Raw genomic sequence first — 113,775 nt, 5'->3', positions numbered from 1 at the left:
ACCAATTATGCACAGATCCGCGACGGCAATGGCCGTACCGCCTGGATTCCGCTGAAAGAGCTGAGCACCCAGCCCAGCCTGCGTACCCGCGTGCCGGATCTGGAAAATCAGGTTAAGACCCTGACCGACAAGCTGAACAACATCGATACCACCTGGAATCAGCGCACCGCAGACATGCAGAAAAAAGTCGCCGGTAGCGATAACGTCATTAACGCGCTGAAAGACGAGAATCAAAAGCTGAAAAATGAGCTGGTTGTCGCCCAGAAAAAGGTCAATGCCGCCAATCTGCAGCTGGATGACAAACAGCGCACCATTATCATGCAGTGGTTTATGTACGGCGGCGGCGTGCTCGGCGTCGGTCTGCTGCTCGGTCTGGTGCTACCGCATCTGATCCCGAGCCGTAAGCGTAAAGACCGGTGGATGAACTAATTCGTCTTCTCTGCCAGACTTACGTATCATCTTGCGCAAAGTGGATACGGGAGAGTCAGGCGTGAAGATTTATCTGGTCGGTGGTGCGGTTCGGGATGCATTATTAGGGCTACCGGTCAAAGACCGAGACTGGGTCGTGGTGGGCGCCACGCCAGGCCAGCTGCTTGACGCGGGCTACCAGCAGGTAGGCCGCGATTTTCCCGTGTTCCTGCACCCGGAAAGCCGGGAGGAGTACGCGCTGGCGCGTACCGAGCGGAAATCCGGCTCCGGCTATACCGGTTTCACCTGTTATGCCGCGCCTGACGTCACCCTTGAACAAGATCTGCTGCGCCGCGATCTGACGGTCAATGCGCTGGCCGAGGACGCAGACGGGGTGATTATCGACCCCTACGGCGGCCAGGCCGACTTACGTCTGCGCCTGCTGCGCCACGTCTCCCCGGCCTTTAGCGAAGATCCGCTGCGCGTGCTGCGCGTGGCGCGCTTTGCCGCCCGCTATGCCCATCTGGGTTTTCGCATCGCCGACGAGACGCTGACGCTGATGCGCAAGATGGCCGACGCCGGCGAACTGGCGCATCTGACGCCGGAACGGGTATGGAAAGAGACGGAAAATGCCCTTGGCACCCGCAATCCGCAGGTCTTTTTCCAGACCTTACGCGACTGCCATGCCCTCGGCGTACTGTTCCCGGAAATCGATGCGCTTTACGGCGTTCCCGCGCCGGCCAAATGGCACCCGGAAATCGATACCGGTCTGCATACGTTGATGACCCTGACGATGGCGGCAATGCTGTCGCCGGACGTTGACGTCCGTTTTGCCACCCTGTGCCACGATCTCGGCAAGGGGCTGACGCCGAAAGAGTTCTGGCCGCGTCATCATGGCCACGGCCCGGCTGGCGTTAAGCTGGTCGAACAGCTCTGCGCTCGCCTGCGGGTACCGAACGATATTCGCGATCTGGCAAAACTGGTGGCCGAATTCCACGACCTGATTCACACCCTTCCCATTCTGCAGCCAAAAACGCTGGTCAAACTGTTCGATAATATCGACGCCTGGCGCAAGCCGCAGCGGGTGCTGCAAATCGCCTTAACCAGCGAGGCGGATGTGCGCGGTCGTACCGGTTTCGAAGCCTGTGATTATCCTCAGGGACGCCTGCTGCTCGAAGCCTGGAACGTCGCCCGTTCGGTAGCAACAAAAGACGTGGTTGCCGAGGGATTTAAAGGCGTGGAAATTCGTGAAGAGCTGACGCGACGGCGCATTCTGGCCGTCGCACGGTGGAAGGAAGAGCGCTGCCCTCAGCCGCAAGACTGAGGGCCAGCGTTACCTGCGCTTAGAAGAAGACCACGTAAACTACCGCCGCGACGATAAAGCGGTAGATGGCGAACGGGATGAACGAGATACGTTTAATCAGCTGCAGGAAGGTTTTAATCGCGATCAGCGCCACGATAAACGCCATGAAGAACCCGACGGCAAACATCGGCAGATCGCCCATGTTCAGGAAGCCGATGCTCTTATACACATCCAGCACGGTCGCTCCCATCATCATCGGCACGGCCAGAAGGAAGGAAAACTCCGACGCCGCATAGCGGCTGACGCCCATCAGCATGCCACCCGAAATGGTCGCGCCAGAGCGGGAGAAGCCCGGCCACAGCGCCAGACACTGGAAGCAGCCGATAATAAACGCCTGACGGTAGGTCAGATCATCAATCCCCACCGCACGCGGCTGTTTTGGCTTCAGCAATTCCGCCGCAATCAGCAACACGCCGCCGACAATCAACGCGTACATCACGTTTATCGGGTTGAACAAGGATTTGATGGCATCGTGGAATATCAGGCCCAGCACCACCGCCGGAAGCATGCCAAGAAGAATATGAATCAGTGATAAGCGACCGCGCCCCTCGCCTTCATGTACCGGCGGTTTACCGAAATGAATGCCAATCAGGCCAAACAGACGGCGCCAGAACATCACGACCACGGCAAGAATGGAGCCTAACTGGATAACCACCTCAAAAGTATTTGCGGTATCACCTTCAAAACCCAGAAGATGACCGACAATAATCATATGACCAGTACTGGAAACAGGCAAAAACTCTGTTAAACCCTCAACCACACCCAATATTGCCGCCACCAGCAGCGAGTGTATATCGCTCATCCAATTAAACCCTTTAAAAAGTAAAATGAAAAATCCAGATCTGAAGAACCCTTCCATCAGGCGTCATGGGTGCAGCCAGTTTGGACACAGATAGCGCTTCACTCCCGCAGCGTACACGTAGTCGGTGAAGAATCAATCATTACGCGTTATCTACCGGCACATTCAAAGGCTAAGGTATCCTGCTGAAAAGTGCTGTACTGCAAAATGACAAATAAAATAGCCTGATGGCCGGGTTCTATGACCTGTATAAAGACAATTTGTTTAATGAGTATGACCTGAAAAGTTTTGTTTCAGATTAAGGCCACGTCCAATCACGCCCGATGACGTTCGATAATCACGCCAACGTTCGCCGCCCGGGCCACTGCGCCAGGTTTGCTGACTTTAATCCGCACCCACGGCGACTGAAATTTTTCCAGCAGCAGATCGGCGATTTCTTCCGCTACGCGCTCAACCAGCGCAAAGCGCCCGCCTTCAACGTGGTTGATAACCAGCTCGCTGATATCAGCATAGCTGAGGCAGTCGCGGACATCGTCGCTGCCTGCCGCTTTGCGGTTATCCCACGCCATTTCGATATCGAACACCAGCTTCTGTTCGATGGTTTGTTCCCAGTCGTAAACACCGATAGTGGTGATGACCGAAAGTTGCTCTATAAATACAATATCCATCACGACCTGCCTGCTTTTTGGCTAAACCGGATACCACTTCCGGCGAATTATGCGTATTATCCACAGATGCAAAGACATCCCCTAAATAATTCGCATTGCAGGAAAGCGGCGGCGCGGCACGCGTTCCGGAGCATAGCAGTACTCCGTGGCGACACGGACGAGGACCGCCTGCGCCCCCGTAAGGCGAAGAATACCGGGGACAAAACGACATTTTCACAATGGAACAGCTGATGAGTGCAATCGCGCCTGGACTGGTTATCCTTGCCTACCTCTGCGGCTCAATTTCCAGCGCCATTCTGGTGTGTCGCCTCGCTGGCCTGCCCGACCCTCGCGATAGCGGCTCAGGCAATCCCGGAGCGACTAACGTACTACGGATTGGCGGCAAAGGAGCAGCCGTAACGGTTCTTATTTTTGATGTGCTCAAAGGCATGCTGCCCGTCTGGGGTGCCTGGGCGCTCGGTCTGACTCCGTTCTGGCTGGGCCTGGTCGCCATCGCGGCCTGCGTTGGCCACATCTGGCCGGTGTTTTTTAATTTCCGCGGCGGTAAAGGCGTTGCCACCGCTTTCGGCGCGATCGCCCCGATCGGCTGGGATTTGACCGGCGTGATGGCCGGTACCTGGCTGCTGACCATCCTGCTGAGCGGCTACTCTTCGCTAGGCGCCATAGTCAGCGCGCTCATTGCGCCCTTCTATGTCTGGTGGTTCAAACCGCAGTATACCTTCCCGGTATCGATGCTCTCCTGTCTGATCCTGCTGCGCCATCATGACAACATCCAGCGTCTGTGGCGCCGCCAGGAGAGCAAAATCTGGTCCCGGCTGAAGAAGAACAAAAAAACGCCGGAGCAGAAATAATCTCACGCCCGGCACGCCTCGCCGGGTCCCTTTTCCACGACAATCTTTTTGAATTCCCCGATTTTTCAGCCAATTATCCTGCCCCATCCCGCCATTAAAGATAATCCTTTTACTACAATCACTTAGTTATGTCTTATAACCAAAAGTGATTTATTCCCGTTCCTGCCGATGTTTACTCTGAATCTCTCGATAAGACACAACAGAACAACATCATGACAGACGTAATTAATGCGGCTCCGGTCGCTGCGACAGGGTCGCCCGGCGGGGAAGTACAATGGATACGCGGCGCGGCCGATGTGTCACGTTTAATTAATGAGGGCAGCAGCGGGCGCAATAATGCGCGTATCGTCATGGGTATCGCCCTCGGCGGTATTTTTCTTGATGCCTACGATCTCGGCTCCCTGGCCTTCGGCCTGAAAGATATTACCCGCGAGTTCAATCTGACTCCTGCCGGTACCGGAATGGTGGCATCGGCGATCACCTTCGGAGCGATCGTCGGCGCGCTGCTGGGTGGCTACCTGACGGATAAAATCGGCCGCTACCGCGTCTTTATGGCCGATATGCTGTTCTTCGTCGTGGCCGCGATCGCCTGCGCGCTGGCCCCCAACGAATACGTTCTGACCGGAGCCCGCTTTGTCATGGGCCTCGGCGTCGGTATCGATCTGCCGGTGGCGATGGCCTTCCTGAGCGAGTTCTCCAGGCTTAAGGGGCCGGGCAACAAAGCGGCCAGCGTCGCCATGTGGTGCCCGACGTGGTATGCCGCCATCAGTATCTCGTATCTGCTGGTGCTCTTTTTCTACGCCGTGCTGCCAGAAAGCCACAGCGACTGGCTGTGGCGGCTGATTCTCGGCTTCGGCGCGGTTCCTGCGCTGGTGATTATCGCCATTCGCAGCCGCTACATGAGCGAATCGCCGGTATGGGCCGCCAACCAGGGCAACCTGCGTGAAGCCGCCGCTATCCTACGCCAGGCGTATAACATCAACGCCCACGTGGCGCAGGATGCGCTGGATAAACCGGCGCCGGTGGTGAAAAAGGCGCAATGGAGCAACTATTTCCGTCTGTTCCAGGGCGTCTATCTGCGGCGTACCACGCTGGCCACGCTGCTATCGGTGGTCTCATCCTTTGCCTATAACGCCGTCGCTTTCGGCCTGCCGGTGATCATCTCCAGCTTCTTTGTTCAGTCGATGCTGACGACGATTCTGATCTCGCTGGCGCTGAATCTGCTCTTCGCCTTCGTCGGCGGTCTGCTGGCGGTTCGGCTGGTGCCGCGTTTAGGGGCCTGGAAGATGTCTCTGGCGGGCTACAGCTGCCAGCTGGCGGCGCTGCTCGGGCTGGCGCTGATCGGCCGCCCGGACGGTGCGGACGAGGGTGTTGCCGCAGTGGCGATGCTGGCGCTGTTCCTGTTCGGCCAGGGCTTTGGCCCCGGCGCCCATACCATGACCTTTGCCTCGCTGAGTTATCCGACCTCGCTGCGCGGCGTCGGCGTCGGCCTGAACCAGACCCTGATGCGCAGCAGCTCGACGCTGTCGCTGTTCCTGTTCCCGCTGCTGGTGGCCGCGCTGGATACCCGGGTATTCTGGGTTATCGCCGCCGCGCCGCTGATTGGCCTGCTATCGCTGCTCGCCATCCGCTGGGAACCTTCGGGTTATGACATTGACGCCGAGGATTATCAGGCGCAATAATCTTGCCACTCAACGGCCGTCGTTCCGGCGGCTGTTTTGCCGTTTTTATGCATAAGCTTTTCATATGATCGAGATGCTTTACGCCCGATCAATACTCATCGCTGCTGTTTTATCTTGATTTTGCAGGGGCGCGACATTGCACAGCACCGTATCACCAGAGAATAAAAAAGGCTGGCAGGCCACGCTGGACCTTCATTTTCAACATCGCGGCGGCAAAACGGTACTCACCTCCGCCCGGCATGTCGGTCCCCTCACCGTCCAGCGCCCCTTTTATCCCGAAGAAGACACCTGTCATCTCTATCTACTGCACCCGCCGGGCGGCATTGTCGGCGGTGATGAACTGACGATTAACGCCACGCTCGATAGCGGCTGCCACACGTTGATCACCATGCCCGGCGCCAGCAAATTTTATCGCAGCGGCGGCGCGCAGGCGCACCTGCATCAGCGCCTGACGCTCGCCGCGCAGTCAACCCTGGAATGGCTGCCGCAGGACGCGATTTTCTTTCCCGGCGCCCGGGCCAATCTGCACACCGCCTTTCACCTTTGCGCCTCCAGCACACTGCTGGCCTGGGATCTGCTGTGCCTTGGCCGCCCGACGATCGGCGAGACCTTCAGCCACGGCGTCATTGCTAACCGTCTTGAAGTGTGGGTGGATGAATCACCGCAGCTGATTGAGCGCCTGAGCCTGGCCGATGGGCAGCTGGCAAGCGTAGCCGATCGCCCATGGGTCGGGACCCTGTTGTTCTATCCCGCCAGCGAATCCCTGCTGGAAGGGGTGCGGGAACGGCTGGCGGCGCTGGCAAGCTATGCCGGGGCTACGCTGACCGAAGGCCTGCTGACGGTACGATTCTTAAGTGACGATAATTTACTTTGCCAGCGGGCGATGCGTGATATCTGGCAGTTTATGCGCCCGCATCTGACCGGCAAATCGCCGGTGCTTCCCCGAATCTGGCTGACCTAAGAGAACGCTATGGAACTGACACCCAGAGAAAAAGACAAGCTGCTGTTGTTTACCGCCGCGCTGGTGGCGGAACGTCGTCTGGCCCGCGGTCTGAGGCTGAACTATCCGGAAGCCGTCGCCTTAATCAGCGCTTTTATCATGGAAGGCGCCCGCGACGGTAAAACCGTCGCCGCGCTGATGGAAGAAGGCCGCCACGTGTTAAGCCGCGAGCAGGTCATGGAGGGCGTGCCCGAAATGATCCCCGATATCCAGGTCGAGGCCACCTTCCCGGATGGCTCGAAGCTGGTCACCGTCCATAACCCGATTATCTGAGGTATCGCGATGATCCCAGGTGAATACCAGGTGCAGCCCGGGCAGATAGCCCTGAACGTTGGCCGCGCCACCCGCAGCATTATCGTTGAGAATCACGGCGACCGGCCGATTCAGGTTGGCTCGCACTACCATTTTGCCGAGGTCAATCCGGCGCTGAAGTTTGACCGTGGGCAGGCCACGGGCTATCGCCTGAACATTGCCGCCGGTACCGCGGTGCGTTTTGAACCCGGGCAAAAACGCGAAGTGGAGCTGGTCGCCCTCGCCGGCCGCCGTGCGGTGCACGGTTTTCGCGGCGATGTGATGGGCAATCTGGAGGCAAACGATGAGTGATATTTCACGTCAGGCCTATGCCGACATGTTCGGCCCCACCACCGGCGATAAAGTGCGTCTGGCGGACACCGAGCTGTGGATCGAGGTCGAAGACGATCTCACCACCTACGGCGAAGAGGTTAAATTCGGCGGTGGCAAAGTGATTCGCGACGGGATGGGTCAGGGGCAGATGCTGGCGGATGAGTGCGTCGATCTGGTACTGACGAATGCGCTGATTGTCGATCACTGGGGGATCGTTAAAGCCGATATCGGCATCAAAGACGGGCGGATCCTGGCGATCGGCAAAGCGGGCAACCCGGATATCCAGCCCAACGTGACGATTCCCATCGGCGCAGCGACGGAAGTGATTGCCGCCGAAGGCAAAATAGTCACCGCCGGCGGCGTCGATACCCATATCCACTGGATCTGTCCGCAGCAGGCGGAAGAGGCGCTGGTCTCCGGCGTCACCACGATGATCGGCGGCGGCACCGGCCCGGCCGCGGGCACCCACGCCACCACCTGTACGCCGGGCCCGTGGTACATCTCGCGGATGCTGCAGGCGGCAGACAGCCTGCCGGTGAATATCGGCCTGCTGGGTAAAGGCAACGGTTCCAACCCGGACGCTCTGCGCGAGCAGGTCGCCGCGGGGGCTATCGGCCTGAAAATTCATGAAGACTGGGGCGCCACGCCGGCGGCGATCAACTGCGCGCTGACCGTTGCCGACGACATGGATATTCAGGTGGCGCTACACAGCGATACCCTGAATGAATCCGGCTTTGTGGAAGATACGCTGGCGGCGATCGCCGGGCGAACCATCCACACGTTTCATACCGAAGGGGCCGGCGGCGGCCATGCGCCGGATATTATTACCGCCTGTGCGCACCCGAATATTTTGCCCTCTTCGACCAACCCGACGCTGCCCTATACCGTCAATACCATCGACGAACATCTGGATATGCTGATGGTCTGCCATCATCTCGACCCGGATATCGCCGAAGATGTGGCCTTTGCCGAATCGCGTATCCGCCGGGAAACCATTGCGGCGGAAGATGTCCTGCATGACCTCGGCGCCTTCTCGCTGACTTCGTCTGATTCGCAGGCGATGGGCCGCGTCGGCGAAGTGGTTCTACGCACCTGGCAGGTCGCGCATCGGATGAAGGTCCAGCGCGGCCCGCTGGCGGAAGAGACCGGTGATAACGACAACTTCCGCGTGAAGCGCTACATCGCCAAGTACACCATCAACCCGGCGCTGACCCACGGTATCGCCCATGAGGTCGGCTCGGTGGAAGTCGGCAAGCTGGCTGACCTCGTGCTGTGGTCCCCGGCGTTTTTCGGCGTTAAACCGGCAACGGTTATCAAGGGGGGGATGATCGCCATCGCCCCGATGGGCGACATCAACGCTTCGATTCCTACCCCGCAGCCGGTGCACTATCGCCCGATGTTCGGCGCGCTGGGCAGCGCGCGCCATCACTGTCGTCTCACCTTCCTGTCGCAGGCGGCGGTTGATAACGGCGTGGCGCAACGCCTGAATCTGCAGAGCGCCACGGCGGTGGTAAAAGGCTGTCGGACGGTACAAAAGGCCGACATGATCCATAACGACCTGCAACCCCATATCACCGTCGATTCTCAGACCTATGAAGTGCGGATCGATGGCGAGCTGATTACCAGCGAACCGGCAGACGTCCTGCCGATGGCGCAACGCTATTTTCTGTTTTAAGGAGTCCGGATGATCTATCTGACCCAACGAGTTGATTCACCCGGTAAAGTGACCGCCAGCGTCACGCTGCCGATCGATGTGCGGGTGAAAAGCCGCAGTAAAGTTACCCTCAACGATGGCCGCGAAGCGGGGCTGATGCTGCCGCGCGGCCTGCTGTTACGCGGCGGCGAGGTGCTGAGTAATGAAGAGGGCAGCGAGTTTGTCGAGATTATCGCCGCTGATGAAGAGGTATCGGTGGTGCGCTGCGCGGATCCGTTCATGCTGGCGAAAGCCTGCTATCACCTCGGAAACCGCCACGTCCCGCTGCAAATCATGCCCGGCGAACTGCGCTATCACCACGACCACGTGCTGGACGATATGCTGCGCCAGTTCGGTCTCGAGGTGAGCTTCGCTCATCTGCCGTTCGAGCCCGAAGCCGGCGCTTATGCCAGCGAAAGCCATGGGCATAGCCATGGCCACCATCATGGTCATGATCACGCCCACGAGCACAGCCACTAAATGCCGACGCCGGAAAAACGCCTGCGCCTGATGCAGCTTGCCAGCAGCAACCTCCCGGTCGGCGGCTATAGCTGGTCGCAAGGGCTGGAGTGGGCGGTGGAAGCAGGCTGGGTGCCCGATGCCGCCGCCTTTGAACGCTGGCAGCGGCAACAAATGGAACACAGCTTCTTCACCGTCGATCTGCCGCTGTTCGCGAGGCTGTATCAGGCATGTGAACACAACGATCTGCCCGCCGCCCAACGCTGGACGGCGTACCTGCTCGCCTGCCGTGAAACCCGCGAACTGCGTGAAGAAGAGCGCAATCGCGGCGCGGCCTTTGCCCGCCTGCTGGCCGACTGGCAACCGGATTGCCCGCCGGAGTGGCGCGTCTTGTGCCAGCAAAGCCAGTTCGCCGGCATGGCCTGGCTCGGAGTGCGGTGGCATATCGCGATGGCCGATCTGGCGCTGAGTCTCGGCTACAGCTGGATTGAAAGCGCGGTCATGGCCGGCGTTAAGCTGGTGCCTTTCGGTCAGCAGGCCGCCCAGCAGCTGATTTTGCGCCTGTGCGATCGCTACGCGGCGGATATGGCCTGCGCCCTTGCGGCCCCGGACAGCGCGATAGGCTCATCCACGCCGCTGGCCGCCATTGCCTCCGCCCGACATGAAACTCAGTATTCCCGATTATTCCGTTCCTAGGAGACAGCATGAACAACTACAAACACCCGCTGCGCGTCGGCGTCGGCGGCCCGGTCGGTTCCGGGAAAACGGCCCTGCTGGAAGCGCTGTGTAAAGCCATGCGCACCACCTACCAGCTGGCGGTGGTAACCAACGATATCTACACCAAAGAAGACCAGCGTATCCTGACCGAGGCGGGCGCCCTCGAGCCGGAACGCATTGTCGGCGTGGAAACCGGCGGCTGTCCGCATACCGCCATCCGCGAAGACGCCTCCATGAACCTGGCGGCGGTAGAAGCGCTGAGCGAGAAGTTTGGTAATCTCGATCTGATCTTCGTTGAAAGCGGCGGCGACAACCTGAGCGCCACCTTCAGCCCGGAGCTGGCGGATCTGACCATCTACGTGATTGATGTCGCGGAAGGGGAAAAGATCCCGCGTAAAGGCGGCCCGGGGATCACCAAATCTGACTTCCTGGTGATCAACAAAACCGACCTTGCACCGTATGTGGGCGCCTCGCTGGCAGTGATGGAGCGCGACACGATGCGCATGCGCGGCGAGCATCCCTGGACCTTCACCAACCTGAAAAGCGGCGATGGCCTGAGCAACATCATTGCCTTCCTCGAAGACAAAGGCATGCTGAAGCCATAGCCCCCTGCACCATCCGGACGCGCCTGCGCCCGGATGGTGCACAGCCTGCCCTCTCTTTATTCATCGCCTCCCGCCCACGCCCGCCGGCGCTGCTCTACGAAGTGGCATAAGGTTTGCTAATTCCAGTCATGCCTAACCATTAAGGAATGACTATGTCATCACTGGATATAAAAACGGAGTTACCTGCGCAGAGCGATGCATCCGGCTCGCGGGAAACCCTGGAAGATTACACCCTGCGCTACGCCCCGCTGAGCTTTCGCCGCTGGGGGCCTGGCGTCGTCGCCGTAACCGCGCTGGGCGGCATCGCCTACCTGGCTGACTTTTCCATCGGCGCCAGCATCGGCATGGCATGGGGCACCACCAACGCCATTTATGCCATCCTGCTGGCGGCGCTGGTGATCTTCCTCACCGGCATCCCGCTGGCGATTACCGCGGCACGCTACAACATCGACCTCGACTTAATCACCCGCAGCGCCGGATTCGGCTATTTTGGCTCGGTGATCACCAGCATTATCTTTGCCGGTTTCACCTTTATCTTCTTTGCGCTTGAAGGCTCGATTATGGCCCAGGGGCTGCTGGTTGGGTTAGGGATCCCCCTGTGGATGGGCTATCTCATCGCCACCCTGATGGTCCTGCCGCTGGTGATCTACGGCATGAAAGCCCTGACCCGCCTGCAGGTGTGGACCACGCCGCTGTGGCTGGTGCTGATGGTGGTGCCGGTTGCCTGGCTGATTGCCAAAGACCCGGCGCTGGTGGACGGATTTATGCACTTCGCCGGCAAGAATAACGCGGCGCACGTTGATTTAACCGCCATTATGCTCGGCGCCGGCGTCTGCCTGTCGCTGATTATGCAGATAGGCGAGCAGATCGATTATCTGCGCTTTATGCCGCCGAAAACGGCAGAGAACAGCAAAAGCTGGTGGCTGGCGGTCTTTTCCGCAGGCCCAGGCTGGGTGGTATTAGGAGCGATTAAGCAGATCATCGGCGCCTTCCTCGGCTTCTATCTGCTGACCCGCTTCCCGGCGGTGCACAATACCGAACCGGTACAGCAGTTCGTCAGCGTCTTTGATAACCTGGTACCCGGCTGGCTGGCACTCACCCTGGCCGTGGTGCTGGTGGTGATCTCGCAGATTAAAATCAACGTCACCAACGCCTACTCCGGCTCTCTGGCGTGGACCAGCGCCTGGACACGCACCACCCGACGCTATCCGGGGCGAATTATCTTCGTTATCGTTAACCTGGCCATTGCGCTGGCGCTGATGGAAGGGGACATGTTCAGCGCCCTGTCGTGGATCCTCGGCTTTTACTCCAACTTTGCCATTGCCTGGGTGGTGGTCGTGGCTACCGATATCACCGTCAATAAGGGCCTGCTGAAGCTGGCTCCGGCGCAGCCTGAATACCGCCGCGGGATGATCCACAACCTCAATCCGGTAGGCGTGGTCTCGTTTGCTCTGGCGGCCGGGCTCTCCATCTGCGCCTTCTTCGGCCTGCTGGGAACCACTCTGGCCCCCTTCTCACCGCTGATTGCGCTGGTCGTTGCGCTGGTGATGACGCCGCTGATGGGCATCCTGACCGGCGGCCGCTACTACATCAAGCAGCACGACGACGGTATTGCCGAACCACGCTATGACGCGCAGGGCAATGCGTCTATCACCGTTTACCAGTGCGTCAGCTGCGAAGAAGAGTACGAACGGCCGGACGTGATGCATTCGCACAAGCATCAGGGCGCTATCTGTTCGCTGTGTAAGAGTATGGAATAAATCAGAAAGGCAGGCCGACGCAACGTCGGCCTGTTATCCGCGGTATTACGCCGCAGGCAGTTCCGCGAGCGGCCAACGCGGACGGACGGTAACGCCCAGATCGGCTTTCGCCCCGGTGCGCAGGCGTACCATGCCAGCGTAGGCAATCATCGCGCCGTTATCGGTACAGAATTCCGGACGGGCGTAGAACACTTCGCCGCCGCGTTTAGTCATCATCTCCGCCAGCTTCGCCCGCAGCGTCCGGTTGGCGCTCACGCCGCCGGCCATCACCAGCCGTTTAAAGCCGGTCTGCTCAAGCGCCCGGCGGCACTTAATCATCAGCGTATCCACGACCGCATCTTCAAAGGCGCGCGCAATATCCGCCCGGGTCTGCTCGTCATCGCCATTATTACGGATAGTGTTGGCGGCAAACGTCTTCAGGCCGGAGAAACTGAAGTCCAGGCCAGGACGGTCGGTCATCGGACGCGGGAAGACAAAACGCCCTTCGCTGCCCTGGGCGGCCATTTTCGACAGCATCGGCCCGCCCGGATAATCCAGGCCCAGCAGCTTGGCGGTCTTATCGAACGCTTCGCCGGCCGCGTCATCAATAGATTCTCCCAGCAGTTCATACTGACCGATGCCGGTAACGCTGATGAGCTGAGTATGGCCGCCGGAGACCAGCAGAGCGACAAAAGGAAACGCCGGCGGATTATCTTCCAGCATCGGCGCCAGCAGATGCCCTTCCATATGGTGGACCGGGATTGCCGGCACGTTCCAGGCAAACGCCAGCGAACGGCCCACGGTTGCGCCGACCAGCAGGGCGCCGACCAGCCCCGGACCTGCGGTATAAGCCACCGCATCAATCTCTTTTGCCGTCAGCCCGGCCTCTTTTAATGCCGCCTGGATCAGCGGCACGGTTTTACGCACGTGATCGCGCGAAGCCAGCTCAGGCACCACCCCGCCGTAATCGGCATGTAATTTCACCTGACTATACAGTTGGTTGGCTAGCAGGCCTTTTTCGTCGCCATAAATGGCGATGCCGGTTTCATCGCAGGATGTTTCAATACCCAGTACACGCATGTCTTGTTTTACCTCGCTCTAATACCGCGCAGTTTAGGACCAATGCGGGTTGATGTATACCCTAAGCGTGTCAGGCGGAGGCATCACGGCGCCCTAAAATCGACAATCTGCGCAAGGCCGGGCGGGTACTGGCCTGCGTCGGCAAAAGCAGCCTCTTGATGGCCGGCACGGCGACAGAAACAAAACTTTGTTCGCCCAGGCAGGAACCCTCGTGTATACTCCTCACCCTTATAAAAGTCCTTTCAAAAAAGGCAGCGGTGCTTTACAAAGCAGCAGCAATTGCAGTAAAATTCCGCACCATTTTGAAATAAGCTGGCGTTGATGCCAGCAGCAAACCGAATTAATCAAAGGTGAGAGGCACATGCCGGTAATTAAAGTACGTGAAAACGAGCCGTTCGACGTAGCTCTGCGTCGCTTCAAGCGTTCCTGCGAAAAAGCAGGTGTTCTGGCGGAAGTTCGTCGTCGTGAGTTCTATGAAAAACCGACTACCGAACGTAAGCGCGCTAAAGCTTCTGCAGTGAAACGTCACGCGAAGAAACTGGCTCGCGAAAACGCACGCCGCACTCGTCTGTACTAATCTGTTGCGTCTGTACTAATCTGTTGAGGGCGCGACAGCCCTCAATTCAGAGCGAGTTGTAGTTGTAAGGCCGTGCTTCCGGAAGGAATGCGCGGCTTATTTTCGTTTATGCATTAGCAGATATACCACATCATTCAGGATGCATCCCGGGCGGCAAGGGCGTGAATCCCCGGCGCTTACGTCAGTAAGTGGCAGGGCGGACAAACCTGGCTAAGATTGGGGCAGTTTGAATCATGCGGTATATACTTTACGGGGCCTATGGCTGGACGAATCCCACGCGTATTTATCAATGACCTGCTGGCGCGCACCGACATCGTCGATCTGATTGACGCGCGGGTAAAGCTCAAAAAGCAGGGCAAGAACTACCACGCGTGCTGTCCATTCCATAACGAAAAAACCCCCTCTTTTACCGTCAACGGTGAAAAACAGTTTTATCACTGCTTTGGCTGCGGTGCGCACGGCAACGCCGTCGACTTCCTGATGAACTACGACAAGCTCGAGTTCGTGGAGACGGTCGAAGAACTGGCGGCCATGCACAACCTCGAAGTGCCATATGAAGCAGGCAATGGACCGAGTCAGATAGAGCGCCATCAGCGGCAAAGCCTCTATCAGTTGATGGACGGTCTGAATGCGTTTTATCAGCAGTCTCTGATGCAGCCCGCCGCTGACCCTGCGCGCCAGTATCTGGCGAAACGGGGTTTAAGCAACGAAGTCATTGCGCGTTTCGCGATTGGCTATGCGCCGCCCGGTTGGGACAACGTCTTAAAACGCTTTGGCGGCAATCAGGAAAACCGCCAGTCGCTTATCGATGCCGGCATGCTGGTCACCAACGATAAGGGACGCAGTTACGACCGCTTCCGCGAACGGGTGATGTTCCCTATCCGCGATAAGCGAGGCCGGGTCATTGGGTTTGGTGGTCGCGTGCTGGGCGATGCCCTGCCGAAATACCTGAACTCCCCGGAAACCGATATTTTCCATAAGGGCCGTCAGCTGTACGGCCTGTATGAAGCGCAGCAGGATAATGCCGAACCACAGCGCTTGCTGGTGGTCGAAGGCTATATGGACGTCGTGGCGCTGGCGCAGTACGACATTAACTATGCCGTCGCGTCGCTGGGTACGTCGACCACTGCCGACCATATTCAGCTTTTGTTCCGGGCGACCAATCAGGTCATCTGCTGTTACGACGGCGACCGGGCCGGCCGCGATGCCGCCTGGCGGGCGCTGGAAACGGCGCTACCGTACATGACCGACGGTCGTCAGCTACGCTTTATGTTTCTGCCCGACGGCGAAGACCCGGATACGCTGGTGCGTAAAGAGGGGAAAGCCGCGTTTGAGGCGCGGATGGAGCAGGCTCAGCCGCTCTCCACGTTTTTGTTCAACAGCCTGCTGCCGCAGGTTGATTTGAGCACCCCGGATGGGCGCGCGCAGCTCAGCACCTTAGCGCTGCCGCTGATAACCCAGGTGCCGGGCGAAACGCTGCGCATTTATTTGCGCCAGGAGTTGGGCAACAAGCTGGGGATTCTGGATGATGCCCAGCTTGAACGTTTAATGCCAAAACAGACAGAAAATGGTGCTCCGCGCCCCGCGCCGCAGCTAAAACGCACGACCATGCGTATACTGATAGGACTGCTGGTGCAAAACCCGGATCTGGCGCCGCTGGTCCCGCCTTTAGCAGGCCTGGATCAGAGCAAAATGCCCGGGCTTGGCCTGTTCAGCGAACTGGTCAGCAGCTGTCTATCTCAGCCGGGTCTGACAACCGGGCAACTTTTAGAGCAGTATCGCGGGACAAATGAGGCCGCGACCCTTGAAAAACTGTCGATGTGGGACGATATAGCAGATAAAGATATCGCAGAAAAAACCTTCACCGACTCGCTCAACCATATGTTTGATTCACTGCTCGAACTGCGACAAGAAGAGTTGATAGCTCGCGATCGCACGCACGGTTTAAGCAGTGAAGAACGCCGGGAACTCTGGACAATCAGTCAGGAGCTGGCAAAAAAATGAATTGCACGGCTTAAGTGCCGAATATCGTTCGGGAAGCCCCCGACAGCCGCGCTGAGGCGCAGCGGCAATAATATAAGTACGCCCTCGCTTTAAATGTTGGCAGTTTTGTCTGTCGACACCAATCAAACGAATTAAGTGTGGATACCGTCTTATGGAGCAAAACCCGCAGTCACAGCTGAAGCTTCTTGTCCAACGTGGTAAGGAGCAAGGCTATCTGACCTATGCCGAGGTCAATGACCATCTGCCGGAAGATATCGTCGACTCCGATCAGATCGAAGACATCATCCAAATGATCAATGACATGGGCATTCAGGTGATGGAAGAAGCACCGGATGCCGATGATCTGCTGTTGGCTGAAAACAGCAACAACACCGACGAAGATGCAGAAGAAGCGGCTGCACAGGTTCTGTCCAGTGTTGAATCGGAAATCGGGCGGACAACCGACCCGGTGCGCATGTACATGCGCGAAATGGGTACCGTAGAGCTGCTGACGCGTGAAGGCGAAATCGACATCGCCAAACGTATCGAAGATGGGATCAACCAGGTTCAGTGCTCCGTTGCTGAATATCCGGAAGCGATTACCTATCTGCTGGAGCAGTACGATCGCGTTGAGGCTGAAGAAGCGCGTCTGTCTGACCTGATCACCGGCTTCGTCGATCCGAACGCCGAGGAAGACCTGGCGCCAACCGCCACGCACGTCGGTTCTGAACTCTCTCAGGAAGAGATGGATGACGACGAAGACGAAGATGAAGAAGACGACGACGACAGCAGCGATGACGACAACAGCATCGACCCTGAGCTGGCGCGCGAGAAATTCGCTGAACTGCGTACGCAGTACGAGCTGACCCGCGACACCATCAAAGCCAAAGGTCGTAGCCACGCCGCCGCGCAGGAAGAAATTCTCAAGCTGTCAGAAGTGTTCAAACAGTTCCGTCTGGTGCCGAAACAGTTCGATTACCTGGTTGGCAGCATGCGTAGCATGATGGATCGCGTCCGTACTCAGGAACGCATCATCATGAAACTGTGCGTCGAACAGTGCAAAATGCCGAAGAAGAACTTCATCACCCTATTCACCGGCAACGAAACCAGCGAGACCTGGTTCAACGCCGCTATCGCGATGAACAAGCCGTGGTCTGAAAAGCTGCACGATGTCAAAGAAGACGTTCAGCGCGGCCTGCAGAAACTGCAGCAGATTGAAGAAGAGACCGGCCTGACCATTGAGCAGGTTAAAGATATCAACCGTCGCATGTCTATCGGGGAAGCGAAAGCCCGCCGTGCGAAGAAAGAGATGGTTGAAGCGAACTTACGTCTGGTTATCTCGATCGCCAAGAAATACACCAACCGCGGCCTGCAGTTCCTCGATCTGATTCAGGAAGGTAACATCGGTCTGATGAAAGCGGTCGATAAGTTCGAATATCGTCGTGGTTACAAGTTCTCCACCTATGCAACCTGGTGGATCCGTCAGGCGATCACCCGCTCCATCGCGGATCAGGCGCGCACCATCCGTATCCCGGTGCATATGATTGAGACCATCAACAAGCTCAACCGTATCTCCCGCCAGATGCTGCAGGAAATGGGTCGCGAACCGACGCCGGAAGAGCTGGCTGAGCGCATGTTGATGCCGGAAGATAAAATTCGTAAAGTGCTGAAAATTGCTAAAGAGCCCATCTCCATGGAAACGCCGATCGGCGACGATGAAGATTCGCATCTCGGCGATTTCATCGAGGATACCACCCTCGAGCTGCCGCTGGACTCCGCCACCACGGAAAGCCTGCGCGCGGCCACGCACGACGTTCTGGCCGGTCTGACCGCCCGTGAAGCGAAAGTGCTGCGTATGCGTTTCGGGATCGATATGAACACCGACCATACGCTGGAAGAAGTGGGTAAACAGTTCGACGTTACCCGCGAACGTATTCGTCAGATCGAAGCGAAGGCGCTGCGTAAGCTGCGTCATCCGAGCCGTTCTGAAGTACTGCGTAGCTTCCTTGACGATTAATCGTCGCCGGAAACAAACAAGCTCCCTGCGGGGAGCTTTTTTTTGCTCTGAATTCACCGCCAGCCGCAACAGCGCCCTACCGTCCTCGCGATGCCAGCGCATCATCCAGTTCACGATACGCCTCCACCAGTTTATCCAGCGTCGCCCGGTTCAGCCCGCTGGGATTAGGCAGCACCCACACCTCCGTATCGCCGATGGTCACCTGCTGCTTACCCCAGCGCGCGCTGCGGACCTGAAACGCTTTCTCAAAGGCCTGCTTACCGAGGATCGCCAGCGCCCGCGGCTGATACTGTTCGATTTTCAGCACCAGCTCACGCCCTCCGCTGCGTAGCTCCTGCAGCGCCACCTCGCTGGCCTGCACCGTCGGGCGCTCCACCAGCATGGTAATCCCGCAGCGCGTATCGAGCAGCTGCAGCTCCTCTTCCGGCTTCAGCAGGCGGTCGGTAAATCCGGCCTGATAAATCACCTTCCAGAAGCGATTTCCCGGATGCGCGAAGTGAAAACCGGTATGGGCAGAGGACTTCCCCGGATTGATGCCGCAGAAGACCACCCGCAGGTCCGGCGCCAGAATATCGTTAATCATCTTTCCCCCAGCTCAATACCTAAATGCTGATTATAAAGGATTGAAAATGCATTGTTTATAAAAACAGCAGCCGTGCGTTTTACGCTGGATTGCATCTGCCAGTTACTTTATAATCCCTCGCCACGGCCCCTTAGCTCAGTGGTTAGAGCAGGCGACTCATAATCGCTTGGTCGCTGGTTCAAGTCCAGCAGGGGCCACCAGATACAGCAAGGGCTGGAGAGAAATTTCCGGCCCTTATGCTTTCCTTGGGGGTCCCGTGGGGGTGCCATCAGGGGGTAAGGCCGGGTATAAATCGCTTGGTCAATTTATACGGAAAGGTTGTTTTTCGCTTAGCAGGATTACTGCTCGTACAGCAGGTATGAAAAAGGCCGCAAGCGCGGCCCATGAAGAATATTATCGATATCAAAGCCCAAGGCTTTTCTTGACCAACTCACCCACTATCGGCCACATAACCGGCTGTACCGATTCCCAAACCGGCCCACAGACTTTAGCCAGCAAAGATTTCGCCTCCTTACCATCACCTTCATTCGCTGCAGCTACTGCAGCAGCGATGTCAGTACGTTGTGTAGCATTAACCGGCTGCCCCTGTTCTTCAAGGATAGAAATCAGCTTTGAAACTATTTCAGAATCGGAATTGCTCGTGATGTTTTGAGTCTGAGAAACGACTTCCCCCTGTCCTAGTTGCGTATTGCTGAAATTACCGCCGGTGATGGTCAGATTATTGACTATACGCTGAACACGTTCCGGGCGATTTGGTACCTTTCTGGACTCCTTGTATCCAGCTTCCGTCAAATAAACAAAATCACGTAGACTATAAGAGCCAATAATGACCACAGAACTATTGTGATCATTATCAAACATTTTCATTGGCCCGGTTCTGATTAGCTTACCTTTTTCGAGATCACCAAAGGCAACTTCAAAATCTACAGATGTAAAATCAGCGACGTTGCATACTGCAGTCGCTAGCGCATTGATATTCGGGCCTTCATAACCTTTTTTTAAGTCCTGCGCAGTTAACCCTCGATCTGTAAAATCTGCCAGTAAGGTACCCAAAATCTGTTTTGCTGCTTCGTCTAATTGTCCGGCCATTCAAATGATCCTTTGAGTTAAATACCTTCTAATAAATATGGTTAAAAACTTATTTATCAATGATAGCAGCCTCCGATTTACTGATTTTGATAGGTAGTGAGACGCGAATCACGGATCGTGGTGGAGAGCGTTAGAAATCTTGGATGCTGGCAGGCTGATGGAGCGTGTCACGGTATGCACAATACCGGTAGCGGTGATAACACCCGACCGAAATTTTCATTATCAGATTCAATTCACTAACCATGACAACAGGTTCTGAGAGCAATCCCCAAAAAAATGTAAATAAAGGATAAAATCAAAAAACATACACGCACTTTTTGAAATGATATCTTACACTTGTTTTTGCGTAATCGCGCGCACAGCCTTCCAACTCAGTTCTATAAAAAATGAGGATCGTTTACATGGCAAATGTAAGAATTAAGTGCATTACCTTGTCAGGAACAGTGAAATCTCACCAACATATTACTCATGTAGGTAGCGACCAGTTTCAACCAGCTGGTTCAAAATGGACTGTCGCTCAGGTTGTTCGTGCGATTGAAAATAAAGAACATACTTTCTATGTCCAAGATTCGGCGGGTAATGTTGCGTATGTAGGTGTTGTAGACCCGGGGAATGGCGGGGCTAAATACATTAGGACTTACGCCGATGGCAAGTGGAGTGACAATTTACTCTCCCTGCCAAACTGCTAATTGTTTATCACTTTTAGACAACATTTTATAAGATAGAAACTTACCTGGGTGGTTTCGGTTTTAGTCACTGGAATGTCTCAGAGTTAATTCGGGGCTTTTCTGTTTCTTCACTGACAGCGCCGTGGCCACTCAGGTACTAAGCAGGAGAAATTCAGTCTGTACTCGCTGTAACTCTTTGATTTATCCGAGACCGTCACTTTGGCCGTCATGCTTTTAGTGAATTCAACCTTATGGCGCTGGTAGATTTTTCAGTATATGACACGTTAATAAAGTTTTAGCGGTTCAATGAACAAGAGGTTATCGGCGAGGTGCTGGCTTACACCAGTGATATTCGGGAGCAGTCATTCGCCTGCGGTGCCGCTCCTTCGCTGCGAGCGTACACGCAACCCTGCAACGTAACTCCAGCATATCGGCGGCATTCAGCTCATGCCCCTGTAGGCGGGCCAGCTCTTCAATTACCACCTCGATTTTCTTCTGTTTTAACATAGTCTTATCCTCTTGCTCTACAGGCTCACCGGCTATGCCCTGGGCAACGATATAAAAAGCCAGCCCCGAAGGGCTGGAATAACAGGAGCCCGCTGGCACACTTTGCTTTAGTCGGTATCGTCGGCCAGGGCATACAGCAACGAAGGGATCACTCTCCGCATGGCTGTTTCTTCGGTTTCATCGCTCATGAGGGTCAGGGTGTAATCCCGGCACTCGTAAATCACATCATATGCAGACAGACCGAACGCGCCGCCCGCGATGATCTGCCCGATTTCAACATCTGGCGTTTCAACAATCGACAGCCGGTAGCCGCCGAACGTCACAGGAGGGTTATAAGGCCCTTCGCTTAAAAACAGCTCCACAGCCTTTGCAGCCAGTTGGGCACGTTCGTCCGGGTCCATCCCGGACACCTTACCGGCACCTGACGCCATGATGCGCTTAATCTCCGCAACACTCATTTCCACCAGCGCACTCCCCTGCGCCTGACCGGCTGGAGCAGATTTGGTTTTTCCCCTGGCATTCTTCGTGCGCGGGTCACTGGCGCTGCGGTATCGGGCCAGATAGGCATCGCAGACCTCCTGGTCAATCTTCCCGTCAACCCGCGCCGGAAATCCTTCATGGCTCTCCCAGTTATACAGCGCCTGCCGGCTCATTCCGGCATGTTTTGCGTACTGGCTGACGCTCATTAGTGACATAATTTTTCTCCTGCCTCATTGTCGCCGGCTGGCCAGTGTGTCAACCCGCCGGCGGAAAACTGTCAATCAAACGTCAAGGGATCTACCGCTTGACACTTTTTTCTGTCAACTTGACACTTTTCGGGCTGAAAGTGTCAATCAAACTGTCAACCAAAATCCTCACCAATTCCCCTGCATCACGCGCCGTTTCTGGGACTTAACAACCTGACAACAAAAAAGTGTCAAGTGTAAAGTGTCAATCAAATTGAAAACCCATAGCTACAAAAACACCGCGGCGCGCAATGCCCGTGCCTTACAAAAGTCTCAGGAAGGACCCATTTTTGTAAGGCGACGGCGGAAGGCCGCATCAATAGTTCATGGGCGTAATTATTTTCCCGTTGTTCTCAACGTTGTAAGTTTTTCGCTCGCCTTTATCGTTAGTCATAACGATCTCCAGTCTTAACGGTTGTTCTGTGAAAGCATCCTTGAGGGAGCGGGCCAGGTTATCGGTGACGGCATTCGAGTCACTATTGCTTTTCTTTGGCGCCAGTATTGATTCCGGGCGATAGCCACCAGTCGGCATCGCGTTGATATTGTTCCGCTGCTGAGAGAGTAGCTCCGGGCTGCGCTTTCCAGACCACCGGTCATCCGTTATGGCCATTCTTATCGCGTTTTTGAGTTGTTCCTCCGTATAGGGTTGAGAGCCCTGCTCATGCCTGATCATTGCGGCCATCAACGTCTTAAGGACTTCAGGGTTATGGAGGTCAAGACGCTGGCCTGCACCAAAACCAGTTCTGGAAGTCACATCATCGATATAAGCCCGGGTATTGTTTTCAGAACTCGGGGCATACGTATGAAGAAAGCCCCTTGGGGTATTATTTCCGCGGTCACCGTATAACATCAGTTGGCGCGCCATTGCTGCAAGGCCATCATGATCACTGGCGAACGTCGAGAAACCGCCGTTCTTCCCTGTTGTGTTTGAGGCATCTCTCAAGTTGCCAGGATTGTGATTCCGAAATCCCAGAGTGTTAGAGGCATTATGGCCATCGTTATAAGGGACTTTGTCATTGCCGGATATTTTGGAAATGGCAGATAAATCATCCTGCAACCGATATGCCTGCCACATTGCGCCGTATCGGGCATTAAGCTTTTTCTCCACCTCGGGGTCGGGTCTGTTAAGTGTAAAGTTGAGCCTTTCAGAAGCTGACAGACTGGCTTTAAACTCATCATCCCTTAATGCTTTCCAACGAATATCTTTATCACGATCGCCATGATAAAAGACCTTCCCGTCATATTTTTGGGCGTCATTGAGAGATTTATCAATAGCGGGATCGTGTCGAAATAACTTAATTGTTTCATTCCCTGCAACCGTTTTAAAACCAGCAACACGAGCATAAAGTTCATTCATCTGGCGATTGGCTTCTGACATTTCCGCATTAAATTCAGGATCCACTGTCAGACCAAATTTATCTGCCTTCGCCAGATATTTTTTGTATTCCACACCTTCACGCATCAGTGTCAGCAATTCAGGCGTCATACCCAACCCATCGGCAGCGGATTTTTGTTGATCAGGCCGTAGGGTTGGGAAAATTTTCGCAATCGACTCCAGTGTTTTTAAGGTGTTCACCGAACCATCTTTATTCTTCTCGATCTGCGCACCAATTTGCGACATAGCATTCATAAACCCCGGATTTTTCGCGCTGGCTGCTTCATTGAGCCCCTTAAAGAAACTATCTATTGAAGCAGTTGCGCTTTCGCTGTCCGCCCCTAAAATACGCATGGCACCGGCCAGCCGCGAAAATTCCTGAACGCTCATGGCGGTATTTTTGGCGTGCGTTTCGAGGTCATATGCCCCTTTTGCCGCATCCCGAAAACCGTCAGCAATCTTTTGGACACCGAACCCTACGACGCCAGCAGCTCCGAACCCAGCCACCTTACCAGCCAGTTCACCTACAATTTTCAACGGAGGAATGATGTCACCGATAAACTGAACATTATCACGCGCACCTCGTGACATTTTTCCTAGTCTGTCAACGACACCATCTAAATCTTCTGCAGTCTCATCCCCGCCCAGCCTGAGGCTTTCCCGCGTCTTCTCCAGATGCGGTCCAAGATTTCGAATAGCCTCATTAATGTCGTCAATGGTCCCGCTGACCCTGTCATCAGCAACCAGCTCAAAATCGAATGAATTACTCATACTTCCTCCACCAGCGAATTAACGCTATTCACGATATCGTCAAACGTAACTGGCTCTACAAACTTCTCCAGCGCCGACAGAGCAGCGTTAAAGCCAGCCCGATAGCCGTTGGTGTCGCCGTTAATCATGCTGTGCTGGAATGCCGCCATGTTCTGGTCTTCGGCATCAAGGAACTCCCAGCCAGGATAGGCTTTCTCCATGGCCCGACGGGTAAAACGACTGAGCTGCCGAACGCTGCCCTGCAGTAAGGCGATGGCCCGCTGGTGTGGTATCCCTTCAGCGATAAGATGAAGTGCCTGTATCGGGTTTTGTTTGGCCTCTTTGCTCACCGCGATCAGATGTGCATCAGAATGGCGACGTTCAGGGGGTTGCTCGTCTTCAACAGACTGCTGAAGTCGATGCATGCGCTGCATACGGCGCCCGGAAAAGCCATATGCCTGCGCATCGGGCTGCGGCGGATTGAGGTGCTGAAAATTCATAACGCTCATCACCGCACCTCTCAGAGAGGAACCTGTGATTTAAGGAGTTCGGCTTCACGTACCGGCCCTTCAATCTTGCCATTAACGCGACGAGTATCTCCCGGCAAGCTCACACCAGATGCCCGGATACGGTCATTACGGCGTGCGGCCGCCTGGGCGACTTCTTCCTGATACTCTTCGTCAGCCTTGCGGCGAGCTCTCACATTTTCAGGCGACATCGGGTCGTAATCATTTTGCATCTTCGATGCCATGCTGGCTAATGCCTTGACCTCATCCCCTGTCAGAGGCTCTTCCATTTTCTTCAATGCCTTGAGAGCGCTGGTTTTGGCAGCGATATAACCATTTGCGTCGCGATTCTGCGTCGAAAACATCAGCGCCGTGTGGGCTTTCTCTTCATCGTCCTGAAATTCCCAGGTTGGATCGTTCTCTTCCATAAATTTCATGGTAAAGACAGAAAGGGCCGCCGGTGACGATGCCAGTTTCAGCTTAATTTTCTTCGAAGAAAGCTCGGTCTCCTTCAGCAAACGAACCGCCAGAACCGGGTTATCCTTAGCTTCAGTCGATACCGCGACATTGTGGCCGCGACTGTGCTGCTTAGGTCGGGTGATCTGGGTGTCGTCACTGTCCAGCTTCAGTGGCGCATTCCCGTTATCGGACTCGCCTTTCGTTTTGGTTTTTCCTGACAGATGCGAGAAATCGAACATGGATGGGTTTTCCTCAGATAGTTGGGGCTGTTTTTTCTTACCTTTCGTACCGAACGCTGTTAGCGCCCATGTGGGTAATTTCATTAACGGCATTGGTTTCTCCTTTTCGGACGGTAGCGTTACTTCTTGCCCGCCTCATGCCGGTGGATGCCCTGGCGCAAAAGGTGACGCGCCAGCTCCTGAATGCTTGGGGCTGCGCCAACGGTAGAACGCCGGCATTCATCATCCCGGAGGCGCTGTAACCCTTCGAGAATCGGCTGATCAACAAGAATCGGCTTTTTGTTCGTGACTGCCATTTCCTGACCTCCTGATACTGGTTAAACATACAGAACTCTTCTTCATACGCTTAACTTATGATCAATAAATTAAATCGTCAAGATAAAATATTTAAATCATAAAAAATGCAACTACGAGGGAAGAAGAAGGTATCTTCACTAAATGGTAGGCGGCCTACATTGAAGCCCTTTGTCCTTGGCTCACACAAAGATGATTGGCTGGTCGATTGTGACTGCAGGGAACGACTCAATACTCATAAGAGACTTTTGTTTTCGTTTAAGGGCAAAAAGTTACGTTTCATACACAATAAGCCGCCATATAAAATGAGGATAATTAAATGCTGTATTACAGATATCGCCCCATGAGCGCCTTATCCATCAAAGAGCTAATTTACGATGAGTTGTATTTTTCATATCCATCGGAGTTAAACGACCCTCTTGATGGATTAATTTCTTATGAATTCCCAGAAGACTTTCCAAAGTGGAACAGGCTTTTAGATTTAGCCTTTAAAGGCCTGCCAGTAGATACGAGATTTTTAGCTGAAAGTTTCGCCAAAAAATCGCCACTTTCGGTTAGAAAATTAGTAGAAAACCAAACATTTTTGTTTGAACTGATTTTATCCTTTATTGGAGAATCAAAGAGAGAAACGGCATATTTTCTTTCTGAAACACTAAAATATTACATTTCAGGATATATTCCATCCGAAGGATGTTCTGTATCATTTTCCAGAACATATAAAAACACATTAATGTGGTCCCATTACACAGGAAAGCATGAGGGTTTCTGCCTTATATTCAGAAGTATAGAAGGAAATATTAACCAGTGCAAATCCCGTAAAAAAAGCATTATAAATTTAGGTGATCACTGCTCTCTCAGCATTGAGGAGAAATTTAAAATGCATAACGTTACTTATGGAAGCAAGAAAAACCTTGATGGATTCACTCTATTTCCGAGTTATGTCTACGGTAGAGAGTTATCCAACGAAGAAATTACCTCTTATTGGGAAAGCAGAGAGAATGTATATTTAACAAAATCTGCTTGCTGGGACTACGAAGAAGAATCAAGGCTATACATACATGCGCCCTCACCCAGCTTATCTAAGGAGATACTTTCACCAATTGACAAAATATTTCATTACGACAACTCACAGATTGCTGGCGTGATTTATGGCATGCGCATGTCTGAACAAAACAAAAACATCATTAAAGAAATACTTCTGAGAAAAAGCAAAGAACGCTATATGGATACTAAAAGCGAAAAATATTTATTCAATATCGTGTCATTTGACGCCAGTTTTAATGATGACCAACATACCATTTCTATTGAGCCAACAGAGATATTTGATTGCGGGGACGTGATAAATTTCTCAAATCCATCATTCAATACAAAATACAACTTTTGGAAAAATGGCGAAGCCCTTCATATTACCCCAACAGACAAAGGAATGAGTTCACGAAGAGTTATTCTTGATTAAGGCATTGACTCCACCGGCGCAACTTCATGTGCCAGTGGAAATTCCTTTCTGAACTTTAATTGCGTAGTAACCTAAAAAGGAATGCAGCCTTACGTAGCAGTAGTTACTACTTTCTCTGATTATCAAGAGGACACTGGAGGAGAAGCGATGTGTGGTCTTTGCGCTCTTCCTCTCTGACGGAAACCTAATTCTACCCCCTACAAGCAGAACACATCTCATTTTCCTATAAATAAGATATGGGCATTTCAAGAGTCGTTCTGGTTTTACATATAATCCCTAGACTGCTGAGTGGTTACAGTATCCAACGTTGAGCATTGCAACTAGCGAGCACTAAAACCTGCGTTCATTTAACCTTTTATACTAGCTCAACCGTCCTTATTCTCTTCAGTCTCATTAAATATATTGTTGCCGATCAATACATAAGCCCGAATTTAATCGAGCTAAAATCAAAAAAACACCCTCACCCTTACTTTATGGGATGATGTAATATGTGAAACTCACTCACATCAACAAGTTTTGTCGTCTTCGGAGTTACTATCAGCATACCAACCAAACGTGCATTTTCATATTTATTCTCATGTGCTTTAATGGCTTCATTATAGTGTTCCTCATCGAGTTCAACCGTAACTTTACGGTTATTCTCAGAAGATTCAACAATGGTCACCGTCCCACCCGATGAATTTATATCTCTATTTAACCTAATTACCGAACCGACAAGATTATAACCTTTCACTGTATAGTTACTTGAGTAATAACCTTCTGCTTCTTCGATATATTTTATCTTCTCTGGCGTTATAGACACTTTAGTTATATCACTATTTGAAGCATCAGCGATGACTGACTTTAAGACCGTAATCTCAACAATCCTTGACTTATTCAATCCACTCAAACCAATTATTGCAGAGCATAGCGTTGCATTAACACCGTCGTTAATAATAGATTCAAAAACTTTTAAATCTCCACACTCCTTATATTTATCAACAGCATTACTTAGTTTCTCAATGCTATACATTAACCGTTCCGTAACTGTTCTTGAAAAAGGAACCTTACAATAATCTTCCTGTACATCATCTTCCCAATATATTGGTGAAACCAGATTAAGCACATAACTACCGACCTGGGTTTGACCTAGTTTCAGGCTATTGAAGAAACGATCTACAACCTCTGGATTTTTGCCAGAATAGCGGCCGCGCTGAGGCTTAACAACAGACCTTGCAGCTGAAAGCATCAAGTCTTTTGTTTTAGAAAACAGAATAAGTCCATCAGCAAAAGGTATCTCTCCGTTAGCTACATCATCATGAATTACTCTGAGACTAATAATATCATTACTAATATTATCAAGTTCTCTAACAACCTCATCCTTTGATTTATTCTCACTCTCACTGAGAACATTAATGATATCGACAACTCTGTTGGAATAATCTTTTAAATCGGCACGGACTGGCTGTAATATTTCATAATTATCATTTTTCTCATAACGCCAGACATTAGCAACATTGGGTAATTTAGAAAATAAGATCCATCCTTTCAAAATAAGATAGTTCGAAAAGTCCTCTGTCGTTATAAATTTCTCATTGTATAATTTCATATTATACACTCATCCCGTTGCTAGCCGCCTTCATCATGTCCTTTAGCAAAGATGAAGTCAACACCTGATTGGCAGGTATGTTAAGAGTTACACTATTCCTGTTGGCACTTGGAGGCAAATTCCTTAACGAAAACCAATAACATCTATTTCTTAATGTAATACCATTAACACTGTGGTATAGCCAATCAGAGTCATTAACCGGCAAATGGAGCAATACTAAATATCTAGGAGATAAAACATTATCACCAATTAGGTCTGAATAATTTTTTGCTTTTAAAGCATATGTAATAACATTATCTTTTAATTTAAAGTTCTTAGTGGATTTTAACTGAATATCTACCTTGGGGTTCCGAATAACTGAGTTATTAAACCCAGTCCCTTCAATTGTTATATCAACACTATCATCATCTACTTCACCAGTAGACACTTTAAAGCCTGCATGTGCAGCAAGAGAACGTATATAGGCAATATTGAATTGCTCCATCTGCTTCTTTTTGTCCATCCGCTAAACCTACCCACTACGCGTCTACCGCGATTTTATATTGGCAAAGTCAAACCTGAACTTCTATACGAAAGCACAATATAACAAATCAAAAGACTGGTACAGAAGGTAAGCGACGAAATGTCACGTTTGGAACCGGAATTTTCTGCTCTGGTAGCCACTCAGGCGATTCAAGAAACAGATCTCTATATCATACCCTCCCGCCCACTCCAGAAATGTTCAGATTAAAACGAGCCTGTTCACTTAGCCGCTGGGACTCTGCCAGCCAGCGATGTAGCAAAGGTTGCACTGACGTTTACTGGACCCACTCAGCTATAAAATTAAAAAATATGCGTTTAAGTGTTCACCCCTTCACCTTTTCAAATTTCATGATTATATTCATGTAGTTATATGGTGAATACTCTTCTTTAAGGTATTCACTAGTGTTCACCCTATCCTTCACCCTTTAGGATGAAAAACAATCAAAAGGTGAACAGGTGAATACTTGGTGAATACTTAACAAATAAGTGTTCACCATTTAACTTGCTGTTATAAATAAACTTTTTAACAGGGTGAATACTGGTGAACACTTAATTTATAACTTTACTCTACCTTGCCGTTCTCAGAAGTACTGTTACATGATGGCATCCAATCTTCTGAATCATCATGCAGGGTGACGTTTGACCTGATACCGTGCTTTGTTTTCCGTTTATCGTACTTCTTCCCATACTCGGACATAGCACCGGGCATATCCGTGCCGAACCGCATTAACGACACCGGCTTACTCAGTCCATTGGCCCGCATGTATGCCATGTAGGCGTGATACAGATAACGGCGTGGGCTGAATGGTACTATCTCAGCGTTACCGATAAACATCCCGTCACACGCCACCGACGACAGCAGATAGCCGCAGAAGTCCACCAGCGAGTCACCTTCGCGCTTAATAGTCAGTGCCTCCTCTGATTTCTGCTGTTCGTGAAGTAGTCGTTTGGCTTCGTCCTGGCTGGCAAAACGTGTGAGCAGGTGACGAATAATGACGGCCAACTCCCCTTCGATTTTTTCGGACAGCATCGTATCCCGCTCATCCTCCGGCACGACCTCGGAAAAGTTGAATATCACCCGGCGACGAGATATCCCGCCACTGCGGTCGCTGAACGTCATGGCATTATTGTTTACAGCCAGCACTACCGCCTGTATCCGCGTCGAGTATGGCGCCTTGTGTTTCGGGTCTATCGACACCTTATCGCCGCCGGTAATGGCTTTTATCCCGGCACCATCGCCAGCATAGCGGGTCATGTCCGGCATGATGATCAGCGAGTAGCCAACCACCAGCGCCCGGTCCCTTGCATCTTCCAGCGCTTTCATACTGGCTGATACGGTATTGGCTTTGCCCGCCAGCATCGTGCAGATTTCCGCCATGACGCTTTTACCGCTGCCACCCGGCCCCGTAACTTCAAGGAACAACTGCCAGTCGTAACGGTTCGCCAGCACCATAAACAGCGCAGCCAGTACACGATCCGTCTTACGGTCATTGCTGGCCACGGAACGGCGAAGCCATTTCCAGAAGTTCGGCGCATGAGTCGCCAGCGTCTCGCCATCTGCCGGCGGGCTGAACGGCAGTTCGCTGGCAATCAGCAGCCAGTCGGTTTTGTTATGCTCCCTGAATTGCCCCGTCCGGGTATCAAATACACCATTGCTGAAGCCAATAAGGTTGCGGGCTGTAACCCCCATGACCGGTAGACTCAGTTTCATAGTTTCCACCGCAGATTTAATGGCGTTCTGCGAGTAGGCCACCTCAGAATCGATGTAGATCTGTGCCATTTCACGCTGTAGTTCTTTATCCGGTAGTGGATTCCAGACAACACCGTTGTAGTGGTGAACCGTATCAGAGTCGGCATGAATCGCCAGGTTCCCATCATAGTGAGCCAACAGCACCTCACCGCGCTGGCTGGCCCCCATCTGGTTCAGTGCTGGCACTACGCTATTTTGCAAGTGTTCTCGCTTAGTTACTGGCAGATCGACCACAGTTCTTTCCCCCCGTTCCGCTTGTTCACGCAACCGGTTCAGATAATCGTGCCAGTCTTCCGGATGGCGATCTGGAATGCCTTTATACAATTTGGCATCCTGCACACCTGCGAGCGCCAACCGAGTACCAATCGCGTTAATCATCAGCGGCTCAATCTCACCAGCCAGGTATACCCGCGCAGCTCTGCGTCCGTCATCGATAATGCGAAGGTTGTCCAGTTCCTCCAGCTGCTTCGGCCCCAGATAAACCGGCGGCGTGGTATCGCCGGCTACCTGTTTGCCCATACCTTCCTCCCAGCCTTTGGCATGACTCCATGCGTCAGCACCAGCGAAGATAATCGCCTCAGTAAATTTGTCCTTCGGCAGCGCCTTTACGTTCGGTGCGTTCTTCATTTCCCGACTCTCTTAGCAGCAATCAACGCGCGAATTTTCTTTATCTTTTCTGCTGTGTTGTTGGTATCGCACCATTCGGCGATCGTCTGGCGCTTCACTGGCGTAAACTCCCTCAGAAAACGAACCGCAGGAAATGCACATTCCCCTGAGTATCCGTCACGAATAAAACAAATTCGGTTTGGCGTCGCAGATAAAACCGTTACACGTTCACCCCGTTTATCCTTGTAAATATCGCCCGGGAGGATCTCAGGATGAGTGAAGCCCCCGGCATTAAGTCCGGTATTTTTCTTTCTCATGGCATTAATCCTTTTTGGCGGTTGTTACATGATATCCGGCACGCTCGAGCAGTTGATTGAACAGAGACGGCGTACCGATAATTTCATCCTCATGTAATCGCATTTCGCATTTAACAATCCCATCGACCACATAAAGCATGATGCGGCCAGAAAAGTCGGGGGAGACGTGGAGATCCACATTGAGCATAGGTATCTGACTACGCATGGAATTTCCCCCAGCTAAGTGAAAAAGTTAACCCATCCTGGTAAAACTCATAAGGAACATCTTTCAAACGTATGTTGGCGCACAGACGGATACTTACGCCTTTTGGGATCTTTCTCGTAACTTCTCGCCATGCATAACGTTTGTTATCTGCATAAACCACTTCCACGCGGCAACGAGATGTAGAAGAGGACTTCTCACCAACGATGAAAATAAATAGATATTTTCTATTCATAATGCGCCTCCGTATCTCCGCGATTGATATTCTCCGCCACCAGCGACGCATATTCCTCTGCAATCTCCAGCAGAATCATTCCGGTTTCATGCCGTCCTGCTGTTCGAAGCAAAAAAGATGCAGCATTTATCATATCGACCACAGGGAATATGGCGTTTTCAGCATCCAGGGGTGCGCCCTTAAAACCCGCCTTCAGGCCATTAAAATATTCAGTATTCATGAGCGCACCTCGCGGCAGTCGAACGCCAGACCCATTCCGACTTCATAATCGTAGAAAGCAAACTTGCAGGGGGATTCAGTGCGGATTTTCGCGGCAAAAATCAGTTCCCAGCCCGGAAATGCCTGGCGGGCACCGTCTTCAGTGTCAGAACTGAAGCGAAGGAGCACAGGTAAACACTCAGGATGATTTTTGGGTGTCGCAAGGAACAACCATGTAAATTTGGGGTGAGTTTGGGTATGCTGTGATCCAGCCATAACTGTTACCTCTACTAACGGTTTGTGGTTAGAGGCCCGGTTAGTGTTCCTAGCACTGCCGGGCTTCGCACTTACAAGGTGTATTTCACCTTCGATATTCAAGCTAGCCCAAAGTGAAATACACTTCAAGTCTTTTTCTTTTGTTTTTTTTGCGTATACTGAAATACACCTAACACAAGGAGTTTTAGTAATGGCAACAGGTGCGAAGAATGCAAAGTCACAAATGACTACAGTTCGAATCCCCCATGATGTGATGGAAGATATTGAAAGTTTGAAGCAAGAAGGCGAAAGCACCGCTGGTTTTCTCGTAACTGCAGCAAGAGGTGAGATCAAACGCCGCCAACGTAAGCAGACTAAAATCGCTCCGAATGAGGCCACATAATGACCATGATTAATGATGAATCCGTACCTAACGTCCAAGAAGTTGAGGAAGCCATTAATCAAGTAAGGCATCACTTCTCTGACTATAATTGCTCCATTAAAACAGACGATTACGAAAATGAGATTTTTATCAGATTCCCCAAATCTGAATCTCATAACCCATTTAATTTCACTATCGACAGCAAAATCTTCAAAAGGAAAGCTCGGCTGAAAGAGCACCTCGAATTCATTGAGCGTCAATTGAAAGAAAACGGAAGGATCTAAATTTAAGTGCTGACCGCCCCATAATCTATCAGAAGATAGGGTACCCCTAATATCGATTGAGATGTGATTTTGACCACCAGCATTAACCCTGGTATTCTTATTTTGCTTGAGTTTTTGGTAGTGACATTGGCAGCTCTGCAAAGCTGCCTTTGTTTTATGTGTCATATCCCACCTCAAGCCGTCTGAGTTCTACGCGTGGAATCCAGATAAGCATCAAGATCAGATTTGAAGTAAATGACCTTGCGTCCGACTTTATGAAATGGGATTTTTACCCGCCCTGTATGAGCCCAGTTCGCCAGCGTCTGTGCGTTCACACCCAAGTGCTCAGCAGCTTCACTGCGAGTAAGTTTTTTTGAATTGTCGATTTTGGCTAAATGCATAAGTAGCTCCGTGTATTACTGGTTAACAACAGGAGCTACTCTAGTTTTTTGATTTTAATCCAATAAGGTGGGAATTTAATATTCAGGATGGAGAGTTACTTATGGGGAGGGGTATCTACTACCCCCCCCCTATTCGGCAATCCAATGCTATTCGTACTGGCTGGGAATAACCAAATCAGAAATTAAGTATTTTTTTGGTTTTGGTGGCAACAATTTTTCTTTCTTGATCCAGTTATCCAGGGTCCCTTCATCTACCCGCCCCTCATAGCGTATCATTAACTTTGATATCATTTTCTTTTTTGACAATGCTGGGTTTTTCTTCCAGGTGGCTTTCATAATTGCCAAAATCTCATCACTTAAATGATGGCGATAACCTGAAGCTGCATCACTTCTATTCTTTTTGATTGCGCCATCTATAATATTATTAATATAAATATCGCTGAAAGTTGTACTGCGGATAACTTTTTCAGTAAGGGTTCCAAGATCCCTCGCTAGATCCGTATAACCAAGGGCTGTCAGAACATTTACAGCTCTCGTCAAAGTCTCCTCATCAGGAGAAATTCTCCTACTCTTATAAACCATCTCTGCTACTGCAAACTGATCAGCAATCCATTTTTTCTCACTGATAGTTTTTTTATCTACCAACTTTTCGGTGAAATTAACATGTTCCAATGCCCGCTCAGATGAAAAATCATCGAACATTTTTCTAAAGGCAATCATTTTTGCCACATGCTCATTATCAACTCTTTTCAAATAACTCATTTTTCAACCTGCATGTTATCGTGATTTAGCACGTCAAAAATAATTCTCCGTTTTTGCTCATCGGTCATCGACCCCATGACGGCCAGCAGCTGCATATCAAGATTACCTTTGCTTTCCACCAGCCCGGCTTTTTCCAGTATGTAACGCTCCACCTTCTCGGCATGTTCCTGCAGTTCATCAGCGCCAAAATGCAGATAGCCCTGCGTAACATCTGCGCTACGCATGGTTTTATGGTTCATCAGACGCTTTATCAGATACCCATCGAGACCGCATAGCGCCGCAGCAGAGCCAAACGTACGCCGGGCATCATGGTATTTAAAGTTCACTGGCTGTAGAGCATCGGGGTTATGCTCAGGCACTGTGGCCGCAACAATCCGAGAAATGACCTTTCTCGCCTCGCTGATTGTGCCACCATCTTTTCCGGGGAACACCAACCGATCATCTGCTTTGCGAAGCGACAGCCGACGCCGGAACATTTTCAGCAGAGAGGAGATCATTGGAAGTTCCAAGGGATCCCCATTCTTTGTCTTGTCTATCCAGTAATACAGACTCGCCATATTTACCCGACTCCACTCCAGTTGAAGTACCTCCGACTTACGCAGCCCAGTAAACATCATCATGTAGATGGCGTCACAAACAGCTTCTGCAAAATCATCCCGATTTTCGGCGGACTGCAGGCGCACCTGCTCGATAGCGGCAAACCATCGCCCAAGGTCGGAGTTTCTTACACGCTCAGTTTTTCGCGTCAGCCCGTGCCAGTGGCTTTTGGTACTCAATACCATCGTTGGTGGTTCGGGCAGCAGACTGCGCCCCTCATCATCACGATAATGGTCCCAGGCAAAACGGAATACAGTCCTGATCGCACGTCCCCATGCATCCGCCTGTGATTTACTTCCCGTTCCCACACCCGCCCGGAGCTTTGAACGATCTACACCAAACCACACAGAGCCATCGGTAACAGCTTTGTGACGATTCTCGATACGCTCACGAGTAATATTAACCATTGGCTGGTTCAGCCAGTCTCCGGAATAGTTGGTAAGCAGCCCTCTGTATTGTTCTGCGGTTGTTTGGCTAATCCGATGCCCCCGAACCTTTAAACGTTCCTCAAACGCATCCAGCAGCGTTATCAACCGTTTTTCTTCCTGCTTGCGGAGGTCGTTAGGGTTCTTCCGGGTCATGCTCATTTCACCCAGGGATCTTACCGCCATCTGTCGGGCATTTTCGACGCTCAGATCGGGGAAGCGCCCAAGCGTCACCCGGAAGTGTTCTCCGTGTTTTTTACGCGATACGCTGAACGTTTTCACACCACCAGCAGTTACACGTAGGATAAGCCCCTGCACCTCAGAATCTCGATATTCTACGCGACCACCTTTTGGTGCCGGGGATAAACTTTCAAGCCTGGATTTGGTAAATCTGAATGTTTTTTCAGCCATTTTTGTTGCGCAAAAAAGATCGTTTGGCCACGGGGGTTCCAGTCTGGGGGTCCCGCGGGGGTGCCATGAACAGGTAAAATAGAGTATTTCTGGTTATTTATACAGTGTCAATTATTTTTATAAGTAATTGATTTATTATAACAAAGTATAATTGAGTAGGATGATATCGCCATTCTCATAATCGCTTGGTCGCTGGTTCAAGTCCAGCAGGGGCCACCAAATTCTACTTAAGAAGCAAATAGTTAAGCCACTCATGCGAGTGGCTTTTTTATTGTCTTTTTTAAATGGCGTCACTTTTTGCGGCGCCATCCGGACTGCGCAAGCGCCGCCATTAAGATTCAGAAATTGCCGGGCGCGCACTGCAGGCAGGTCAGCCCCGCGCGGCGCCAGAAATCCACCACCGCCTGACGGTCGTCGATCGCCAGCCACGGCCGATAGCCATCGGCAACGATCTGCTGCAACAGCCCCTTCTTAACCTCTTCATCCGCCACGCCATCATCGCCATCCGGGCGCAGATAGAGCCCATCATAGGCAATACCGTGCCGCGCCAGCCACGCCTCGGTATGCAGACGAAACGCGGCGGGACGCCCGCTGCAAATCACAACCGCCTGCTCGGTCGCGTTCAGTAGCGCGACTAATTTGTGTATCGCCGCGTTCGGCGGCGCGTCCGCCATCGCCTCAAAAAAGGGCGGCCACTGTTTCTCGCTCCCCAGCACCCAGTCACGCATTTTTTCAGCGTCAAACTCCGCCAGAGTGCCGTCAATATCTACAATCACGCAGGGTTTAGCGCTCATCGGCTTCCTCCAGAGGCACCATCCGCCACTCATTCGCCTGCTGTCCGGGGGAGATCCACATCGGCACCACGTGACCAGGCCGGGCGCCATAGGGCGTGCCGAGCGCATAGCGGCGCAGCACGCGAAACACTCCGGAATGCGCCACGATTAACGGACGCTCGTACTGCGTCAGAATAGCGTTCAGTGCGCCGGTCACCCGGTGGCAAAACGCTTCCCAGCTTTCCCCGCCCGGCGGCGTCTCTTCGTACGGCGGCTGTTCAGCCCATGGCCGCCGTTCTAAATCGCCCCAGTCCCGCTCGCGCAGGTCATCGAACACCGTATAGGGCGCGCCGGGGAGCGCCAGCTCGGCCGTTTGCCGCGCGCGCAGCAGCGGGCTGACGGCGATGCCGCTCCAGCGATAGCGGCTCAGCAGCGGACGCACTTCCTGCGCCTGCAGTTCGCCCTCTTCGGTAAGCGGTACGTCCGTACTGCCGCCGATTAATTTATCCCGGTTCAGCGCGGTTTCGCCGTGGCGAACAAAGACAAAAGGCTTACAGATTATTGGCATAGTTCCATCTCGATCGTGGGATGAGTCATAATTTGGCAGTTCAGCGCCCGCTGCCACTGATGCGGGTTGTCAATCGCGGTAAACAGCGGTGCGAAATAGCGGCACGATAGCCGGGCGACCAGCGTTTGCAGGCAGCTAAGGGTGGGATGGACGTTCCAGCGGCAGAAGTCGACCTCACCTGCCAGCCACTGCTGGTGCGCAAGCTGATTCAGATGGCCGGTAAACAGGGTACGATGCTGAAAATCATCCCGCGCCCGCAGCGCACCCGCCATGCCGTTCATCCCATCCGGGTCGGCGGCCAGCACCAGCTGCGCATGAGGCGAAAAGACCGGTAGCGCCGGAATCAGCGCCCGCAGCTCCGCGGCGACCCCGGGGTGCAGGCTGCCATCGTCATGCTCCGCCATCTGAACCAGCATGGCGCGACAGGCGGCATCCATGGCGATATCCGGATGGTTTTCGCGCGCCATAAGTAGCGCCAGCTCGGCGGCCCGCCCGGAAGGCGGAACCGGGCATAAGGTAGGCTGCGACAGCAGCGCCCGCAGTTTTTGCCGCTGCCGGTATTGCGGTTCATCGTATAAACCGTAGGAGGCATCTACCAGCGCAAAACGCGCCGGAGGCGGAACATCAAAGCGGAACAGCAGAGATTCCATACTGATATCGCCGCTGTAAAACAGGCCGCCGGCGATGTTCAGATGAAACCACATGCCGCCCCAGGCGTGGCCGCAGCTACCGGTGGTCACCGCGATCTCGCCGAGGGAAAACTGACCGCGCACCGCCACCGGATGCACATTGCGCCCCGGCGGCAGCGCCTGGGCGGTGACCGCGCTGCAGTAGATCGGAATATGCGCCGGGAGCCGGTTCAGCCCGGCAATATGATCCACATGATCGTGGCTCAACAGGATCGCGTCGATATCCGACGGGACCGGCCACGGCGCCTCATCCGGTTCCAGCGCGCCGCCGGCATCCAGCAGGATACGCTGGCGCGGGGTGCTCAGCAAAATCGCCGCCGGGGCCTTACGGTTTAAGCCGCTGACGATCTCAATCTTCACGCCGCCTCCAGACGCCAGCCCTGCGTCAGCTGCACGCAGACGCTCTGCTGCGTCTGCAGCGGCGCGTGGTGAAAGGCGCTCAGCGATTGCCCGTCAGCGAGGCGCAAATCCACCAGATAACGTTCTCCCTGATAGATGCAGTGTTCCACTTCCGCGCGCAGCCCGTTGTCAGACAGCCGCACATGCTCCGGGCGCACCAGCACCGGCTGCAAAGTGGCAGGATTCGCCGCGGAGAATCCTTCATGCAGCAGCGTGCAGTCCAGCTCCCGACGCTGGCCCGGTATCGCCAGAGAGAGCACCTGCCCCTTGCCGATAAAGCGTGCGACCCAGGCGTTTTGCGGCTGCTGATACAGCTCCTGCGGCGCGCCCCACTGCATTAATGCTCCCTGATGCATCACCGCGATGTGGCTGGCCAGCGCCATCGCCTCCGCCTGATCGTGAGTCACATAGACAAAGGTCGCGCCGGTACGGCGATGAAACTCCCGGAACGTCTGTTCCATCGTTGCGCGTAAATGCCGGTCGAGATTCGCCAGCGGCTCATCCAGCAGTACCACCTGCGGCTCGGAGACCAGGCAGCGCGCCAGCGCCACCCGCTGACGCTGCCCGCCGCTCAGTTCCTGCGGCGAACGCCCGGCATAGGCCCCGAGCTCGACAACCTCCAGCGCTTCCATCACCCGCTTCTGACGGGCGGCGCCGTGCACTTTACGCAGCCTGAGCGGATAGCCCACGTTTTCCGCGACGGTCATATGCGGCCACAGGGCGTAGGACTGAAACACCATTCCCATATCGCGCTGTTCCGGCGGGAGATGGACAGCGTTATCCGCCAGCAGGCGATCGCCCAGCAGCAGGCGTCCGTCGCTAAGCTGCTCCAGGCCGGCAAGAATGCGCAGCGTGGTGGTTTTGCCGCAGCCGCTCGGCCCCAGCAGCGCGGTAAAAGCGCCCTGCGGGATGGTCAGATTGAGATCCCGCACCACGCTCTGGTTGCCAAAGACTTTGCTGAGCCGCTCCAGCTTCAGTTCTGCCATGGAATCACTCCTTTGGGTAAATATCGGCCGAGCGCGCTGAGCAACAGCATCACCAGCGCGACCAGCGCCACCACCAGCACCGAAAGCGCCGACGCCTGCACTTTGTCCCCGCTTTCATCGAGGTTGAAAATCATCACCCCCAGCGTCTCTTTCCCGGCGCTCCACAGCAGCGCCGAAACCGTCAGCTCGTTCACCGCGGAAAGAAACACCAGCAGCGCGCCGGCGAACGCCGCTGGCGCCAGCAGCGGCAGGACAATGTGGCGCATACGCTGCGAGACATTTGCGCCGGCGAGGCTCGCAGCCTCTTCCATCGCCGGATCCAGCTGCAACATGCTGTTGTGCACCGGCTTCAGACAAACGGTGAGGAAACGGGCGAGATAGGCGAAAAAGATAATCGTCAATGTCCCGATTAGGCTGATATTCAGCAGCGGCAGCGGACGGGCGAACAGCAGAATGCAGGCAATCGCCAGCACCACGCCGGGGAGGGTATAGGGAATATCGATGATATTGTGCAGCCAGCGCAGCGGCCGGCGCGGATGGCGCACCAGCAGCCACGCCAGCGGTAGGCTAATCAGCATCAGCACCATCGCTGCGCAAACCGAGAGCAGCATGCTATTGCTCAGCGCTCGCCAGGTGGCGCTCTGCGCATCGATGACCCCGCGCCAGGCGGCAAAGGTCAGGGTGTCGCCATTGAGCGGGACGCCGAGCGTCGGCACCAGCGATGTCGCCAGCAGCGCCAGCAGCGGCGCGACCAGAATCACCAACAGCACGACCCCCAGCAGAATTTCCGTCGCCAGCCGCCATTTCCCCAGCGAAAAGCCCAGCGCGCGCCCTGCCATACCAATCAGCGGTAGGGCGTAACGACGCTGCATATGGCCTTGCACGATAACAATCCCGATCGCCAGCGTGCCCATCAGCACCGACAGCGCCGCCACGTCATTAAGCATCGACGGGCCAAAGCTGGAGAGCGTCTGGTAGATATAGACCGGCAGCACAAATAACGAGATGGGGATCCCAAGCATCGCCGGGATGCCAAAATTGCCGAGCGCGGAGACAAACGCGATGGCCGCCCCGCCCCACAACGCCGTACGGCACAGCGGCAGCACGATATCGAAAAAGACGCGCCACAGCGATGCGCCGTTGAGCCTGGCCGCTTCGATATGCTCTTTCGGCAGGCATTGCAGCTGGGTGCGCAATGCCAGAAACACCAGCGGCGCATGCTGAATGCCGAGCAGCAGAGCGATGCCTTGCGCCGAATAGAGCGGATTGGCGCTGCCAAATCCCGGCGCCAGGCCGATGCTGTTGAGCAGAATGCTGCTCGGGCCGAAGAGCTGCAGCCAGCTCAGGGCGGTGACCTGCGGCGGGATCATCATCGGCAGCATAAACAGGAATACCCACACCGGCTTAAAGCGGATATTGGTCAATGCCAGGCAAAAGGCGAACAGGCTGCCGAGCAGCAGCGAGATCAGCGTTCCCAGCCCGCTGGTATACAGGCTGTTATACAGCGCGGTCCAGGTTGCGGGATTGCTCAGCACGCGCCACAAGCTGCTGTCGCCGCCCAGTCGCCAGTCGAGCAGTGCCGCGATAAGCAGGCGCAGGCTGGGTAGCAGGCTGATCGCCGCGACAAGGCATAATAAGAGCCACAGCAGCCCTTTCATCCGGCTGCCGCTGGCGTTCTGAGGCAGTGTCATCGCGTTCATCAATTAACGGCTGCCAAACAGGTCGGCAAAACGCTTTTTGTTCGCCTCGGTGTCGGCCAGCGCTTTGGCGGCGTCGAACGGCATCAGCTTAATGCTGTCGCGCGGCGGGAAACCCTTCGGCACCGGCAGCGAAGCATCGGCGGGCAGATAGCCCTGCTGTAGCACCAGCTGCTGTCCCTCGGTCGACAGTAAGAAATCAATAAACGCCTTCGCGGCCTGTGGATTTTTCGCGTTCTTCATCATTGCCACCGGCTCGGTGACGATGCTGACCCCCTCTTTCGGGAAGGTAAACCCGATGGGCGCCCCCTTGGCCTTTTCGCGAATGGCCATGTAATCCACCAGCACGCCGTAGGCCTTACTCCCGGACGTAATGGCGTTCATTACCGCGCCGTTGCCGCTTTGCGGCATCGCACCGTTCGCTTTCAGCTGCTCGTAATATTGCCAGCCCAGGTCGGGGGCATTCATCAGCGTTGCCTGGTGGATTTGCGCCGCGCCGGAATAAAGCGGGCTGGGCAGCGTGGTCATGTTTTTCAGCTCCGGCTTCAGGAGATCCCGCCACGAGGTTGGCTTGACCGGCGCTTTGGTATGCCAGGCGATACCGGTGGTGATCAGCTTGGTGCCGTAATAGTAGCCGTCTTTATCATACAGCTGGGCATCAAAGCGGCGGGCCTGCGGCGAGCGATACGCGGCCAGTAAATGCTGCTGTTTCAGAGCTTCCATGGTGACGCTGTCGGCGATCAGCAGCACGTCCGGCGCGGCGGCGCCGGCGGCTAACTCGGCCTGCAGACGAGCGGTCAGTTTAGTGGTCCCGTCACGGATCCATTTCACTTCAATGTCAGGATGCGCTTTTTCAAAGGCGCTGACGGTCGTCTGCGCATCTTCGTTGGGCTGGCTGGTATAGAGCGTCAGCGTGGAGGTGGCAAAAGCCGATGCGCTCATGATGGTCAGCATCAGCGCGGCCAGCACGTTTTTTTTATTCATCGTTCCGTCCCCGGTGTTTTCGTTGCGACGATTAAAACAGGGGAATCTGACAAAAATATGACCAACGTCTTTCGTAGTAATAGTTTCACATTGCCGGGTTAGGATGGCCGAAAATAGCGTGGCAGGAAGGGAAAATGACACCGGAAACTCGTCGCAATGCCATTGTCGCCCTGACGACAGAGCGCGGAGAAATCAGTATTGACGCGCTTTCCCGGCACTTTGGCGTATCGTTGCAAACCATACGCAGCGATCTGCGTGACTTAACGGCGCAGGGTCTGCTGCTGCGTCGCCACGGCATGGTCGCGCCTTTCGCACGCGAAAATATCGCCTGGCAGCAGCGGAAGATCGTCAACATCAACGGCAAGCGTTGGATTGGCGAGCAGGTGGCGCGGCTGCTCTGCGGGGCGCAAAGCTGCTTTCTCGGCACCGGCACCACCGTGGAGATGGTGGCGCGTGCCCTGCCGGAGAGCCTTTCTCTCGCCGTCTTCACCAATAACCTGCACGCCGCGCAACCGCTCAGTCAGCTTCCCGGCTGTACGCTGACGATAGCCGGCGGGCGGATTCGCAAGCGCGATCTGGATATTATTGGTAGCGATGCGCTGGCCTTCTTTAGCCGCTACCGGGTCGATATAGGCGTGGTTTCCGTCGGCGGCATCGACGAAAGCGGCGATCTGTATGATTTCAACGATGCTGAAGTGGTGGCGCGGCTGGCGTTGACCGCCAGTGCGGATATCACGGTGCTGGTGGTCGACAGCACCAAGTTTGGCCGCACGGCGCTGTGTCGTAACGGTCACGCGGGTGATTTTGACTATGTCGTCAGCGAGCGCCCCCCGACGGCGCAACAGCAGGCGAGGCTGGAACTACGGCGGACGCAATGGCTGTGCCGCGACGCCGTCGAAACGCTGTCCGGCGGATAAGGGCAATAGCCGCTGCCGACTCCAGAGGCTTGCGCTTAAACAGGCTGGCGTCGATCGCGTACGGTTCCATCCGGCGCTGGTGAAATACCGATAATCAGCAGAGACAATAACAACCATTTCAGCCATATCAATATTCCCTGAGCGACAGGAACATGTCCCGCCGGGGTACAGCGAGTGTCGAAATCAGAACGAATAATTTTATCTGCTAATGCGCATATTCTGAATGAAATGGGATGCTCACAGCCCTGCAGATAAAACTCCAGAAAAAATCTCTCTCTCCACTCTGAGCTGCTCAGTACATGCAAATTGTCACATTGCATTCCTGATTTAATTATTAGATCACTCTCCAGCACTGTTTCAGAATGGCCTCGTTAGGATATTCAACAAGACTCTGTGAGCAGCTCACAGAAATAAATTTAAGAGGCCGGAATGAGCGATTCTTCATCTTTAAGCGAGCGGGCTTACCACACTATTCGCCGTGATATTCTGACCTGTCGCCTGTTGCCGGGGGCGCTGGTGACAGAATCCGAACTGATGGAACGCTATCAGTCCGGCAAAAGCACCATCCGCCTGGCGCTGACGCGCCTGAGCCATGAAAAACTGGTCATTTCGCGTCCGCGTAAAGGCTATCGTATCGCGCCGGTGACGGTGCAGGACGTGGAGGAAATATTCACAGTACGCGCCGCGTTGGAACCTCTGGCGGCGCGGCTGGCAGTAGGAAAGGTGGATATTGCACTGCTGAAAACCCTTGAAGCGGAATGTCGGGTGGAAGTCGCTGCGCCACTGTCCACGCGCATTGATGTATTTATGAATGCCAATAAACGTTTTCATTTAGCCATTGCCGAAGCCACGGGAAACGATCATTTAATTCGCACCCTCTCCGGATTAATGGATGAAATGGCCCGGCTGGTGGCACTGGGATTTAACGTGCAGCGTATTAAGCCTGAAATTAAACACGATCATAACGCCATGATTGATGCCTTTATTGAAGGTGATGCCAAACGCGTGGAATTTATTGCTCGTCGCCATATTGAAACTTTTCAGGCGATGACGCTGGAAAAAATCTACGCCACCCTGAGCAAAGAGGGCGCGTTATTACCCGTATTACCACGGGAGATCTTTGGATGAACCCGGCGATTGAATTACGCGGCGTCAGTAAATCTTTTACCAGCCAGAATGTGCTAACCAATATTTCCCTGACCATTCACCAGGGGGAAATCGTAGCGCTGTTGGGGGCATCCGGTGGCGGCAAAAGCACGCTCTTAAATCTGATGTCTGGCCTGTTAACAGCAGACAGCGGCAACATCGCGATTCAGGGTACCCCGGCCAGGCAGTTTCAACACTGGCAGCGTATTGCCTATCTGTTTCAGGAAGACCGTCTGCTGCCCTGGCGCTCTGTAGAGCAAAACGTCAATTTTGGTCTGGAAAACAGTGCACTCCGCAAAGAAGAACGCCGCCAGCGGGTGGCTGATGCCCTGGCGCTGGTTGGCCTGTCCCCTTTTGCCCACCACTGGCCGCATCAATTATCCGGCGGGATGCGCAGTCGCGTAGCGCTGGCACGAAGCCTTGTGGTGCAGCCACAAATCCTGCTGATGGATGAACCCTTCTCACGCCTTGATCCACAAACCCGCAGCACCATGCATGACGAATTACTGCGCATTCAGCAATTGACTGGCATGACCGTGGTACTGGTGACACATGATGTGGAAGAGGCGGTGGTACTGGCAGATCGGGTTGTGGTGTTGAAACCCCATCCGGGGCGTATTCACCAGGAAGCGGCTCTGAACCTGTCGCGCCCGCGTATCGCCACCACTCCCGAGGTGAATGAACAGATTCGCCTGTTGCGTCTTGAGGTATGAGATGAAGCATCTGTCACGCTCCCTGAGTCTGCTACTGCAACGGATTATCCTGCTGGGGATTTTTCTTATCGTCTGGTGGCTGGGGTCACAACATCTCCCGGCCTTTGTGTTACCCGGCCCTGCCGCAACCTGGCAGGCGTTGCTGGCCCTGTGGCAGGGGGAAACGCTGCTGCATGACATCGGCGCGACCTTCAGCCGTGTGGTCTCGGGATTTGTGCTGGCGGCACTGGTGGGTACCGTATTCGGGCTGGTGTTGGGAGCCAGCCCGCGGGTGGCGCGTTTTTGCGAGCCGCTGCTGGCGGTATTTAACACCGTCTCCTCGGCCATCTGGGCTATCTTCGCCATTATCTGGTTCGGCATTTCCGATGCCACCACCATTTTCGTGGTGTTTATGACCTCCATGCCGCTGATCCTTACCAATGTCTGGCAGGGGGCGCAAAACGTGGAGGCGCAGTATGTCGAACTGGCCCGCAGTTTCCGCATGAGCCGCTGGCAGACGTTATGCAAAATTTATCTGCCCACCATCCTGCCGTACTTCTTTTCCGGCGCACGCCTCGCCTTTGGCTTCGGCTGGCGCGTGTCACTGGTGGCCGAAACGCTGGGCTCATCCGATGGCATTGGCTATCGCCTGCGTCAGGCCGGGGATCTGGTGCAAACCAGCCAGGTGTTCGCCTGGACGCTGTTGCTCGTCTCGCTGATGTTGCTACTGGAAGGTGGCCTGTTGAAACCACTGGAACGTTACCTGTTCCGCTGGAAAAAACGCTCATAACACTCACTGAACCTGGGGTAATCAAATGAAAAAACTGTTGATTCTATTCACCCTGCTGGTAGGGCTCCTACCGCAGCTCAGCGTTGCCGATGGCAAAGTGCGTATCGGTTACTGGACCTCCGGCGTCAGCCTCGGCTACGGCGCGGTGCTGGAAAGCCAGGACTTCCTGAAAAAACATGGCGTCGATGCCGAGTTTATCCACTTTCCGGATGTGAATGCGCCGCTGAAAGCCCTGGCATCCGGTTCCATTGATCTGGCTTTTGGCGCGCCGGTTGCCGGAGTCTTCAGCGTGGCTGCCGAAGGGTTGCCGGTGAAAATATTTGCCGCCACTCAACCCGCCGATGTGGCGTTTGTGGTGCCGGAAAACTCCCCTATTACTGCCCTGTCACAACTCAAAGGCAAAAAAGTGGGGATGTCTCCTGCCGGTTCTTCCGTGGCCGTGATTGGCAGCACCCTGTTACAGGAAAATGCCGGTATTGCCGCGAACCAGTTTTCGCTGGTAGGCGGCAATGAGTCACGACTGGCGCAGTTCCTGGCGCAAAATCAGGTGGATGCCGCCGCGCTGCGTACCCTGACCGTTAAGCAGTTACCCGACCTGAAATTACGCATTATCAGCACCTTTGCGGATGAATGGAAAAAACTGACGCACAGCGATGCCCTGCCGTACATCGGCGTTGGCACCGTGCGCAGTGAGCTGGTAAGCCAACATCCGGAAACCGTGGCTAAAGTCATCGCCGCCCTGCGCGACACTCTCGATTGGGGCCGCGCTCACCCGGATGAGGTGGTGAATATCCTGAAAACCAAAGCCAGCCTGCCGGAAGACCAGGCCCGCGCTTACGTCAGCCTGTGGGATCGCATGAACCAGTTGTCCTTTGAAGCCGCTGACATTGACACCCTAAAACGCGAACACTCCGTGCTGCTCAGCAGCGGAGCGATTAAAGGTGAACTGAACGATGACCTGTTCGACCCGCGTCCTTACCTGGCCTCGAAAAACCTGAAATAACCTGGAGAACAACATAATGAAAGCGCTGGTATTACCGCAACACGGTGGCCTTGAGCAGTTGCAGATTGATGAACATAAAGCCATTCCCCATGCCCAGACCGGGCATGTGGTGGTCCGTGTCGGGGCCTCCTCGTTTAACTATCACGATGTCTTTACCGTACAGGGAATGCCAGGCATTAAAGTCCCTCTGCCGGTAGTGCCTGGGCTGGATCTGGCGGGCACGATTGACAGCCTCGGCGAAGGGGTTACCGGCTGGAACATCGGCGATCGGGTGCTGGTTAACCCGCTGAAACCAGAGGTGGGTCTGATGGGGGAGATGATCGATGGCGGTATGGCGGAGTATGCGCTCGTGGATGCCCGTCAGCTTATCGCCCTACCGGAAGGTGTGACCTTTGAGCAGGCTGCGGCGTTGCCGGTGGCTTATGGCACGGCCCACCGCATGTTAATCACTCATAACACCATTAAGGCAGGCGATAAGGTACTGATCCTCGGCGCCAGCGGCGGTGTCGGTACCGCCTGTGTGGTACTGGCGAAACACCTTGGTGCGGAAGTGATTGCCTGTGCGGGCAGCGATGAAAAAGCCGCCGCGCTACGCTCGCTCGGCGCCGACCATGTGGTCAATTACCGCGAACAGGATTTCTCCCGCTGGGCGATTGAAAAATATGGCAAACCTCAGCGCCGCACTTATGACGGCGGCGTCGATGTGGTGATCAACTTTACCGGTGGCGACACCTGGCGACCCTCGCTGAAATGCCTGAAACGGGGCGGCACGCTGCTGGTGTGCGGGGCCACAGCCGGCTATGACCCGCAGGAAGACTTACGCTATGTCTGGAGTTTTGAGCTGAACATCAAAGGCTCCAACAGTTTTTATGCAGAAAACCTCACCGCCCTGCTGGCAATGGTAGCCGCAGGCAGTATTACTCCGCTGATTGATCGGGTTCTCCCTCTGGAGCAGGCCGCTGAAGGTCTACGCCTGATCCGTGACCGTGAAGTGCTGGGCAAAGTGATCGTCACCCCCTGATTCAGGAGAAAAAAATGAACGCACAGAACATCGAACAAAAATTACTGAACGGCCCATATCACCAGTGGCTGGGACTGAAGGTGGCGCAGGCTGGCGAGGGAGAAATTACCCTGATTCTGCCTTTCCGGGAGGAGTTTGTGGTTAATCCGGCCGGAGGTTACATCCACGGTGGTATTCTCGCCACGCTGATTGACCTCGCCGCCGACTGGGCGCTGGTGGCCTGGACCAGCAAAGGCGTGCCCACCCTCAACCTGCATGTGGACTACCATCGTCCGGCCCGCGGTGAACTCACGGTGAAAGCAAAAGTAATTAAACACGGCAAACTGGCATCCAGCGCGGAAGCCTGGGTTTATGACGCCGAAGGCCGGCTGGTGGCCAGCGGGCGCGGTCTGTACGCCACCCCGGCGCAGCAGGGGGCCGCATGAGTCTGAAACTGGATCATCTGGTGATTAACAGTCATTTTGCGCTGGATAACAGCGCAACGCTGTTCCGGGGGCTGGGTTTCACCTTAACCCCGCGGGGCTATCACAGCCTCGGTTCGATCAACCATTTGATCATGTTTGCTGACCACTATCTGGAACTGATTGGCCTACCCGCGCAGGGGGAGTCGCTGCGCCGGGAACTACTGGATAATCCGCCGGGTATCGACGGGCTGGTATTTGCCAGCGACAACGCGGCACAGACGGCAGCCGCCCTACAGGATGCCGGGTTCAGCGTGCAACCGGTACAGAATTTTTCCCGTAACGTCACCAGCGGCGCAGCAACAGGGGAAGCACGTTTCAGTACCGTACGTCTGACGCCTGATAGCTTCAGCGCGGGAAGAGTCTATTTCTGCCAGCATCACACCCCGGAATGGGTGTGGCGCGATGAGTGGCTCCAGCCGGGCCGCATTCAGACGCTGACCGTGGTGGCGCGCGATCCGGCAGCCACCCGCGAAAATTACGCCAGACTGGGTGAAACCAACCTGTTACAGGTGACAAGTTACGCTGCGTGGCAGGCACAGTACGGTGCGCTATTGCCGCTTACGGATGACCGTGAAAGCCGATTTGCCAGTATCCGGATTTCCGGCGCTGACGCCGGGGCAATCGCCAAAGCGGCAGAACAACAACGTTTACCTCTGGAACAACACCATGGATACCTGAGTGTGGCGATCCCTGCCCTGGCGCTGGTGCTGGAGTTTAACCATGACTGATACCTTACCTGACAACCTCGGCGCCTTCCGTCCCGCCCTGCGCCACAGCGATCGGCTGGCGTTTATTACTCCACAAGCTGATGGCTCGCAGCGGGAAATTACCTTCCGGCGGCTGGACAGCCAGGCTGATGCCATCGGCCTCGGTCTGAAGCAATTTAACTGGCCAGCCGGAACGCGCGTGGCCATCCTCGCACGTAACTCCATTGATTATATTGCCAGTCTGCTGGGGATTATGCGCGCCGGTCTGGTGGCGGTGCCGATAAACTTTCGTTTTCCGGTAAGCACCATTGAGCGCATCCTGGCGGACAGCGGCAGCCAGCTGCTGCTCGGCGATGAAGATCAGCTTGCTCGCGTTCCCCGCCATCTGCCTCGCGTCAGTTTTGGCGCCGAGCTGGACGCCCTGCAACAACCCGGAGAGCTGAACTGTTTTATCCCCGCTGACGACGACCTCGCCCTGATGCTCTATACGTCCGGATCCACCGGGATGCCAAAAGGCGTGCGCCTGACCCATGCCAGCCACCGCTGGGTGGTGGCCACACGTCTGGCCACCCCGGAACTGACGGATGAACGCGTGCTGATTGCCGCGCCGTTTTACCATATGAACGCGCTGGCGCTGGCGCTGCTGACGCTGGCAAGCCGGGTGACCACGGTGTTGCTGCCGCAGTTTACCGCCCGCGAATATCTCCAGGCCGTGAGCCACTATCGCTGTACCTGGCTCACTGCCGTACCGCCAATGCTGGCGATGATGTTGCAGGAAAAAGATCTGCTGGCGACCAGCGATCTCTCCTGCGTGCGGGTGATCCGTATGGGATCGGCGCCGGTGAGCGACAGTCTCTATCGGTCGCTGCGCCATTGGCTGCCGCAGGCGCGCATCATTAACGCCTATGGCACCACGGAGGCCGGGCCGGTGGTCTTTGCACCTCATCCGCAGGGGCTGACAATGCCCACCGGCTCTCCCGGTTATCCCCATCCGGAGGTCAGTCTACGGCTACGCAACAGTGACGGTACCCTGGCTGATGAAGGCGTGCTGGAAATGAAAAGCCCGGCGCTGATGCAAGGCTACCACCAGCGCCCGGATGTGCCCGTACCGTTTACCGATGACGGTTACTACATTACCGGCGATGTGTTCCACCGCGACGAACAGGGCTTTTTCTGGTTCATCGGCCGTCATGACGACATGTTCGTCTGCGGCGGTGAAAATATCTGGCCGGGAGAGGTGGAGAAATTACTGGAAAGCCACCCTCAGGTACAACAGGCCTGCGTGGTACCGGTGGCGGACGACATCAAAGGTCAGAAACCCGTAGCCTGGGTGATCCCGCGCGCCGGAGCCCCCCTCGATCCCCAGGCACTGAAAAGCTGGGTACTGCACCAGGGGCCAGCATATTTACATCCACGCCATATCTGGCTAACGGAAAGTTTCCCGCTGGCAGGCACCAATAAAATTGACCGCCGGGCATTGCAGTCAGCGGCAGAACAACGCGTACAAAAAAGGGAACAACCATGAGTTTTAACTGGCATAACCCGTATCACACGCCGCGCACGCCGGTATTCGCCCGTAACATCGTCTCCACTTCGCATCCGCTGGCGGCGCAGGCAGGCAACCGCATGTTGCTGGAGGGCGGCAATGCGGTGGATGCCGCTATCGCCACCGCCGCCACATTAACCATCGTAGAACCGGTGTCAAACGGGCTCGGCAGCGATGCCTTTGCGCTGGTATGGGCCGACGGGCGGCTGCATGGGTTGAATGCCTCCGGCCCCGCTCCGGCAGCCTGGGACCTGAACTATTTTCATCGCCGCTACGGTAACGATGCTCATGGGTTGGTAAAACGTCCGGAACGAGGCTGGGACGCCGTCACGGTGCCGGGCGCTGTCGCGGGCTGGGAAGCGCTACATCGGCGGTTCGGTAAACTCCCCTTCTCCCGCCTGATGCACAGCGCCATTGAGATTGCCGAACGCGGCGTCACGCTGGCGCCAATGGTGGCCCGTAAATGGCAGGCTGCCGTACCGCTCCTTGCACACCAGCTTGGCTTTGCCGATGCGTTCATGCCCGATGGTCGTGCGCCGCAAACCGGGGAATCGTTTCGTTTTCCGTCTGCCGCGAGGACTCTACGCCTGCTGGCCGACCAGGGCGCCCGGGCCTTTTACGAAGGCGAAGTTGCCGACGCCATTGTGAACTGGTCACAGCAAACGGGAGGTAGCCTGACATTGCAGGATTTACAGGCGTACCAGCCGGAATGGGTCACGCCCATCAGCCAGCGTTATCGCGGTTATGATGTTCATGAGATCCCCCCGAACGGACAAGGTATTGCAGCATTGATAGCGCTGGGGATTCTGCAACAGTTTGATCTTGCCAGCCTGGCGCTGGATGGCGTCGATGCGCAGCATCTGCAAATTGAAGCGATGAAACTGGCCTTTGCCGATGTCTATCGTTACGTGGCCGATCCGGGGTCAATGGAAATCACCCCCCAACAAATGCTGGACAACAGTTACCTGCAACAACGCGCCGCCCAAATTGATCTGACTCGCGCCAGTCTGCCCACGGCGGGAATGCCGCGCACAGGCGGCACCGTTTATCTGACCACCGCTGACGAACAGGGCATGATGGTCTCCTTTATTCAGTCCAACTATATGGGCTTTGGTTCGGGCGTGGTGGTACCGGAATATGGCATCAGCCTGCAAAACCGGGGAGCCGGATTCTCCAGCGATCCCAAATCAGCCAATGTGGTGGAACCAGGAAAACGGCCCTTCCATACCATTATCCCGGCGTTCCTGACCAAAGAGGGCCAGCCACAGATGAGTTTTGGCGTCATGGGCGGCGATATGCAGCCCCAGGGCCATGTACAAACTCTGGTCCGAATGCTGGATTTTCATCAACAACCTCAGGCGGCCTGTGATGCGCCACGTTGGAAGGTTAACCGGGATTTTACCCTCGATCTGGAAACGGGTTTTGATCCGGCAGTGGCACAACAACTACAATCTCGTGGGCACCAACTTAAAGCCGTGGACGATCCCTATATGGATTTTGGCGCCGGGCAATTTATCTGGCGACTGTCGGATGCGCCAAATCATGGTTATGTCGCCGCCAGCGATAGCCGCCGGGACGGGCAAGCGTTGGGGTTTTGATGTAAAAGGGCTGCTCTTGTCATTTCGCCAGCAGCGGCCCTTCAAATTGGTATGGTGGAATTAAGGATGACTGAATCCAGACGACCAGGACATGGCGCAGCGAACGATCCGGTTCAGCAGGCCATCTGGCGATGTCTCCAGCAGAAAATTCAACACCGCCCAGGAGATGTCCCGGCCCCCCTTTATTCAGCTTACGCGGGCGGATAGCCATCAGGATTCGGTCAATGCCAGATGCAGGCGGTCGGTCAACGGCTTAAGCAGATAGTTCATCAGCGTCCGTTCGCCGGTGCGGATAAAACCTTCTACCGGCATGCCGGGTCGAATGGTTAATCCTTGCAGCTTATCCATGCCATCCCGCGTGACTTTAACGCGCAGCGCGTAATAGGGTTTACCGGTTTGCTCATCGACTAAACGGTCCGCGCCGACCATCGTCACCTCTCCCGCCACGCGCGGCGTGGTGCTCTGGTCAAAGGCGGAAAATAGCAGCTCCACCGGCAGGGCCAAATGCACTTTATCGATCAGCTCGACCGGTACGCGCGCTTCGACTTCCATCGGCGAATCTTCCGGTACAATCTCCATCAGCTGCTGTCCAGCCTGGATGACGCCTCCTTCGGTAAACACCGCCATGCCGACCACCGTACCCGCCACCGGCGCCCGGATCTGCGTATCCTGCAGGTCAGCCTGCGCTTTCTCCAGCTGATTTTTCAGCGCGGCGATCTGCGCCTGGCCGTCCGCCAGCTGGGTATTGACCTCTTTGCTGTACTCATCCCGGCGCTGCTGCGCCTGTAATCGCAGCTCGATGGTCTGCCGCCGCAGCCGTCCTATGCTGCCGTGGGTTTGTGCAATTTCCCCCTCCACGCTGGCGAGCTGCCCCTCCATCGACAGCAGCTGATTACGCGCCACATACCCCTTCGCGGCCAGCCCCCGGATGCCGGAGAGCTGCTCGTTAAGTAAACGCTTTTGCTGCTGCTTGCTGTTCAGTAAAGACTCCATCCCGCTCAGTAGCGCCTGGGTACCGGCAACGCCTTCGTCAATAGCCGCCAGTTCGCTGCGTAAGGCCGCGCGGCGATTAATCAGCAGCTGACGCTGGAGCGCCAGCTGCTCCACGACCTCCGGTTCATCCCTGGCGGCGATCAGTTCGGGCTGCAGCGCAAGATCGTTCTCCCCGGTTCTCTCCGCCCGCCAGCGCGCCATCTGCAATTGCAAACTGCGCAGCTGGCTTTGCAGCGCATCGCGCCGGGTTTGCGTAGCCACGGTATTCATCACCGCCAGCACCTGACCAGCCTGTACCTTCTCGCCGTCGCGTACGCGCAGCTGCGCGATCACGCCGCCGCCGGGATGCTGCACGGCTTTGCGGTTCCCCGTCACCACCACGCTGCCGGCAACCGGCACGCCGCGATCGAGCGGCGCGAAGCTGGCCCAGCAGAGAAAACCACCAAATCCGACGATAACCAGCCATACTCCCCAACGTAAATAGGACCGTTCGTTGAAGGTCGCCTCATACCCGGCCAGCTGTTCCGCCAACGTCAGCGCTTTCATGATTTACCCTCAACGCGAACCCGCGGCGGTACCGCGGTATAGCCGACGTTGAAGCCGCCATGACGACCCGCGCCGATCGGCGTCACCGCGCCGGCAGCCGGCGCCCGAGCCATGCCCGGCAGCTTTTTCAACACTTCGGCGCTCGGACCTTCGTGCTGCATCCTGCCGGAGGCCAGCACCAGCAGACGATCGGTAATCGCCAGAATATCCGGTTTATGCGTTACCAGAACCACGCTTTTTCCTTTCTCTTTGAGGGTCAGAATGGCCTGCTGTAGCGCCGCTTCGCCCTCTTTATCCAGATTGGCGTTCGGCTCATCCAGCACCACCAGGGCCGGTAACCCGTAGAGCGCGCGAGCCAGCGCCACCCGCTGACGCTGGCCGCCCGACAGGCCGCTACCGCCTTCGCCCAGCACCGTGTCATAGCCCTGCGGCAGCCGTAGAATCAGCGCGTGGATACCGGCCATCTGTGCGGCTAACACCACGCGGTCGGCATCCACCTCGCCAAAACGGGCGATGTTCTCCGCCAGCGTACCGGCAAAGAGCTGAATATCCTGCGGCAGGTAGCCGATATGCGGGCCCAGCGCCGTTTTATCCCATTGATGGATCTCGGCATCGTCCAGCCGCACGCTGCCGGACAGCGGTTTCTGCACGCCGACCAGCTGTTTCATCAGCTGCGTTTTACCCGATCCGGAGGCGCCAACCACGCCGAGAATAGTCCCCGCGGCCAGCGAAAACTGCAGCTGCATTAAGATTGGCTGACGGCTTCCCGGCGCCGTTATCGTCAGTTGCTCAACGCGCAAATTGCCCTGTGGCGCGGGCAGCGCTAAGCGTTCAGGCTGCGGGGGATTCGCTTCCAGCAGCACCTGCAGGCGCCGCCAGGCTTCGCGGGCCGCCAGCCACTGCTTCCAGCTGCCAATCACCTGATCGATAGGCCCCAGTACGCGGCCAATCAGGATAGAACCGGCAATCATCATCCCGGAGGTGATATCGCCCTGGACCGCCAGCAGGGCGCCGCAGCCGAGCATCAGCGACTGCAGGGCCAGGCGTAACGTGCGCGTCAGGGAGGTGATCAGCGCCATTTTCTCGCTACCGCGACTTTGTAAATGCAAAAACTCGGCATGCTGGCAGCGCCAACGCTGACGCAAGGTCTGCAACATCCCCATTGCTTCTATCGCTTCGGCCTGCCGCAGCTGGCCGTTGGCCCGCTGGCTGGCATGGAGCGCCACCTTCCCCGCCCGCTCCAGCAGCGGCTGGCTCAGGCGCAGATTGAGCCAGGCCAGGGCCAACAGCAGCGCCGCGCCAAGGGTCGCCAGGAGGCCAAGCCACGGGTGCAGCAGATACACCACCAGCAGATAGAGGGGGAACCAGGGTGCGTCAAAAAAGGCGAACAGCGCGCTGCCGGTGGCGAACTGCCGTAAACTGGTGAGATCGTTTAACGCCTGGCCCGCCAGGACATTACCCGTTTTCAGATTGGTGCCAAACGCGGCGTCGAAAACGCGGGCGTTCAGGCGCATATCCAGCTGCGCGCCGAGGCGGATAACCAGCCCGCTGCGCACCCATTCCATGAGACCAAGAAACAACAGCAGGCCGACAACCATCAGGGTCAGCATGGTCAGCGTCATAAGATTGCCGGACGGCAGAACGCGATCGTAGACCTGCAGCATATACAGCGCCGGCGAGAGCATCAGCATGTTGATGGCGGCGGTAAACAGCGCCACGCACCAGAAGCCGCGTCGGCAGGTTGCTAACGCCGCCAGAATCTCCTGTCGCCCGGCCAGCGGCCCCTGAGTTACGCTCATTCTCTCTCCTGCCTGAACCGTTTCCCCGCCGCGGCGGGGAAACGGATGGGTTATGCCGCCAGCAGATCCGCATGCTCCGCGGTCGCTGATGTGCCCACCACCGCCGCAACCTGATCGAAGGTCGAGTCGATGCTCAGGTTGTACTGCTCAAGGATGCCGCTCAGCGCGGTTTCCAGCGCGCTGGTATCGCCGGACATCAGGCCATACACCACCTCATGCACGACGCCGTCATGACCTTCAGATTGCGCGCTGCTCAGGCCAAGTCCGCTGAAGCTGACGTCCAGCGCCTGGATGTTGTACGGTGAGGAGGAGCCCCCCTGCAGCCCATCGCCGAACGACAGACCATCCAGGGAACCGTACAGCGTGTGCGCCGGATCGGCAAACAGGGTATAGGTTAAGTTTCCTTCCGCCACGAATGAGGTGATATTGTTCGCGGTACTGGTGATCGCATATTGGCTTCCGGACAGCGCACCGCCGTAGAAGCCGCCAGTGTTGCTTTCATCCACATTGCCGTTGGTGTGGTTAACGTCACCAAACGTGGCTGACCATTCAGCCAGATAATCATGAATGCTATAGCTGCCTACAGAGCTGTCGTAATTCACTGAAAATGCCATATTGGTCTCCTGATATTACAGATATCGCGGCCTTTTTGCGTGCCAGGCACGCCCGAACTGCGCCGCGTTATACGGGGTTAAAAGCGATATTCAATGCCGCCCTGCACGGTACGTCCGCGACCTAAGGTATTACCCAGGGTTTCGCCGTAGCTGACCACATAGGCGCGGTTGGAGACGTTCTCAACGGATCCGCGCAGCGTCAGGTTGTCCGTGACGCGGTAGCTGGCGTAGAGATCAAACAGGGTGTAGCGCGGCCAGTCGGCCAGATAGGGGTAGTTGCTCGGGACGCTGTGATCCTGATATCCCGGGGCAAAACGTACCGTGACGCCGGCATCCAGCTTGCGGTCGAAGGCGCGTCCGCCAAGGGTAAACGAGCCGCGATCGCCCGGCAGGAACGCGGCGGAGCTGAACTGGCTGCCGCCGTCGCAGGTGACGAAGTTATTCGCTTCATCATTATCTTCCCAGTACCAGTTATTAGCGCTGCCGGCCCCCTGCTGTTTTCCGCCCAGCCAGGCTTTCCGCGAGCAGAATTCGTTTTTGCCGATCATGTGCGTGTAGGTAAAATCGGTATAAACGAAACCCGCATCGTAATTCAGCTGATACTCAATCCCGCGGAAACGGGTGCTGTTGAGGTTATTGACATACGCGGTGTTGCCCAGCCCCGGCTGGGTGATGCCAGGCTTCTCGCGGTTAATCGCCATGCTGATATAGTTCGACACTTTGGTATCGAACCAGGCCACTTTGACCGCCAGACGATCCTCCTCCTGCAGCAGACCGGACTTCAGCAGATTCATGCCCACTTCCCAGGCGCGGGAACGCTCCGCCTGCAGGAACGGGTTAGGGTATTGCGTAGAATCGCCATGGGCGCTGCCGCTGGTCAGGGTTTCGGTGATCGCCGGCGGACGCCATGAACGACCATAGGTGGTATACAGCTCCAGCCATTCGACGCCCGGCCTCACCGCCAGCGCCATGGTGGGCGACACCCGGGACTGTTCGCGATCCACCGCCCATTCATGGTAAGAGCTGGAAATAACGCAGCCGCTCAGACGACGCGAAGTGCAGGGATTATCAATGGTGTAGGTGGCTTCGGGGTAGTTCATGCCGGTGGTGCCGCGCAGACGATAGCGGTCATAACGCAGCCCGCCTTCGACGGTTAGCCAGTCGTTATACTCATAGGTCAGCGTGGAGAACAGGCTGAATATCGAACGATTCCCGCCGGGCGTCACGCCCACCATATCCTCTGACGTGGAGCGGCTGGAGGCTTTGTCATAGTAAAATTCAACGCCGTAATCCGCCTTCAGCATATGCGCCGGGGCAAGAGAGAAATGCGAGGTATTTTGCAGCTGCGCGCCATAGGTACGCAGGCGGGTTTGCGTCCAGTAATCGCCAGACGCCGCCGACGTCCCGCTACCGTAGGTATCGCTGCGCGAGTCGGTATCCACGTAGTAGAGCTTGGCGTGCAGATCGAGCCAGTCGCGATCGTACGGCGCAAGGCTGTAATCCAGAGCGACGTTGCGCGCCATCACCACGTCGTAGCCGCTCTGCTTCCAGCCTAACGTCTGGTCATCGCCTTCGCCGATGGCGGTCAGCGTACTGGCCGTCGGCGAGCTCACCTGGGTTTGCAGATAGCTCAGCTGCAGGCGCTGGTTGGCGGGCAGATTCCAGCCGACCTTCGCCATCCGCGACAGCATCTTGTAGCGGCTATCGGTAATCTGATTATTTTTTAACGCGCTGGCATAGCGATCGTAGTTGCCGGTGGCGTTGTTGACGCGAATATCGCCGATATTGCCTTTATTCCCCGGCCAGTAATCGCCCAGATGGCGCTCGCTGGCAGCCAGCAGTATATCCCCCGTCTCATTGCCCCACGCCAGCGCGCCGCTGCCGATAAAGCGGGTACCGTTATCGCCGGTACTGGCGTGTAGCTTGCCTCCCAGCTCTTTACCGTCATAGATAAAATCGCTGGCATTCAGGGTGTTAAACGTGGCGATCCCGCCTAGCGTACCGGCGCTGCCCATCCCGCCGGTGGTGCCTTTTTCAATAGTCACCCCGCTGAGCAGTTCCGGATCGATGTACATCGTGCCGTTCCGTTGACCGTGGCCGCTTTTCTGAAAATTCTGCCGCATCCCGTCGATGTTCATATTGACGCGGCCATAGTCCTGAATACCGCGAATATTCACCGACAGGGAGGGATCCTGCTGGCTGACGCTGGAGTAAACGCCGGCCGTCTGCTCAAGGATATCCGCCGCGTGCCGCGCCGGCCTGTCGTCCAACTGCTTGCGATTGATCACGCTGACGGAGCGGGGCTGCTCATAGACCCAATCATCGGCTAAGTATTTTAAGGGGGCGGTGACGGTCAATGTATCGTCTTTCGGGGCGCCGCTGACGCGGGCTGCATCGCCGCGGCGGGCGCGGAGAATGACCTGGCCGCTATCGGTAAACTCCGGGGCCACGGCGTTGTCGCCAAGCAGCTGATTCAGCGCGACGGCGATCGGCATCGGGCCGTTCAGCGGCTGCGACGCCATCCCCTGTACCGTGCGGTCTTCAAAAGCGATCTGCACGCCGGACTGCTCGCCGAAGCGTAACAGCGCGCTTTGCAACGGTTGGGAGGGAATCGAGAATTTTTTGCTGTGATTTAACGTTTCGACCGCCGGCGATGCGGCATGGCCCAGCGCCGGGGTTGCCAGCGCTAACGTCAGCGATATGGCAAAAGCAAGAGGATGGCGGCTTTTGCAAAAATGGAGCTGTAGCTGATGCATGTGTGTACTCGGCTATTGTTGATAATGGTAATCAATCTCATTCAACAATAAAGACGAACGACATACGCAAACCCGTAAAAATTTTTTAGAAAAAGTAAAAATATAAAAATGGCTAAGGGAAATGCGGCGGAATACGGCCGTCAGACTCAGTACAGCAACGTCATTCCCGGCAGCGTCATCTGCTTCGCGCCCAGGGTCTGGCACAGGGTGGTAATGGCGCGTTCAGGCTGATTGAGGGCGAAAGTGCCGCTGACGATCCGCTTTCTCAGCGTCGGGTTAATCACGATAATCGTTTGGCTCTGATAACGATTTATCTGCGCCACCGCTTCGCGGACCGGCTGTTTATCGATAATCAACCAGCCGCGGCGCCAGGCAAACTGCGCTGGCGCAACCGGGCGTCGCGTCAATTGATTATCGGCATAGTGCGCCCCCTGCTGTTCGGCCAGCACCAGCGTTTGCCCTTTATAGCTGACCCGCACGCTGTGCTCATGTACCGCCACATCCGCGCCGCCGCCAGCGAGATCGACGCTAAACTGCGTACCTAATGCCTGGGTGATGCCGCCCTTCGCTTCTACGCGAAAGGGGCGCGTCTCGCGACGGCTAAGCGGCGCCACGGTAAACCAGGCGTGCCCGGAGAGGAGCGTGATGCGCCGCTCGTTGTCGTTAAAATGCAGGGCGATGGCGCTGCGGCTATCGAGATCCACCCGGCTGCCGTCCGGTAATGTGACCTGGCGGATTTCGCCGACGGCGGTGTAATAATCGGCCTGCCAGCGCAGCCAGGGATCGGGAAGCAGAAACAGCACGGGGAGGAGCGCCAGCAGAACAACAGCGGCCGTCGCCCAGTGGCGCCAGCGGGCTCGGACCGCCGCCCGGGCCGGTAGGGGAACCACGGTGGAGGATGGCGTATTCGGGGACGAGTCAGCCGGGGCAGATCGCGGCAACGCGCCGAGCATCAGCCACAGCTGCTGCGCCTGAATCAGCGCATCGAGATGCTGCGGATCTTCATCCCGCCACGCGGTCATCGCCCGCTCCTCCTCATCGCTCAGCGACCGCTCGGCCATTTTCACAGCCCATAGCGCGGCCTGCTGACGTATTGCCTCACTTAACTGACTCATTTCACTGCTTCCTGACTATCCGGGTTAATCATTAAGACGTTTGAAACAGGTAAAACCCGTAAAAAAAATGCCATTATTTCTGCATTCCGCACAGCAGGGCTGCCAGCGCCTGCGCCAGATGTTTTTCTACCGTGCTGAGCGACACGCCCAACCGCTGCGCAATATCCGCCTGCGCCACGCCCTCAAACCGGCTGAGACGAAAAATAGTCTGCGTCCGCTCCGGCAGGGTCATCAGCTGAGCGATAATCCTCTCGGCCTGCTGCTGATCAATCGCGCGTTGTTCCGCATTCGGATCGCCGCTGGGAAAATGGGCCATCTCATCGGCACTGAACGCCGTCGTTTGCCGTCGCTGCAGCTGACGGTAATGATCGAACAGCAAATTCCGGGCAGTACGGAACAGATAGGACTCACTATCCTGAATTTTTCCCTGTGGATAATGCTCGGTGAGCCGGGCAAAGCTCTCCTGCATCAGATCGTCAGCCAGTTGCGCATCATGCAGCTGGCTTTTCAGATACGCCAACAGCGGCTGGGCATGACGCTCAAACAGCACCTGCAGCTCAATATTGGACATTCACTTTTCCCTGAAGGGCTGGCACCAAAGCCACTATAAATCACATAAATGATTCTCATTTTCAACTGTGACGTTACCGACCCGGACGCGGGGATACTCGAGGAGGGGGGACACGGTAGCAGAGAGCGCCGCCGGGAAAGGCCGCGGCGGCGCTACTCCAGATGTTTACGCTTAAACTGGCTGGCGTCGATATCATACTGCTTCATCTTGCGCCACAGCGTCGTCCGCCCGATATTGAGCAGATGGGACATCTCCTGCACCCGGCCGCTGGTGACGCGGGCGGCATGAATAATGGCCTCTTTTTCAATGGCGCTGAAGGTCAGACTAGCGGGTAACAGCGGCGAGGCGGCGTCGCTGCCCGGCCGCTCGGAAAAGAGATAGTCCGGCAGGTTGCTCAGGCGAATATGGCCGTTGTCGCTGCTGATGGCGACATTTTCAATAATGCTGTTGAGTTCAAAATCATTGCCCGGCCACGAGTAGTTCACCAGCTGCGCCAGGGCGTCATCGTCCACTTTCAGCCGCGACGAAAAGCGCTTCTCCAGGCTGCGCAGGCGGTTGTGTACCAGCGATGAAATACTGTTGCGCCGCGCCCGCAGCGGCGGGATGACGATCTCAAACGAGTGCAGGGCGTAATAAAGCTGGCGGCTAAAGCGGTTCTGCTCCACCAGGTTGGCAAGATCGACGGTGGTTGTGGCAATCACTTTGACATCCACCGGGATCAGGCGTCGGGCATCGAGACGGGTTAACACCCCCTGCTTAATCACCTGCAGCAGCGCAGATTGCAGCTCCGGCGCCAGATACTCGATTTTTTCGAGGAATAAGGTTCCGCCGCTGGCCAGCTCCAGACGACTCAGGCGGCCGTTTTCATCATCGGTCGGCGCGCTGCCCATAAAATCCTGCCCCAGCACGCTGTCGGCATACAGCTGGCAGTTCACCGCAATATAAGGGCCGCCGGCGCGCTCGCTTTCATTATGAATTGCCTGGCCGAGCAGCTCTTTGCCCACCCCCTCTTCACCGCACAGCAAAACCGGGAAACTGCCCCGTGCCGCCTGGCGGCCAAAATGAATCAGCCGCCGGGTTTCCGGGTCGTCGGATGACATCTGCTCGAAGGTATGACTCACCTTGCCCAGCTGGCTGGTCATCAGCTGGCGCATCTGCTCCACCGGGTGCAGCAGTAAAATAAAGCTGTTGCCCTGCTCTTCGACAATCGGCTTGAGGGTAATGACGGCATCGATAAACTGATGCTGGCTTTCAAAAGTCACTTCGGCATGGCTCAGCGCACGGGCGTGCTTGATCGCCCGGCGCAACAGCGCCGGCAGGGTCACCAGCTCGTGAATATTTTTCCCCTGGCTGGACTGCGCATCAAGATGCAGAAGCGTCGCCGCCTGCACGTTAAGGAACTGCAGCACCCCCTGCTCGTTCCACGCCATCACCCCGTCATCCATGCTTTCCAGCAGGCCATACATCTGGTTGAGATGGCGGTTGGACTCGGCCAGCAGGCTGTCGGTCAGCAGCGAATTGCCCACTTCGCGGGCGATAGCCAGGGTCAGCGACAGGTCAGAGGAGGCCTGCTGGTCGGTTGTACAGCCCAGCGAAATGGAGCCAAACAGGCGGCCGTGGTTATCAAACACCGGCGTCGAACAAAATGACCAGCCGTGGAGCGCCTGTTTAAAATGTTGATCGCCTGAGGTTTTCACCGGCTGCCCCAGCATTGAGGCCAGCGAAAGCGCGCAGCTGCCGATGATGCTTTCCGCGCAGTAGCTGCCGTCAAGGAACCCCAGCTCCGCCAGCTGCGCCAGCGTCTGCGGATCGCCGCAGCGGCTGAGAATACAGGCGGACTCATCGAGGATAAACAGCGCGCAGGGGCGGCTATCCATAAACTCCCAGGCATCTTCCAGCGCGGCCTGACCAATGGTCAGCAGCGCGGTCTTCCGCCGACAGATCGATTCGAAAGTCAGCCCCTGCGCCTGATGCGGCGCCTGCCAGGTTTCCCGCGGCATAAACCTACTGCAGCGCTGCCACGACTGGCTGATAACGGAGGATACTGTTTTACCGGAGTCCTGAGTCTGCGCCGTCATTTCCCTTTCCGCTGTTGAATAATAGATAACCCCTCCGCCCATCACGGGCGGAGGGGAGAAACGCGTTGTACCCTTCATCCACAGCGAGAGCGAGGCGTTAACGCGCCAGCCACTGCTGGCCGAGCAGATCGGCCGTCAGAATGGCGGCGTACACGTTGTCGGCCGTGACCGGGAAAGGCATGTTATGGATAGTTTCGCCTTCCGCGCAGGTAGCCTTCGCCACCGCCATAATTTTGCTTTCGATGCCCTCTTTGACACCCATTTGCGCCAGCGTCATCGGCAGGCCCACTTTCTGGCAGAAGTTCAGCACCGTTGCAATCTCTTCCATTGGGCTGTTCTGCAACACCAGCTGCGCGAGGGTGCCAAACGCCACTTTTTCGCCATGGTACAGGTGGTGACACTCTTCCAGAATGGTAAAGCCGTTATGGATCGCGTGCGCGGCGGCAAGGCCGCTGCTTTCAAAACCAATGCCGCTGAGGTAGGTGTTGGCCTCGACAATACGCTCCAGCGCGTCGGTCACCACGCCGGCCTGGGCGGCAAGGCGCGCTTTTTCGCCTTCAGCCAGCAGCGTATCATAGCACAGGCGGGCCAGGCTTAATGCCGCCGCCGTGGACTGACCGCCGGCCATGCTGGTCGCTCTGGCATCAAAGCAGGCCTTCGCCTCAAACCAGGTGGAGAGCGCATCGCCCATCCCGGCGACCAGCAGGCGCACCGGCGCTTTGGCGATAATCGCCGTGTCCATCACCACCATATCCGGGTTTTTCGGATAGATCAGATACTCTTCAAACTCACCGGCTTCGGTGTAAATAACCGACAGCGCGCTGGTCGGCGCATCGGTAGAGGCGATGGTCGGGATCACCACCACCGGCAGCTTCTGGTAATAACCAATGGCTTTGGCGGTATCGAGCGTCTTCCCGCCGCCTATCCCCACCACGCCGCGGCAGCCGTGCTGTTGCAAAATCGCGATCAGGCGATTGATTTCCGCATGGCTACATTCGCCATTAAACCGTTCCGCGTGGCAGCTGATGTCGTGGCTATGCAGGCCGTTGAGCACCTTGTCACCCGCCAGCTTCATGACCACCTCATCGGCAATCACGAAAAAACTGTCCGCCAGGTTTTTGGCATACTGACCAAATAGCGTGGAGGCATCAGGTCCCTGAAGATATTTGGCCGGAGATTGAATAACTCTTAGCATTCCTTTCACCCTCAAATAAGTGCATGTTTTACATGATAAGCTCTGGCGTCATCCTGTTCGGCCTTCTGCTGATGGCGGGAACGGGAGCGTATCCGGAGCGATGCAAATACTGTAGGGCGCGCGGCGAACAAAAAAATTTTTGCCGATTTTGTTCTGATATGAAACAGAGAACAATTTTACGCGTTCCATTTTGGAACATTCATCGCGGAAAAACGACGGGATTGCGATCCCGATCCGCCCGTTTAACGCAAAGTCGGACAACCAACCGGATAACACCCTAACTCAGCCGTCCATCGCAGCATAAAATGAGCAGAAATAGCGGCCTCTTCGCTCACTTATCGCGGACAGAATGAGGGCGAAAAAATCGCCTCAGGTCGCATTTTTCTCTTTATCCGACCAATAATGTTTCATTACGGAACAAAAAATAATAATCACGTTCCGTAATGAAACCCATTTTAACGGCGTTTTCTTTTGCGCTAACTCAGCCAGAATCTCTACATCGTCGGGCTGTTCTTCACGCCGGACGACATCCCTACACGATGACCGCCTCCGTGCGCAGAGAGGCCGCATCGCATCACTCCGACGGAGCATGAATAATGAAAAAACTGATTAACCGTGTCGAAGATGTACTGAGTGAACAACTACTTGGCCTCGCTAAAGCCCATCCTGAATTAACGCTGCATCAGGAGCCGGTATACGTCACCCGCGCCGATGCGCCGGTGGCCGGAAAAGTGGCGCTGCTCTCCGGCGGCGGTAGCGGGCACGAACCGATGCACTGCGGCTATATCGGCCAGGGTATGCTTGCCGGCGCCTGTCCGGGCGAGATCTTTACCTCGCCGACGCCGGATAAAATGTTCGAGTGCGCGCTGCATATCGACGGAGGCGAAGGCGTCCTGCTGATCATCAAAAACTACACCGGAGATATTCTCAACTTCGAAACCGCCACCGAGCTGCTGCACGAAAGCGGCGTGAAGGTCACCACCGTGGTGATCGATGATGACGTCGCGGTCAAAGATAGCCTCTACACCGCCGGGCGGCGCGGAGTGGCGAATACCGTGCTGATTGAGAAGCTGGTTGGCGCCGCCGCCGAACGCGGCGATTCGCTGGAAGCCTGTGCCGAGCTGGGCCGCAGACTTAATAACCTCGGCCACTCGATCGGGATCGCGCTGGGCGCCTGCACCGTACCGGCCGCCGGGCAGCCGTCATTCGAATTACAGGATAATGAGATGGAGTTCGGCGTCGGCATTCACGGCGAGCCGGGCATCGACCGCCGTCCCTTCAGCTCGCTCGATCGTACCGTCGATGAAATGTTCGACACCCTGCTGGAAAACGGCACCTACAGCCGCACGCTGCGCCAGTGGGATAACGTCAAAGGCAGCTGGCAGGATGTTCAGCAGAGCAAGCAGGCGCTGCAAAAGGGCGATCGCGTCATCGCGCTGGTGAATAACCTCGGCGCCACCCCGCTCTCTGAGCTCTACGGCGTATACCACCGCCTGGCGGCACGCTGCGAGGAGAACGGTATCACGATTGAACGCAACCTCATCGGCAGCTACTGCACCTCGCTGGATATGGTGGGCTTTTCCCTCACCCTGCTGCAAGTCGACGACGATACGCTGGCGTTGTGGGACGCCCCGGTCCATACCCCGGCGCTGAACTGGGGCCATTAAGGAGCACACCATGTCACTGAACAGAACCCAAATCGTTAACTGGCTCTATCGCTGCGGCGACATCTTCACTACGGAGAAAGATTTTTTGACCGGGCTGGATAAAGAAATTGGCGACGCCGACCACGGACTGAATATGCATCGCGGCTTCAGCAAAGTGGTGGAGAAACTGCCGTCGATTGCCGATAAAGACATCGGTTTTATCCTCAAGAATACCGGAATGACGCTGCTCTCCAACGTCGGCGGCGCCAGCGGCCCGCTGTTCGGCACCTTCTTTATTCGCGCCGCCCAGGTCACCCAGGCCCACCAAAGCCTGACCCTCGACGAGCTGTATCAGATGATACGCGAAGGGGCCGACGGCGTGGTGAACCGTGGGAAAGCGGAGCCCGGCGACAAAACCATGTGCGACGTCTGGCTGCCGGTGGTCGACTCGCTGCGCCAGTCCAGTGAACAGCACCTGTCGGTACAGCACGCGCTGGATACCGCCGCGCAACAAGCCGAAACCGCCGCACATGCCACCATCACCATGCAGGCCCGTAAAGGCCGCGCCAGCTATCTCGGCGAGCGCAGCATCGGGCATCAGGATCCGGGCGCAACCTCGGTGATGTTTATGATTCAGGAGCTGGCTGCCGCAGCCAAAGAGTAAGGATAAAGCGATGGTAAACCTGGTTATTGTTTCTCATAGCGCCCAGCTGGGCGAAGGTGTCGGAGAACTGGCCCGGCAGATGTTAATCGGCGACGGCTGTAAGCTGGCGATCGCCGCCGGTATTGACGATCCTGAAAACCCGATCGGCACCGATCCGCTCAAGGTGATGGAGGCGATTGAATCCGTTGCCGATACTGACCACGTGCTGGTGATGATGGATATTGGCAGCGCCCTGCTCAGCGCCGAAACCGCGCTGGATCTCCTCGATCCGGCCATTGCGGCGAAAGTCCGTCTGTGCGCGGCGCCGCTGGTTGAAGGCACGCTGGCGGCCACCGTCAGCGCCGCCAGCGGATCGGATATCGAGAAAGTGATCCGCGACGCGATGAGCGCGCTGGAGGCCAAACGCGTACAGCTGGGATTACCATCGCCCTCAGCAGAGAGCCCAGCGGCCGCGGCAAACGCCGACGATCGTAGCGGGCAGTCCCTCTCCGTGGTGATTAAAAACCACAACGGTTTACACGTTCGCCCGGCATCACGCCTGGTGGCGACATTAGCCGGCTTTAATGCCGAACTGGTGCTGGAAAAAGATGGCAAATGCGTATCGCCGGACAGTATCAACCAGATTGCGCTGCTACAGGTACGCTGCAACGATACCTTAAGGCTGCTGGCCCGCGGGCCGGATGCCGAAGCGGCGCTGGCGGCGTTCCAGGCGCTGGCGGCAGAGAACTTTGGCGAGCGGCCGGACGCCGCTCCGGCTGCTCGCGCGCCGTCTGTCGCGCGCGTCCGGGGGACAGCGCTACTTTACCCGCTGCCGCACGCCGCGCCGCTGCGGCAACACGGCGCGGATAACGCCCGGGAGCAGCGGCGCCTGAAACAGGCCATTGACCAGACGCTGGCGGACCTCAACGCGTTGACCACTCTGGCGGAGGAGAATTATTCCGCCGATATCGCCGCCATTTTTTCCGGCCACCATACCCTGCTTGATGACCCGGACTTATATGACGCCGCCTGCGATCTTATGCGCGATGAACAGTGCGGCGCCGAATGGGCGTGGTATCAGGTGCTGGCCGATCTCAGCCAGCAGTATCGTCATCTGAGCGATACCTACCTGCAGGCGCGCTATATTGATATTGAAGATCTTCTCCACCGGACGCGATGTCATCTGCAGGGCCGTAGCGAAGCGCCGCTGGCGGTCAGTGAGCCGACCATTATCATCGCCGACGATATCTTCCCCTCCACCGTACTGCAGCTGGAGCGCCGGATGGTGAAAGGAATCTGCCTGCAGGAGGGAAGCGAGGTGTCCCACGCCGCGATTATCGCGCGCCAGGCCGGTATCGCCTGCCTGTGTCAGCAGGGAGAGGCGTTGAAAAACGTGCGCAGCGGCGAAGCGCTCACGCTTGATGTCGCCGGGAAGCGTATTATCCGCGGGTAAATAGTCTGTACCCCTTCTTAACGCCGGAGGCACCGCCTCCGGGGATTGTGTTTTCGCTCAACCTCCAGGAACCGTTATGTCTCAATTCTTTTTTAATCAGCGCGCCAGCCTCGTCGACGAAGTCATTGAAGGGACGATTATCGCCAGTCCGTGGAATAACCTGGCGCGGCTGGAGAGCGACCCGGCGATTCGCGTGGTCGTTCGTCGCGATCTGAACAAAAACAACGTTGCGGTGATTTCCGGCGGCGGCTCCGGCCATGAACCTGCCCACGTCGGTTTTATCGGTAAAGGGATGCTCACCGCCGCCGTCTGCGGCGATATTTTTGCCTCCCCGAGCGTCGATGCGGTGCTGACCGCGATTCAGGCGGTCACCGGCGAAGCGGGCTGCCTGCTGATCGTTAAAAACTATACCGGCGATCGCCTTAACTTCGGCCTCGCCGCCGAGAAAGCGCGCCGCCTGGGCTATAGCGTCGAGATGCTGATCGTCGGCGACGATATTTCGCTGCCGGATAATAAACATCCGCGCGGGATCGCCGGAACCATTCTGGTACATAAAGTGGCCGGTTACTTTGCCGAACGCGGCTACAACCTCGCCACGGTGCTGCGCGAAGCCCGGTACGCGGCGAACCATACCTGTAGCCTCGGCCTTGCCCTCGCCAGCTGCCACCTGCCGCAGGAAGCCGCAACCGCGCCGCGCCATCATCCGGATCGGGCCGAGCTGGGTATGGGCATTCACGGCGAACCCGGCGCCTCGGTCATCGCCACCCAAAACAGTGAGCAGATTGTGCAGCTGATGGTGGAGAAGCTGAGCGCCGCCCTGCCGCAAACCGGCCGCCTGGCGGTGATGATCAACAACCTCGGCGGGGTGTCGGTGGCGGAAATGGCGATCCTGACCCGCGAACTGGCCAGCACGCCGCTCCATCAGCGCATCGACTGGCTGATGGGCCCGGCGTCGCTGGTGACGGCGCTGGATATGAAAGGCTTCTCCATAACCGCTATCGTGCTGGAAGAGAGTATTGAAAAGGCGCTGCTTTCCGAAGTGGAGACCGCCAGCTGGCCCACGCCGGTACAGCCGCGGGCGGTCTGCGTGATGCCTTCCGCACTGCGCAGCAGCCGCGTGGAGTTCCAGCCTTCAGAAAATAGCGCAGTGGCGGACTATGTGGAGCAGATCACCGGCACGCTGTCCGGGCTGGAGACGCAGCTGAATGCGCTGGATGCGAAAGTCGGCGATGGCGATACCGGATCGACCTTCGCCGCCGGCGCGCGTGACATTGCCGACCTGCTGCACCGCCAGCAGCTGCCGCTCGCCAGCCTTGCCACCCTGTTTGCCCTGATCGGCGAACGCCTGACCGTGGTCATGGGCGGTTCCAGCGGCGTGCTGATGTCGATCTTCTTTACCGCCGCCGGGCAGAAACTGGAGCAAGGGGCCAGCGTGGCGGAGGCGCTGAACGCCGGTCTGGCGCAGATGAAGTTTTATGGCGGGGCGGATGAAGGCGACCGTACGATGATCGACGCCCTGCAGCCGGCGCTGGCGTCGCTGCTTGCCGCGCCGGAGAATTTACCGGCGGCCTTTGCCGCGGCAGAAGCGGGCGCCGAGCGCACTCGCCATGCCAGCAAGGCTGGCGCCGGACGCGCATCGTACCTCAACAGCGACAGCCTGCTGGGCAATATGGATCCGGGCGCCCACGCGGTGGCGATGGTGTTCAAAACGCTGGCGGAAAAACAGCGCGGGTAAGCGCTCTTTCTTCTAATAACCGCATAAACATCCCCGGCGGCAGCGCTTAGCCGGGGCCGGTCGCCCGGGCAAGGCGTTGACGCCGCAGCCCGGGGATCGCGCCTGCCGCACCCCGGCCTATTTACTGTGCCAGTATGCCTGGGAGCGCACCAGCTGCGGGTCAATCTCGTCATTTTCAAACCGGCCGAGCAGCGATTTCACCACCGCGCCCTCGCCGGTCAGCCAGATAAAGTAATCTTGCGCCGGAACGCTTACCTGCGCCAGGCGTTCAGCCAGCGCTGACGATTGATGGCCGACAATCCACTCAATATTGAACCCCTGCAGATCCGCCAGATAGTCTTGATAAGATTCGTCGCCAATCGTCACCAGCGCCGTTACCTGCGGGCGCGCGGGCAGACGGCTGAGTCCCAGCAGACGACGGCGTAGCGCGGGCATCCCGGATTCATCACAGACATACAGCTGCCAGGCGTAATCTTCCGGCACCACCAGCGAGCCACGCGGGCCGCCGATAACCAGCTTATCGCCGACCTTCGCCGCCAGCGCCCAGCTGCTGGCGACACCGCCGTCATGAATAAAAAAGTCATACGCCAGTTCATGACGCCCGGCATCGTACAGCGGTGTGTAATCACGCGTCGCCGGGCGAACGCCCTCGCCCCAGTTAATGCCCTCTTCCGTCACCTCCGGCGGCACAAACGCGGCGCCGGCTTCCGGGAAGAAGAGCTTGGTATGGTCATCAAACCCCTGAGAAACAAAGCCATCCAGCGCATCGCCGCCCAGCACAATACGCTGGAAGGCGCTGCCGATACGCTCAACGCGCAGCACGGTTAACTCACGGAAACGCAGTTCGTTGCGTACGCGCTGTGGGTACTGAGGTGCTTTCGTTTTTATCATCGTCGGTCGCCTTCGTGAAATTTATAGATATATCTAAACTTTGTGTAAATGATAATGATTGCCATTAAAAAAGAATGCAAGTTTTTTTTGATATAGGCATAACAAAAAGCAACAAAGTGCAAAAACTAAAAATAAATCAAACAAAATCAATTAATTAAAAAATAAACATTTCTCCGTATTGCTTAGGAAGCACATTTAGATATAGATTAGATATATCAAAAATAAACAGGAGTTAACGATGCGACATCATCATGAAGAAGGCCGCGGGTCCCGCGGACACCACCCTGAACATGGCGAGCACGGCGAACATGGCCGTAGAGGCGGCGGCCGCCGTCAGCGGTTCTTTGGCCACGGCGAGCTGCGCCTGGTGATCCTCGATATCCTCACCCGTAACGCCAGCCACGGTTACGAACTGATTAAAGAGATCGAAAATCTAACTCAGGGTAACTACAGCCCGAGCCCGGGCGTCATCTACCCAACGCTCGATCTCCTGCAGGACCAGGGACTGATCGCCGTCGAAGAGGAAAATGGCCGCAAAAAAATCGCCATTACCGAAGAAGGCAGCCGCCTGCATGCGGACAACCAGGAGCAGCTGGGCCAGATTCAGGCACGAATGCAGGCCCGGATGGTCGGCTACGAACTGCGTAAAAATCCGCAGATGAAGCGGGCGCTGGAAAACTTTAAAGCCGTACTGGATATCAAAGTGAACCAGCAGCCCAGCAGCGATGCGCAGCTAAAGCAGATTATCGCCATCATCGATCGCGCGGCGATGGAGATTTCCCAGCTCGATTAATCGGTAGTCTGGCCCTCTGCCCTCATATCGGGCAGCCTGCACCGCCGCGACGCAGGCGGCGGCACGCCTGACGGTGAGTTGTTGTGCCGGTTCAGGAGTAAAACATGCCAAAAATATCGCCGTGAGATTAAATCTTGCGCAATTGCGCTTTCACGCTGCGTTTATCCCGATTTTCAGCTCCTCCACCGAAGTGGCGTAATCCCTGCAATACTTAATTCAGTATCATGTGATACGCCCGCCCCAGGAGCTCACTTTGAACAGGTTACCTTCCAGCGCATCGGCTCTGGCCTGCAGCGCACACGCACTGAATCTCATTGAGAAGCGCACGCTTGATCATGAGGAGATGAAAGCACTCAACCAGGAGGTCAGGGAATACTTTAAAGAACATGTCAACCCGGGGTTTTTAGAGTACCGAAAATCGGTCACCGCTGGCGGGGATTACGGAGCCGTAGAGTGGCAGGCGGGAGGTTTAAATACGCTTGTCGACACGCAAGGACAAGAGTTTGTCGATTGTCTGGGTGGCTTTGGAATTTTTAATGTAGGGCACCGTAATCCAGTTGTGATTTCCGCCGTCGAGCACCAGCTCGCTAAACAACCTCTGCATAGCCAGGAGCTACTTGACCCGCTGCGGGCCATGCTGGCCAAAACGCTGGCCGCCTTAACGCCCGGCAAACTGAAATACAGCTTCTTCAGCAACAGCGGTACGGAGTCGGTCGAAGCGGCGCTGAAGCTCGCTAAAGCCTACCAGTCGCCGCGCGGCAAATTTACCTTCGTCGCCACCAGCGGCGCGTTTCACGGTAAATCGCTGGGCGCGCTGTCGGCCACCGCCAAATCGACATTCCGTAAGCCTTTTATGCCGCTGCTGCCGGGCTTCCGCCACGTACCGTTTGGCGATATCAACGCCATGCGCACGCTGCTCAGCGAGTGTAAGAAAACCGGTGATGACGTCGCGGCGGTGATCCTCGAGCCGATCCAGGGCGAAGGGGGAGTGATCCTGCCGCCGCCGGGCTATCTGCCTGCGGTACGTAAGCTGTGCGATGAGTTCGGCGCGCTGCTGATCCTTGACGAAGTACAGACCGGCATGGGGCGCACCGGCAAAATGTTCGCCTGCGAGCACGAAAACGTTCAGCCGGACATTCTGTGCCTCGCCAAAGCGCTCGGCGGCGGCGTGATGCCGATTGGCGCGACGGTTGCCACCGAAGAGGTGTTCTCGGTTCTGTTCGACAATCCGTTCCTCCACACCACCACCTTCGGCGGTAACCCGCTGGCCTGTGCGGCGGCGCTGGCGACGATCAACGTACTGCTGACGGAGAATCTCCCGGCGCAGGCGGAACAGAAAGGCGAACGGCTGCTGAACGGCTTCCGGCAGCTGGCTGACGCGTATCCGGACCTGGTAAATGAAGTACGCGGTAAAGGCATGCTGATGGCGATTGAGTTCGTCGATAACGAAATCGGCTATCACTTCTCCAGCGAGATGTTCCGCCAACGGGTTCTGGTCGCCGGGACGCTGAATAACGCCAAAACTATTCGCATTGAACCGCCGCTGACGCTGACGTCCGATCAGTGTGAGCAGGTCCTCAAAGCGGCGGGTAAGGCGCTGGCAGCTCTGCGCGTTTCCGTAGAAGAAGCCTGATCTCCCCTCGCCCTCCCCTCTGCGTATGGGCGAGGGGAGCGGCGAGGAGAATATCTCATCCCTGCGGTAATAAACCAATAAAGCTGCGCTTCTGCCGCGGCTGCGACATCATCTCATCCAGCTTTTCCACGCAGGCCAGATAGTGCGGGGCTTTCTTATGCGCCAGCACCGACTCATCATCTTTATAGGCTTCATAGATAAAAAAACGGGTCTTCACTTCCGGGTCCTGCAGGACATCGAAGCGCAGATTGCCCGGCTCCTGCAGCGCCCCCTCATGGTTAGCGCGAAAGACGTCGAGAAACTCATGCACCCGCTCCGGTTTGATATTAATTTCCACCAGCGTCACGTTCATTTCAGCTCTCCCTGTTTTTCTTCCTGCCAGAACTGGTACGCCTCGCGGGCGCTCATATTCTCATGGACCACTTTCTTCACCGCCTTCAGCATCGCGCGCGGCGCGCTGGACTGGAAGATATTGCGCCCCATATCAACGCCAGACGCCCCCTGATCAATCGCCCGCCAGCACATCTCCAGCGCGTCATGTTCCGGCAGCTTTTTGCCCCCGGCGATGACAATCGGCACCGGGCAGCTGGCGGTGACTTTTTCAAACCCCTCCTCGACAAAGTAGGTTTTAACGAACTGCGCGCCCATCTCAGCGGCAATACGGCTGGCGAGCGAGAAGTAGCGGGCGTCGCGGGTCATCTCTTTGCCCACGCCGGTCACCGCCAGCACCGGCATGCCGTAGCGGTTGCCCGCATCCACCAGCTTAATAATGTTATTAATCGACTGATGTTCGTACTCGCTGCCGATATAGACCTGCGCCGCCACCGCGCAGACGTTGAGACGCAGCGCATCCTCCATCGCCACCGCGACGCACTCGTTGGAGAGCTCGCTTAAGATCGAGTTACCGCCGGAAGCGCGCAGCACCACCGGCTTATTGGTGGCGGCCGGGACCTGGCTGCGCAGCACCCCGCGGGTACACATCAGCACATCGGTCTCAGCAAACAGCGGCGCGATGGAGAGATCGATACGCTCAAGCCCGGTAGTCGGCCCCTGAAAATAGCCGTGGTCGAAAGCCAGCATCACCGTGCGGTTGCTCTGCGGGTTAAAGATCCGCGCCAGCCGGGACTGCATCCCCCACTCCAGCGAACCGCAGCCTTTCAACGTATAGAGCGTGTTCTTCTGCGGCCTGTCGAAGCCGAAGTCTTTCCCCTCTTTGATATCGTCTAAATCTGCCATCTCATCCTCCGTCAGAAGTCGTAGTTATTGATGTTCTCTTTGGTGAACACCACGCGCTCCGGCAGCAGCACGATACCGTTGCCTTTCGCCTCATACTGGTAGCCCTGGATGCTGTTCGGCTCGACCTTCAGCGTCCCGATATCTTTCACTGCCACGCTGTCCCCCACGTTAAGATCGCCTTTTTTCAGTAAGCGATCGGCGACGTTTACCGCAATTTTGCCTTGCTGGACCACATCCCACAGGCCGAACGCTTTCACCGTCCCGCGCTCGACGTACGGGCGCATCACGTTTGGGGTACTGAAGCCGACGATCGCCACCCCCTGGCGTTTGAGGTTTTCCGCCGCCTGGGCGGCTGCCGGCAGCGCGTTGGCGTCCGGGGCGATGATGGCGTCAAGATCCGGGTAGGCCTTTAAGATCCCTTCGGCGGTTTGCAGAGAGCGGGTGGCGTCGTTATAGCCAAACTGGGTGGTGACGATTTGCCACTGCGGGTGCTCTTTTTCGATTTTGGCTTTCGCCTCCTTCACCCACTGGTTCTGGTCGGTCACCGTCGGGCTGGAGTAGAAGAACGCCACTTTCGCCGCCGGTTTGCTCACCTGCCTGGCGGCCATATCCACCAGCAGGCCGCCAAGCTGCTGCGGCGTTCCCTGATTGATGTAAATACTGCGGCATTCGGGTTTGGTGTCGGAGTCCCAGGTCAGCACCTTCACGCCGCGCTGCATCGCCCGCTTGAGCGCCGGGCACAGGCCGTCCGGCGACACGGCGGAGACGATGATGGCGTTGTAGCCCTGGTTGACGAAGTTATTGATGAGCTGCACCTGGCCGGAAACGCTCGGCTCGGTCGGGCCGTCGTAGGTGACGTCCACCCCCAACGCTTTCCCCGCCTCTTTCGCGCCGTTGCCGCCGCTGGTAAAGAAACCGACGCCGACCAGCTTAGGAATAAAGGCGATACGGTCGGCCGCCTGGGCCGCCGCGACGCTCATGGCCAGCGCCAGGGTGCTTATTTGCAGGATATGCTTTGCTTTCATCTTGTTATGCTCCGATTGTTTTATACCCGTCATACTTCAGGTTGCATGTGCGTTGGCTACGTTCGTTCCCCCCCGCGGCCCCCGGGAACGCATAAACTTGCCGCCTTCTGGCAAAGTGCATGATTTCGGCTATGCGCGAGAAAGACGCCGCCAGGCCGTGCGCAGCCCTTCACGATGCAGGCTCAGCGAGCGCCCCATCACCACCACTACCAACAGCGCCCCTGACAGCGCGCTCGACACCTGGTTGGGGATGCCGACCATCTGTAAACCCTGTTGCAGATACCCCACCAGCAGCGCCGCCAGCGCCGTGCCGAGTATCGACCCCGACCCGCCATAAATATTCGCCCCGCCGAGCACCGCGGCAGTCAGCGCGGGCATCAGCAGGTCGCGGCCTAAATCCGAACGCGCCGAACCGAAGTAAGAGACCAGAATCAGCGCGGCCACCGCCGACGCCACGCCCACCAGGCCATACAGCACGTACGGCATGCCGTTCACCGACAGCGCGGCGTAGCGCGCCGCCCGCGGGTTTTGCCCGATCAGGAAGAGGTGGCGGCCGAAACGCCCGCGGTGGGTCAGCAGCCAGAAGAAAAAGGTGATAACGGCAAACAGCAGCAGCGGTAGCGGAAGACCGGCCAGCGTCAGATTGGCGAAGGCGGTAAAGCTATCCGGGAAGCCGCCAATCCCTTCATAGCCGGTTGCCCCCGCGATGCCGGAAAGCAGCAGCGCCGCCCCGCCGTAGAGATAGAGCGTACCGAGGGTAATCACCAGCGGGCTGATGCCGGTATAGTGAATCAGGGCGGCATTCACCAGGCCGCACAGCAGCCCAATCAGCAGCGTCAGCGGAATCGCCAGCGCCATCGGCCAGCCCGCCTGCATCATCACCCCCAGCGCAATGGCGCACAGACCAATGGTGGATCCGAGCGAAATATCGATCCCGCCGCTGATGATCACCAGGGTCAGCGGTAGCGCGACAATGCCAATACAGATAAAGTCGCTGGTGCTGAACAGCAGCATGTTGATATCCAGCATCCGCGGATTGATCGCCCCAAACAGCAGAATTTCCACCGCCAGTAATACCAGCAGCGCGCTTTCCCAGTTGAGCTTCATCTACGCCACCTCTTTGTTTTTACGTTTTGCGAACGGGGTGACGTGCTTTCCCCCTTTATTGCCGGGCTGAAAGCGGCTGTATTTCAGCGCCCGCTGATGGCGCGCCAGCGCCTGACGTAGCCGACCGTCGAGTACCAGAACCCCCAGCAGCACCAGGCCGGCGATAAAGTCGTTCCACCACGCCGGCAGCCGGAACAGCACCAGCACGGTATCGATTTGGGTGAGAAAAAAGGCGCCGAGAAAAGCGCCGATCAGCGTCCCGGTGCCGCCAAGCAGCGAGATCCCGCCCAGCACGCAGGCGGCGATGGCCTTCATCTCCAGGCCGCTGCCGGTCTGATTGGGGACAAAACCGATCTGCGCGGCAAAGACGATCCCGGCGCAGGCCGCCAGCATGCCGTTGAGGGTAAAGGCCAACATACGGGTACGGTTCACCGCCACCCCAAGCTGGCGCGCGGCGGCCAGGTTGTCGCCCACGGCGTAAAAATCGCGACCGAACGCGGTGCGCGACAGCAGCCATGCGCCCGCCAGCAGCAGCGCCAGCACCAGCCAGCCCAAGGGCGATACGCCGATAAACAGCGGTTCGGAAAGCGATTTCAGGTCATCGGGCAGCCCCTCGATCCATTTCCCGCCGGTCCACAGCAGCATCACCCCGCGATACAGGCCAAGCGTGCCGAGAGTGGCGACAATCGCCGGAATACGCAGCCCGACCACCAGCAGGCCGTTAAAAGCCCCCGCCAGGGCGCCAATCGCCAGCGCAAAGGCGATTGCCGCCGTCAGGCCATATCCGTCGTTAAGCGCAACGCCGACCGCGATCGCACTCAGCCCCACGGTCGAACCAACGGAAACGTCGATATTACGGGTCAGCATCACCAGCGTCGCTCCCAGCGCCAGCAGGCAGAGAATTTGCGAGCTGGCAAAGATCATCGCCAGGGTCTGGAAGCTAAAATAGGCGGGATTGAGCGCGATCAGCAGCGCGAACAGCGCCAGAATCGCCAGCAGGGCGCTCAGCTCGCGGTTCCTGAATAACGTTTTCATGACTGCCCTCCAAAGGCCAGCGCCATCATGCGATCGACGGTCACCGCCGGCTTTATCAGCTCGCCGCTGTGCCTGCCCTGATGCATCACCAGCACCCGGTCGGCCAATCCGACAAACTCATCCAGATCGCTTGAAATCATCAGTACCGCCACGTTTTGCGCAGCGACGCTTTTCAGCAGCTGATAGATGTCGGCGCGGGCGGAAACGTCGACGCCGCGCGTGGGTTCATCGACGATCAGCAGCAGCGGGTTAGCCTCCAGACAGCGGGCCAGCAGGACCTTCTGCTGGTTGCCGCCGGAGAGCGTACGCACGGTCTGATCGCTGTGATTGAGTTTGATCCCCAGCGCCCGGTGGTAGCGCTCCACCACCGCCGCTTCGCGCTGACGCTGCTGCCACCACGATGGCTGGTTAAACATCACCGCGTTCCAGCGTACCGGCGCATCCAGGAACAGCCCGGAAACCTGGCGGTCTTCCGGTAAATAGACCAGTCCGCTGGCAAGCCGCGCGCGGGTGCTGTCGTGGCTGATGTCGCGGTTTTCCAGCCATACCCGCCCTGCCCGCGGCGGACGCAGGCCGTAGAGGGTTTCGGCAAATTCGGTGCGCCCGGAGCCCACCAGTCCGGCCAGGCCGACGATCTCCCCGGCATGGATCTCAAGACTGAGATCGATAAAGCCCTCGCCGGTCAGATCCTCTACCCGCAGTACCGGGAAATCCTGCGCCTGAGTCCGACGATTGCCCGGCAGCGCCAGCCACAGTTTCTGCGTATCGCTCAGATCGCGATCCCGCTCGACGGGCGTCATCGCGTTGATCAGCTGCGCATCGCTGTAGCCTGCGGTCTCTCCGCTCAGCACTACCGCGCCGTCACGCATCACCGAAACATGACTGGCGATCTGGCGGATCTCCGGCAGCTTATGCGAAATAAAGACGATGCCGACGCCGATCCCCTGCAGGGCGCGGATCTGGCGAAACAACCGCTCGGTCTCCCCGGGCGTTAACGAGGCGGTGGGTTCATCGAGGATCAGGATCTGCGCGTCGCGCATTAACCCGCGGAGGATCTCCACCATCTGCTGATCCGCCACTTCCAGGGTTCCGGCCGCCGCCTGGAGATTGATCTGGCAGTGCAGCTGCTGCAGCGTCTCCCGTAAGCGCGCGTCGTTATCCGCGCGCTTCGGCAGGCGAAAGAGAATATTTTCCCGTACCGTCAGGTTGGGAAACAGCATCGGCTCCTGAGGCACCAGGTAGATCCCCAGCTGGTGGGCCAGCGCCGGGTTGAGACGCGCAAAAGCGCGGCCGCCAAGGTTAAGTTCACCGTCATCTGGCGTTTCCACCCCGGCGATAATCTTCATCAGCGTCGATTTCCCGGCGCCGTTGCCGCCCATCAGCGCATGCACCTGCCCGGAAAAGAGCGTGAAATCAATGCCCTTCAGTACGGCGATGCCGGAGAACTGTTTGCGGATCTGGCGGGCTTCAAGCAATGGCTTCATCATCACGCCTCGGTTGAACAAATGATTTTTTAATTCAATAATGTTCAAAAGCGTAGACGGTGAACTATATTTACAACCGTGCAAAGATCACAGTTTTATGCTTTAGATCGTTGGAAAAAATCGGCCCACGATGAAAGATCGGTTTTGCCAGTCGGCTCACACTTTCCGACCGCGCAATAACGAACATATGATCTAAATTTTTATAAGAGTTCACTTTATGAGCGAAAAACGCATTACGGAAGAGGGCCGCTATGCCGGCCTGGCGTTAGCCGAAGAGGAGCTGGTGGCGCGGGTGGCCTGGTGTTACTACCACGATGGATTGACGCAGAACGATATCGGCGAGCGCCTGGGGCTGCCGCGGTTAAAGATCTCCCGTCTGCTGGAAAAAGGCCGCCAGTCCGGGGTGATCCGCGTGCAGATCAACTCCCGTTACGAAGGGTGCCTGGCGCTGGAGACCGAGCTGCAACAGCGTTTTAACCTGAAGATTGCCCGCGTGCTGCCGGCGCTCAATACGCCACCGATGAACGCGCGTTTAGGCATTGGCGCGGCGCAGTCGCTGATGGGAGTACTGGAACCGGGGCAGCTGCTGGCGGTGGGGTTTGGCGAAGCCACCATGAGCTGCCTGCAGCACCTGAGCGGCTTTATCAGCTCGCAGCAGGTGCGGCTGGTGACGCTCTCCGGCGGCGTCGGGCCCTATATGACCGGCATCGGCCAGCTGGATGCCGCCTGTAGCGTCAGCATTATTCCGGCGCCGCTGCGGGTCTCCTCCGCCGAAGTGGCGGAGATCCTGCGCCGGGAGTCGAGCGTCCGCGATGTCATGCTGGCCGCCACGGCGGCAGATGCGGCGGTGGTAGGCATTGGCGCTATCGATCAGCGCCGCGACGCCACGATTCTGCGTTCCGGCTATATCAGCGAAGGCGAACAGCTGATGTACGCCCGTAAAGGCGCGGTAGGCGACATTCTCGGTTATTTCCTGCAGGCCGACGGCAGGCGGGTTGAGGGGCTGGAGATACACCGGGAATTACTCGGCGTCACCCTCGATGAGCTGGCACAGCTGCCGACCATTGTCGGCGTTGCCGGTGGAACGGAAAAAGCGCAGGCGATTTATGCCGCCCTGATGGGCAAACGCATCAATGGCCTGGTAACGGAAGAGACAACAGCACGCGCGGTGCTCACGCTGGCCTCCTGATGGCCCTGCGCCGCGCAACAATCGCGAGGCGCATGTCATGAGTTACCTGTTAGCGTTAGATGCCGGGACCGGCAGCATTCGGGCAGTCATTTTTGATCTGGCGGGCCGCCAGGTCGCGGTCGGCCAGGCCGAATGGAAACACCTGAGCGTAGAAAATGTTCCCGGCTCCATGGAGTTCGATCTCACCACCAACTGGCTACTGGCCTGTCAGTGCATCCACCAGGCGCTGGCGGTCGCCCATCTGCAGGCGGCCGATATTCAGTCCGTCGCCTGCTGCTCCATGCGCGAAGGCATCGTCCTTTACGACCGTAACGGCGAGGCCATCTGGGCCTGCGCCAACGTCGATGCCCGCGCCAGCCGCGAAGTGGCGGAGCTCAAAGAGATCCACGATGACCACTTTGAATCCGAAGTGTATGACGTCTCCGGCCAGACGCTGGCGTTAAGCGCCATGCCGCGCCTGCTGTGGCTGGCCCATCACCGTCCGGATATCTATCGTAAAGCCGCCACCGTCACCATGATTAGCGACTGGCTGGCAGCAAAGCTCTCCGGCGAGCTGGCCGTCGACCCGTCCAACGCCGGCACCACCGGGATGCTCGATCTGTTTAGCCGCGACTGGCGCCCGGCGCTGCTCGATATGGCGGGGCTACGGGCCGATATGCTCTCGCCGGTCAAAGAGACCGGCACGCTGCTCGGAACGGTGACCGAGGCGGCGGCGCAGCAGAGCGGCCTGCGGGCCGGAACTCCGGTAGTGATGGGCGGCGGCGACGTGCAGCTGGGCTGCCTCGGTCTCGGGGTGGTGCGCGCGGGGCAAAGCGCCGTACTCGGCGGTACCTTCTGGCAACAGGTGGTGAATCTGCCGGAAGTGCGAACCGACCCGGAGATGAATATTCGCGTGAACCCGCACGTGATTCCCGGCATGGCCCAGGCGGAATCGATCAGTTTCTTTACCGGCCTGACCATGCGCTGGTTCCGCGATGCCTTTTGCGCCGAAGAGAAGCTGGTCGCCGAGCGCCTCGGCGTCGACGCCTACTCCCTGCTGGAAGAGATGGCCAGCCGGGTGCCCGCCGGTTCCCACGGCGTGATGCCGATCTTCTCCGATGCCATGCATTTCAAGCAGTGGTATCACGCCGCGCCGTCGTTTATTAACCTCTCCATCGACCCGGAGAAATGCAATAAAGCCACTCTGTTCCGCGCGCTGGAGGAGAATGCGGCGATTGTCTCCGCCTGTAATCTGGCGCAAATCTCACGCTTTTCCGGGGTGACGTTCGACAGCCTGGTCTTTGCCGGCGGCGGTTCGAAAGGGGCGTTGTGGAGCCAGATCCTCAGCGATGTCACCGGCCTGCCGGTACGCGTGCCGGTGGTCCGTGAAGCCACCGCTCTCGGCTGCGCCATTGCCGCCGGAACCGGCGCCGGCCTGTACGCCGATATGGCAACGACCGGCGAGCAGCTGGTGAGCTGGCATCGGGTATTTACGCCCAATCCGGCGCACCGCGAGCTGTACCAGGGGATGATGGAGAAATGGCAGTCGGTTTATGCCGACCAGCTTGGGCTGGTCGACAGCGGGCTGACCACCTCGATGTGGCAGGCGCCGGGCCTTAAGCGCCGGCCCCCTGTCGTCCCGGCCCCCTGAACGCCCCCTTCTTCCCCCGCTTCCACGGCGGCGGGGGACGCTCCCGCCCTCGTTCTTTGAATCCCATCACAATCACCGCACTCCCTTTTTCACTTTTTGCCCGCGACGGCTAAATTAGTAACTCATCCGACCACATAACAATAATGTTACATATTAGATACTGGAAGCCATTATGAGCCACTATCCGTCGTTATTCGCCCCGCTCGATCTGGGTTTTACCCAGCTGAAAAACCGTGTGCTGATGGGGTCGATGCACACCGGGTTGGAAGAACATGCCGACGGCACGGAGCGGCTGGCGGCCTTTTACGCAGAGCGTGCTCGCCACGGGGTGGCGCTGATTGTCACCGGCGGGATTGCGCCGACGGCGTCGGGGGTCACAATGGCGGGCGGCGCGGTGCTCGACGATGCCAGCCATCTGGCGCACCATCGCCACATTACCGATGCGGTCCATCGGGAAGGCGGCAAAATCGCTCTGCAAATTTTGCATACCGGCCGCTATAGCTATCAGCCGCGGCCGGTAGCCCCGTCGGCGCTGCAGGCGCCGATTAACCGCTTTGTCCCGCACGCGCTCAGCCATGATGAGATCCTGCAGCTGATCGATGATTTCGCCCGCTGCGCCCAGCTGGCCCGGGAGGCGGGTTATGACGGCGTCGAAGTGATGGGCTCTGAAGGTTATTTAATTAACGAATTCCTCGCTGCGCGCACCAACCACCGCGACGACCAGTGGGGCGGCGATTACCCCCGACGCATGCGTTTTGCGCTTGAAGTCGTGCGCGCGGTGCGCGAACGAGCCGGCCACGACTTTATTATTATCTACCGCCTGTCGATGCTCGATCTGGTTAACGATGGCAGCACGCTGCCGGAAGTGATTGAACTGGCGCAGGCGATTGAAGCGGCAGGCGCCACCCTGATCAACACCGGTATCGGCTGGCACGAGGCGCGCATTCCGACCATTGCCACGGCGGTACCGCGCGGGGCCTTTAGCTGGGTGACCCGCAAGTTGAAAGGCGCCGTGGCGATCCCGCTGATCGCCACTAACCGGATCAACGATCCGCAGGTAGCGGAGGCGATCCTCGCCCGTGGCGATGCCGATATGGTGTCGATGGCACGCCCCTTCCTGGCCGACGGTGAATTCCTCTCCAAAGCGCAAAGCGGGCGAGCGGATGAGATCAACACCTGCATCGGTTGCAACCAGGCCTGCCTGGATCAGATCTTCGCCGGGCATGTCACCTCCTGTCTGGTCAATCCGCGCGCCTGCCATGAAACTCTGATGCCGGTCATCCCGGCGTCGGCGGTGAAACGCCTGGCGGTGGTGGGGGCGGGTCCCGCCGGGCTGGCTTTTGCCGTCAATGCCGCTTCTCGCGGCCACGCGGTAACGCTGTTCGACGCGCAAAAAGAGATTGGCGGCCAGTTTAATATCGCCAGGCAGATCCCCGGCAAAGAGGAGTTCTCTGAAACCTTACGCTACTACCGCCGGATGCTGGCTCTGAACGGCGTCGATCTGCAGCTGGGCCAGTTGGTCACGGCGGATCGACTGATGGCGTTTGACGAAGTGATCCTCGCCACCGGGATCGCCCCGCGGATGCCGGATATCGCCGGAATTACGCACCCGAAAGTGCTGAGCTATCTCGACGTACTGCGCGACAAAGCGCCGGTAGGCGAGAAAGTGGCGATTATCGGCTGCGGCGGCATCGGGTTTGATACCGCGATGTATCTGAGCCAGCCGGAGGTTGCCAGCAGCCAGAATATCGCCGGATTTTGCGCCGAGTGGGGAATTGATACCAGCCTGCAGGCGCCCGGCGGCCTGCGTCCGGAAGGGGCGCAGCTAGCGAAAAGCCCGCGGCAGATTGTGATGCTCCAGCGCAAGCCCGGCAAGCCCGGCGAGGGTTTAGGTAAAACCACCGGCTGGATCCACCACGCCACCCTGCTGGCGCGCGGGGTAAAAATGATCCCGGCGGTCAGCTATCAGCGGATCGACGACGAGGGATTGCATGTGACGATCGGCGGCGAAGCGCGGGTATTGCCGGTGGATCAGGTGATTATCTGCGCCGGTCAGGAGCCGAAGCGTGAGCTGGCGGATCCGCTACGCGCGGCGGGTAAGGTGGTGCATCAGATAGGCGGCTGCGACGTGGCGCTGGAGCTGGATGCCCGCCGCGCCATTGCCCAGGGAACAAAGCTTGCGCTGGCCATTTAACGGCAGTAGCCCGGGCCGGGGGTTCCCCGGAGGCGCTGCGCTTCTCCGGGCTACACGCCTCGCCGAACGACCTGCGACTGCCCTCACCTCGCCCGGCGAAGGCGATCGGCACATCAGCGCAGCTTACGCACCTTCACCGCTTTCAACACCACGAATTTATTATTGGTGGCGACGGTAGAACAGTTACCGAAAATCTTCTTCAGCTTGTGGAAATAATCGAGGTGACGGTTGGCCACAATATACAGCTCGCCGTTAATCTTCAGGCAGCGGCGCGCGTGATGGAACATCTCCCAGGCGATGTTATCCGTCAGCGCATGTTTCTGGTGAAACGGCGGGTTGCACAACACCGCATTAAAGCGAAACGGCTCAACGTCGGACAGGGCGTTGTTAATCATAAACTCGCAGCGGTCAAGCGCCTCGGGCATGTTGGTTTCCACGTTCAGGCGACTGGAGGCCACGGCCATCGGCGATTCATCCACAAACACCACGCTAGCCTGCGGGTTTTTCTCCAGCAGCGTCAGACCAATCACCCCGTTGCCGCAGCCCAAATCGACAATTTCGCCTTCGAGGTTGGAAGGAAGATGTTCGATGAAGAAACGCGCGCCAATATCCAGCCCGGTTCGTGAGAACACATTCGCGTGATTGTGAATCGTCCACTCCGTCCCTTCCAGCTTCCAGCTCAGCGTCTGCGGCGCCTCGGCAAGGGCCGGCGCGGCGAAGGTACAGTTTATCAAGCGGGCTTTCTTCCAGGCCAGGGTGGTGGTGGTCGGGCCCAGCACTTTTTCAAACAGCTCCAGCGTGGATGTATGAATGTCGCGCGCCTTGGCGCCCGCGATAATACGGGTTTGCGGCGTCACCACCAGGCGTAACGCCCGCAGCTGCTGCTCCAGCAACGCCAGCGTTTTTGGCACTTTGATCAGCACCACGCCCGGCGTCTGTGGGTACTCTGCCGTGCTGTCGAGAAATTTCACGCTGGACTCGGCAATATCGTTATGACGCAAATTCTCACGCGTGGCGAGTTCCGTCAGGTACGAATCGCCGATACTGTATGGCGTATGTTCCGCCAGCGCACAGCTTAATGCGCCGAAGGTGTCGTTCAGAATCAGGACCGGGCCCTTAATCTCCGTATCGTCCAGCTGCTGCAGCAGATACTCATCCGCCGCTTCCCACGCCAGTAGCGGGTTAACGTCATCCGTTTCCGGGAAACGTTTCAGTGTCAGTGAACGGAAACCGTTGTCTAAGTGGCTCATCGGCCCTCCTGAGTGGTAAAATTTGGCGTTATCCCTGAAAAGGGTGCGTGAGTATACCCTTTTTAGCGACAAAATCATTCAGGATGCGCCGCAGCAGCCTGAGGGATGATATGAATATCTTTTATCTGGAGCGTTGATGAGTCAACTCACTTACCTGCAGGGTTACCCGGAGAATTTACTTTCTCAGGTTCGCACCTTAATTGCCGAGCAGCGGCTGGGCGAGGTCCTGCAAAAACGTTACCCGCAAGGGCATGACGTCAATAGCGATAAGGCGTTGTATCAGTACACTCAGGATCTGAAAACCCGCTATCTGCGCGGCGCCGCGCCGGTGAACAAGGTAATGTACGACAGCAAGATCCACGTCCTCAACAACGCGCTCGGCCTGCATACCGCGATTTCACGGGTCCAGGGCGGCAAGCTGAAAGCGAAAGCCGAGATCCGCGTGGCGACGGTGTTCCGCGAGGCGCCGGAGGCGTTTTTGCGAATGATCGTGGTGCATGAACTGGCGCACCTGAAAGAGAAGGATCATAACAAAGCGTTCTATCAGCTGTGCTGCCATATGGAGCCGCAGTACCACCAGCTGGAGTTTGATACGCGCCTGTGGCTAACGCATCTTTCGTTAAATCGTTCTGCGTAGTCACGCACTGGTTTTGTCATGATGGCATGGTAGAGTGGCAGGAGGTCCCCTCTAACGGAGTTCGTCAACGTTTATGATACGTTTCGCTGTTGTTGGTACAAACTGGATTACCAAACAGTTTGTCGATGCCGCCCATGAAACTGGCAAGTATAAACTCACCGCGATTTACTCTCGCAGCCTCGAGCAGGCGCAGGCTTTCGCTAACGACTATCCCGTCGACCATCTGTTCACCTCGCTGGACGCTCTGGCGCAAAGCGATGCCGTCGACGCGGTGTACATTGCCAGCCCGAACTCCCTGCACTTCCCGCAAACGCAGCTGTTCCTGAGCCATAAAAAGCACGTGATTTGCGAAAAACCGCTGGCCTCCAATCTGCGGGAAGTCGAAGCCGCTATCAATACCGCCCGCGAAAACCAGGTGGTGCTGTTCGAAGCCTTCAAAACCGCGAGCCTGCCGAATTTCCTGCTGCTGCAGCAGTCGCTCGGCAAAGTAGGCAAACTGCATAAAGCGTTTATCAACTACTGCCAGTACTCCTCCCGCTATCAGCGCTATCTCGACGGCGAGAATCCGAATACCTTCAACCCGGCCTTCTCCAACGGCTCGATTATGGATATCGGTTTTTATTGCCTGGCTTCGGCCGTCGCGCTATGGGGCGAGCCGCGGGCGGTTCACGCCAGCGCCAGCCTGCTGGACAGCGGCGTCGATGCCCAGGGGACGGTGGTGCTCAGTTACGCGGACTTTGACGTCACCCTGCACCATTCCAAGGTGAGCGACTCTACCCTGGCAAGCGAAATCCAGGGCGAGGCCGGCGCGCTGGTGATCGAGAAAATTTCTGAATGCCAGAAGCTCTCTTTCATCCCACGCGGCGGGAAAGCGCAGGATCTGACGCAGCCGCAGCACATCAATACGATGCTGTATGAGGCGGAAGAGTTTGCGCGTCTGGTGGAAAATAATCAGGTGCTTCACCCGGGACTGGAAGTGAGCCGCAGCACGGCCAAACTGTTGAGCGAAATTCGCCGCCAGACCGGCGTGGTATTCCCGGCGGATAATCCGCAGGTGGCGTAAAGGAGTGTAAATAGGCCGTCCGTCGCCATTGACGCCATTTATGACTTGTAATACTTTGTTACGTGCAAAGGGGAGTAACTTCCTTGCCGGTGGATCGTCATTACGATGCGTGCAAAAGCGCATCCGGTCGCCGGGCAATAATAAAAGCATCAGCCGACGTTAAGCGGCTCTTTTATTGTTGTAAGTGAGACCTTGCCGGAAGGCGAGGTCTATGCATAAACACGCAACGGCTGCCGTCTTCCGACGTCAGCCGTTTTGTTTTTATGTAAGGAACATTGTAATGAATACTGTCGGCACACCGTTGTTATGGGGCGGATTCGCTGTGGTCGTGGCGATCATGCTGGCCATCGATCTCCTGCTTCAGGGACGGCGCGGTGCGCATAGCATGACGATGAAACAGGCCGCAGGTTGGTCCATTCTCTGGGTAACGCTCTCTCTTCTCTTCAACGCGGCTTTCTGGTGGTACCTGGTACAAACCGAAGGGCGTACCGTTGCCGATCCGCAGGCGCTGGCTTTCCTCACCGGTTATCTGATTGAGAAAGCGCTGGCCGTCGATAACGTCTTCGTCTGGTTAATGCTGTTCAGCTATTTCTCCGTGCCGCCTGCGCTACAGCGACGGGTGCTGGTCTATGGCGTGCTGGGGGCGATCGTGCTGCGTACGGCGATGATCTTCGCTGGGAGCTGGCTTATTTCCCAGTTCGAGTGGCTGCTGTACCTGTTTGGCGCATTCCTGCTGTTTACCGGGGTGAAAATGGCGCTGGCGAAAGAAGATGATTCCGGTATCGGCGATAAACCGCTGGTACGCTGGATCCGCAATCACCTGCGTATGACCGATAAGATTGAAGGCGAGCGCTTCTTTACCCGGCAAAACGGCGTCCTGTTCGCCACGCCGCTGCTGCTGGTGCTGATCCTGGTGGAGCTAAGCGACGTGATTTTCGCGGTCGATAGCATCCCGGCGATTTTTGCCGTGACCACCGATCCGTTTATCGTACTAACCTCAAACCTGTTCGCGATTCTGGGCCTGCGCGCGATGTACTTCCTGCTGGCGGGCGTCGCGGAGCGGTTCTCGATGCTGAAGTATGGCCTGTCGGTGATTCTGGTATTTATCGGCGTCAAGATGCTGATTGTCGACTTCTACCATATCCCGATTAGCGTTTCGCTCGGCGCGGTTGGCGGCATTCTGACGCTGACCCTGCTGATTAACGCCTGGGTCAATCAGCAACACGATAAGAAGAAACAGCGGCAATAAACCGCAAATGGCCGGGTGGAGCCTGCTTTCCCCCGGCCAGCAACCTCCACCGCGCAGTATTTCTCACCATGTCACAAAATCGTTAATACATAGTTAAAAAACAAGATCCCGGATAAAGAAGCAGCATTTTACGCTTTCTCCCCACCGTTCTTTCCGTATACTCGACCAGGAAAATATTTACTTACATCCGGACATAAACGTAACAAAGAGTACGTACGTGAGACGGACAGCAACATCACAAGAAGGTATAGATAATGACGACACAAACTCCCCCATCGGGCCTGTTTCAACGTCTGGCCCAGGGCAGCCTGGTCAAACAAATTTTAGTCGGTCTGGTTCTCGGCGTGCTGTTGGCGCTGGTCTCGAAGCCGACGGCGATCGCCGTCGGTCTGCTCGGCACGCTGTTCGTCGGCGCGCTGAAGGCCGTGGCGCCGGTACTGGTGCTGATGCTGGTGATGGCCTCCATCGCCAGCCATCAGCAGGGGCAAAAAACCAGTATCCGCCCGATTCTGTTCCTGTACCTGCTGGGAACCTTCAGCGCCGCGTTAACCGCCGTGCTGTTTAGCTTCATCTTCCCGTCAACGCTGCACCTGACCTCCGCTGCCGGCGATATTACGCCACCGTCAGGGATTATCGAAGTACTGCGCGGGCTGCTGATGAGTATGGTCGCGAACCCGATCGATGCCCTGCTCAATGCCAACTATATCGGAATTCTGGTGTGGGCCGTCGGTCTCGGCTTTGCCCTACGTCACGGCAACGAGACGACCAAAAACCTGATCAATGACGTCTCCCATGCGGTGACCTTCATGGTGAGAATGGTCATTCGCTTTGCGCCGCTGGGTATTTTCGGCCTGGTCTCTTCAACTCTGGCCTCTACCGGTTTTGCAACGCTGTGGGGCTACGCTCAGCTGTTAATGGTGCTGGTGGGCTGTATGCTGCTGGTGGCGCTGGTGATTAACCCGCTGCTGGTGTTCTGGAAAATCCGCCGCAATCCGTATCCGCTGGTACTGACCTGCCTGCGCGAAAGCGGCGTATACGCCTTCTTCACCCGCAGCTCCGCCGCCAATATTCCGGTGAACATGGCGCTGAGCGAAAAACTGAACCTCGATCGCGATACCTATTCCGTCTCTATCCCGCTGGGAGCCACCATCAATATGGCCGGGGCCGCGATCACCATTACGGTGCTAACCCTGGCCGCCGTGAATACCCTGGGGATCCCGGTGGATCTGCCTACGGCGCTGCTGCTCAGCGTGGTCGCCTCACTGTGCGCCTGCGGCGCGTCCGGCGTAGCGGGAGGGTCGCTGCTGCTGATTCCGCTGGCCTGCAATATGTTCGGTATTCCCAATGATGTCGCCATGCAGGTGGTCGCGGTCGGCTTTATCATCGGCGTGTTGCAGGACTCCTGCGAAACCGCGCTGAACTCCTCCACCGATGTGCTGTTTACCGCCGCCGCCTGTATTGCTGAAGATGAGCAGCTGGCGAAAAACGCGCTGCGCGATTAAGCCCCGCCTCCCCTCCGCTAGCGGGCGGAGGGGTTCTCTTCCAGCGCCTCCTCCCTTTTAAACGGATCGATACCGCGTTTTTGCAGCCGCCAGAAACGAATAATATTCAGACCGTTGACGATCAGAAAGCTGCCTTCAATCAGCGTGCCGCCAATCGACCCCAGCCAAAAGTTATGCGTGACCCAGCACGCCGTAGAGCACCACATCACGCAGCGGGTGGTCAGCCCCTGGCAGCGAAACAGGGCCCAGGTGCTGGCGACGGTGCCGACTACCGGCAACAGTTCCATCGCATGCTGGAGTTTTCCAAAGCCGAGAATCAGCGTCAGGGCAATAAATATCGCCATGACCCACAGATTGCGGGTACGCAGAGAAATCAGCGTGCGCACGGCGTTAAGCCCGGCGCTCATACCCGCCGGCAGCGCCCCCATCAGGATAAAGTGCAGGCCGATAATGGCGCTGTACAACGCCAGCTGGCATTTAAAACGACGCTCGTCGCGATTGATAAAGGTGGTGATTCCGATCAGAAAGGCGATGACCCCCACGCCCTGGGCAAGCCAATACGCGGTCATGAAAGATCCTTGTCAGAAAAGATAAAAACAAACAGCGCCCCTTGTATGGCGCGCCGTTATTCACATCAACAATGATAACCAAAACAGATACCTTCGCCCACCGCCGCGCTGGCACGTCCCCTGACCGTCAGACGAGGAGCGACTGGCCATTACAAGGTGACGCCGCTCTTGAAGATGGCCAGCTCGCGGAAGTCATTGCGCTCATTACAGGTCAGTTTGCCATTGACGATTTCGACAAGGGTGTCGACAAACTCCTCCAGCAGCTGCGGCATCGCTTTGCCGTGAATCAACTGGCCGGCATCGAAGTCGATCCAGTGCTTCTTCTTCGCCGCCAGCTCACTGTTGGTGGCGATTTTTACCGTCGGCACAAAACCGCCATAAGGGGTGCCGCGACCGGTACTGAACAGCACCATGTGGCAACCCGCCCCGGCCAGGGCGCTGGTCGCCACCGCATCGTTACCCGGCGCGCTCAGCAAGTTGAGACCGTGGACCTTCAGACGCTCGCCGTAGCGCAGCACATCTACCACCTGGCTGGAACCCGCTTTCTGGGTGCAGCCCAGCGACTTATCTTCCAGCGTGGTGATCCCCCCCGCCTTATTGCCCGGCGATGGGTTCTCGTAAATCGGCTGGTTATGCGCAATAAAGTACTGTTTAAAGTCATTCACCATGGTCACCAGCTTGCCGAAGGTCTCTTCATCCCGGCAGTGGCTCATCAGCAGCCGCTCGGCGCCGAACATTTCCGGCACCTCCGTCAGCACGGTCGTCCCGCCGTTGGCGATCAGGTAGTCCGAGAAACGGCCCAGCATCGGGTTGGCGGTGATGCCGGAGAGGCCATCCGAGCCGCCGCACTCCAGGCCAAACTTCAGCTCGCTCAGTTTGCCCGGTTCGCGCTTGTCCTCGCGCATCGCGCGATAGAGCTGGTGCAGGTGCTCAACCCCCGCCTCCACTTCATCTTCCTGCGCCTGGCAAATCATAAAGTGCACGCGTGCCGGATCGAACTCGCCCAGGGTTTCACGGAAAGCATCGACCTGGTTGTTTTCACAGCCCAGACCGATCACCAGCACCGCCCCGGCGTTGGGGTGGCGCACCATATTTTGCAGCATGGTGCGGGTATTGATGTGATCGTCCCCCAGCTGCGAACAGCCGTAGGTGTGACCGAAGAGGAAGACGCCATCGATGCCTTCCGCATCGTTGGTCTCTTTGAGGAAGCGGTTCTGGATCTGGCGGGCAATCCCGTTAACACAGCCGACGGTCGGCAGGATCCACAGTTCATTGCGCACCCCGACCTCCCCGTTAGCGCGACGGTAAATTTGCACCTCGCGGTCGGCGGGCTGTGCCGATGGCTCGCTAAGGTCCGGCTGATAGCTATACTCGTCAAGGTCGCTCAGGTTGGTGCGCGTATTATGGGCATGGATATGTTCCCCTGGCGCGATATCCGCCAGCGCATGACCAATGGGCAGACCATACTTAATCACGTTATCTCCCTTCGCAACCGGGCGTAGCGCGAACTTATGCCCACGCCCCACGTCCTGGCTTAGCGTGACCGTATCATCATCGATAGTGACCTGGGTACCTGCACTCATGTCAGCCAACGCGACGGCTACGTTATCCTGCGAATGGATTTTAATGTATTGCATATCAACCGACCTCTGGACTTAATTCAGTTCAATGGCGAAGTAATCACGCGCATTGTTAAAGCAGATATTTTTCACCATCTCGCCCAACAGCTGGATATCCGCCGGCGCTTCACCCGCGGCCACCCAGCGGCCGATCATCTGGCACAGGATGCGGCGGAAATACTCATGACGGGTGTAGGACAGGAAGCTGCGGCTGTCGGTCAGCATACCGACGAAGCGGCTCAGCAGACCGAGCTGCGCCAGCTGGGTCATCTGACGCTCCATACCGTCTTTCTGATCGTTGAACCACCAGCCGGAACCGAACTGCATCTTGCCGGGCATCCCTTCGCCCTGGAAGTTGCCGATCATGGTGCCCAGGACTTCGTTATCACGCGGGTTCAGGCAGTAGAGAATGGTTTTCGGCAGCAGATTTTCTTCATTCTGCTTGCTCAACAGTCGGGACAGCGCCTCCGCCAGCGGGCGGTCGTTGATGGAGTCAAAGCCAACGTCCGGGCCTAACAGTTTGAACTGACGCTGGTTGTTATTACGCAGCGCGCCAATGTGATACTGCTGGACCCAACCGCGACGGGCATACTCGGCGCCGAGGAAGACCAGTACCGCGGTTTTGAACTGTGCGACTTCGTGTTCGCTCAGGGTAGCGCCGGCCAGGCGACGCGCCAGGATGGTATCCAGTTCGGCCTCGCTGGCTTCGGCAAACAGCACCACGTCCAGCGCATGATCGGAAACTTTGCAGCCGTGAGCAGCGAAGTGGTCCAGGCGTTTGACCAGCGCAGACTGCAGGTCGGCAAAGCGACGAATATCGGTATCGGATACCGCGCCGAGCCTGGTCATGTAGTCGTTAAAAGTGGCCTGTTCGATGTTGAACGCTTTATCCGGGCGCCAGCTCGGCAGCACTTTGGTGGTGAAGGAGGTCTCTTTCGCCACCGCCGCGTGGTGTTCCAGTGAATCGATCGGATCGTCGGTGGTGCCGACCATTTTCACCTTCATCTGCGTCATGATGCCGCGGGCGGAGAAGCTCTCCTGCGCCAGCAGATCGTTACACTGATTCCAGATTTCATCGGCGGTAGACGGGGAGAGCAGCTTACCTGTAATACCAAAAGGACGTCGCAGTTCCAGATGCGTCCAGTGATAGAGCGGGTTACCGATGGTATGCGGTACGGTTGCCGCCCACGCATCAAACTTTTCCCGGTCCGACGCATCGCCGGTACACAGGCGTTCCGCAACGCCATTGGTCCGCATTGCGCGCCATTTGTAGTGGTCGCCTTTCAGCCAGATGTCATACAGATTTTTAAAGCGATAATTTTCGGCAATCTGCTGCGGCGGCAGGTGGCAGTGATAGTCGAAAATCGGCTGGTCTTTGGCGTAGTCATGGTACAGGCGGCGGGAAAACTCGGTATCAAGCAGAAAATCTTCGGTCATAAACGGTGTCATTTTCATTTCCTCTTCGCCCCGTTACGGAGCCCTTCAGATGATTGACGATCATGCTGACAAAGTTATCACACCAATTTCCACAGGCCGAAATCTTTTTCGTGAGTTAGATCAATAAACGCTGACAAAAAATTTACCCTTAAAGGAGTAAACAGCGCTACAGGCCGCGCCATAAGCGGCTTTTCTCGCAAGAAAGAATACCCCCATAAACTTTCCCACTTTTGTGACAGTACTCAACTTTTAAAGTTGTATGACAAGTTATCTTTCTGCCGTCGCAACATATAAACCGTAGGAATGTATTCGCGATGATTTATTACATCGCATTGACCGGTACGGATACCGAATTAAGCAACACAATTGATGCCAAGGTTCGGGCCATATGGGTTTTCCCTCCTGAGCCCTCCGTTTCTCCCTCTCCACCCCGGGTTGCCGGGCTGGAAGATGGCCGCACTTGCTGCGGAGATATAACAAACGATGAGGTTTTACATGCGTAAAATTAAAGGGTTACGTTGGTATATGATCGCACTGGTGACCATGGGCACCGTGCTGGGTTACCTGACGCGTAACACTGTGGCTGCGGCTGCGCCGACGCTGATGGAAGAGTTACACATCTCCACCCAACAGTACTCCTATATCATCGCAGCCTATTCAGCTGCTTACACCGTCATGCAGCCTGTTGCCGGCTACGTTCTCGATATTCTGGGCACCAAAATCGGCTACGCCTTCTTTGCTATCGCCTGGGCCGTTTTCTGCGGTTCAACGGCGCTGGCCGGCAGCTGGGGCGGATTAGCGCTGGCGCGTGGTGCCGTCGGCGCCGCAGAAGCCGCGATGATCCCGGCGGGTCTGAAGGCCAGCTCCGAATGGTTCCCGGCAAAAGAACGCTCTATTGCCGTGGGCTACTTTAACGTCGGCTCCTCTATCGGCGCGATGATTGCGCCGCCGCTGGTGGTCTGGGCAATTGTGATGCACAGCTGGCAGATGGCGTTTATCATTTCCGGTGTCCTGAGCTTTATCTGGGCCATGGCGTGGCTGGTATTCTACAAACACCCGCGTGACCAGAAGAAATTAACCACCGAAGAGCGCGACTACATCATCGGCGGTCAGGAATCGCATCATCAGACCGACAACAGCAAGAAAATGTCCCCATGGCAGATCCTGCGCAACCGTCAGTTCTGGGGCATTGCGCTACCGCGTTTTCTCGCCGAGCCGGCATGGGGGACCTTTAACGCCTGGATCCCGCTGTTCATGTTTAAAGTCTACGGCTTTAACCTGAAAGAAATCGCCATGTTCGCGTGGATGCCGATGCTGTTCGCTGACCTCGGTTGTATCATTGGAGGCTATCTGCCGCCGCTGTTCCAGCGCTGGTTCGGCGTTAACCTGATTGTGTCGCGTAAAATGGTGGTCACCATGGGGGCGCTGCTGATGATTGGACCGGGGATGATCGGCCTGTTCACCAGCCCGTTCGTCGCCATCGCGCTGCTGTGCATCGGGGGCTTTGCCCACCAGGCGCTGTCCGGCGCGCTGATTACCCTCTCTTCCGACGTATTTGGTCGTAACGAAGTGGCGACGGCTAACGGCCTGACCGGGATGGCGGCATGGATGGCGAGCACCCTGTTCGCCCTGGTGGTCGGCGCTCTGGCCGATACCATCGGCTTCAGCCCGCTGTTCGCGGTGCTGGCGGTGTTCGACCTGCTGGGGGCCGTGGTTATCTGGACCGTGCTGAAGAACCAGTCCGCCGACGACGACTCGCCACCGCTCAAAACGAATAAACCGCTGGCGCAGAACTAAGCCTCATCGCGATTGATTCATACACCAGGCCGCCGCCATGAAGGCGGCTTTTTCATATCCGGCAGTGGTGAGATGCGCGTAAAAGTGGTATAACAAATCCAATATTGTCGCCATCTTCCGGGAGCGAATATGGAAATCACAGAACCACGTCGTTTGTATCAACAGCTTGCCGCAGAGTTGAAGGCGCGTATTGAGCAAGGTGTCTACCTTGTAGGCGATAAGCTGCCTGCAGAACGCTTTATCGCCGATGAGAAAAGCGTCAGCCGAACCGTGGTTCGCGAAGCCATTATCATGCTGGAAGTGGAAGGCTATGTTGAGGTGCGCAAAGGTTCCGGCATTCACGTTATCGCCAATCACCCCAAACACCAGCAGCCGATCGACGAATCGCTGGAGTTTGCCAGCTATGGTCCGTTTGAACTGTTGCAGGCGCGCCAGCTGATTGAGAGCAATATTGCCGAGTTTGCCGCCACTCAGGTGACCAAGCAGGACATCATGAAGCTGATGGAAATCCAGGAGAAGGCGCGCAAAGAGAAGTGTTTCCGCGATTCGGAATGGGATCTGCAGTTTCACGTCCAGGTCGCGCTGGCGACGCAAAATACCGCCTTAGCCGCCATCGTCGAAAAAATGTGGACCCAGCGCGTGCATAACCCGTACTGGAAAAAGCTCCATGACCACATCGACCTGCGCACCGTGGATAACTGGTGTGACGATCATGACCAAATCCTTAAGGCGCTGATTCGCAAAGATCCGCACGCGGCGAAACTGGCCATGTGGCAGCACCTGGAAAACACCAAGTTGATGCTGTTTAACGAAACCAGCGATGATTTTGAATTCAATGCCGACCGTTACCTGTTTGCCGAAAACCCGGTTGTTCACCTCGATACCGCGGCCAACGGCGCAAAATAAGCGCTTTTCCTCTCTCCGGGCAGGCTATCAGCATCTGCCCGCAAATCAGGCTGGGTAAGCAAACATATATAGTGTCAGCCTGTGTAAAGACACTCGCCACCCGCCGCCGCAATCAGCAAAATCAATGCGCAACAGACTGTAATTTTTCTGACGGAAAGTCGGTGCTTTTGTTACAATTAGATGCATTTCGTCGTTCTGAAAGCGCGTTTTGCTGACTGCGCTGTTAAACAGGGAACCGTTCAGGACGCATGAACAGCGACCATAATCCAATAAAAAACGATGTCGCTATCTACACCGCGTTCAGACGAACCGTTAACCGATGTACCAGGAATCGTGAATGGAACTATTAACCCAATTGTTGAATGCTCTGTGGAGTCAGGATTACGAGACCCTCGCCAATCCCTCCATGATTGGCATGCTATATTTTGTCTTGTTTATGATTTTGTTCCTTGAAAACGGCCTGCTTCCTGCCGCCTTTTTACCGGGCGACAGCCTGTTAGTCCTGGTTGGCGTACTGATTGCCAAAGGGGCGATGGGGTTCCCGGAGACGCTGCTGCTGCTGACCACGGCGGCCAGCCTCGGCTGCTGGCTGAGCTATATTCAGGGGCGCTGGCTGGGCAATACGCGGATTGTGCAAAACTGGCTTTCACATTTGCCGTCCCACTATCACCAGCGCGCGCACCATCTGTTCCATAAACATGGGCTCTCCGCCCTGCTGATGGGCCGCTTTATCGCCTTCGTGCGGACGCTGCTGCCGACTATCGCCGGGCTTTCCGGCCTGAATAATACTCGCTTCCAGTTCTTTAACTGGATGAGCGGCCTGCTGTGGGTTCTGATTTTGACCTCCCTGGGTTACCTGCTGGGTAAAACCCCGGTATTCCTCAAATATGAAGATCAGCTGATGTCCTGCCTGATGCTGCTGCCGCTTGTGCTGCTGGTGTTTGGCTTAATCGGGTCGCTGGTGGTCCTGTGGAAGAAAAAATACAGAAGCCGGAGCTGATGATGGCGAAAAAAAGCCCCTCTCTGCGTCAGATGAGCTGGCTGCTGGGCGGCGCCATTCTCCTGTGCGCCCTGGCCTGGCTCTGGCTGGCGATGCAGCATCAGGAATCAACCCTGACTATCCATCCCGTCAGACAGGGCGTTGGTATGCCGGACGGTTTCTCCGTCTGGCATCACCTTGACGCGAACGGTATCCGTTTCAAAAGCATCACCCCGCAAAAAGACGGTTTGTTGATCAAATTTGATTCCAGCGCGCAGAGCATCGCCGCAAAAGAAGTTCTGGGCCGCGCTCTGCCACATGGTTATATTATTGCTTTGCTGGAGGATGAAAATACGCCGACAGCCTGGCTCTCCCGTCTGCGCGATACCCCACACAGATTGGGATAAGTAGCCAAAATTCTGAATATTTTCACGCAGTTTGGTGGTTTCCCGTTTTCCTGACTATGCTTAAGACTGCGGGAGCCACCGGGCTGACGTTTATCGACTGGATCGGGCATATCTCCCGGGTATGCCCTCACACAATGGAAGGTAGCATCCATGAAATACCGCATCGCTTTGATTCTGGTTTTGACTTCGCTAAGCTCCAGCGCCTTTGCCATCTCCCCCTGTCAGGAAAAAGAGCAGGATATCCAGCGGGAGATTAGCTATGCCGAAAAACATCACAACCAGAACCGGATTGATGGTTTGAACAAAGCGCTTCGTGAAGTCAGAGCGAACTGCAGCGACGGTAAGCTCAAAGCCGAACATCAGCAAAAAATCGCGAAACAACGTGAGGAAATTACCGAGCGTCAGCGCGATCTGAAGGAAGCTCAGCAGAAAGGCGATGCCGATAAAATCAGCAAGCGCCAACGCAAGCTTGATGAAGCGCAGCACGAGCTGAAAACGCTTGAGTCGCGTGATTACTGATAAGCCACACTTTACATGGACCCACTCTACAGGAGAGAAAGATGCCTAAAGACAACGTTGCAGACGATCTGCGTGCAGAACTGAAGACTCTGGCTGATACCCTGGAAGAAGTGCTGAATTCCTCTGCGGATAAGTCGAAAGAAGAAATTGGCAAACTACGCAGCAAAGCGGAAAGTGCGTTGAAAGAAAGCCGCGTTCGCCTGGGTGAAACCAGCGATGCAATCGTCAAGCAAACCCGTGAAACCGCCGCTCGCGCCGACGAATACGTTCGCGAAAATCCGTGGACCGGGGTCGGTATTGGCGCAGCCGTCGGGCTGGTGCTGGGTGTCCTGCTGACGCGTCGTTAATTATGGCGGACTCTCAACACGCGCAAGGACCGGGCAAAAGCGTCTTCGGTATTGGCCAGCGGATAATCACGCTGCTGGTCGAAATGGTGGAAACGCGCCTGCGCCTGGTGGTCGTGGAGCTGGAAGAAGAGAAGTCGAACCTCTTCCAGCTGCTGCTGATGCTGGGGTTGACGCTGCTGTTTGCCGCGTTCGGCCTGATGAGCCTGCTGGTGCTAATTATCTGGGCCATCGACCCTCAGTACCGGCTGCACGTCATGATTGCCACCACCGCCGTGCTGCTGCTCGCCTCGTTGACAGGCGGCATCTGGACGCTGCGTAAAGCCCGTCGATCGACTCTCCTGCGCATGACGCGCAAAGAGCTGGCTGACGATCGGGCTCTGCTGGAGGACGATCGATCGTGAGCAACAAACAGGAACGCGAGCGGCGTAAAGCCCTGCTGCTGCGCCAGATCCAACAACAGCGGCTGGATTTAATCGCCAGCCGTCGCGACTGGCTTGCCGCCACCGCGCCGTTGGACCGCGGCTGGCAGACGTTACTCCAGCTTCGCTCATGGGCGATGGTGGGCAGCGGTATCATGGCGGTGTGGTCAGTTCGCCACCCGCGCTTTTTACTCCGCTGGACGAAACGCGGCTTCGGTATCTGGAGCACCTGGCGGATGGCCAAAGGCTTGCTACGGCAGTCATCCTCCCGCTAACCCCTCTTTCCCACCACGACTCTATCCGCTCATTTCCCTGTGCCGAGGCGTAAACGCCTCGCTATCCGTGACGCTTCCTGTTGCCAGCGGCATAAGCTCTCTCTGCCCGACGCCCGGCCGCTTAATCGCCCCAATTGCTCAGAATCTTTGATGAAGATCTACAGTTTTCCTTGCTAACAATTCTCTCAGCGCCTCGTTAATATTCCCTCCATCGACAGCAACCCCGCGTAACTACGCAGGATTGCACCAAAAAATGAAACCGCCGCCCTTTGGGTTCTCTGGAGTAAGAAATGAAAAAATTAGAAGATGTTGGTGTACTGGTCGCACGCATTCTGATGCCAATCCTGTTTATCACTGCAGGTTGGGGCAAAATCACCGGTTATGCGGGTACTCAACAATATATGGAAGCCATGGGCGTACCGGGTGCATTACTGCCGCTTACCATTCTGCTGGAGTTCGGCGGCGGTCTGGCTATCCTGTTCGGTTTCCTGACGCGTACCACCGCGCTGTTCACCGCCGGCTTCACCCTGCTGACCGCGTTCCTGTTCCACAGCAACTTTGCTGAAGGCGTGAACTCGCTGATGTTTATGAAAAACCTGACCATCGCAGGCGGCTTCCTGCTGCTGGCTATCACCGGCCCGGGCGCATTCAGCATCGACCGCGTGCTGAATAAAAAGTGGTAAGCACACTATACTGAGTGAAGTGTAAAGCGAGGAGAAATCTCCTCGCTTTTGCTATCTAAAGTCTGAAGGAGGAAAGAATGGGACAACTAATCGACGGCGTCTGGCACGATACCTGGTATGACACCAAATCCACCGGAGGACGTTTCAAGCGTTCCGCTTCGGCCTTCCGTAACTGGCTGACCGCCGATGGCGCGCCTGGTCTCAGCGGTGAAGGCGGCTTTGCCGCAGAGAAAGACCGCTACCATCTGTACGTTTCCCTCGCCTGCCCGTGGGCGCATCGCACGCTTATCCTGCGTAAGCTGAAAGGGCTGGATCCCTTTATTTCCGTGTCGGTCGTTCATCCGCTGATGCTGGAAAACGGCTGGACCTTCGACGACGATTTCCCCGAGGCGACCGGGGATACGCTGTATCAACACGAATTCCTCTATCAGCTCTACCTGCACGCCGATCCACACTATACCGGGCGGGTTACGGTGCCGGTATTATGGGATAAAAAGCAGCACACCATCGTCAGCAACGAATCGGCTGAAATCATCCGCATGTTCAATACCGCCTTCGATGGGCTGGGGGCGACGGCCGGGGATTACTACCCGCCAGCGCTGCGCGAGAAAATTGACGAACTGAACGGCTGGATCTACGACAACGTCAATAACGGCGTCTATAAAGCCGGGTTCGCCACCAGCCAGCAGGCTTATGATGAAGCCGTTGCTGCGGTATTCGCCTCGCTGGAACGCCTGGAGCAGATTCTTGCCCGACAGCGCTACCTGACGGGTAGCCAGCTGACCGAAGCAGATATTCGCCTGTGGACCACCCTTGTGCGTTTCGACCCGGTCTACGTGACCCACTTTAAATGCGACAAACGGCGCATCAGCGATTATCCCAATCTGTACGGTTTCCTGCGCGATATCTACCAGATACCGGGTATTGCGGAGACGGTGAGTTTTGCTCATATCCGCAATCACTACTATCGCAGCCATAAAACCATTAACCCCACCGGGATTATCTCTATCGGCCCGCAGCAGGATCTCAGCGAGCCACACGGCCGGGATCTTCTTTTCCGCTAAGCGATCGGGCGCCCCCTGCGGCGCCTGATATTTCAGTTCCTGAATATTTACCCGTCTTTCATTCACGTCTATTCTTATTACGATCGCTTTAAAAACAAGTGATTGACCGTTAATTGAGGCGTAAAAATGGACTGGTATTTAAACGTACTAAAAAACTATATTGGATTTGGCGGCCGCGCACGCCGGAAAGAGTACTGGATGTTTATTCTGGTCAACCTCATCCTGACCGGCGTACTCAGCATCATCGACAGGATGCTGGGCTGGCAACGCGCAGGCGGTGAAGGCATCCTGACGACGATTTATGGCGTGCTGGTGTTTTTACCGTGGTGGGCGTTGCAGTTTCGTCGTTTGCACGATACGGATCGCTCGGCGTGGTGGCTGTTGCTGCTGCTGATCCCGGTGATTGGCTGGCTGGTGATCCTGATCTTCAATTGCCAGAATGGAACGCCCGGAAGCAACCGCTTCGGCGCGGATCCAAAAACCGTCTCCTGATGCAGGATGCGCTCCTCCCGCGGAAGGAGCGCATCGCGGATTTACTTCCCGGCGAACAGCTTCGGAATCTCGCGCAGACACCAGGACTTCGCTTCGCCCATGCTATCGCGGCGCCAGGCCATGATGATGTCGATCTCATTGGTGTATTCCGGGCTGACCACCCGTAAGCGCCCTTCCGCAATATCCTTTTCCACCAGCGGATAGGGCATGGTCGCAACCCCCAGCCCCGCCAGCAGCGCCTGGCGCTTATCCTCAATCGTACTGACCGTTAACCGCGGCTGTTTATCGAGCAGCTGTACCGTCAGCACCGGACGTTCGCGGGCGGTATCCGCCACCGCCACGCCGCGATATTTTACTCGCGTCACTTCAGACAGCGGTTCCGGCTCCTGATGAATAGGATGATCCGGCGCGGCGACATACACGTTCAGCACCGAATAGAGCTTGCGGGAGTTAATTTCTGACGATGAACGAAAATGCATATCCGGCGCGACGACAATATCCGCCCGCCCCTGCTCCAGCCGCTCCCACGCCCCGGCCAGCACTTCGGTAATAACCGACAGCTGGGTATTCGATTTGGTCGCCAGTTTTTCAATCAGCGGGAAAAAATCCTGGGTTGGCACCAGCGCCTCTGTCACGATGGTCAGATGCGTTTCCCAGCCGCGCGAGAGTGCTTCGGCATCGGTCGTAAGCTTGTCGGCCGCTTCCAGCAGCACGCGTCCGCGCTCGAGCAGCATCCGTCCAACGTTGGTGAATTTTGTCCGATGACCTGAGCGGTCAAACAGCACCACATCCAGCTCCTCTTCCAGCTTTTGCATGGTGTAGCTGAGGGCTGAAGGTACCCGTCCGAGCTCGTCGGCCGCAGCAGCAAAGCTCCCACGCCGGTCGATAGCGTCCATTACGCGTAACGCTTCCAGCGTTAATGCTCTCTCTTTAGCCATAGCAGTCTCATTCAGGAAATTTGAACATACCAGGCAGAATATCTGGCTAACAATACAGCGTCCATACCTTTACCATTGATTTAGTGTAAAGAGAGGTCAAGAAAATGATTACTACCCGAACAGCCAAACAATGCGGACAAGCAGATTTCGGCTGGCTGCAGGCCCGCTACACCTTTTCCTTTGGACACTACTTTGACCCGAAACTGTTAGGCTACGCGTCTTTACGCGTGCTCAACCAGGAAGTTCTGGCACCAGGCGCGTCGTTTCAACCGCGTACCTACCCGAAAGTCGATATTCTGAACCTGATTCTGGAAGGGGAAGCGGAGTATCGCGACAGTGACGGCAATCATGTGCAGGCAAAGGCCGGTGAAGCGCTACTGATAGCCACTCAGCCAGGGGTGAGTTACAGCGAGCACAACCTGAGTAAAGAGGGGTCGTTGACCCGGATGCAGCTATGGCTGGATGCCTGCCCGCAGCGGGAAAATCCGCTGGTGCAGAAGATGACGATCGCCGGCGTCCCGCAACAGCTGCTCGCCTCACCGGACGGAGTACAGAACAGTTTGCAGCTGCGTCAGCAGGTCTGGATCCACCACCTCGCTCTCGCCAAAGGCGAGCGGATCGATGTACGGCTTCACGGGCCGCGCGCCTATCTGCAATCCATCCACGGGACGGTGCATGCCGTCGCCCATGAGGAAGAAAAACAGGCGCTGACCTGCGGCGATGGCGCGTTTATTCGTGACGAAGCTAACATTACCCTCGTCGCCGATACGCCATTGCGCGCTTTGCTGATAGATTTACCGGTGTAATAACGGAAGTTATGGAGTTTGTCAGTGAGTAAGCATAAGAAGAAAGTCACGAAAGCCGTACCGTCGCCGCAACCTCTGTTACCAGAGCCGTCAAACGTGCTCAGCTTCGGCTACGAAGAGATGCTCAGCGAGCTGGAAGCCATTGTCGCAGAAGCCGAAACGCGGATTCAGGACGAAGAAAACGCCGCCTGAACGACCACCTTCCGCAATAGCAAAACCCCCATACAGTTCGCACTGTATGGGGGTTTCCGCAATAGTTGAAGCTGACCGTTAAGCCGGGTTCTGTCGTGGACAGTCATTCATCTAGGCCAGCAATCGCTCACTGGCTCAAGCAGCCTACCCGGGTTCAGTACGGGCCGTACCTTGTGAACCCCTATTTGGCCTTGCTCCGGGTGGAGTTTACCGTGCCGCGAACTGTTACCAGACGCGCGGTGCGCTCTTACCGCACCCTTTCACCCTTACCTGATCCCGCTTGCGCGGGCCATCGGCGGTTTGCTCTCTGTTGCACTGGTCGTAGGCTTGCGCCTCCCAGGCGTTACCTGGCACCCTGCCCTATGGAGCCCGGACTTTCCTCCCCTCCGCCCGTCTCCCCCGAAGAGGACGACGACGAAGCGGCGACTGCCTGGTCAGCTTCGGCGCGAAGTATAAAAGGTTTGCCGCCGGTTGTCATCCTTCCATCGCAATCCCGACCTGCAAAGTGGCGGCAATATTGCGTGAGGCGCGGTAGATATTGTCCGACGCGCCGCAAAACGCCTCCTCCAGAGTCGTCACGCTGCTCAGCACGCTGAACACCGCATCAATACCATATTGATGAACCACGTCCACATCGCGAGTCAGGCTACCGGCAATCCCAATCACCGGCTTATGAAACTTTTTCGCCACGCTCGCCACGCCAACCGGCACTTTACCGTTGATGCTCTGGCTATCCAGCCGACCTTCTCCGGTCACCACCAGAGAGCAGTCGAGGATATGCTCTTCCAGATTCAGCGCCTGGGTCACAATTTCAATCCCGCTGCGTAATTCAGCATTAAGAAACGCCATCAGTGCCGCCCCCATGCCGCCAGCTGCCCCTGCCCCCGCCACCTGTTTGACATCCACGCGCAGGGTACGTTTAATGACGTCCGCGTAGTGTTCAAGGTTGCGATCCAGCTCGAAAATCATTGCCTCCGTCGCCCCTTTTTGTGGGCCGAAAATACGCGAGGCCCCCACGGCTCCGGTCAACGGATTGGTGACGTCACAGGCCACGCGGATCGTACACTCACGCAGCCGAACATCCAGCCCGGAGAGATCGATGCTATTCAGGCTGGCCAGGCTGCCGCCGCCGTAACCGATATCTACGCCGTTCGCATCCTGGAGCCGCGCGCCTAATGCCTGCACCATGCCGGCTCCGCCATCGTTGGTGGCGCTGCCGCCGATACCAATAATGATGTTTTTCGCACCATGATCCAGCGCCTGGAGAATCAGCTCGCCGGTACCGCGCGAGGTTGTCAGCAGCGGGTTACGCTGCGCGAGGGGAACCAGGCCCAGCCCGCTCGCCGCCGCCATCTCAATAAATGCGGTGTGGCCATCGCCGGACATGCCCCAGCTGGCGAGCACCTTCTCCCCCAGCGGCCCGGTCACCAGAGCGCGATACTCACAACCCTGCGTGGCCGCAATCATCGCCTCAACGGTGCCTTCGCCGCCGTCGGCGACCGGAACAGAAACATATTCCGCATTGGGGAAAATTTCCCGAAATCCTTTTTCTATCGCCTGAGCTACCTCGACGGCAGAAAGGCTTTCTTTATAAGAGTCTGGGGCGATTACGATTTTCATAATTATGTAGCCTGACAGTGCCGCGCAAGGCAAGAAGTACAGGGCGCGTTACCGCGCCCTTCTTGTTAGCGAGTGACTTCCACTTTCGCCAGTTTTTCGTAGTAGCACGCTAGCGCGCTATGGTCGGCGGTGCCCAGACCATCGGCACGCAGGGCCTGCATCATCTCCATTACCGCAGCCGTCAACGGCAGCTGAGCCCCGACGCCGTGGGAAGTATCCAGCGCATTCGCCAGGTCTTTAATGTGCAGGTCGATACGGAATCCCGGCTTAAAGTTGCGATCCATCACCATCGGCGCTTTGGCATCCAGCACGGTGCTTCCCGCCAGACCGCCGCGAATCGCCTGATACACCAGCTCCGGGTTAACGCCGGCTTTCGTTGCCAGTGTCAGCGCTTCCGACATGGCGGCAATATTCAGCGCGACGATCACCTGGTTAGCCAGCTTGGTGACGTTGCCGGCACCAACTTCACCGGTGTGCACCACCGAGCCGGCCATGCTCTTCATCAGGTCATAGTATTTGTCGAAAATAGCCTTATCGCCGCCGACCATCACAGACAGAGTGCCGTCGATCGCTTTAGGCTCGCCGCCGCTGACCGGGGCGTCCAGCATATCCACGCCTTTCGCTTTTAGCGCGTCGCTGATTTCACGGCTGGCCAGCGGTGCGATAGAACTCATATCAATCAGCACGGCACCCGGTCTGGCGCCTTCAATAATGCCGTTTTCACCCAACGCCACCTCTTTCACATGCGGGGAGTTGGGCAGCATGGTGATGATCACGTCGCACTGCTCGGCAACCGCCTTCGCCGTTAACGCCGTTTCCGCACCGGCCGCAATCACTTCAGCAACGGCTTCAGGATTACGGTCGGAGACCACCAGCGAGTAACCGGCTTTGAGCAAGTTTTTACTCATGGGTTTGCCCATGATGCCAAGGCCAATAAAACCAACTTTCATCGTCATAACGTTCTCTCTCTTTCAACCCTGGAGGTTATTTTTTAAAAGCATCCGCCAGTTTCTGCGTGGCGGAGCGGAAAACGCCCAAATCGCTACCGACGGCAACAAAGGTCGCGCCCCATTCAAGATAGCGACGTGCATCCGCGTCTACCGGTGCAAGGATGCCGCTCGGTTTACCGTGGAGTTTCGCCCGCGCAAAAATATGCTTAATCGCCTGCTGGACCTCAGGATGGGAAGCATTTCCCAGGTGCCCTAACGCCGCGGCTAAATCGCTGGGACCGACGAAGATGCCGTCGATGCCGTCAGTCGCCGCAATAGCATCGACGTTATCCACGCCCTGCTGGCTTTCAATCTGCACGAGGATGGTGATGTTTTTGTTCGATTGGGCAAAATAATCCGCCACGGTGCCAAACATATTCGCGCGGTGCGACACGGAAACGCCGCGGATGCCTTCCGGCGGATAACGGGTGGAAGCAACGGCGTTAACCGCCTCTTCTTCGGTCTCAACAAAGGGGATCAGGAAGTTGTAAAAACCGATATCCAGCAGACGCTTAATGATCACCGGTTCGTTGGTTGGCACGCGTACCACCGGCGCGCTGGAGCAGCCTTTCAGCGCCATCAGCTGTGGAATAAACGTCGAAATATCGTTTGGCGCATGTTCGCCATCCAGCACCAGCCAGTCGAAACCCGCCAGACCTAATACTTCGGTGCTAATCGGACTGGCCAGCGCCGACCAGCAGCCAATCTGTACCTGGTGTGCCGCCAGCGCGGCCTTAAATTTGTTCGGGAAGATGTCGTTATTCATCGCTTCAACCTTTCACTTAACCGTTAATTATTTAGCTATCTTTATACGTTGATCCGCCACCCAGCAAATATGAGTAATATTCACGTTCGGCTACCGTGCGTTTTTCTGCAAACGCATCCGGTATGATTTATTTATTCCAGGCGTGCAAAAAGGTATTTTTATTATTTTTCGGCAGATATTCCTTATGCTGACCTCGAATAGTCATGCTTTAATAACGCATCAGACATCATGAAATCGTCATTCAGTATAAACAGCCGCCATCGGCTGTGCATTGTGCAAAAGCACAATTAATTAATTAAATTCAAATATTAATTAAAGCAACTGCCTACTACGCTGGGCGCTGATGCACATATTTACGCTTTAGTCCCGGCCGCTCGCTGTCCATCACAATAATGAGTGATATTGATCACACTCTGAATCTCCGACTCCTGACATGCTTATTCCATAACATCTAACAGGTATTTGTATAATTAGATTTAACCTACCTGAATTACCATATTATTATCACCACCTTGCTGGAGCTTGCTGGACAATGGTCGATATTGAAATGAGACAAAAATCGCCTGCGGCATTTTATATAAAGGTGCACGATAGCGATAATGTGGCCATTATTGTCAATGATAATGGTCTGAAAGCCGGGAGTCGCTTCCCGGACGGACTGGAGCTGATTGAACATATTCCTCAGGGTCATAAAGTCGCCCTGGTGGATATTCCCGCGCACGCTGAAATCGTGCGCTATGGCGAAGTCATTGGCTATGCCGTTCGCGATATCGCACGCGGCAGCTGGATTGACGAGTCAACGGTTGAACTTCCCAGCGCGCCGCCGCTTAACACCCTGCCGCTGGCGACGAAAGTCCCTGAGCCTCTCCCGGCCCTCAACGGCTATACCTTTGAAGGGTATCGTAACGCGGACGGCAGCGTCGGCACTAAAAACCTGCTCGGCATCACCACCAGCGTGCATTGCGTGGCGGGAGTGGTGGATTACGTGGTGAAGATCATCGAGCGCGATCTGCTGCCAAAGTACCCGAATGTCGATGGCGTGGTCGGCCTTAACCATCTGTATGGCTGCGGCGTGGCGATCAACGCCCCGGCCGCCGTGGTGCCGATCCGCACTATCCACAATCTGTCGCTGAACCCGAATTTCGGCGGCGAAGTCATGGTGGTCGGCCTCGGCTGTGAAAAGCTTCAGCCGGAACGCCTGCTGCAGGGCACGGAGGATGTCGAGCCTATTGCCGTCGACGGCGCCAGCATTGTGCGTCTGCAGGATGAGCGGCACGTCGGCTTCCAGTCGATGATCGACGATATTCTGCAGGTGGCGGAACGCCATCTGGCAAAACTCAATGCCCGCCAGCGTGAAACCTGCCCGGCTTCCGAGCTGGTTGTCGGTATGCAATGCGGCGGCAGCGATGCCTTTTCCGGCGTAACCGCCAACCCGGCGGTTGGCTATGCCTCCGATCTGTTAGTCCGCTGCGGCGCGACGGTGATGTTTTCCGAGGTCACAGAAGTACGCGACGCCATCCATCTGCTCACCCCGCGGGCGGTGGACGAAGAGGTAGGCAGGCGCCTGCTCGAAGAGATGGCGTGGTATGACAATTATCTTGCTATGGGTCAGACCGATCGCAGCGCCAACCCCTCGCCGGGCAATAAAAAGGGCGGCCTGGCCAACGTGGTTGAAAAAGCGCTTGGCTCAATCGCCAAATCGGGCAACAGCGCGATCGTCGAGGTGCTCTCCCCGGGCCAGCGCCCCACCAAACGCGGGCTGATCTTCGCCGCCACGCCGGCCAGCGATTTTGTCTGCGGGACCCAGCAGGTCGCCTCGGGGATTACGGTCCAGGTCTTTACCACCGGGCGCGGGACGCCATATGGTCTGGTGGCGGTCCCGGTCATTAAGATGGCGACCCGAACCGAGCTGGCGAACCGTTGGTATGACTTAATGGACATCAACGCCGGGACCATTGCGACGGGGGAAGAGACCATCGAAGAGGTCGGCCTGAAGCTGTTTGAGTTTATCCTTGACGTCGCCAGCGGCCGCAAAAAAACCTTTTCAGATAGATGGGGGCTGCATAACCAGCTGGCGGTATTTAACCCGGCGCCGGTAACCTGATTTTCCTTAGGCGAGGCGATGCCGGAAATTGCCCCCTCTCCTGTATGGAGAGGGGCCGATAAAAAGACATTTACCCTTTAACCAGCCGCACATCAATGCCACTCCTGCGCAACCCTTCGAGGCTTTCGGTCGGGATCCCGTCATCAACGATGATCATATCGATCCTCTGGGTATCGATGATCTTGTGCAGGCTCGAACGATTAAATTTGGTTGAATCGGTAACGACAATGATCCGTTCCGCCACTTCGCACATCCGACGGTTCAGACGCGCTTCATCTTCGTTATGGGTACTCACGCCGCGATCAAGATCGATCGCATCGACGCCGAGAAAAAGCATATCAAAGTGGTAATTCTGTAAAGATTGTTCCGCCTGATCGCCATAGAACGACTGCGACTGACGGCGCAGATGGCCCCCGGTCATCAGCAGCTCCACCCCTTCGGCATCCAGTAACGCATTCGCCACATTCATCCCGTTGGTCATCGCGATGACATCGCTATGCTGGCGCAGCATACGGGCAATTTCAAAGGTCGTTGTGCCGGAGTCGAGAATAATGCGATGTCCCGGCTGAATCAGCTCTACCGCCGCTTGCGCGATGCTGCGCTTCACTGCGGTATTGAGCGCGCTTTTATCTTCCACTGAAGGCTCAGGGGCGGGCAGTGTACCGTCACAGATCAACGCGCCGCCATAAGCGCGAACGGCGATCCCCTGTTTTTCAAGGAAAGCCAGATCGTTGCGAATAGTCACCGTAGAGACGCCATATAAAAGCGCCAGATCGTTCACCTGTACGCTTCCCAACTGCCGCAACCGCTGGATAATTTGCTCACGCCTCTCGCTGGTGCCGCTGATGCGCTTATCTGCAGAAGAGTCGGTATCGCTCATAAGAATTCCTTTTGTTGAATCTTTCGTTTCATTTCGTTTGGCCTATTAACACCTTTCTTTTAGCGGAATGCAAGCCCCAGGGCGCATGACAGAGGCCGCTCTGCCGCCGCTGAAACCTTTCATTATGTTTCTTTTGTGAAACAGATCGGAAAACTATTATCTTTCGTTTTATTTTTACATCACCATGATGCAGTATTAAATGAAACAAAACGAAAGATTAATATCATTACCATCCGAAATGGAGAGGAAAGTGAAACATCTTACTGAAATGGTGGAACAGCATAAACAAGGGAATACAAACGGAATTTATGCCGTCTGTTCCGCGCATCCACTGGTACTTGAAGCCGCCATTCGCTACGCTCGGGCGCAGCGGACGCCGTTGCTGATTGAAGCCACCTCCAACCAGGTGGATCAGTTCGGCGGCTACACCGGCATGACGCCAGCCGATTTTCGCGGTTTTGTCTGCCAGCTCGCCGATGCGCTCGATTTTCCACAGTCGCAGCTGATCCTCGGGGGAGATCATCTCGGCCCCAACCGCTGGCAAAACCTGCCCGCCTCTCAGGCGATGACGAATGCCGATGCATTAATCAAAAGCTATGTCGCAGCCGGCTTTAAGAAGATCCACCTCGATTGCAGCATGTCCTGCAAAGACGATCCGCTGCCGTTAAGCGACGGGATCGTCGCGGAACGCGCCGCACGACTGGCAAAGATCGCCGAAGAGACCTGCCGTGAGCACTTTGGCGAATCCGATCTGGTGTATGTTATCGGCACCGAAGTCCCCATCCCCGGCGGCGCCCATGAAACGCTCACCGAACTGCAGGTCACCACTCCTGATGCAGCGCGCGCCACGCTGGAGGCGCATCGTCATGCCTTTGAAAAACAGGGTCTGACCGACATCTGGCCGCGCATTATCGGCCTGGTGGTACAGCCTGGCGTCGAATTCGATCACGCCCATATTATCGACTACCAACCGCAGCAAACCGCCGCGCTCAGCGCCATGGTTGAAGCTTATGACACGCTGGTATTTGAAGCCCACTCTACCGACTACCAGACGCCGCAGGCGCTGCGTAAACTGGTGGAACATCACTTCGCCATTCTCAAAGTCGGCCCGGCGCTCACCTTCGCGCTGCGCGAAGCGCTGTTCTCGCTGGCGGCAATAGAGGAAGAACTGCTGCCCGCAAAAGCGTGTTCCGGCCTGCGCCACGTGCTGGAAAACGTGATGCTCGATCGTCCGGAGTACTGGCAAAATCACTATCACGGCGATGGCAACGCGCGGCGTCTGGCACGCGGCTACAGCTACTCTGACCGCGTTCGCTACTACTGGCCAGACAGCCAAATCGATGAGGCCTTTGCCCGGTTGGTGCGTAACCTGGCGGACTTGCCTATTCCGCTGCCGCTCATCAGCCAGTATATGCCCTTGCAGTACATTAAAGTTCGCGAGGGCGATCTCAAGGCGGCGCCGCGGGAACTTATCATCGACCACATTCAGGACATACTTCAGCAGTACCACGCCGCCAGTAAAGGCGTTACGTCCCAAAACGCATAACAACAAAGAGGAAAACGCGATGCCCAATATTGTCTTAAGCCGTATCGATGAACGTTTGATCCACGGTCAGGTAGGGGTCCAGTGGGTCGGATTTGCGGGGGCGAACCTGGTGCTGGTCGCCAATGATGAGGTGGCAGAAGATTCGGTGCAGCAAAACCTGATGGAGATGGTGCTGGCAGAAGGGATCGCCGTACGCTTCTGGTCGCTGCAAAAAACGATCGACACTATCCACCGCGCCGCGGATCGGCAAAAAATTCTACTGGTCTGTAAAACGCCCGCGGACTTTCTCAGGCTGGTCGAAGGCGGCGTCCCGGTCACGCGCATCAACGTAGGAAATATGCACTATGCCAATGGCAAACAACACATTGCCAAAACGGTTTCTGTAGACGCTAACGATATTGCTGCGTTTAACGGCCTGAAAGCCGCCGGGGTGGAATGTTTCGTCCAGGGCGTTCCGACAGAACCCGCTTTGGATCTCTTTAAACTACTCTGAGGGATTCATAATGGAAATCAGTCTATTACAGGCCTTTGCATTAGGTATTCTTGCCTTTATCGCCGGTCTGGATATGTTCAACGGGTTAACCCATATGCATCGCCCGGTGGTCCTTGGCCCGCTGGTCGGGCTGATTCTGGGCGATCTGCATACCGGTATTTTAACCGGCGGCACGCTGGAGCTGGTCTGGATGGGGCTGGCCCCTCTGGCGGGCGCTCAGCCGCCAAATGTGATTATCGGCACCATCGTCGGCACCACCTTTGCCATTACCACCGGCGTGAAACCTGATGTCGCCGTCGGCGTCGCCGTCCCTTTCGCCGTCGCGGTACAAATGGGGATCACCTTCCTGTTCTCGGTGATGTCCGGCGTGATGTCCCGCTGCGATCGTATGGCGGCAAATGCTGATACCAACGGTATTGAGCGGGTTAACTATCTTGCCCTGCTGGCGTTAGGGATCTTCTATTTTCTCTGTGCCTTCCTGCCGATCTATTTCGGTGCGGAGCATGCGAAAACCGCCATTGATGTCCTACCGGAGCGCCTGATTGACGGCCTCGGCGTAGCGGGCGGCATCATGCCGGCAATCGGCTTTGCCGTCCTGCTGAAAATCATGATGAAAAACGTCTATATCCCCTATTTTATCATCGGGTTTGTCGCCGCAGCCTGGCTGAAGCTCCCGGTGCTGGCCATTGCCGCCGCGGCGTTGGCGATGGCGCTGATTGATCTGCTGCGTAAATCTCCAGAACCGGCTGCACCGACGGCCCAGAAAGAGGAATTCGAAGATGGCATCTAATCAAACCACTCTGCCAGGCGTCGCTACCCCCGAAGAGACGCTGCTTTCCGGCGTCAATGAAAACGTCTACGAAGACCAGACTCTCGGCGCAGAGCTGACGAAAAAAGATATTAACCGCGTCGCCTGGCGCTCCATGCTTTTGCAGGCCTCGTTCAACTACGAACGTATGCAGGCGTCCGGCTGGTTGTACGGTCTGCTGCCAGCGCTGAAAAAGATCCACACCAACAAGCGCGACCTGGCACGCGCCATGAAAGGTCATATGGGGTTCTTCAACACCCATCCGTTTCTGGTGACCTTTGTTATCGGCATTATCCTCGCTATGGAGCGGTCCAAGCAGGACGTCAACAGTATCCAGAGCACCAAAATTGCCGTCGGCGCGCCGCTTGGCGGGATTGGCGACGCCATGTTCTGGCTAACGCTGCTGCCGATTTGCGGCGGCATTGGCGCCAGCCTCGCGCTGCAAGGTTCGATCCTCGGCGCGGTGGTGTTTATCGTACTGTTTAACGTGGTACATCTCGGGCTGCGCTTCGGCCTCGCGCACTACGCTTATCGCATGGGCGTCGCGGCGATACCGCTGATTAAGGCCAATACCAGAAAAGTGGGGCACGCGGCGTCTATCGTCGGGATGACGGTGATTGGCGCGCTGGTGGCAACCTATGTGCGCCTCAACACCACGCTTGAGATCACCGCAGGCGATGCGGTAGTCAAATTGCAAACCGATGTTATCGATAAGCTGATGCCGGCGTTTCTGCCGCTGGTGTATACCCTGACAATGTTCTGGCTGGTACGCCGCGGCTGGAGCCCGCTGCGTCTCATCGCGCTCACCGTCGTACTGGGCGTGGTGGGCAAATTCTGCCACTTCCTGTAAATACAAAGAGGTATTCGATGTTAGGCATTATTTTGACGGGTCACGGTGGTTTTGCCAGCGGTATGGCAATGGCGATGAAACAGATACTCGGTGAACAGTCACAGTTTATCGCCATCGACTTTCCGGAAACATCGACCACCGCGCTGCTCACCTCTCAGCTTGAGCAGGCGGTAAGCAAACTGGACGCTGAAGACGATATCGTTTTTCTCACCGACCTGCTGGGCGGGACGCCATTTCGCGTGGCCTCGACGCTGGCGATGCAAAAGCCAGGGCGTGAAGTCATCACCGGCACCAATCTGCAACTGCTGCTGGAAATGGTACTGGAACGCGAGGGTCTGAACAGCGAGACGTTTCGCCTGCAGGCGCTGGAGTGCGGGCATCGCGGGTTAACCAGTCTGGTCGATGAGCTGGCGCGCTGCCGTGAAGAAAAATCCGTTGAGGAAGGGATATGACGCATATTCTGCGTGCCAGGCGCGTGCTGACCGAAGAGGGCTGGCTTGCCGATCGTCAGCTTCGTATGGAAGCAGGCGTCATCGTCGCGATCGAACCGGTTCCCGCTGGCGTGACCGCGCGCGACGCCGAGCTGCTTTGTCCGGCTTACATTGATGTTCATGTCCATGGTGGCGCGGGGATCGATGTGATGGATGAAGCGCCGGATGCGCTCGACAGTCTGGCAATGTACAAAGCGCGCGAGGGGGTGGGAGCCTGGCTGCCCACCACCGTCACCGCGCCGTTGAAAAGCATCCATGGCGCGCTGGAAAGAATCGCCCGGCGCACGCTATCCGGCGGTCCCGGCGCGCTGGTGCTGGGCAGTTACCTGGAAGGGCCCTACTTTACCCCGCAGAATAAAGGCGCCCATCCGGCTGAACTGTTTCGTGAGCTAGATACCAACGAGCTGGATACTTTAATTGCCCGCTCGCGACAAACATTGCGGGTGGTCGCGCTGGCGCCGGAAAAACCGGGTGCCATAGCGGCGATTCATCATCTTAAACGAAAGGGCGTGCGGGTCATGCTGGGCCATAGCGCAGCGACCTATGCGCAAACCTGCGCCGCATTCGATGCCGGAGCTGACGGGCTGGTGCATTGCTACAACGGGATGAGCGGGTTGCATCACCGGGAACCGGGCATGGTCGGCGCCGGATTCACTACGCCGCAGGCCTGGCTGGAGCTTATCGCCGACGGGCATCATGTCCATCCCGCCGCCATGCGTCTGTGTAGCTGCTGTGCCGGGCAACGCCTTGTTCTGATCACCGATGCGATGCAGGCAGCCGGTATGCCCGATGGCCGCTATTCTCTGTGCGGTGAAGAGGTGGCGATGCACGGCGGTATTGTCCGCACCGCCTCCGGTAGCCTGGCGGGCAGTACGCTGTCGCTTGATGCGGCCGTTCGCAACATGGT

Annotated in this window: 114 protein-coding genes, 1 tRNA gene, 1 other RNA gene and 1 pseudogene (2 of these 117 cut by a window edge); 63 read left to right on the top strand and 54 right to left on the bottom strand. The window is 56.5% G+C overall.

Annotation, left to right across the window (positions count from 1 at the left end; all coding sequences use genetic code 11):
- Together EDF73_RS13795 and EDF73_RS13790 are read left to right on the top strand one after the other, a co-directional pair.
- A protein-coding gene (locus EDF73_RS13795; RefSeq protein ID WP_132729679.1) for a TIGR04211 family SH3 domain-containing protein crosses the window boundary here: on the top strand, positions 1-429 show its 3' portion. 192 nt of this gene lie to the left of the window's left edge; 429 of the gene's 621 nt are visible here — the last part of the coding sequence; its start codon lies off the left edge, out of view; the stop codon is at positions 427-429.
- 61 nt (positions 430-490) lie between these two features.
- Positions 491-1,732: a multifunctional CCA addition/repair protein gene (locus EDF73_RS13790; RefSeq protein WP_132729678.1), complete on the top strand. Its 1,242-nt coding sequence runs from the start codon at positions 491-493 to the stop codon at positions 1,730-1,732.
- 19 nt (positions 1,733-1,751) lie between these two features.
- Here EDF73_RS13790 and bacA read toward each other — a convergent pair whose 3' ends face one another.
- Positions 1,752-2,573, bottom strand: a complete 822-nt coding sequence (bacA, locus tag EDF73_RS13785) for an undecaprenyl-diphosphate phosphatase (protein ID WP_132729677.1) — start codon at positions 2,571-2,573, stop codon at positions 1,752-1,754.
- Positions 2,574-2,884: 311 nt separating this feature from the next.
- Entirely contained in the window at positions 2,885-3,238 is a 354-nt protein-coding gene (folB, locus tag EDF73_RS13780; RefSeq protein ID WP_132729676.1) for a bifunctional dihydroneopterin aldolase/7,8-dihydroneopterin epimerase, read from the bottom strand.
- Positions 3,239-3,468: 230 nt separating this feature from the next.
- Between folB and plsY the strand changes: the two genes are divergently transcribed.
- Both plsY and EDF73_RS13770 read left to right on the top strand, forming a co-directional pair.
- Complete coding sequence (gene plsY / locus EDF73_RS13775) at positions 3,469-4,089, top strand: glycerol-3-phosphate 1-O-acyltransferase PlsY (RefSeq protein ID WP_132729675.1); 621 nt, start codon at positions 3,469-3,471, stop codon at positions 4,087-4,089.
- A gap of 212 nt (positions 4,090-4,301) precedes the next feature.
- A complete protein-coding gene (locus EDF73_RS13770; protein ID WP_132729674.1) occupies positions 4,302-5,771 on the top strand; it encodes an MFS transporter in 1,470 nt (489 codons plus the stop codon).
- A gap of 84 nt (positions 5,772-5,855) precedes the next feature.
- On the opposite strand, the pseudogene EDF73_RS27680 reads toward EDF73_RS13770, so the two are convergent.
- Positions 5,856-5,954, bottom strand: a pseudogene (locus tag EDF73_RS27680) (short-chain dehydrogenase); the annotation flags it as partial.
- On the opposite strand from EDF73_RS27680, the gene EDF73_RS13760 reads away from it, so the two are divergent.
- The 8 genes from EDF73_RS13760 (at position 5,908) to EDF73_RS13725 (ending at position 12,629) form a co-directional block, all read left to right on the top strand.
- Positions 5,908-6,732 (top strand): urease accessory protein UreD, encoded by an 825-nt coding sequence (locus EDF73_RS13760; RefSeq protein WP_132729673.1) that lies wholly within the window; start codon positions 5,908-5,910, stop codon positions 6,730-6,732. The pseudogene EDF73_RS27680 and the gene EDF73_RS13760 sit on opposite strands and share 47 nt — an antisense overlap.
- Before the next feature lie 9 nt (positions 6,733-6,741).
- Entirely contained in the window at positions 6,742-7,044 is a 303-nt protein-coding gene (locus EDF73_RS13755; protein ID WP_132729672.1) for an urease subunit gamma, read from the top strand.
- Between the two features lie 9 nt (positions 7,045-7,053).
- Positions 7,054-7,374, top strand: a complete 321-nt coding sequence (locus EDF73_RS13750; RefSeq protein WP_132729671.1) for an urease subunit beta — start codon at positions 7,054-7,056, stop codon at positions 7,372-7,374.
- A complete protein-coding gene (gene ureC, locus EDF73_RS13745) occupies positions 7,367-9,070 on the top strand; it encodes an urease subunit alpha (RefSeq protein WP_132729670.1) in 1,704 nt (567 codons plus the stop codon). Before EDF73_RS13750 ends, ureC begins: the two co-directional genes overlap by 8 nt.
- 9 nt (positions 9,071-9,079) lie before the next feature.
- Positions 9,080-9,568 carry an urease accessory protein UreE gene (gene ureE, locus EDF73_RS13740; protein ID WP_132729669.1) on the top strand — a complete coding sequence of 163 codons (489 nt, stop codon included), beginning with the start codon at positions 9,080-9,082 and terminating at the stop codon, positions 9,566-9,568.
- On the top strand, positions 9,569-10,243 hold the full coding sequence (locus EDF73_RS13735; RefSeq protein ID WP_132729668.1) for an urease accessory protein UreF: 675 nt from the start codon (positions 9,569-9,571) through the stop codon (positions 10,241-10,243).
- An 8-nt stretch (positions 10,244-10,251) separates the two neighbouring features.
- Positions 10,252-10,869, top strand: coding sequence for an urease accessory protein UreG (gene ureG / locus EDF73_RS13730; RefSeq protein ID WP_132729667.1), 618 nt, complete (start codon positions 10,252-10,254; stop codon positions 10,867-10,869).
- A 152-nt stretch (positions 10,870-11,021) separates the two neighbouring features.
- Positions 11,022-12,629 carry a cytosine permease gene (locus EDF73_RS13725; protein ID WP_132729666.1) on the top strand — a complete coding sequence of 536 codons (1,608 nt, stop codon included), beginning with the start codon at positions 11,022-11,024 and terminating at the stop codon, positions 12,627-12,629.
- Positions 12,630-12,674: 45 nt separating this feature from the next.
- Here the strand turns inward: EDF73_RS13725 and tsaD are convergent, their stop codons facing one another.
- Positions 12,675-13,688, bottom strand: a complete 1,014-nt coding sequence (gene tsaD / locus EDF73_RS13720) for a tRNA (adenosine(37)-N6)-threonylcarbamoyltransferase complex transferase subunit TsaD (protein ID WP_132729665.1) — start codon at positions 13,686-13,688, stop codon at positions 12,675-12,677.
- A 361-nt stretch (positions 13,689-14,049) separates the two neighbouring features.
- Between tsaD and rpsU the strand changes: the two genes are divergently transcribed.
- The 3 genes from rpsU (at position 14,050) to rpoD (ending at position 18,265) form a co-directional block, all read left to right on the top strand.
- Positions 14,050-14,265 carry a 30S ribosomal protein S21 gene (gene rpsU / locus EDF73_RS13715; protein WP_001144069.1) on the top strand — a complete coding sequence of 72 codons (216 nt, stop codon included), beginning with the start codon at positions 14,050-14,052 and terminating at the stop codon, positions 14,263-14,265.
- 258 nt (positions 14,266-14,523) lie between these two features.
- Entirely contained in the window at positions 14,524-16,269 is a 1,746-nt protein-coding gene (gene dnaG, locus EDF73_RS13710) for a DNA primase (protein WP_132729664.1), read from the top strand.
- A gap of 151 nt (positions 16,270-16,420) precedes the next feature.
- A complete protein-coding gene (gene rpoD, locus EDF73_RS13705) occupies positions 16,421-18,265 on the top strand; it encodes an RNA polymerase sigma factor RpoD (RefSeq protein ID WP_132729663.1) in 1,845 nt (614 codons plus the stop codon).
- Between the two features lie 76 nt (positions 18,266-18,341).
- On the opposite strand, the gene mug is transcribed toward rpoD, so the two are convergent.
- Positions 18,342-18,848 carry a G/U mismatch-specific DNA glycosylase gene (gene mug, locus EDF73_RS13700; RefSeq protein ID WP_132729662.1) on the bottom strand — a complete coding sequence of 169 codons (507 nt, stop codon included), beginning with the start codon at positions 18,846-18,848 and terminating at the stop codon, positions 18,342-18,344.
- A 124-nt stretch (positions 18,849-18,972) separates the two neighbouring features.
- Here mug and EDF73_RS13695 point away from each other — a divergent pair.
- A tRNA-Ile gene (locus EDF73_RS13695) sits at positions 18,973-19,048 on the top strand.
- Between the two features lie 202 nt (positions 19,049-19,250).
- Here the strand turns inward: EDF73_RS13695 and EDF73_RS13690 are convergent.
- Positions 19,251-19,937, bottom strand: coding sequence for a hypothetical protein (locus EDF73_RS13690; RefSeq protein ID WP_132729661.1), 687 nt, complete (start codon positions 19,935-19,937; stop codon positions 19,251-19,253).
- A 401-nt stretch (positions 19,938-20,338) separates the two neighbouring features.
- Here EDF73_RS13690 and EDF73_RS13685 point away from each other — a divergent pair, with 401 nt between their 5' ends.
- Entirely contained in the window at positions 20,339-20,626 is a 288-nt protein-coding gene (locus EDF73_RS13685; RefSeq protein WP_132729660.1) for a DUF3892 domain-containing protein, read from the top strand.
- A 297-nt stretch (positions 20,627-20,923) separates the two neighbouring features.
- Here the strand turns inward: EDF73_RS13685 and EDF73_RS27675 are convergent, their stop codons facing one another.
- The 6 genes from EDF73_RS27675 to EDF73_RS27435 all read right to left on the bottom strand — a co-directional run bounded on the left by EDF73_RS27675 (position 20,924) and on the right by EDF73_RS27435 (position 25,462).
- Positions 20,924-21,112, bottom strand: a complete 189-nt coding sequence (locus tag EDF73_RS27675) for a hypothetical protein (protein ID WP_132729659.1) — start codon at positions 21,110-21,112, stop codon at positions 20,924-20,926.
- 107 nt (positions 21,113-21,219) lie between these two features.
- Positions 21,220-21,807: a hypothetical protein gene (locus EDF73_RS13675; RefSeq protein ID WP_132729658.1), complete on the bottom strand. Its 588-nt coding sequence runs from the start codon at positions 21,805-21,807 to the stop codon at positions 21,220-21,222.
- A gap of 346 nt (positions 21,808-22,153) precedes the next feature.
- Positions 22,154-23,983: a hypothetical protein gene (locus tag EDF73_RS13670; protein ID WP_132729657.1), complete on the bottom strand. Its 1,830-nt coding sequence runs from the start codon at positions 23,981-23,983 to the stop codon at positions 22,154-22,156.
- Positions 23,980-24,471, bottom strand: coding sequence for a hypothetical protein (locus EDF73_RS13665; protein WP_243655218.1), 492 nt, complete (start codon positions 24,469-24,471; stop codon positions 23,980-23,982). Before EDF73_RS13665 ends, EDF73_RS13670 begins: the two co-directional genes overlap by 4 nt.
- Positions 24,472-24,482: 11 nt before the next feature.
- Positions 24,483-25,259, bottom strand: coding sequence for a hypothetical protein (locus tag EDF73_RS13660; RefSeq protein WP_243655217.1), 777 nt, complete (start codon positions 25,257-25,259; stop codon positions 24,483-24,485).
- Positions 25,260-25,285: 26 nt separating this feature from the next.
- Complete coding sequence (locus tag EDF73_RS27435; RefSeq protein WP_164881501.1) at positions 25,286-25,462, bottom strand: hypothetical protein; 177 nt, start codon at positions 25,460-25,462, stop codon at positions 25,286-25,288.
- A 341-nt stretch (positions 25,463-25,803) separates the two neighbouring features.
- Between EDF73_RS27435 and EDF73_RS13655 the strand changes: the two genes are divergently transcribed.
- Positions 25,804-26,916, top strand: a complete 1,113-nt coding sequence (locus tag EDF73_RS13655; protein WP_165905717.1) for a DUF2971 domain-containing protein — start codon at positions 25,804-25,806, stop codon at positions 26,914-26,916.
- Positions 26,917-27,382: 466 nt separating this feature from the next.
- Here the strand turns inward: EDF73_RS13655 and EDF73_RS13650 are convergent, their stop codons facing one another.
- The 8 genes from EDF73_RS13650 to EDF73_RS27950 all read right to left on the bottom strand — a co-directional run bounded on the left by EDF73_RS13650 (position 27,383) and on the right by EDF73_RS27950 (position 32,610).
- Complete coding sequence (locus EDF73_RS13650; protein ID WP_132729655.1) at positions 27,383-28,504, bottom strand: hypothetical protein; 1,122 nt, start codon at positions 28,502-28,504, stop codon at positions 27,383-27,385.
- 1 nt (position 28,505) lies between these two features.
- Positions 28,506-29,006 (bottom strand): DUF4365 domain-containing protein, encoded by a 501-nt coding sequence (locus EDF73_RS13645; RefSeq protein WP_101977793.1) that lies wholly within the window; start codon positions 29,004-29,006, stop codon positions 28,506-28,508.
- Between the two features lie 582 nt (positions 29,007-29,588).
- Positions 29,589-31,403 carry a primase-like DNA-binding domain-containing protein gene (locus EDF73_RS13640; protein WP_132729654.1) on the bottom strand — a complete coding sequence of 605 codons (1,815 nt, stop codon included), beginning with the start codon at positions 31,401-31,403 and terminating at the stop codon, positions 29,589-29,591.
- Complete coding sequence (locus tag EDF73_RS13635) at positions 31,400-31,699, bottom strand: DUF4222 domain-containing protein (protein WP_132729653.1); 300 nt, start codon at positions 31,697-31,699, stop codon at positions 31,400-31,402. The genes EDF73_RS13640 and EDF73_RS13635 overlap by 4 nt, the downstream gene beginning before the upstream one ends.
- 4 nt (positions 31,700-31,703) lie before the next feature.
- Positions 31,704-31,904 (bottom strand): hypothetical protein, encoded by a 201-nt coding sequence (locus EDF73_RS13630; RefSeq protein WP_132729652.1) that lies wholly within the window; start codon positions 31,902-31,904, stop codon positions 31,704-31,706.
- On the bottom strand, positions 31,897-32,136 hold the full coding sequence (locus EDF73_RS13625) for a hypothetical protein (RefSeq protein WP_132729651.1): 240 nt from the start codon (positions 32,134-32,136) through the stop codon (positions 31,897-31,899). Before EDF73_RS13625 ends, EDF73_RS13630 begins: the two co-directional genes overlap by 8 nt.
- Positions 32,129-32,356 (bottom strand): hypothetical protein, encoded by a 228-nt coding sequence (locus EDF73_RS13620; protein ID WP_132729650.1) that lies wholly within the window; start codon positions 32,354-32,356, stop codon positions 32,129-32,131. The genes EDF73_RS13625 and EDF73_RS13620 overlap by 8 nt, the downstream gene beginning before the upstream one ends.
- On the bottom strand, positions 32,353-32,610 hold the full coding sequence (locus EDF73_RS27950) for a host cell division inhibitor Icd-like protein (RefSeq protein WP_158287952.1): 258 nt from the start codon (positions 32,608-32,610) through the stop codon (positions 32,353-32,355). Before EDF73_RS27950 ends, EDF73_RS13620 begins: the two co-directional genes overlap by 4 nt.
- A gap of 190 nt (positions 32,611-32,800) precedes the next feature.
- Here EDF73_RS27950 and EDF73_RS27945 point away from each other — a divergent pair, with 190 nt between their 5' ends.
- Positions 32,801-32,992: a YlcI/YnfO family protein gene (locus tag EDF73_RS27945; protein WP_064144323.1), complete on the top strand. Its 192-nt coding sequence runs from the start codon at positions 32,801-32,803 to the stop codon at positions 32,990-32,992.
- The gene (locus tag EDF73_RS27940; RefSeq protein ID WP_279388000.1) at positions 32,992-33,255 is read left to right on the top strand and encodes a hypothetical protein; all 264 of its coding nucleotides are present in this window, start codon (positions 32,992-32,994) and stop codon (positions 33,253-33,255) included. The genes EDF73_RS27945 and EDF73_RS27940 overlap by 1 nt, the downstream gene beginning before the upstream one ends.
- A gap of 173 nt (positions 33,256-33,428) precedes the next feature.
- On the opposite strand, the gene EDF73_RS13610 is transcribed toward EDF73_RS27940, so the two are convergent.
- From EDF73_RS13610 to EDF73_RS13570, 9 genes are all read right to left on the bottom strand, one after another.
- The gene (locus tag EDF73_RS13610; RefSeq protein ID WP_128910279.1) at positions 33,429-33,635 is read right to left on the bottom strand and encodes a helix-turn-helix domain-containing protein; all 207 of its coding nucleotides are present in this window, start codon (positions 33,633-33,635) and stop codon (positions 33,429-33,431) included.
- Between the two features lie 147 nt (positions 33,636-33,782).
- Positions 33,783-34,397 carry a hypothetical protein gene (locus EDF73_RS13605; protein ID WP_132729649.1) on the bottom strand — a complete coding sequence of 205 codons (615 nt, stop codon included), beginning with the start codon at positions 34,395-34,397 and terminating at the stop codon, positions 33,783-33,785.
- Positions 34,394-35,830, bottom strand: coding sequence for an integrase family protein (locus EDF73_RS13600; protein ID WP_132729648.1), 1,437 nt, complete (start codon positions 35,828-35,830; stop codon positions 34,394-34,396). The genes EDF73_RS13605 and EDF73_RS13600 overlap by 4 nt, the downstream gene beginning before the upstream one ends.
- A 338-nt stretch (positions 35,831-36,168) precedes the next feature.
- Entirely contained in the window at positions 36,169-36,624 is a 456-nt protein-coding gene (locus tag EDF73_RS13595) for an HAD family acid phosphatase (RefSeq protein WP_132729647.1), read from the bottom strand.
- A complete protein-coding gene (locus EDF73_RS13590; protein ID WP_132729646.1) occupies positions 36,614-37,171 on the bottom strand; it encodes a histidine phosphatase family protein in 558 nt (185 codons plus the stop codon). Before EDF73_RS13590 ends, EDF73_RS13595 begins: the two co-directional genes overlap by 11 nt.
- A complete protein-coding gene (locus tag EDF73_RS13585) occupies positions 37,162-38,220 on the bottom strand; it encodes an MBL fold metallo-hydrolase (protein WP_132729645.1) in 1,059 nt (352 codons plus the stop codon). Before EDF73_RS13585 ends, EDF73_RS13590 begins: the two co-directional genes overlap by 10 nt.
- Positions 38,217-39,245 (bottom strand): ABC transporter ATP-binding protein, encoded by a 1,029-nt coding sequence (locus EDF73_RS13580; protein ID WP_132729644.1) that lies wholly within the window; start codon positions 39,243-39,245, stop codon positions 38,217-38,219. Before EDF73_RS13580 ends, EDF73_RS13585 begins: the two co-directional genes overlap by 4 nt.
- A complete protein-coding gene (locus EDF73_RS13575; RefSeq protein ID WP_132729643.1) occupies positions 39,233-40,936 on the bottom strand; it encodes an iron ABC transporter permease in 1,704 nt (567 codons plus the stop codon). The genes EDF73_RS13580 and EDF73_RS13575 overlap by 13 nt, the downstream gene beginning before the upstream one ends.
- 12 nt (positions 40,937-40,948) lie before the next feature.
- A complete protein-coding gene (locus EDF73_RS13570) occupies positions 40,949-41,926 on the bottom strand; it encodes an ABC transporter substrate-binding protein (protein ID WP_132729642.1) in 978 nt (325 codons plus the stop codon).
- Between the two features lie 134 nt (positions 41,927-42,060).
- On the opposite strand from EDF73_RS13570, the gene EDF73_RS13565 reads away from it, so the two are divergent.
- From EDF73_RS13565 to ggt, 10 genes are all read left to right on the top strand, one after another.
- Complete coding sequence (locus EDF73_RS13565; RefSeq protein WP_132729641.1) at positions 42,061-42,843, top strand: DeoR/GlpR family DNA-binding transcription regulator; 783 nt, start codon at positions 42,061-42,063, stop codon at positions 42,841-42,843.
- 429 nt (positions 42,844-43,272) lie between these two features.
- A complete protein-coding gene (locus EDF73_RS13560) occupies positions 43,273-43,971 on the top strand; it encodes a GntR family transcriptional regulator (protein ID WP_132729640.1) in 699 nt (232 codons plus the stop codon).
- A complete protein-coding gene (locus EDF73_RS13555) occupies positions 43,968-44,702 on the top strand; it encodes an ABC transporter ATP-binding protein (RefSeq protein ID WP_132729639.1) in 735 nt (244 codons plus the stop codon). Before EDF73_RS13560 ends, EDF73_RS13555 begins: the two co-directional genes overlap by 4 nt.
- A 1-nt stretch (position 44,703) precedes the next feature.
- Complete coding sequence (locus EDF73_RS13550) at positions 44,704-45,471, top strand: ABC transporter permease (protein WP_207896651.1); 768 nt, start codon at positions 44,704-44,706, stop codon at positions 45,469-45,471.
- 25 nt (positions 45,472-45,496) lie between these two features.
- Positions 45,497-46,474 carry an ABC transporter substrate-binding protein gene (locus EDF73_RS13545; RefSeq protein WP_132729637.1) on the top strand — a complete coding sequence of 326 codons (978 nt, stop codon included), beginning with the start codon at positions 45,497-45,499 and terminating at the stop codon, positions 46,472-46,474.
- A gap of 16 nt (positions 46,475-46,490) precedes the next feature.
- Positions 46,491-47,495 (top strand): zinc-binding dehydrogenase, encoded by a 1,005-nt coding sequence (locus EDF73_RS13540; protein WP_132729636.1) that lies wholly within the window; start codon positions 46,491-46,493, stop codon positions 47,493-47,495.
- A 14-nt stretch (positions 47,496-47,509) separates the two neighbouring features.
- Entirely contained in the window at positions 47,510-47,920 is a 411-nt protein-coding gene (locus EDF73_RS13535) for a PaaI family thioesterase (protein WP_132729635.1), read from the top strand.
- The gene (locus EDF73_RS13530; RefSeq protein ID WP_132729634.1) at positions 47,917-48,687 is read left to right on the top strand and encodes a VOC family protein; all 771 of its coding nucleotides are present in this window, start codon (positions 47,917-47,919) and stop codon (positions 48,685-48,687) included. The genes EDF73_RS13535 and EDF73_RS13530 overlap by 4 nt, the downstream gene beginning before the upstream one ends.
- Positions 48,680-50,191, top strand: coding sequence for a class I adenylate-forming enzyme family protein (locus EDF73_RS13525; protein ID WP_132729633.1), 1,512 nt, complete (start codon positions 48,680-48,682; stop codon positions 50,189-50,191). The genes EDF73_RS13530 and EDF73_RS13525 overlap by 8 nt, the downstream gene beginning before the upstream one ends.
- Entirely contained in the window at positions 50,188-51,810 is a 1,623-nt protein-coding gene (gene ggt, locus EDF73_RS13520) for a gamma-glutamyltransferase (protein WP_132729632.1), read from the top strand. The genes EDF73_RS13525 and ggt overlap by 4 nt, the downstream gene beginning before the upstream one ends.
- Positions 51,811-52,020: 210 nt before the next feature.
- Here ggt and EDF73_RS13515 read toward each other — a convergent pair whose 3' ends face one another.
- From EDF73_RS13515 to EDF73_RS13480, 8 genes are all read right to left on the bottom strand, one after another.
- Positions 52,021-53,349: an HlyD family type I secretion periplasmic adaptor subunit gene (locus EDF73_RS13515; protein WP_132729631.1), complete on the bottom strand. Its 1,329-nt coding sequence runs from the start codon at positions 53,347-53,349 to the stop codon at positions 52,021-52,023.
- Positions 53,346-55,148, bottom strand: a complete 1,803-nt coding sequence (locus EDF73_RS13510; protein ID WP_132729630.1) for a type I secretion system permease/ATPase — start codon at positions 55,146-55,148, stop codon at positions 53,346-53,348. Before EDF73_RS13510 ends, EDF73_RS13515 begins: the two co-directional genes overlap by 4 nt.
- 50 nt (positions 55,149-55,198) lie before the next feature.
- Entirely contained in the window at positions 55,199-55,762 is a 564-nt protein-coding gene (locus EDF73_RS13505) for a heme acquisition protein HasA (protein WP_132729629.1), read from the bottom strand.
- Positions 55,763-55,839: 77 nt separating this feature from the next.
- On the bottom strand, positions 55,840-58,518 hold the full coding sequence (locus EDF73_RS13500; RefSeq protein ID WP_132729628.1) for a TonB-dependent receptor: 2,679 nt from the start codon (positions 58,516-58,518) through the stop codon (positions 55,840-55,842).
- A gap of 146 nt (positions 58,519-58,664) precedes the next feature.
- Entirely contained in the window at positions 58,665-59,633 is a 969-nt protein-coding gene (locus tag EDF73_RS13495) for a FecR domain-containing protein (RefSeq protein ID WP_132729627.1), read from the bottom strand.
- Positions 59,634-59,706: 73 nt separating this feature from the next.
- Entirely contained in the window at positions 59,707-60,204 is a 498-nt protein-coding gene (locus tag EDF73_RS13490; protein ID WP_132729626.1) for an RNA polymerase sigma factor, read from the bottom strand.
- A gap of 152 nt (positions 60,205-60,356) precedes the next feature.
- A complete protein-coding gene (gene dhaR / locus EDF73_RS13485; protein WP_132729625.1) occupies positions 60,357-62,282 on the bottom strand; it encodes a dihydroxyacetone kinase operon transcriptional regulator DhaR in 1,926 nt (641 codons plus the stop codon).
- Positions 62,283-62,379: 97 nt separating this feature from the next.
- Positions 62,380-63,477 carry a glycerol dehydrogenase gene (locus EDF73_RS13480; protein WP_132729624.1) on the bottom strand — a complete coding sequence of 366 codons (1,098 nt, stop codon included), beginning with the start codon at positions 63,475-63,477 and terminating at the stop codon, positions 62,380-62,382.
- 596 nt (positions 63,478-64,073) lie between these two features.
- Here EDF73_RS13480 and dhaK point away from each other — a divergent pair.
- The 4 genes from dhaK to EDF73_RS13455 all read left to right on the top strand — a co-directional run bounded on the left by dhaK (position 64,074) and on the right by EDF73_RS13455 (position 68,954).
- Entirely contained in the window at positions 64,074-65,144 is a 1,071-nt protein-coding gene (dhaK, locus tag EDF73_RS13470; protein WP_132729623.1) for a dihydroxyacetone kinase subunit DhaK, read from the top strand.
- A 10-nt stretch (positions 65,145-65,154) separates the two neighbouring features.
- Entirely contained in the window at positions 65,155-65,787 is a 633-nt protein-coding gene (dhaL, locus tag EDF73_RS13465; RefSeq protein ID WP_132729622.1) for a dihydroxyacetone kinase subunit DhaL, read from the top strand.
- Positions 65,788-65,797: 10 nt separating this feature from the next.
- Entirely contained in the window at positions 65,798-67,219 is a 1,422-nt protein-coding gene (gene dhaM / locus EDF73_RS13460; protein ID WP_132729621.1) for a dihydroxyacetone kinase phosphoryl donor subunit DhaM, read from the top strand.
- A 76-nt stretch (positions 67,220-67,295) separates the two neighbouring features.
- Positions 67,296-68,954, top strand: a complete 1,659-nt coding sequence (locus tag EDF73_RS13455; protein WP_132729620.1) for a glycerone kinase — start codon at positions 67,296-67,298, stop codon at positions 68,952-68,954.
- 117 nt (positions 68,955-69,071) lie between these two features.
- On the opposite strand, the gene EDF73_RS13450 is transcribed toward EDF73_RS13455, so the two are convergent.
- Entirely contained in the window at positions 69,072-69,845 is a 774-nt protein-coding gene (locus EDF73_RS13450; protein ID WP_132729619.1) for a siderophore-interacting protein, read from the bottom strand.
- Positions 69,846-70,083: 238 nt separating this feature from the next.
- Here EDF73_RS13450 and EDF73_RS13445 point away from each other — a divergent pair, with 238 nt between their 5' ends.
- A complete protein-coding gene (locus EDF73_RS13445; protein WP_132729618.1) occupies positions 70,084-70,638 on the top strand; it encodes a PadR family transcriptional regulator in 555 nt (184 codons plus the stop codon).
- A 253-nt stretch (positions 70,639-70,891) separates the two neighbouring features.
- Entirely contained in the window at positions 70,892-72,271 is a 1,380-nt protein-coding gene (gene ygjG, locus EDF73_RS13440) for a putrescine aminotransferase (protein ID WP_132729617.1), read from the top strand.
- Positions 72,272-72,326: 55 nt separating this feature from the next.
- On the opposite strand, the gene lsrG is transcribed toward ygjG, so the two are convergent.
- The 6 genes from lsrG to lsrA form a co-directional block, all read right to left on the bottom strand.
- Positions 72,327-72,623, bottom strand: a complete 297-nt coding sequence (gene lsrG, locus EDF73_RS13435) for a (4S)-4-hydroxy-5-phosphonooxypentane-2,3-dione isomerase (RefSeq protein ID WP_132729616.1) — start codon at positions 72,621-72,623, stop codon at positions 72,327-72,329.
- Positions 72,620-73,507, bottom strand: coding sequence for a 3-hydroxy-5-phosphonooxypentane-2,4-dione thiolase (gene lsrF, locus EDF73_RS13430; protein WP_132729615.1), 888 nt, complete (start codon positions 73,505-73,507; stop codon positions 72,620-72,622). The genes lsrG and lsrF overlap by 4 nt, the downstream gene beginning before the upstream one ends.
- An 11-nt stretch (positions 73,508-73,518) precedes the next feature.
- Positions 73,519-74,532: an autoinducer 2 ABC transporter substrate-binding protein LsrB gene (lsrB, locus tag EDF73_RS13425; protein ID WP_132729614.1), complete on the bottom strand. Its 1,014-nt coding sequence runs from the start codon at positions 74,530-74,532 to the stop codon at positions 73,519-73,521.
- Positions 74,533-74,661: 129 nt separating this feature from the next.
- Entirely contained in the window at positions 74,662-75,639 is a 978-nt protein-coding gene (lsrD, locus tag EDF73_RS13420; RefSeq protein WP_132729613.1) for an autoinducer 2 ABC transporter permease LsrD, read from the bottom strand.
- Positions 75,640-76,674 (bottom strand): autoinducer 2 ABC transporter permease LsrC, encoded by a 1,035-nt coding sequence (lsrC, locus tag EDF73_RS13415; RefSeq protein ID WP_132729612.1) that lies wholly within the window; start codon positions 76,672-76,674, stop codon positions 75,640-75,642. It abuts the gene before it with no gap.
- Positions 76,671-78,158 (bottom strand): autoinducer 2 ABC transporter ATP-binding protein LsrA, encoded by a 1,488-nt coding sequence (gene lsrA / locus EDF73_RS13410; protein ID WP_132729806.1) that lies wholly within the window; start codon positions 78,156-78,158, stop codon positions 76,671-76,673. Before lsrA ends, lsrC begins: the two co-directional genes overlap by 4 nt.
- Before the next feature lie 217 nt (positions 78,159-78,375).
- Between lsrA and lsrR the strand changes: the two genes are divergently transcribed.
- The 3 genes from lsrR to EDF73_RS13395 all read left to right on the top strand — a co-directional run bounded on the left by lsrR (position 78,376) and on the right by EDF73_RS13395 (position 83,171).
- A complete protein-coding gene (gene lsrR, locus EDF73_RS13405; protein WP_132729611.1) occupies positions 78,376-79,347 on the top strand; it encodes a transcriptional regulator LsrR in 972 nt (323 codons plus the stop codon).
- A 37-nt stretch (positions 79,348-79,384) separates the two neighbouring features.
- Entirely contained in the window at positions 79,385-80,977 is a 1,593-nt protein-coding gene (gene lsrK / locus EDF73_RS13400) for an autoinducer-2 kinase (protein ID WP_132729610.1), read from the top strand.
- Between the two features lie 172 nt (positions 80,978-81,149).
- The gene (locus EDF73_RS13395) at positions 81,150-83,171 is read left to right on the top strand and encodes an NADPH-dependent 2,4-dienoyl-CoA reductase (protein ID WP_132729609.1); all 2,022 of its coding nucleotides are present in this window, start codon (positions 81,150-81,152) and stop codon (positions 83,169-83,171) included.
- A gap of 113 nt (positions 83,172-83,284) precedes the next feature.
- On the opposite strand, the gene rlmG is transcribed toward EDF73_RS13395, so the two are convergent.
- The gene (gene rlmG / locus EDF73_RS13390) at positions 83,285-84,421 is read right to left on the bottom strand and encodes a 23S rRNA (guanine(1835)-N(2))-methyltransferase RlmG (RefSeq protein ID WP_132729608.1); all 1,137 of its coding nucleotides are present in this window, start codon (positions 84,419-84,421) and stop codon (positions 83,285-83,287) included.
- A 136-nt stretch (positions 84,422-84,557) separates the two neighbouring features.
- On the opposite strand from rlmG, the gene EDF73_RS13385 reads away from it, so the two are divergent.
- The 4 genes from EDF73_RS13385 (at position 84,558) to sstT (ending at position 88,872) form a co-directional block, all read left to right on the top strand.
- Positions 84,558-85,058, top strand: coding sequence for a M48 family metallopeptidase (locus EDF73_RS13385; RefSeq protein WP_132729607.1), 501 nt, complete (start codon positions 84,558-84,560; stop codon positions 85,056-85,058).
- Positions 85,059-85,131: 73 nt separating this feature from the next.
- Entirely contained in the window at positions 85,132-86,121 is a 990-nt protein-coding gene (locus EDF73_RS13380; RefSeq protein ID WP_132729606.1) for a Gfo/Idh/MocA family oxidoreductase, read from the top strand.
- 280 nt (positions 86,122-86,401) lie between these two features.
- Positions 86,402-87,370, top strand: coding sequence for a TerC family protein (locus tag EDF73_RS13375; protein ID WP_132729605.1), 969 nt, complete (start codon positions 86,402-86,404; stop codon positions 87,368-87,370).
- Positions 87,371-87,624: 254 nt separating this feature from the next.
- A complete protein-coding gene (gene sstT / locus EDF73_RS13370) occupies positions 87,625-88,872 on the top strand; it encodes a serine/threonine transporter SstT (RefSeq protein ID WP_132729604.1) in 1,248 nt (415 codons plus the stop codon).
- Positions 88,873-88,889: 17 nt separating this feature from the next.
- On the opposite strand, the gene EDF73_RS13365 is transcribed toward sstT, so the two are convergent.
- From EDF73_RS13365 to uxaC, 3 genes are all read right to left on the bottom strand, one after another.
- Entirely contained in the window at positions 88,890-89,441 is a 552-nt protein-coding gene (locus tag EDF73_RS13365) for a YgjV family protein (protein ID WP_132729603.1), read from the bottom strand.
- Positions 89,442-89,590: 149 nt separating this feature from the next.
- Positions 89,591-91,078: an altronate dehydratase family protein gene (locus tag EDF73_RS13360; RefSeq protein WP_132729602.1), complete on the bottom strand. Its 1,488-nt coding sequence runs from the start codon at positions 91,076-91,078 to the stop codon at positions 89,591-89,593.
- Between the two features lie 18 nt (positions 91,079-91,096).
- Positions 91,097-92,509: a glucuronate isomerase gene (gene uxaC, locus EDF73_RS13355; protein WP_132729601.1), complete on the bottom strand. Its 1,413-nt coding sequence runs from the start codon at positions 92,507-92,509 to the stop codon at positions 91,097-91,099.
- A 483-nt stretch (positions 92,510-92,992) separates the two neighbouring features.
- Between uxaC and EDF73_RS13350 the strand changes: the two genes are divergently transcribed.
- The 11 genes from EDF73_RS13350 (at position 92,993) to EDF73_RS13300 (ending at position 100,385) form a co-directional block, all read left to right on the top strand.
- Entirely contained in the window at positions 92,993-94,294 is a 1,302-nt protein-coding gene (locus tag EDF73_RS13350; protein ID WP_132729600.1) for an MFS transporter, read from the top strand.
- 129 nt (positions 94,295-94,423) lie between these two features.
- Positions 94,424-95,200: a transcriptional regulator ExuR gene (gene exuR, locus EDF73_RS13345; RefSeq protein WP_132729599.1), complete on the top strand. Its 777-nt coding sequence runs from the start codon at positions 94,424-94,426 to the stop codon at positions 95,198-95,200.
- 337 nt (positions 95,201-95,537) lie between these two features.
- The gene (yqjA, locus tag EDF73_RS13340; protein WP_132729598.1) at positions 95,538-96,200 is read left to right on the top strand and encodes a DedA family general envelope maintenance protein YqjA; all 663 of its coding nucleotides are present in this window, start codon (positions 95,538-95,540) and stop codon (positions 96,198-96,200) included.
- Positions 96,200-96,586 (top strand): EnvZ/OmpR regulon moderator MzrA, encoded by a 387-nt coding sequence (gene mzrA, locus EDF73_RS13335; protein WP_207896652.1) that lies wholly within the window; start codon positions 96,200-96,202, stop codon positions 96,584-96,586. The genes yqjA and mzrA overlap by 1 nt, the downstream gene beginning before the upstream one ends.
- Before the next feature lie 150 nt (positions 96,587-96,736).
- Complete coding sequence (locus tag EDF73_RS13330) at positions 96,737-97,105, top strand: DUF1090 domain-containing protein (protein WP_132729597.1); 369 nt, start codon at positions 96,737-96,739, stop codon at positions 97,103-97,105.
- Positions 97,106-97,146: 41 nt separating this feature from the next.
- Positions 97,147-97,452 (top strand): YqjD family protein, encoded by a 306-nt coding sequence (locus EDF73_RS13325; RefSeq protein ID WP_132729596.1) that lies wholly within the window; start codon positions 97,147-97,149, stop codon positions 97,450-97,452.
- 2 nt (positions 97,453-97,454) lie between these two features.
- Positions 97,455-97,853: a phage holin family protein gene (locus EDF73_RS13320; protein ID WP_132729595.1), complete on the top strand. Its 399-nt coding sequence runs from the start codon at positions 97,455-97,457 to the stop codon at positions 97,851-97,853.
- Positions 97,850-98,146, top strand: a complete 297-nt coding sequence (locus EDF73_RS13315) for a YqjK-like family protein (protein WP_132729594.1) — start codon at positions 97,850-97,852, stop codon at positions 98,144-98,146. The genes EDF73_RS13320 and EDF73_RS13315 overlap by 4 nt, the downstream gene beginning before the upstream one ends.
- A gap of 290 nt (positions 98,147-98,436) precedes the next feature.
- Positions 98,437-98,829 (top strand): DoxX family protein, encoded by a 393-nt coding sequence (locus EDF73_RS13310; RefSeq protein WP_004867955.1) that lies wholly within the window; start codon positions 98,437-98,439, stop codon positions 98,827-98,829.
- Between the two features lie 77 nt (positions 98,830-98,906).
- Entirely contained in the window at positions 98,907-99,893 is a 987-nt protein-coding gene (locus tag EDF73_RS13305) for a glutathione S-transferase family protein (RefSeq protein ID WP_132729593.1), read from the top strand.
- Between the two features lie 126 nt (positions 99,894-100,019).
- Complete coding sequence (locus tag EDF73_RS13300; protein WP_132729592.1) at positions 100,020-100,385, top strand: DUF805 domain-containing protein; 366 nt, start codon at positions 100,020-100,022, stop codon at positions 100,383-100,385.
- A 41-nt stretch (positions 100,386-100,426) separates the two neighbouring features.
- On the opposite strand, the gene yhaJ is transcribed toward EDF73_RS13300, so the two are convergent.
- Entirely contained in the window at positions 100,427-101,323 is an 897-nt protein-coding gene (gene yhaJ / locus EDF73_RS13295; protein ID WP_132729591.1) for a DNA-binding transcriptional regulator YhaJ, read from the bottom strand.
- Positions 101,324-101,427: 104 nt separating this feature from the next.
- Between yhaJ and EDF73_RS13290 the strand changes: the two genes are divergently transcribed.
- Complete coding sequence (locus tag EDF73_RS13290; protein ID WP_132729590.1) at positions 101,428-102,129, top strand: pirin family protein; 702 nt, start codon at positions 101,428-101,430, stop codon at positions 102,127-102,129.
- A gap of 24 nt (positions 102,130-102,153) precedes the next feature.
- Positions 102,154-102,321, top strand: coding sequence for a hypothetical protein (locus EDF73_RS27425; RefSeq protein ID WP_165905716.1), 168 nt, complete (start codon positions 102,154-102,156; stop codon positions 102,319-102,321).
- A 63-nt stretch (positions 102,322-102,384) separates the two neighbouring features.
- Here EDF73_RS27425 and rnpB read toward each other — a convergent pair.
- From rnpB to garL, 4 genes are all read right to left on the bottom strand, one after another.
- Positions 102,385-102,763, bottom strand: an RNA gene (gene rnpB / locus EDF73_RS13285) — RNase P RNA component class A.
- A gap of 32 nt (positions 102,764-102,795) precedes the next feature.
- Entirely contained in the window at positions 102,796-103,941 is a 1,146-nt protein-coding gene (garK, locus tag EDF73_RS13280) for a glycerate 2-kinase (RefSeq protein ID WP_132729589.1), read from the bottom strand.
- Between the two features lie 65 nt (positions 103,942-104,006).
- Positions 104,007-104,897, bottom strand: a complete 891-nt coding sequence (gene garR / locus EDF73_RS13275) for a 2-hydroxy-3-oxopropionate reductase (RefSeq protein WP_132729588.1) — start codon at positions 104,895-104,897, stop codon at positions 104,007-104,009.
- A gap of 28 nt (positions 104,898-104,925) precedes the next feature.
- Positions 104,926-105,696, bottom strand: a complete 771-nt coding sequence (gene garL / locus EDF73_RS13270; protein ID WP_132729587.1) for a 2-dehydro-3-deoxyglucarate aldolase — start codon at positions 105,694-105,696, stop codon at positions 104,926-104,928.
- Between the two features lie 532 nt (positions 105,697-106,228).
- On the opposite strand from garL, the gene garD reads away from it, so the two are divergent.
- Positions 106,229-107,800, top strand: coding sequence for a galactarate dehydratase (garD, locus tag EDF73_RS13265; protein WP_132729586.1), 1,572 nt, complete (start codon positions 106,229-106,231; stop codon positions 107,798-107,800).
- A 70-nt stretch (positions 107,801-107,870) separates the two neighbouring features.
- Here the strand turns inward: garD and EDF73_RS13260 are convergent, their stop codons facing one another.
- The gene (locus tag EDF73_RS13260) at positions 107,871-108,680 is read right to left on the bottom strand and encodes a DeoR family transcriptional regulator (RefSeq protein ID WP_132729585.1); all 810 of its coding nucleotides are present in this window, start codon (positions 108,678-108,680) and stop codon (positions 107,871-107,873) included.
- Between the two features lie 250 nt (positions 108,681-108,930).
- Here EDF73_RS13260 and kbaZ point away from each other — a divergent pair, with 250 nt between their 5' ends.
- The 6 genes in view from kbaZ to nagA are tightly spaced (at most 19 nt apart) and all read left to right on the top strand, a layout consistent with a single transcriptional unit that may run on beyond the window.
- Positions 108,931-110,226 (top strand): tagatose-bisphosphate aldolase subunit KbaZ, encoded by a 1,296-nt coding sequence (gene kbaZ, locus EDF73_RS13255; protein ID WP_243655215.1) that lies wholly within the window; start codon positions 108,931-108,933, stop codon positions 110,224-110,226.
- A 19-nt stretch (positions 110,227-110,245) separates the two neighbouring features.
- On the top strand, positions 110,246-110,719 hold the full coding sequence (gene agaV, locus EDF73_RS13250) for a PTS N-acetylgalactosamine transporter subunit IIB (RefSeq protein WP_132729584.1): 474 nt from the start codon (positions 110,246-110,248) through the stop codon (positions 110,717-110,719).
- A 10-nt stretch (positions 110,720-110,729) separates the two neighbouring features.
- On the top strand, positions 110,730-111,509 hold the full coding sequence (agaW, locus tag EDF73_RS13245) for a PTS N-acetylgalactosamine transporter subunit IIC (protein WP_132729583.1): 780 nt from the start codon (positions 110,730-110,732) through the stop codon (positions 111,507-111,509).
- On the top strand, positions 111,499-112,377 hold the full coding sequence (gene agaE / locus EDF73_RS13240; RefSeq protein ID WP_132729582.1) for a PTS N-acetylgalactosamine transporter subunit IID: 879 nt from the start codon (positions 111,499-111,501) through the stop codon (positions 112,375-112,377). Before agaW ends, agaE begins: the two co-directional genes overlap by 11 nt.
- 17 nt (positions 112,378-112,394) lie before the next feature.
- Complete coding sequence (gene agaF / locus EDF73_RS13235) at positions 112,395-112,829, top strand: PTS galactosamine/N-acetylgalactosamine transporter subunit IIA (RefSeq protein ID WP_132729581.1); 435 nt, start codon at positions 112,395-112,397, stop codon at positions 112,827-112,829.
- A protein-coding gene (gene nagA, locus EDF73_RS13230; protein WP_132729580.1) for an N-acetylglucosamine-6-phosphate deacetylase crosses the window boundary here: on the top strand, positions 112,826-113,775 show its 5' portion. 184 nt of this gene lie beyond the right edge of the window; the window shows 950 of its 1,134 coding nt (coding positions 1-950); the start codon lies at positions 112,826-112,828; the stop codon falls past the right edge of the window. Before agaF ends, nagA begins: the two co-directional genes overlap by 4 nt.

It is taken from the genome of Klebsiella sp. BIGb0138, assembly GCF_004342285.1.
In the GTDB taxonomy this organism is placed as follows: domain Bacteria; phylum Pseudomonadota; class Gammaproteobacteria; order Enterobacterales; family Enterobacteriaceae; genus Klebsiella.
The sequence above is the reverse complement of the archived record's forward strand: the minus strand, read 5'-3'. Positions and strand labels throughout refer to the sequence as shown.

Bases quoted from the DNA above. Each gene is read 5' to 3' on its own strand.
- bacA (WP_132729677.1), bottom strand. From the start codon at position 2,573: ATGAGCGATATACACTCGCTGCTGGTGGCGGCAATATTGGGTGTGGTT.
- folB (WP_132729676.1), bottom strand. From the start codon at position 3,238: ATGGATATTGTATTTATAGAGCAACTTTCGGTCATCACCACTATCGGT.
- plsY (WP_132729675.1), top strand. From the start codon at position 3,469: ATGAGTGCAATCGCGCCTGGACTGGTTATCCTTGCCTACCTCTGCGGC.
- EDF73_RS13770 (WP_132729674.1), top strand. From the start codon at position 4,302: ATGACAGACGTAATTAATGCGGCTCCGGTCGCTGCGACAGGGTCGCCC.
- EDF73_RS13755 (WP_132729672.1), top strand. From the start codon at position 6,742: ATGGAACTGACACCCAGAGAAAAAGACAAGCTGCTGTTGTTTACCGCC.
- EDF73_RS13750 (WP_132729671.1), top strand. From the start codon at position 7,054: ATGATCCCAGGTGAATACCAGGTGCAGCCCGGGCAGATAGCCCTGAAC.
- ureC (WP_132729670.1), top strand. From the start codon at position 7,367: ATGAGTGATATTTCACGTCAGGCCTATGCCGACATGTTCGGCCCCACC.
- ureE (WP_132729669.1), top strand. From the start codon at position 9,080: ATGATCTATCTGACCCAACGAGTTGATTCACCCGGTAAAGTGACCGCC.
- EDF73_RS13735 (WP_132729668.1), top strand. From the start codon at position 9,569: ATGCCGACGCCGGAAAAACGCCTGCGCCTGATGCAGCTTGCCAGCAGC.
- ureG (WP_132729667.1), top strand. From the start codon at position 10,252: ATGAACAACTACAAACACCCGCTGCGCGTCGGCGTCGGCGGCCCGGTC.
- EDF73_RS13725 (WP_132729666.1), top strand. From the start codon at position 11,022: ATGTCATCACTGGATATAAAAACGGAGTTACCTGCGCAGAGCGATGCA.
- tsaD (WP_132729665.1), bottom strand. From the start codon at position 13,688: ATGCGTGTACTGGGTATTGAAACATCCTGCGATGAAACCGGCATCGCC.
- rpsU (WP_001144069.1), top strand. From the start codon at position 14,050: ATGCCGGTAATTAAAGTACGTGAAAACGAGCCGTTCGACGTAGCTCTG.
- dnaG (WP_132729664.1), top strand. From the start codon at position 14,524: ATGGCTGGACGAATCCCACGCGTATTTATCAATGACCTGCTGGCGCGC.
- rpoD (WP_132729663.1), top strand. From the start codon at position 16,421: ATGGAGCAAAACCCGCAGTCACAGCTGAAGCTTCTTGTCCAACGTGGT.
- mug (WP_132729662.1), bottom strand. From the start codon at position 18,848: ATGATTAACGATATTCTGGCGCCGGACCTGCGGGTGGTCTTCTGCGGC.
- EDF73_RS13690 (WP_132729661.1), bottom strand. From the start codon at position 19,937: ATGGCCGGACAATTAGACGAAGCAGCAAAACAGATTTTGGGTACCTTA.
- EDF73_RS13685 (WP_132729660.1), top strand. From the start codon at position 20,339: ATGGCAAATGTAAGAATTAAGTGCATTACCTTGTCAGGAACAGTGAAA.
- EDF73_RS27675 (WP_132729659.1), bottom strand. From the start codon at position 21,112: ATGTTAAAACAGAAGAAAATCGAGGTGGTAATTGAAGAGCTGGCCCGC.
- EDF73_RS13675 (WP_132729658.1), bottom strand. From the start codon at position 21,807: ATGTCACTAATGAGCGTCAGCCAGTACGCAAAACATGCCGGAATGAGC.
- EDF73_RS13670 (WP_132729657.1), bottom strand. From the start codon at position 23,983: ATGAGTAATTCATTCGATTTTGAGCTGGTTGCTGATGACAGGGTCAGC.
- EDF73_RS13665 (WP_243655218.1), bottom strand. From the start codon at position 24,471: ATGAGCGTTATGAATTTTCAGCACCTCAATCCGCCGCAGCCCGATGCG.
- EDF73_RS13660 (WP_243655217.1), bottom strand. From the start codon at position 25,259: ATGCCGTTAATGAAATTACCCACATGGGCGCTAACAGCGTTCGGTACG.
- EDF73_RS27435 (WP_164881501.1), bottom strand. From the start codon at position 25,462: ATGGCAGTCACGAACAAAAAGCCGATTCTTGTTGATCAGCCGATTCTC.
- EDF73_RS13655 (WP_165905717.1), top strand. From the start codon at position 25,804: ATGAGCGCCTTATCCATCAAAGAGCTAATTTACGATGAGTTGTATTTT.
- EDF73_RS13650 (WP_132729655.1), bottom strand. From the start codon at position 28,504: ATGAAATTATACAATGAGAAATTTATAACGACAGAGGACTTTTCGAAC.
- EDF73_RS13645 (WP_101977793.1), bottom strand. From the start codon at position 29,006: ATGGACAAAAAGAAGCAGATGGAGCAATTCAATATTGCCTATATACGT.
- EDF73_RS13640 (WP_132729654.1), bottom strand. From the start codon at position 31,403: ATGAAGAACGCACCGAACGTAAAGGCGCTGCCGAAGGACAAATTTACT.
- EDF73_RS13635 (WP_132729653.1), bottom strand. From the start codon at position 31,699: ATGAGAAAGAAAAATACCGGACTTAATGCCGGGGGCTTCACTCATCCT.
- EDF73_RS13630 (WP_132729652.1), bottom strand. From the start codon at position 31,904: ATGCGTAGTCAGATACCTATGCTCAATGTGGATCTCCACGTCTCCCCC.
- EDF73_RS13625 (WP_132729651.1), bottom strand. From the start codon at position 32,136: ATGAATAGAAAATATCTATTTATTTTCATCGTTGGTGAGAAGTCCTCT.
- EDF73_RS13620 (WP_132729650.1), bottom strand. From the start codon at position 32,356: ATGAATACTGAATATTTTAATGGCCTGAAGGCGGGTTTTAAGGGCGCA.
- EDF73_RS27950 (WP_158287952.1), bottom strand. From the start codon at position 32,610: ATGGCTGGATCACAGCATACCCAAACTCACCCCAAATTTACATGGTTG.
- EDF73_RS27945 (WP_064144323.1), top strand. From the start codon at position 32,801: ATGGCAACAGGTGCGAAGAATGCAAAGTCACAAATGACTACAGTTCGA.
- EDF73_RS27940 (WP_279388000.1), top strand. From the start codon at position 32,992: ATGACCATGATTAATGATGAATCCGTACCTAACGTCCAAGAAGTTGAG.
- EDF73_RS13610 (WP_128910279.1), bottom strand. From the start codon at position 33,635: ATGCATTTAGCCAAAATCGACAATTCAAAAAAACTTACTCGCAGTGAA.
- EDF73_RS13605 (WP_132729649.1), bottom strand. From the start codon at position 34,397: ATGAGTTATTTGAAAAGAGTTGATAATGAGCATGTGGCAAAAATGATT.
- EDF73_RS13600 (WP_132729648.1), bottom strand. From the start codon at position 35,830: ATGGCTGAAAAAACATTCAGATTTACCAAATCCAGGCTTGAAAGTTTA.
- EDF73_RS13595 (WP_132729647.1), bottom strand. From the start codon at position 36,624: ATGAGCGCTAAACCCTGCGTGATTGTAGATATTGACGGCACTCTGGCG.
- EDF73_RS13590 (WP_132729646.1), bottom strand. From the start codon at position 37,171: ATGCCAATAATCTGTAAGCCTTTTGTCTTTGTTCGCCACGGCGAAACC.
- EDF73_RS13580 (WP_132729644.1), bottom strand. From the start codon at position 39,245: ATGGCAGAACTGAAGCTGGAGCGGCTCAGCAAAGTCTTTGGCAACCAG.
- EDF73_RS13575 (WP_132729643.1), bottom strand. From the start codon at position 40,936: ATGACACTGCCTCAGAACGCCAGCGGCAGCCGGATGAAAGGGCTGCTG.
- EDF73_RS13570 (WP_132729642.1), bottom strand. From the start codon at position 41,926: ATGAATAAAAAAAACGTGCTGGCCGCGCTGATGCTGACCATCATGAGC.
- EDF73_RS13565 (WP_132729641.1), top strand. From the start codon at position 42,061: ATGACACCGGAAACTCGTCGCAATGCCATTGTCGCCCTGACGACAGAG.
- EDF73_RS13560 (WP_132729640.1), top strand. From the start codon at position 43,273: ATGAGCGATTCTTCATCTTTAAGCGAGCGGGCTTACCACACTATTCGC.
- EDF73_RS13555 (WP_132729639.1), top strand. From the start codon at position 43,968: ATGAACCCGGCGATTGAATTACGCGGCGTCAGTAAATCTTTTACCAGC.
- EDF73_RS13550 (WP_207896651.1), top strand. From the start codon at position 44,704: ATGAAGCATCTGTCACGCTCCCTGAGTCTGCTACTGCAACGGATTATC.
- EDF73_RS13545 (WP_132729637.1), top strand. From the start codon at position 45,497: ATGAAAAAACTGTTGATTCTATTCACCCTGCTGGTAGGGCTCCTACCG.
- EDF73_RS13540 (WP_132729636.1), top strand. From the start codon at position 46,491: ATGAAAGCGCTGGTATTACCGCAACACGGTGGCCTTGAGCAGTTGCAG.
- EDF73_RS13535 (WP_132729635.1), top strand. From the start codon at position 47,510: ATGAACGCACAGAACATCGAACAAAAATTACTGAACGGCCCATATCAC.
- EDF73_RS13530 (WP_132729634.1), top strand. From the start codon at position 47,917: ATGAGTCTGAAACTGGATCATCTGGTGATTAACAGTCATTTTGCGCTG.
- EDF73_RS13525 (WP_132729633.1), top strand. From the start codon at position 48,680: ATGACTGATACCTTACCTGACAACCTCGGCGCCTTCCGTCCCGCCCTG.
- ggt (WP_132729632.1), top strand. From the start codon at position 50,188: ATGAGTTTTAACTGGCATAACCCGTATCACACGCCGCGCACGCCGGTA.
- EDF73_RS13515 (WP_132729631.1), bottom strand. From the start codon at position 53,349: ATGAAAGCGCTGACGTTGGCGGAACAGCTGGCCGGGTATGAGGCGACC.
- EDF73_RS13510 (WP_132729630.1), bottom strand. From the start codon at position 55,148: ATGAGCGTAACTCAGGGGCCGCTGGCCGGGCGACAGGAGATTCTGGCG.
- EDF73_RS13505 (WP_132729629.1), bottom strand. From the start codon at position 55,762: ATGGCATTTTCAGTGAATTACGACAGCTCTGTAGGCAGCTATAGCATT.
- EDF73_RS13500 (WP_132729628.1), bottom strand. From the start codon at position 58,518: ATGCATCAGCTACAGCTCCATTTTTGCAAAAGCCGCCATCCTCTTGCT.
- EDF73_RS13495 (WP_132729627.1), bottom strand. From the start codon at position 59,633: ATGAGTCAGTTAAGTGAGGCAATACGTCAGCAGGCCGCGCTATGGGCT.
- EDF73_RS13490 (WP_132729626.1), bottom strand. From the start codon at position 60,204: ATGTCCAATATTGAGCTGCAGGTGCTGTTTGAGCGTCATGCCCAGCCG.
- dhaR (WP_132729625.1), bottom strand. From the start codon at position 62,282: ATGACGGCGCAGACTCAGGACTCCGGTAAAACAGTATCCTCCGTTATC.
- EDF73_RS13480 (WP_132729624.1), bottom strand. From the start codon at position 63,477: ATGCTAAGAGTTATTCAATCTCCGGCCAAATATCTTCAGGGACCTGAT.
- dhaK (WP_132729623.1), top strand. From the start codon at position 64,074: ATGAAAAAACTGATTAACCGTGTCGAAGATGTACTGAGTGAACAACTA.
- dhaL (WP_132729622.1), top strand. From the start codon at position 65,155: ATGTCACTGAACAGAACCCAAATCGTTAACTGGCTCTATCGCTGCGGC.
- dhaM (WP_132729621.1), top strand. From the start codon at position 65,798: ATGGTAAACCTGGTTATTGTTTCTCATAGCGCCCAGCTGGGCGAAGGT.
- EDF73_RS13455 (WP_132729620.1), top strand. From the start codon at position 67,296: ATGTCTCAATTCTTTTTTAATCAGCGCGCCAGCCTCGTCGACGAAGTC.
- EDF73_RS13450 (WP_132729619.1), bottom strand. From the start codon at position 69,845: ATGATAAAAACGAAAGCACCTCAGTACCCACAGCGCGTACGCAACGAA.
- EDF73_RS13445 (WP_132729618.1), top strand. From the start codon at position 70,084: ATGCGACATCATCATGAAGAAGGCCGCGGGTCCCGCGGACACCACCCT.
- lsrG (WP_132729616.1), bottom strand. From the start codon at position 72,623: ATGAACGTGACGCTGGTGGAAATTAATATCAAACCGGAGCGGGTGCAT.
- lsrF (WP_132729615.1), bottom strand. From the start codon at position 73,507: ATGGCAGATTTAGACGATATCAAAGAGGGGAAAGACTTCGGCTTCGAC.
- lsrB (WP_132729614.1), bottom strand. From the start codon at position 74,532: ATGAAAGCAAAGCATATCCTGCAAATAAGCACCCTGGCGCTGGCCATG.
- lsrD (WP_132729613.1), bottom strand. From the start codon at position 75,639: ATGAAGCTCAACTGGGAAAGCGCGCTGCTGGTATTACTGGCGGTGGAA.
- lsrC (WP_132729612.1), bottom strand. From the start codon at position 76,674: ATGAAAACGTTATTCAGGAACCGCGAGCTGAGCGCCCTGCTGGCGATT.
- lsrA (WP_132729806.1), bottom strand. From the start codon at position 78,158: ATGAAGCCATTGCTTGAAGCCCGCCAGATCCGCAAACAGTTCTCCGGC.
- lsrR (WP_132729611.1), top strand. From the start codon at position 78,376: ATGAGCGAAAAACGCATTACGGAAGAGGGCCGCTATGCCGGCCTGGCG.
- lsrK (WP_132729610.1), top strand. From the start codon at position 79,385: ATGAGTTACCTGTTAGCGTTAGATGCCGGGACCGGCAGCATTCGGGCA.
- EDF73_RS13395 (WP_132729609.1), top strand. From the start codon at position 81,150: ATGAGCCACTATCCGTCGTTATTCGCCCCGCTCGATCTGGGTTTTACC.
- rlmG (WP_132729608.1), bottom strand. From the start codon at position 84,421: ATGAGCCACTTAGACAACGGTTTCCGTTCACTGACACTGAAACGTTTC.
- EDF73_RS13385 (WP_132729607.1), top strand. From the start codon at position 84,558: ATGAGTCAACTCACTTACCTGCAGGGTTACCCGGAGAATTTACTTTCT.
- EDF73_RS13380 (WP_132729606.1), top strand. From the start codon at position 85,132: ATGATACGTTTCGCTGTTGTTGGTACAAACTGGATTACCAAACAGTTT.
- EDF73_RS13375 (WP_132729605.1), top strand. From the start codon at position 86,402: ATGAATACTGTCGGCACACCGTTGTTATGGGGCGGATTCGCTGTGGTC.
- sstT (WP_132729604.1), top strand. From the start codon at position 87,625: ATGACGACACAAACTCCCCCATCGGGCCTGTTTCAACGTCTGGCCCAG.
- EDF73_RS13365 (WP_132729603.1), bottom strand. From the start codon at position 89,441: ATGACCGCGTATTGGCTTGCCCAGGGCGTGGGGGTCATCGCCTTTCTG.
- EDF73_RS13360 (WP_132729602.1), bottom strand. From the start codon at position 91,078: ATGCAATACATTAAAATCCATTCGCAGGATAACGTAGCCGTCGCGTTG.
- uxaC (WP_132729601.1), bottom strand. From the start codon at position 92,509: ATGACACCGTTTATGACCGAAGATTTTCTGCTTGATACCGAGTTTTCC.
- EDF73_RS13350 (WP_132729600.1), top strand. From the start codon at position 92,993: ATGCGTAAAATTAAAGGGTTACGTTGGTATATGATCGCACTGGTGACC.
- exuR (WP_132729599.1), top strand. From the start codon at position 94,424: ATGGAAATCACAGAACCACGTCGTTTGTATCAACAGCTTGCCGCAGAG.
- yqjA (WP_132729598.1), top strand. From the start codon at position 95,538: ATGGAACTATTAACCCAATTGTTGAATGCTCTGTGGAGTCAGGATTAC.
- mzrA (WP_207896652.1), top strand. From the start codon at position 96,200: ATGATGGCGAAAAAAAGCCCCTCTCTGCGTCAGATGAGCTGGCTGCTG.
- EDF73_RS13330 (WP_132729597.1), top strand. From the start codon at position 96,737: ATGAAATACCGCATCGCTTTGATTCTGGTTTTGACTTCGCTAAGCTCC.
- EDF73_RS13325 (WP_132729596.1), top strand. From the start codon at position 97,147: ATGCCTAAAGACAACGTTGCAGACGATCTGCGTGCAGAACTGAAGACT.
- EDF73_RS13320 (WP_132729595.1), top strand. From the start codon at position 97,455: ATGGCGGACTCTCAACACGCGCAAGGACCGGGCAAAAGCGTCTTCGGT.
- EDF73_RS13310 (WP_004867955.1), top strand. From the start codon at position 98,437: ATGAAAAAATTAGAAGATGTTGGTGTACTGGTCGCACGCATTCTGATG.
- EDF73_RS13305 (WP_132729593.1), top strand. From the start codon at position 98,907: ATGGGACAACTAATCGACGGCGTCTGGCACGATACCTGGTATGACACC.
- EDF73_RS13300 (WP_132729592.1), top strand. From the start codon at position 100,020: ATGGACTGGTATTTAAACGTACTAAAAAACTATATTGGATTTGGCGGC.
- yhaJ (WP_132729591.1), bottom strand. From the start codon at position 101,323: ATGGCTAAAGAGAGAGCATTAACGCTGGAAGCGTTACGCGTAATGGAC.
- EDF73_RS13290 (WP_132729590.1), top strand. From the start codon at position 101,428: ATGATTACTACCCGAACAGCCAAACAATGCGGACAAGCAGATTTCGGC.
- garK (WP_132729589.1), bottom strand. From the start codon at position 103,941: ATGAAAATCGTAATCGCCCCAGACTCTTATAAAGAAAGCCTTTCTGCC.
- garR (WP_132729588.1), bottom strand. From the start codon at position 104,897: ATGACGATGAAAGTTGGTTTTATTGGCCTTGGCATCATGGGCAAACCC.
- garL (WP_132729587.1), bottom strand. From the start codon at position 105,696: ATGAATAACGACATCTTCCCGAACAAATTTAAGGCCGCGCTGGCGGCA.
- garD (WP_132729586.1), top strand. From the start codon at position 106,229: ATGGTCGATATTGAAATGAGACAAAAATCGCCTGCGGCATTTTATATA.
- EDF73_RS13260 (WP_132729585.1), bottom strand. From the start codon at position 108,680: ATGAGCGATACCGACTCTTCTGCAGATAAGCGCATCAGCGGCACCAGC.
- agaV (WP_132729584.1), top strand. From the start codon at position 110,246: ATGCCCAATATTGTCTTAAGCCGTATCGATGAACGTTTGATCCACGGT.
- agaW (WP_132729583.1), top strand. From the start codon at position 110,730: ATGGAAATCAGTCTATTACAGGCCTTTGCATTAGGTATTCTTGCCTTT.
- agaE (WP_132729582.1), top strand. From the start codon at position 111,499: ATGGCATCTAATCAAACCACTCTGCCAGGCGTCGCTACCCCCGAAGAG.
- agaF (WP_132729581.1), top strand. From the start codon at position 112,395: ATGTTAGGCATTATTTTGACGGGTCACGGTGGTTTTGCCAGCGGTATG.